The following is a 113,375-nucleotide window of genomic DNA, read 5'->3' on the forward strand; positions in this document are numbered from 1 at the left end:
TGATTCGTGACTGGCAGTCACTACTGCATTGCACAAGAAACGGATTTTCTATACCTCAAAGTACACCTATTCTCTCGCGCCTCGAACCGTTTGAACCAGCCGGTTTATTAATTCTTGGAGCGCAAGATGAAGAAACGATGGATCTTCGCCACCCTCACCGTCGCTGCCGTGGCCGGTAGCTGGGCGGTCGTCGGCAACCGCGGCGCCAGCCATGCCCAGAGCGCTCCCGCTGGCGGCCCGCCCGAAGTCACCGTTGCCCAGGTCCTGATGCGCGCGGTCAACGATTCCGATGAATTCACCGGTCGCCTGCAGGCCGTGGACACCATCGAACTGCGCCCTCGCGTAGGCGGCTACGTGGATTCGATCCACTTCAAGGAAGGCGCCGCGGTGAAGAAGGGCGACCTGCTCTTCCGCATCGACCCGCGTCCCTTCCAGGCTGAAGTGGATCGTCTCAACGCCAATCTCAACCAGGCCCGTGCCGAACAGGCGCTGGCTGAGGCCAATGCCGGCCGCGGCCAGAAGCTACTGGAGCAACACGCCATCTCCCGCGAGGAAGGCGATCGCTTGGACACCGCCGCGCAGAGCGCCAAAGCACAGGTAGCCTCGACCACCGCGGCCTTGCAGGCTGCCCGGCTCAACCTCGGCTTCACCGAGGTGCGGGCTGCCATCGATGGCCGCGTCAGCAATGCCCTGGTCACCCCGGGCAACCTGGTCACCAGCAACGACGTGCTCACCAGCGTGGTCAGCGTGGACCCGGTCTACGCCTACTTCGACGTGGACGAACACAGCTACTTGAAGCTGGACCAGTTGCGTCGCGAACACGGCAGTGCACCGAAGGTGGCGATGGCCTTGTCGAATGAATCGGGCTTCCCGCACGTGGGCCGCATCGACTTTGTCGACAACCAGCTGCGCGTCAGCTCCGGCACGATCCGCCTGCGTGCGGTATTCGATAACGCCGACGCTCGCTACACCCCGGGCCTGTATGTGCGCATCCAGCTACGCAGCGACAGCCGCCTCCCGCGCGCGCTGATCGATGACCGCGCCGTCGGCACCGACCTCGGCAACAAGTATGTCTACGTGCTGAGCAAGGACCGCAAGGTCGAGTACCGCAAGATCAGCACCGGCCCGCTGCTGGATGGCCTGCGCGTAGTTAACGATGGTCTGAAGGCGGATGACGTGGTGGTGGTGAATGGCCTGCAGCGCGTGCGCCCCGGTGCCGAAGTGAACCCCACCAAGGTCGCCATGGACACCCGCACCCTCGATGCGAGCAAGCAGTTGGCGCAGGCCGGTGGTGCGTCCAGCAAGGCCGCGGCACAGAACTGAGCAAATCCAATAACTCCCTCCCTTGCGTGAAGCAGGGGAGGGTTAGGGAGGGGTGAAGCCCGCAAGCCCGGCGATGTCGCCGCAAGGGCTTACCCCCTCCCAACCTCCCCCTGTCCCACGGGACTAGCTTCGCGTCGCTAGCAGGGGGAGGGGCAGAAGCAACACCACTCCTTCCCCACTCGCTGGGAAGGAGCCAGAGCTACCAGGACCGATTCGATGAAAATCGCCCAATTTTTCGTGGACAGGCCGATTCTGGCCGGCGTCCTCTCCGTACTGATCGTCATCGCTGGCGCGATCTCGCTGTTCCAGCTGCCGATCAGCGAATACCCGGAAGTGGTGCCGCCCACCGTGGTGGTGCGCGCCAGCTACCCGGGTGCCAACCCGAAAGTCATCGCTGAAACCGTCGCCACGCCGTTGGAAGAACAGATCAACGGCGTGGAAGGCATGCTCTACACCGCCTCGCAGGCGACCAGCGACGGCGCGATGACGCTCACCGTGACCTTCGCGCTGGGCACCGACCTGGACAACGCCCAGGTGCAGGTGCAGAACCGCGTGTCGCAGGCGCTGACCAAGCTGCCGCAGGAAGTGCAGCGGCTTGGCGTGACCACGCAAAAGAGCTCGCCCGACCTGACCATGGTGGTGCATGTGATCTCGCCGGATCAGCGCTACAACATGCTCTATCTGTCGAACTATGCGCGCCTGCATATCAAGGATCAGCTCGCCCGCCTCAATGGCGTGGGCGACGTGCAGATCTTCGGTGCCGGCGAATACAGCATGCGCGTGTGGCTGGACCCGCAGCGCCTGGCCACGCGCCAGCTCACCACCGGCGACGTGATCCACGCGATCCAGGAGCAGAACGTGGCGGTGGCCGCCGGTGCACTGAATGCGCCGCCCGGTCCGAGCAGCAATGCGTTCCAGCTCAACATCAATACGCAGGGCCGCCTGGTCAACGAGGAAGACTTCCTCAACATCATCGTGCGCACTGAAGCGAATGGCGCGGTAACGCACCTGCGCGACGTGGCACGCGTGGAGCTGGGCTCCAACAACTACGCGCTGCGCAGCTTGCTCAACAACCGCCCTGCCGTGGCGCTGCCGATCTTCGCCCGCCCGGGTTCCAACGCCATCCAGATTTCCGACGAGGTTCGCGCCACCATGGCCGAGCTGAAGAAGGATTTCCCGCAGGGCGTGGACTTCAGCATCGTGTACGACCCCACCGTCTTCGTGCGCGGCTCGATCGACGCGGTGGTCCACACGTTGTTCGAAGCGATCCTGCTGGTGGTGCTGGTGGTGATCCTGTTCCTGCAGACCTGGCGGGCCTCGATCATTCCGCTGGTGGCGGTGCCGGTGTCGTTGATCGGTACCTTCGCGGTGATGCATCTCGCGGGCTTCTCGCTCAACGCGTTGTCGCTGTTCGGCCTGGTGCTGGCCATCGGCATCGTGGTGGACGACGCCATCGTGGTGGTGGAGAACGTCGAACGACACATTGAGCACGGGCTGTCGCCGAAAGAGGCGACGCGCAAAGCCATGACCGAAGTCACCGGCCCGATCGTCGCCACGGCGCTGGTGCTGTGCGCGGTGTTCGTGCCTGCGGCCTTCATCAGCGGCCTGACGGGGCAGTTCTATCGCCAGTTCGCGTTGACCATCGCCATCTCCACGGTGATCTCGGCCTTCAACTCGCTCACCCTGAGCCCCGCCCTCGCCGCCGTGCTGCTGAAGGAGCACAACGCGCCGAAGGACAAGCTCAGCGTGTGGATCGACCGCTTGTTCGGCTGGGTGTTTCGTCCGTTCAACCGCATGTTCATCCGCAGCGCCAACGGCTACGTGGGCGGCGTCAAGCGCATCCTGCGCAGCGGCACCGTCGCGCTGATCATCTATGGCGGCCTGGTGCTGCTGGGTGTGTTCGGCTTCGTGCATGTGCCGACCGGTTTCGTGCCGGCACAGGACAAGCAGTACCTGGTGTCGTTCGCGCAGCTGCCGGATGCGGCCTCGCTGGATCGTTCGGAAGACGTGATCCGCCGCATGAGCGACATCGCGCTGAAGCAGCCGGGCGTGGAAAGCGCGGTGGCCTTCCCCGGCCTGTCGATCAACGGCTTCACCAACAGCACCAACTCCGGCATCGTGTTCGTCACGCTCAAGCCGTTCGAGGAGCGTCGCGATGCGTCGCTGTCGGCCGGTGCGATTGCCGGTGCGCTCAACCAGAAGTACGCGTCGATCCAGGACGCCTACATCGCGGTGTTCCCGCCGCCGCCGGTGATGGGCCTGGGCACGATCGGCGGTTTCCGCCTGCAGGTGGAGGATCGCTCCGACGTCGGCTTCGAGGAGTTGTTCAAGCAGACCCAGGGCCTGATCGCCGCAAGCCGTAAGGATCCTGCACTGGCCGGCCTGTTCTCCAGCTACCAGGTGAGCGTGCCGCAGATCGACGCCAACGTGGATCGCGAGAAGGCGAAGTCGGAAGGCGTGGATCTGGCCGATGTGTACCAGACCATGCAGGCCTATCTCGGCTCGCTATACGTCAACGACTTCAACCGCTTCGGCCGCACCTATCAGGTCAACGTGTCGGCGGAGCCGGGTTTCCGTCACGAGCCGGAAGACATTCTGCAGCTGAAGACGCGCAATGCACGCGGTGAAGCCGTGCCGCTGGGTTCGTTCGTCACGGTGAAGCAGAGCGTGGGTCCGGAACGCGTGATGCACTACAACGGTTACCCGACCGCCGAAATCAACGGCGGCCCGGCACCGGGCTTCAGTAGCGGTCAGGCGCAGGCAGCGATCGAAAAGCTGGCACACGACAACCTGCCCAATGGCATGACCTTCGAGTGGACCGAGCTGACCTATCAGCAGATCCTCGCCGGCAATACCGCTGGCCTGGTATTCCCACTCTGCGTGCTGCTGGTGTTCCTGGTGCTGGCATCGCTGTATGAGAGCCTGGCACTGCCACTGGCGGTGATCCTGATCGTGCCGATGGTGCTGCTGTCCGCGATCACCGGCGTGTGGGTGTCGGGTGGCGACAACAACATCTTCACCCAGATCGGCCTGATCGTGCTGGTGGGCCTGGCGTGCAAGAACGCGATCCTGATCGTGGAGTTTGCCCGCGAAGCGCAAATCAACGACGGCATGGACCGCGTGCAGGCCGTGCTGGAAGCCGCCCGCCTGCGACTGCGCCCGATCCTGATGACCTCGTTCGCTTTCATCATGGGCGTGGTGCCACTGGTGACCTCGCACGGCGCCGGTGCGGAAATGCGCCACGCAATGGGTGTGGCGGTGTTCGCCGGCATGCTGGGCGTCACCTTCTTCGGGTTGATCTTCACCCCGCTGTTCTACGTGCTGATCCGCGGCTGGAGCGAGCGGATCAGTGAACGCCGCCGCGCACGCAAGGCCGCCCACGGCCTGCCCGCCCCGGCGATGGAGGAGCATTGAGATGATTAAGCAGATGAGTGCCTTGGCAGCGGCCCTGTTGCTGGCAGGCTGCGTAAGCGTGGGGCCGGACTACCACCGGCCCGACGAAAAGCCGCTGACCTTGCAGGATGCCGATGCGAAGCAGGAGAGCGCGCAAGACTTCCAGGCAAACTGGTGGAAGCAGTTCAACGATCCGACGCTGGACGCCTTAGTCCAGCGCGCGGCGAAGAACGCGCCCGACCTGAAGATCGCCATCGCGCACCTGCAGGAATCGCGTGCCCTGCTCGGCGTCAGCCGCGCCGACCAGTGGCCCACGGTGAATGCGGCTGCAAGTTACACGCGCACCCGCGGCCAGGTGCCCGGTGTCACCACCAAACGCGTCACGTCGGAGACCTACCAGGCCGGGTTCGATGCCAGTTGGGAGCTGGACCTGTTCGGCGGCGTGCGCCGCTCGGTGGAAGCCGCCGGTGCCCAGGCCGATGCCAGCTCTGCTTCGTTGCAGGACGCGCAGGTAACGTTGTTCGCCGATGTCGCGCGCTACTACTTCGATCTACGCGGTACCCAACTGCGCATCGACGTGGCCAAACGCGATATCGACAACCAGCGCGAGTCGCTGCGCCTGATCCAGGCACGTTCGGATATCGGCACCGGTTCGGAGCAGGATGTGGCCAGTGCCAACGCACGCCTCAGTTTTGTCGAGGCGCAGCTGCCGGTGCTGGAAACCCAGGCGCACGCGGATGCCTCGCATCTTGCCGTGCTGCTTGGCGAACGCCCGGGCGAACTGGACATCGACCTGTCGTCGCAGAACTTCAAGGCGATCGATGTCGCGTTGCCCATCGGGTCGGCCGGCGATGTGCTGTCGCGTCGTCCCGACGTGCGGGTGGCCGAACGCGAACTCGCCGCTGCGAACGCACGCATCGGCGTGGCCAAGGCGGACTGGTTCCCGCACATCACGCTGGGTGGTTTCGTTGGCTTCCTCGCCGGCCAGAGCAACAACTTCGGCAGTCCGTCCACACGTGCGTGGTCGATCGCGCCGAGCATCAGCTGGCCTGGCCTGAACGTGCAGCGCGTGCGTTCCAACGTAAAGGCCAGCGAGGCGCGTGCCGATGCGGCATTGGCAAACTATCAGCGCACCGTGCTACAGGCGGTGGAAGACGTCAGCAATTCGCTGGTCGGCTTCAACCTGCAACGCGAACGCGTGCAGAAGCTGCTCGATCAGGTGACGCAGAGCCGTCGCGCCACCGAGCTGGCCCGTGTGCGCTACAACGAAGGCGCCGCGGATTTCCTGCAATTGCTCGATGCCGAACGCACCCAGCTGACCGCCGAGGATTCCCTGGCCGAAGCGGAGGCCGCCATCAACCTGCGCGCCGTCGCGGTGTACAAGGCGCTGGGCGGCGGCTGGCAGGCCTGCGGCGACGAACGCTGCAGTCAGATCGCACAGGTGCAGTAAGAGCCTGCCTATGGTCTCCCCGTGGCCCGCGTTGTCGTTGAGTGGCCGCCATGCGGCAGCTCAACGACAACCCTTCGGGCCGGGTCTGTTTGCCCACAGGCCGGCGTCATCACTCAGTCGTGTACGGACGTACACTCCTTCGTTCTTCCTTGTCCTGCGCGCAAACAGCTCCCGGCGCGGGCCACGGGGAGACCATAGACAGGCTCTAAGTGCGACGCTATGAATGCGCTCCCATTTCCACGTCGCTCCCCGCGTGAGCGCACGCTGGCTACCGAACCACCGCTGACCCAGCGCGTTGCGCTGGTCAGCGGTGCCAATCGCGGGCTCGGCCTTGAAGTCGCCCGACAGCTCGGCACCAGCGGTATGACCGTGCTACTCGGTGCGCGCAATCTCGCCGCCGGTGAAAGAGCGGCGAAGCAGTTGCGTCGCGCCGGCAGTGATGTGGTGGCCGTGCAACTGGATGTCACCCAGCAAGCCGATGTCGATGCGATAGCCTCGCGCATCGAGCGGGACTTCGGCCGGCTCGACATTCTGGTCAACAACGCCGGCGCATTCTTCGACACCGGCAACCGCGCCTCGTCAGTCGATCTATCCAGCGTGCAAAGCGCGCTGGACACCAACCTGCTCGGCGCCTGGCGCTTGAGCGAAGCCGCCGTGCCGCTGATGCGCCGCCACGCCTACGGCCGCATCGTCAACGTATCCAGCGGCTGCGGCGCCGTCGACAGCGGCGGCGAAGATTGCCCCGCCTATCGCGTCTCCAAAGCCGCTCTCAACAGCTATACACGCATGCTCGCCGGCGAACTGCGCGGCAGCGGCATTCTGGTCAACGCCGTTTGCCCCGGCTGGGTCGCCACCGACATGGGCGGCCCCGGCGGTCGCCCCGTCGCCGACGGCGCCGCCGGCATCGTCTGGGCCGCTTGCCTGCCCATGCAGGGTTCGATCACCGGCGGCTTCTTTCGCGATCGCGCACCCATTGCCTGGTAACCACTTACTACACGGAACTCTCATGTCAGCCAGCACACATCGCGTCGTTGTTTCGCCAGAAGACCGCGTAGAAATTGTCGATGCGCTCTACCGCTTCGGTGCCGGTCAGGATCTGGGCGACCGCGCACTGTTCGAATCGGCGTTCTCCGCGACAGCCACACTCGACTTCACCGGCCCCGCTCTCCGCCTCGGCGCCACCATCCCCGTGTTCGAAGGCAGGCAAGCCATCGCCGACATCATCTTCGGCAACCTCGATGGGATCGACACCACCCACACCATCACCAATCCACGCATCACGGCATACAACGGCCATAGCGCCACGTTGTTCGCGCTGGTCGAAGCGCAACACCTGCCCAGCACCGACCACACCCGCCACCTGCTGCTGAAGAACATCTACCTCGTAGAACTCAGCCGCCAGGATGATGGCCAATGGGTCGCCGACCACATGAAAATCGACAACGTATGGATGGATGGCGATCCAACCGTGCTGTTTCCGGCAACCTGAGTCAGGCCAGCGCGTGCGTGCGCGAGCGGGCAAAGCTCACGGCTTTTGCTCTTGATCTTGGGGTGCAGCCGCGACAACCGAGCGAGACGTCACTGGACCCCGGCCTTCGCCGGGGTGACGAAGTAGAGGGGGTGTCGCGCGCACCCGCCCCTCACCTCAGCCCTCTCCCCCAAGTGAAATAAGAGCAGGGGGAGAGGGAGCAAATCTTCAGCGCTGCACGAGCATTGCAAACCAGCGCCATCCGCGCACCCGCTCAGCCACCAACTTGACACTCGTCAGCATCGGCACCGCCAGCAGCGCGCCAGGAATCCCCCACAGCCAACCCCACACCAACAACCACAGCAGGATGGCCACCGGACTCAAGCGCATGCGTCGGCCCTGGATGAAAGGCGTGATCAGATTGCCCTCCACCGCGGTGATGCCCGCGAAGGTCAGCGCCGGCAGCAACGCCTGGCCAGCCTCGTTGAAATTCATCAGGCCGACCAAGGCGAGCACGGTGGTGGTGGTGATGGCGCCCACATAGGGAATGAAGTTGGCCAACATGGCCACCGCGCCCCAGAGCAGCGGATCGGGCACTTTGTAAGCCCACAGCATGCCGGCGGTAAGCAGGCCAAGCACCAGATTGATCAGCAACGTGGTGAGGATGTAACGCGACACCTCGGTCTGGATACTGCGCACGATGGATACGGCGTGGCGCTTGTAGCCGAAATTCGGCGCGATCTCGACCAGCCGCCGCAACATCGCGTCGCCGTAGATCAAGAAGAAGAACACCAGCAGCACCACGGTGAGCACGGCAGCGAGCACCTTGGGCGTGCTCGCCAGCACGTCCCATGCATCGATCGCGACGGTGGCCGGCCGCGCCGGTGTGCGCGCGGCTTGTCCGCCGACCAGGCTTTGCGTCGCGCGATTCGCCGCTTCGAAAGGCTGGGTGAAGGCGCGCAGTTTGGGCACGAAGTTTTTCACCGCGGTGGGCGCGTCGTGGAACCATCCCACCGCGGGCTGCGCCAGCAAGCCGATGCCGGTGCCGATGCCGGTGATCAAGGCCACCATCAACACACTGGCGCTCAACCAGCGCGGCACGCGGCGACGTGCTGCCGCGGCCACGATCGGATTCAATGCCACGCCAATGAAGGCGGCCAGCACCAGCGGTATCAGCAAACCCTTGATCAGGGTGATGGTGTACAGCAACGCGAGGATCAGCAGCACGTTGAGCACGACACGTATGCCGCGCAGGTGATGTTGGGCGAGGCGTGCGAACTGCATGTTATGCGTGGTGTGGCGGCGCGCAGGCCCAGGCGTGCCGTCGTGCGACGCCGTGGTGCGCAATGGGTTCATGAGGGGTCGAAACCGCCTTCGCTGAATTCCCTGATCAGGCGCGCCGCCTGCATCACCAGTTCGGCGGCGCTGCCACTGAGCAGTGCACCGAGGCCCGGCACGCGCAACGGATGCACATTCAGCTGACCCAGTACAAAGCCCAGGCCCGCGGCGGCGCTCACCGTGCCGAGAGGATGTTTTCTACCGCGCGCCAACAGCGCACCCGCCGGTTCCGCCATGGCGCGACGGGCCTCGATCACGTCGGCACGGGCCATGCGCACGGCATCAAGTTGCTTGAACAAACTCATGTCCCATCCTCTCGCGTTGCGCCAGCCCGTTCCGCTTCCGACACGCCCGCCTCGTTGCGCTCGGCCTTGCGCAAGGCCTGCCGTATCGTTTCAAGCCACTCGTAGCGCGATGCAGGCAGGCTCAACCAGTACATGCAGCGACGGAACAGCACGATCGTCGCGAACAGCAACGCCGCCTGTAGCACCACCAGCAGCACCAAGGCCCAGATCCAAGAATGGAACCACGCCGCCAGCAGGACGCCGGCCAACGCCATCAAGGTCAACCCCAAGCCGACGCCGGCCACCGTGGCAGCCAACCCCGCCAGCAACATCCAGGAAATGGCGCTGCGTGCGAGGCCGAGTTCGGCGCCGAGCAGGGTCAGCTGTGCGCCGAACAAACCTTTGAAGGCGCGCCCGGCCCGACCGATGTCGTCCAGCACTCCCGGCGCAGCGGGCTGTGCAGGCTCGTCTTCGGACGGCGCGGCAGCTTCCTCGCGTCCGGGATCATGCCTCGCCATCGGCTATTTCAACGTCGCAGGATGCGGCCGAGCAGCCAGCCCGCGCCTAGCGCGATCGCGACCGACTGCACCGGCTTTTCACGCACGTATTCGCGCGCCTTGCCCAACCACTCATCCGCGCGATCCAGGGCCTCGTCGTAAACCTCGCGGCCGCGCTCACTGTATTCGCCTGCCTTGGTGCTGGCACGCGTCGCGCCAGCGGCGGCCTTGTCGGTGGCCCGATGCAGGCTGTCTTCCACATGATCGGCGGCGCGATCGATGGCTTCCTTGGCACCGGCAACGGCACTGGAGGTGGCCTGTTTGATGCGCTCGGCGCCTTCCTCGATGCGGTCGCTCGTGCTGGCTTCATGCGCCTGGACTTGCTTGCTCATGGCGTTCTCCGGTGGACAGAGGGTTGACTCTAACGAATTTGCCGGCGCCGTGGCGCGCAGCGCGACGCATTCGTTCAGTTGGTACGCCGAAAATAAGCGATGGCGGCGAGGATCAGAAAGATCACGAACAGTATCTTGGCGATACCGGCGGCGTTGCCTGCGATCCCGGTGAAGCCGAATAGCGCCGCAATGACGGCGATGATCAGAAAGACCAAAGCGTAGTGAAGCATGGTCCCATTCCTCGATAACAGGGCGGGGGGGAGCGCCCTGTCACCATTCACCCACAGCGCGCGCCTTGCCCGCGTGAAGGCCGCGCGCTGCGGCCTGCACATCATCACGACATAGCGCGGCCTGGCGCGTGCTCACGCAGCCAGCGGATGAATTGCGTAGGTGCCCACGAGGCCGGCTTCCGCAAGCACATGGCCGTCCATCGCCCTGCGCAGTTCGACCAGCGTGAAGCCGTTGTCGAGTTTGAGTGATGCCACATCGAGCGCATACACACGGAAGTGATAGTGGTGCACCAGTGCATCGTTCCATGGCGGGCATGGGCCGTCGTAGCCCAGGTATTCGCCGCCCATGTCCGCATCGCCCTGGAACCAGCCGGTGTAGTCGTTCACACCCTGCACGCTGCCCGGCGGCCCGTAAGGCACGCGCTTGCCACGTGCAACGATGCTGTCGCTGCAGGCGCCGGCCGCCAGTTCGCCGCATTCGATCGGAATATTGGCCATCAGCCAGTGCACGAATTCCACCCGCGGCAAGTCAGCCGGTACGGTGCGGCCTGGTTGGTCTACGTCGTCGCCACGACTGGGTGCATCGGTATCGATGCAGGTGAGCGCGTAGGAGCGCGCGGCCAATGGAGCCTCTTTCCACGCCAGGTGAGGGCTCCAGTTGTCCGACAAGGCCACTGGGTTGCCGGACTTGCCGAAGGCGAAGCGCGCCGGCATCGGCTGGCCGTCCTGGAAACTGTCGCTGCGAAGTAGCACTGCGTTCTCCTCTGCTCGTTCTCATACGCCCCACCTGCTGCAAGCAGGTAGACGGACCTTACTTGGCGCCCTGGTAGGTCACGCGATATACGGCGCCCGCTTGATCGTCGCTCACCAGCAAGCTGCCGTCTGGCAACGGCTGCACATCGGCGGGACGGCCCCAGGCTTTCTCGTCCTGCTGGAAGCCATCGATCAGCGGCTCATACGAGACCACTTTGTCGCCGTTGAGGCGCACGGTCATCACGCGGTAGCCGGATTTCTTGGTGCGGTTCCACGAGCCATGCTCGGCGATGATCAGCGCACCTTTGTAGCCGGCCGGAAACTGATTGCCCTCATAGAAGCGCAGGCCCAGCGAAGCGACGTGCGCACCCAGCTTCAGCATCGGCGCCGTGTAGTCCTTGCAGTTCTTGCCCTTGCCGAATTCCGGGTCCAGCGTGTCGCCCTGGTGGCAGTACGGATAGCCGAAATGCTCGCCGATATGGCTGAGCTTGTTTAATTCGTCACTGGGCATCTCGTCGCCCATCAGATCGCGGCCGTTGTCGGTGAACCACAATTGGTTCGAACCCGGACGCCAGGTGAAGCCGACCGTGTTGCGAATGCCGTAGGCCACATCTTCCAGGCCGGTGCCATCCGCATTGAGGCGGGTGAGCTTGGCGTAATCCTTGCCCCTGTCGCAGATGTTGCACGGCGCGCCGATCGGCACATAGAGCTTGCCGTCCGGGCCGAAAGCGATGAATTTCCAGCCGTGGTGAGTCTCGGTGGGGAAACGATCGTAGACCACTTCCGGCTTGGGCGGCGCGTCGAGATGGTTTTCGATATCCCGCAGCACCACGATCTTGCTGACGGCGGACACGTACAGATCGCCATCCTTGAACGCGACACCCACCGGCAACTGCAGGCCGGTGGCGATGACACGCACTTTGTCCGCGTGGCCGCTGCCGGTGCTATCGGTCAGCGCGTACACCCTGCCGGCATCCATGGAACCGACGAACACCGTGCCCTTCGCGCCCAGCGCCATCTCGCGCGCATTCGGTACCTGGTCGGAGTACACCGCGATATGGAAACCCTTGGGCAGAGTCAGCTTGTCCAGCTGGGGGGCGGCGATGGCGGGAGCCGCGAGCAGGCCAAGCGCGACTGACAGGAGCAGACGCATGGAGGGACTCTCCGAAGGGATGAGGCGCATCAGCCTACTACCGAATGCCCATAAGGATGTTCTGATCTATTCCGCGCACCTGTCACCGCCCTGTATGCGCGCAGCGATATGTCGCGGCGGTGAAGGCAGACTGGCTGTCTGTGAAGACGCTGAGGCGAAGCGCTGCGTGCATACAGGGCGGCCCCACGTGTTAATTGAATGATGGGGTGACGTCCAGAAGGCCCGCAGGCTGCGCTGCGCGGCTTGAACAGACGGCCAGTCTGCCCTGCGCCGCGCAACACACCCTGCGGGCCTTCTGGACGTCATGCCGGGTACGTGGAATAGATCAGAGCATCCTTAAGTTGCCTCTGCCGCTCTGCTATCTTGCCCGCCCACGGAGAGGGCACACATGAGCGAACTGCAAGACCTGACCACATTGGTACGCGCGGCCACACCGCTGCTGGTCATCGAAACGGTCGACGAACAGCGCGTGATCGAGTGCTTTCGCCATGTGATTTCGCAATCGCTGCGCCCTCTGTGGCGCTGGACGCTCACGGATGGTCTCCACCGGCTCGACTTTGTGCAGCCCGAGGCCGAGATTGCCCCGGATGCCGGCGCCACGCTGGATGCCATCCGCACCGCCAGCGAACGCGGCATCTATCTGCTGTTCGATTTCCACCCGTTCCTGCGCTACGCCATGACCTTGCGCCAGCTGCGCGAGATCGTGCAGCGGCAAAGCTCCTCTGCCCACACCATCGTCTTGGTCGGCGCACGCATCGAGCTACCGGAGGAACTGGAGGCACTGGCGCTGCGCGTGCCGCTGTCGTTGCCCGACATCAAAGAACTCGCCGCCATCCTGCGCGCCGAAGCGCTGGCCTGGCAGCGTGAACAAGGTCGCCGTGTGGAAGTGGACGGCGAAGCGGCACGCACCATTGTGCGCAACTTGCTGGGCCTGGCCGCACCGGATGCTCGCCGCATCGTGCGTAAGCTGGTCTACAACGACGGTGCGTTGAACGCCAACGATTTGCCCGAGCTGATGCAGTCGAAGTTCGACCTGCTCAACCGCTCCGGCCTGCTGCATTACGAATACGCCACGGCCAGTTTCGCCGACATCGCCGGTGTCAGCCGCGTGCGCGAATGGGTACGGCGGCGCCGCGCGGTGTTCCTCGCCGCCACCCCCGATCCCATGCTCGATCCGCCCAAGGGCGTGTTGCTGCTCGGCGTGCAGGGCTGCGGCAAAAGTCTGGCTGCCAAGGCGATTGCCGGCGGCTTCGGGGTACCGCTGGTGCGGTTGGACTTCGGCGCGCTCTATAACAAGTATCAGGGCGAGACAGAAAAGAACTTGCGCGAAGCTTTGCAGAGCACGGAACTGCTTGCACCCTGCGTACTGTGGATCGATGAGATCGAAAAGGGCCTGGCCGGCGGTGGCGAAGACGGCGGCGTTTCGCGCCGCGTGCTCGGCTATCTGCTGACCTGGATGGCCGAGCGCAAGGCAAAAGTGTTCGCCGTCGCCACCGCGAATGCCGTGCAGGAGCTGCCGGCCGAGCTGCTGCGCAAGGGCCGCTTCGACGAGATCTTCTTTGTCGATTTGCCGCAGACCTCCGTGCGTTCGGACATCTTCGCCATGCACCTGCGCCGCCGCAAATTGCCGGTGGAGCAATTCGACCTGCCCGCCCTCGCCGCCGCCAGCGAGGGCTTTTCCGGTGCGGAAATCGAACAGGCCATCGTCAGCGCGCTGTACGACGCCAGCAGCGGCAACGCGCCGTTGGAACAGGCCACGCTACTCGCCGCTCTTACGCAAACCCGTCCACTGTCGGTGTTGATGCACGAGCAAGTCGAGACACTGCGCATCTGGGCACGCGGGCGTTGCATACCGGCGGATTGAGTGGTTGCTGTATCGAGTGGGACCGTCGCAAGGGCTTACCCCCTCCCAGCCTCCCCCTGCAAGCAAGGGGAGGAGCTAGAAGCTCGCGACGCCCTGCTCCCTCCCTTGCTTGCAGGGGAGGGCTGGGGAGGGGTAAGCCCTTGCGACAACCTCTCGGGCTACACGCTTCGCGCAGCCGAAGCATCAAACAAGCGCGTTGAAGCGAGCCGCGATGTAGTCGTCGGTGAAACTACTCATGTCGTAGCCGCGGATGAAACCGCAGTGCCCGCCATGCTCAGCGATGTCCAGCTCCACGTTCGGGGGCAGCTCAAGTTTCTCGAAGGCATCGACCGGGATCACCGGATCGTCGCGCGCGGTGAGGATGGTGGCGGGAATGTTCAGCGCCTTGAGCGCGTCTCCGGCCACCGAATAGCCGTCCAAATAAGCCTGCAGCGAACCGAAGTCGGTGTGGCGCAGCACCAGCGACTCGGTGAGTCCACGCAGGCTCTGCTTCAACTCGTCCAGCTCGAAGTACTGCCGGTGTGGAAACGCGGCTTGCTTCGCCTGCAACGAGCGCCGCCATTTGCGCAAAAAGTACGCTCGATAGAACCACGGCGCCGTCTCTTCCAGCGAGAACAGACCCTCACCCGGATCGATGATCGGGCACACCGCCAGCGCATAGCTCAGCGGGATACCCGCCTCTGGTGCGCGCAAGGCGGCGCGCAGCGCGAAGTTGCCGCCCAGCGAGAAGCCCGCCAGGGCCATTGGCCGTGCCGGCCAGCGCGCGGCGATATCGCTCAGCGCATGAACCACTTCGTCGATACGGCAGGAATGGAACAGCGCTTCGTTGAGCGGATGACTGTCGCCGTGATCGCGGAAGTTCAGGCGAAACACATCCCAGCCATCTGCCAGCAAACGGCTGCCGGTCTGCAGCACATAAGTGGAATCAACACTGCCTTCCCAGCCATGGAACAGCACAGCCAGTCCATGTGCTTGCGGACGTTGTTTCTGCGCGGTGTATGCGCCGGTCAGGCGCACACCGTCACCACCGTCGACCATGACGGGTTGGGCACCGTCCTGCACCGTCTGCGCCGCACGCGGCAGCAGCTGGCGGCGCACGCCGCTGGACGACAACATGGTCTGGAGGTGGCCGCTGTTGAGCGGCCATGACGGACGGAAATCGGCGCCGCGCGGCAAACTCATGCCAAAGGGTCTTCCAGGGCGGCGGCGATGCGTTCGCGCGACAGCTCGGCCATGCGGCGGCGCGCGTCCGGCGTCGCCGGCACCGGCGCGAGGAAATGCACTTCGGCGTCCAGCGGCGCTTCGCCGAGCAGGCGCAGGAAGTTCTGCATGAAGTTTTCGCCATCGCGGAAGCCGGCATCGATCACACGGCGCCCGTCGCGCGCGAAGCGCAGCGCCACCGGCTGTACCGCCACCTCGGCATCCAGCGCGGCCTGGAAGATGCGCGCATGGAACACGCGCAGCACCCCATTGTGGCCGGTGCCGCCTTCGGGAAATACGGCGACCGAACGGCCACCACGCAAACGATCGACCATCACCTGCATCACCGTAGCCAGCGAATGGTTGCTGCCGCGCCGATGAAAGATGGTGCCGCCATTGGCGGCCAGCCAGCCCACCAGCGGCCAGCTGGCGATCTCGGCCTTGGCGACGAAACAGGCCGCGCGCTGGCTGTGCAATAACTCGATGTCGACCCACGAGGTGTGGTTGGCGACGAACAGCACCGGGTCTTCCAGCGGCTGGCCGACGCGCACCGAGCGCAGACCGAAGATGCGCAGCAGCACGGTGGACCACCAGCGGATGGTGCGATGCGCGAACGGCTCCTCGCCGTTCTTCATCACGACGCCGCGATTCCAGCTCAGGATCAGCGAACACAAGAAAACGCCCAGCACGACGTGCAGCAGCAGCAGCGGCACGCGCCACAGATAGCGCAGAGGTCGCAGCAGGTCTCGGTCCGGGGCGGAAACGGTTTCGGTGCTCATCGGTCCGGTTAGTTTAGCGTTAGTCGGGCCACGAGTCGGCAGTACGCAACCGCATCGATGGTCCGCCGCGTTTCAAACTCCAGCGCACACGTCTTTTCGTTACAGCGAGGCGTCGATCAGGCGGCGGGCGGCGGCGCCAAGCGCGCGGGCGGGGCCGCCCTCGCCGAAGGTCTGCCCCGAGACGTAGCTGCCTTCAAGCAACAACAACAGGCCATCGGCCAGCTCGTCCGGATCGCGCGCGCCCATGCCCCGGCACATCTCGCGCAGGCGTTCGCGCAAGGCGCGCTTGCTGTCCACCGCGACCTGGTGTGCGGGGTGGTCGCGGTCGGGATATTCGATCACCGCATTGGTGAGGCCGCAGCCGCGGTAACCGTCGCTGCTGGCACGCACGGAGAGGATTTCGAGGTAGGCCAGCAACTGGCCCTTGGGATCACCGGGATGATCGGCGGCCGGCGCCTCGAAGCTCAGGAAGAAGCGCCGGTCGTAGTCGCGAAGATAGTCGGCCGCCAGCTCGTCCTTCGATTCGAAGGCGCGATACAGGCTGGGCTTGGTCACCCCCGCGCGGTTGACGATTTCTTCCACGCCGATGGCGCGGATGCCCTCGCGATAGAACAGCTCCGCCGCCGTATCGCGGATGCGATCCGCGGCGCGGCGCGGCGCCTCGGCGGATGGAGCGATGGGGGGCTCGGGACGCTTCGACATGCTCATGACCTGTTGACAATGTTACCGATCGGTACGTACCCTGCGCTTCCGTCCCGTACCGATCGGTAACATGACTATACAACGCCACCGGCCTTTCGGCCAAAACTATGCCTTCGTAGTTGTCGCCGTCGTCTTCCTGGCCCTGCTGGCTTCAGCCGGCATGCGCGCCACGCCTGGCGTACTGATGCTGCCGCTGGGGCGCGCCTTCGGTTGGAGCCGGGACAGCATTTCCTCCGCCGCCGCGGTCGGCATCCTGCTCTACGGCCTGATGGGTCCGTTTGCCGCGGCGCTGATGCAGCGTTTCGGCATCCGGCGTGTGCTGGTTGTCGCCCTATTGGTGATGACACTGGCGGCCGCCTCCAGCGCGGCCATGACCCAGCCCTGGCATCTGCTGCTGAGCTGGGGCGTGCTATCCGGCGCCGGCACAGGCTGCGTCGCTGTCGTGATGGGCGCCACCGTGGTCGGCCGCTGGTTCAGCAGCCATCGCGGACTGATGATGGGCCTGCTCACCGCCAGCACCGCCACCGGCACGCTGATCTTCCTGCCCGGCCTCGCCGCAATCGCCGAGTACGCCGGCTGGCGCTGGGTAGTGCTGACCATTGCCGCGCTCTGTGCCGCGCTGGTGCCGCTGGTGCTGTGGCTGTTGCCGGAACGGCCAAGCGACGTCGGCCTGACCCGCTACGGCGCGACCTCAGACGAGCCGGCCGAGGCCGGTGCGCCCTCGGGCAACCTGTTTGCATTGACGCTGGGTGCGCTTCATCGCGCCAGCAAGCACGGCGTGTTCTGGCTGTTGTTCGCCACCTTCTTCGTCTGTGGCTTCACCACCAACGGTTTGATCGGTACGCATTTCATTGCGCTGTGCGGCGACCATGGCATTCCCGAAGTGCGCGCGGCCGGCTTGCTGGCGATGATGGGCATCTTCGACCTGTTCGGTACGACCGCATCTGGCTGGCTCACTGACCGCATCGATCCGCGCAAGCTGCTGTTCGTCTATTACGGATTGCGGGGGCTGTCGCTGATGTATCTGCCCTATTCCGATTTCTCGCTATATAGCCTGTCGCTATTCGGCGTCTTCTACGGCCTGGACTGGATCGCCACGGTACCGCCGACGCTACGCCTCACGACGGAAGCCTTCGGCGAACGCGATGCGCCGGTGGTGTTTGGCTGGGTGGTGGCGGGGCATCAGGTGGGCGCGGCGGTGGCCGCCTTTATGGCTGGTGTGCTGCGCGTGCAATTGGGCAGTTACCTGACGCCATTTGTGATCGCGGGTGCAACCGGTGTGGTGGCCGCTTTTCTCGCCTTGCGCATTCAACGCCGCGGCAACGATGCGCCCATGGTTCTCTCCAACGAGGCCGCCTGAGTGACGCTCTGCTCCCTCCCTTGCGTGTAGCAGGGGAGGGCTGGGGTGGGGTGAAGCCCTGCAAGCCGTGCGGCGGTGCCGCAAGGGCTTACCCCCTCCCAACCTCCCCCTGCCAGCAGGGGGAGGGGCAAATCAGTGCTCCAGCTGCGTCAGCGGCAAGGCGGCAGAGCGTTTCACGGTGCGCAAAACGAAACTGGAATTCACATCCGCCACGCCTGATGCATTGAGCAGGCGGTCGAGCAGGAAGCGCGAGAAGTGCTGCAAGTCGGCCACATAAATGTGCATCAGGTAATCCATGTCGCCGGTGAGTGCGTAGCAGGCCACCACTTCGTCCCACGTATTCACATGCTCCACGAAGTGCTCGATGGTCTCGCTCTCATGCTTGGTCAGCTGCACGCGCACGAAGGCCTGCAAGCCCAGGCCCACGGCTTCCGGGTCCACCTGGGCGGTGTAGCCGGTGAGGATGCCTTCGGATTCCAGCCGCTGCAGACGGCGCAAGCAGGCGGATGGCGACAGGCTGACCCGCTCGGCCAGCTCGGCATTGGTGATGCGCCCCTCGCCCTGCAATACGGCAAGGATGCGCAGATCGGTACGGTCCAGGTTGGCCATGCACGATACCTCACCACATTAGGCTTATGACGCATGAATATTGCACAGATAGCGTTGTGTCGCACAACAAAACAACCTTCCTGCGCGCCATCGGCCGTATCCTGTTGATTGCCTCCCGTTGGCACGGGATGACCTTCACTGGAGCCCGCTATGGACCACAACACGCCACGCAAAGTCGAACACCAACAGACCGACCGCGGTTATGTACCGGTGTACGCCACCGGCGTGGTCGAGCAGCCCTGGTCCAGCTACAGCCGCACCGACCATGAGGTGTGGGACACCTTGTTCAAGCGCCAGCGCGAGCTGCTGCCTGGGCGCGCTTGCAAGGAATTCATGGCCGGCGTGGAACGTTTCGGCCTGGGCGACGGCGGTATTCCGAAGTTCGCCGATCTCAACAAGGTGCTGGGCAAGGAGACCGGCTGGGAGCTGGTCGCGGTGGAAGGCCTGCTGCCGGATGAGGTGTTCTTCGATCACCTCGCCAATCGCCGCTTTCCGGTGAGCTGGTGGATCCGCAAACCCGATCAACTCGACTACCTCAGCGAGCCGGATCTTTTCCACGACCTGTTCGGCCACGTGCCGCTGCTGCTCAACCCGATCTTCGCCGACTACATGCAGGCCTACGGCCGCGGTGGCATGAAGGCTTTCGGCATCGGGCCCGAAGCGCTGATGAACCTCACGCGCCTGTACTGGTACACGGTGGAGTTCGGCCTGATCAACACGGACGAGGGCATGCGCATCTATGGCGCCGGCATCGTCAGCTCCAAGGGCGAATCCATCTACTGCCTCGACTCGTCAGCGCCCAATCGCATCGGCTTTGGGTTGGAGCGCGTGATGAACACGCGTTACCGCATCGACACCTACCAGCAGACCTACTTCGTGATCGACAGCTTCGAGCAGCTGTTCGAGGCAACGCGGCCGGACTTCACGCCGATCTATGCACAGCTGAAGGAGAGCACTGCGTATGCGGCGGCCGACGTGCTGGATAACGATCGGGTGTTCAATCACGGTACGCGGGAAGGGTTCGCTGTGGGTGCGGATACCTGAGTCGGCGTTCTGTCGCGTGATGTGATGAGCCCGCCGTTTGGCGGGCTTTTTGTTTGTGCTGGGAAGGTTGTTCCAAGGGCTTACCCCCTCCCAGCCTCCCCCTGCAAGCAAGGGGAGGAGCTAGAAGCTCGCGACGACCTGCTCCCTCCCTTGCTTGCAGGGGAGGGTTGGGGAGGGGTAAGCCCTTGCGACCCCCTCTCCTTCACACAAGCTTGCGCCCACGCTATTCGTCCCTCACCACTCGCTTCAGCTCGGCCACTTCCAACACCTGTGCAATGCGCTTGCCGTCCCAGCGATATAGCAAGTGCTGCGCCTGCACGCAGGGCGCGACGCGATCGGGATAGAACACCGCTACGCACTCGCCGCCTTGATGACGCGCACTTTCGTAGACGATGCCATCCGACCCTTCCGTGCGTAGCTTGCGTGCCAGTGCGATGCTCGCACCATAACTGTTCGGATCATGCGCGGCGGCCCAGCCGCCACGCAGGTCGTGCAACCTGGCCTGGATGCTGGTGCGGTAGCAGCGCATCTCGGTATCGCAAGGCGGTTCCGACGTGGCGGCAAGAAAGCGCTGGCGGTGGTACACGGTCTCTTCCACCGCGGTGGCCAAGCTATGTGCCGCGTAGAACACGCCCCAGCTGCCATCCGAAAAACGGCTGCCTTCGGGGTTGAGGTGCGTGAATGCGGCCATGATCGGCGTCGTGCCTGGGCCGCTGACACGCCGCCCCTTCGGCACCAGCGGCAGCACGCCGAGTTCATCGCGGATGCGCGGATTGGTCAGCGCCTCGATGGCATACAACGCATCCAGATCGCCGGGATCGGCGATGCGGTCATACACGCCCACCGGCGGAAAGCGGCTGGGAACGATGCGGTACGCCTGACTCCAGCGGATACGTTTGAGCGGTGGAATGTCTGCCATGACGGGGCGATCTCAGGCTACCTGCCGGGTCGGTGAAGTATGCGTTCCAGGCGTATCGCCGACTGCGACTCGTGCCGCGTCGTCGTCACCAACCGCGCTGTGCGTCCAGGTACTGCCTTACTACGTAGAGATCCGCCACATTGCCCGACAACATGCGCTGCATCGCCGATTGCCCACTGAACAGCGATGCCTGATTCGCCTTGTGCACCCAGGCATCGGCCTGTTTCGGATCGTTGAACAGGATCTGCAGATCCTTATAGATGCCGAGCAGATAACTGATGCGCTCCAGCACGTCGCGCCCCAGGCTGCCCGCCTGCTGGCGCTTCCACTTGTAGAACGTGGATTCCGGCGGATCGCCCAGCAGCTTGCGCTGGTCGCTGATGCGCAGGTTCCAGTGATCGGCCAGCTTGAAGAAGGCGCGCAGCGCAGGGCCGCCTAGATCAGCGGCGGGGATGGTTTCAGGAAGGAGATGAGCTGCCATGTGGAAACTCTCCCTGTGAAGTTGAGGTGGATTCTACTCCATTTATAAACTTCATGCCACTCCACCCCAACCTGCGCCCCTGCCCTCCCAGCCGGTCAGGACTTCTTGTCGCCCTTCCCACAATCGCACCCGAAATCCGGCTCCGGCCCGCCCTCCGCGATGAAACGATCGATGCGCTGCTCCAGCACTGGCAGCGGCACGGAGCCGATCTGCAGCACGGTGTCGTGGAAGTGGCGGATGTCGAACTTGGTGCCCAGCGCCTGTTCGGCCTTGCGGCGCAATTCCAGAATCTTCAGGTAACCCAGCTCGTACGACAGCGCCTGGCCAGGCCAGCTGATGTAGCGGTCGACTTCGTTGGCGATTTCGCGCGCAGAAAGCGCCGTGTTGTCGGTAAGGAAGTCGATCGCCTGCTGGCGGGTCCAGCCGAGGTGATGGATGCCGGTGTCGACCACCAGGCGGCAGGCACGCCACATCTGGTAGGTGAGATAACCGAACTGATCGTAAGGCGTCTTGTAGATGCCCATCTCGTTGCCGAGGTATTCGGAGTACAGGCCCCAGCCCTCGCCATAGGCGGAGATATAGCCTTCGCGGCGGAAAGCCGGCTGCCCTTTCTGCTCCGCAGCCAGTGCAAGTTGCAGCGAATGGCCGGGCATGGATTCGTGCAGGGTCAGCGCCGCCACGTTGTAGAGCGGGCGCGATGGCAAGTCGTAGGTGTTCACGAGATAGCTGTTCGCACCGCCGCGACCGGAGGTGTAGTACGGCGCGATATCCGGTGCCACCGGCACGATAGCGAAGCGCTGACGCGGCAGACGTCCAAACAACTTGCCGAGCTGGCCATCCACCTGCTTGGCCACCCACGCGCTGCGCATCAGCAACTCATCGGGTGTCTTGGCATGGAACTGCGGGTCGGTGCGCAGAAAATGCAGGAATTCGGCGAAGCTTCCCTTGAAGCCACTCGCCTGCATGGTCTTGACCATCTCAGCGTGGATCTTCGCCACCTGCTCCAAGCCCACCTGATGAATCGCGCCGGGATCGAGATCGAGCGTGGTGTATTCGATGATCTGCTGGCGATACCACGCCTTGCCGTCAGGCATGGCTTCAGCGGCGAGCGTGTTGCGCGCCTTGGGCAGGTAGTCGTTGCGAAAGAAGGTGAGCAGGTTCGCGTAGGCGGGAATAACTTTCTCCGCAATCACCTTGCGCGCTTCCTGCTGCAGCTGCGCAGCCTGTTCGGCTGGCACGCTGACCGGCATTTTCTCGAACGGCTTGTAGAAGCTGCTCTGGGTCGGATCCTTCAGTTCCGCCACCGCGGCGATCGATACGTCGCGGCCGTCCAGCACCGCGCGCGGCACGGTGAAACCGCGTGCCAGGCCGTCGCGCATGTTATCGATCTGCTGGCCGAAGTACGCGGGCACCTCCCCGAGCCGATCGAGGTAGCGGCGATAGTCCTGCGGCGTGCGCAAGTCGTCGGCGCCCAGCACATAACCGATGTCGCTCCAGAACGCCGAGTCGCTGTTGAACGGCATCTGCCACTGCTTGAACTGCTGCACGGCAAGCAGGTTCTGGATCTGCGCGCGATATACGGCGTAGTTGATCTGATCCTCGGCGGTCAGCTGTTTGGGATCGACCATGCCGAGATCGGCCAACGTCTTCTGCCAGTAATCCAGCCGGCGCTGCTGGTTGGCAGCGTCCACGTTGTCCAGGCGCCCGTTATTGGGCTGTGCTTCGCCAGCGTTGTTGATGCCGGCCTGCCCGTTGCGCCAGGCCCACTCCTGCTCGTAGATCTGCTTGAAACGTGCGTCCGCGCCTTGCTGCGCCCATGCGGACGGCGCCAGCGTCAAAGCGGCCAGCGCCAGCCAGCTCATGCGTGTCGGGTTCTTCACTATGTGGTTCCCTTGTTTCAAGGCTTGTTTCAAGGCGTCGGCGGGGACACCGCCAGCACGGCATCCTCCACACTAAAGTAATCCAACGCCTGTGGCGGAAGCTGGGGCAATGCCATGCGCAGCAAGGCGTCACGCGCAGCATCTTTCAATCGTGCCACGCGCAGCTCGATGCCGCGGGCATCCAGCCAAGCGGCCAGGTCAGCCAGCGATTCCAGCGACGTGCCGTCGAGATCGGGCGACTCCTCCAGGCTGAGGATCACCTGCTTCAAACCCCTGTGGTCCAGCACGCGATGCCGCAATTGCACCAGCACGGCTTCGGCATTGGCGAAGAACAGCGGCTCTTCCGGCCGTACGATCAGCATGCCGGGTAGTTCACTGGCGCCCTGGTGTTGTGCGACATCGACAAAATCGTGTCCGCCGGCCAACTGCCCAAGCACACTGAGGCGCGCCGTGGCGAGCTGACGCAGCAACAGAACGAGGCTGAAGGCGATCGCCACCAGCAGGCCGTTGAGAATCCCCAGCGACAGCACCGCCAGCACGGCGGCCAACGCAACCAGCCGATCGCGATGCCAGCGCAGATAGGGCGTGAACACGGACCAACGCAGCGACTTGCTCACGGCGTGGATCACGATGGCCGCCAGCACGGGCTCCGGAATCCGCTCGATCCATGGCAGCAGTAACCACACCATCAGCAACACGCACAGCGCCGCGACCAAGCCGGACAAGCGCGAGCGCGCACCGGCGGCTTCGTTCGCGGACGTCGCCGAATAACCCGCCCCCACCGGCATGCCGTGCAACAAGCCCGACACCACATTGGCCAGGCCGAGCACGGCGAGATCGCGGTTCGGATTCACCGCATCGCCATGCTTGAGCGCAAAGTTGCGGATGGAACCGTACGACTCCGCATACAGGATCAACAACAACGCGGCGGCTAGCTCCACGCTGGGCAACCACTGATCGCGGGCAGGCCAGGTCGGCCAGGTCCATGTCGGCATCATGCGAATGTCGCCGGTCAACGCCACGCCATGCTGTGCCAGCCAGCCCGATGCCGCTACGCCCAGCACGATCACCAGCAGGCTGCCCGGCAGTCGGCGCAGGCGCTCGCTGACGAACAGCAGCAGCAACGCAGCGGCGCCGGCTAGCAAAGTGGCAGGTTGGACTTGGCCAAGATCGCGCAGCAGGTCGAACAACAGGGCAGGCACAAAGTCGCCATGCAAGGCCGTCACGCCGAACAAGTGCGGCAACTGTTTCAACGCGATCACGCAAGCCAGGCCAAAGGTGTAGCCGCGCAGCACCGGGCGGGCGATCAGATGCGAGAGTCCGCCGAGACGCGCGGCACTGGCGATCAGAAAGCAGCCGCCCGTAAGCAGCACCAAGGTGGTCGCGAGCACCGCACGCGACACCTGGTCGTTGCCCCCCAACGCCAACGTGCCGGCGGCGAGCACGGCGGCCGACGACGACGTGGCCGACACGATGGCGTAACGACTGCGCCCGAGCAGGCCGTAGCAGACCAGACCGGCGAACAGCGCGATCACGCCCGCCTGCGGCGGCATGCCGGCAATACCTGAATACGCGACGGCTTCGGGCAGCAGCAGCCCCGCGATGGACAAGCCGGCCAGGAGGTCGATACCTGCCGAGTTACCCGGCGCCAGTGCGACGTCCGGCTCCGCGCTCATTCGATCGTGCCAGCCCAGCCCGGCAGATAGGCCGCCGCGTGTTCATGCGCGAGCAACAGGGCCTGCTGCATCACTTTCGCGCTCACCTTGCCCGCCGGCAGTTTCAGCTGGCGACGATAGAAATCCGCCCACAGGAATTCCGCATACGGCGTGGCGTCTTTGGAATAGCCGCCCGCGACACGCACGCGCGCTGCCAGCGTGCGATACGGATCATCGGTGAGGTCGGCCAGACTAGCGGGAATCGCCGCGTAATCCGTGCGGGTGCCGAGGTGGTCGTAGGGGTGGGCCCAGCGATTGAACTCCATGGTGCGCCAGAACACGTCCGGCTCCAGCCAGGAGAAATCGCGCTGCACCATCACGGGAACATCCTTCACCCCTTCCTCCATCAACGCGAGGCCGAGGTGGTGGTGATCGACGATGTAGATCTTGCTCTTGGGCCCGATCACGCCGGGAAACCAATGCGCGTCGATCAGCTCCTTGCGCTTCTTTTTACCGAGGCTACGCCACAGGTCGCGCTTTTCGGCGACTTCGGCCTTGCCGACCGTCAACTGGGTAGGGCGCAGCTTGTCCGGCGCGATCGACAGCAACGGATGACGCACGCGAGGTGTGGACATCGGCAACTCCTTCGGCGATTGGTGCTGCCGAGGGTAGCTCAGTTAATAGAAGTGAGTGCAGAGGAGTGAGAAGTGAGAGGAGGCGAAGAGCTGCTCTCTCACTCCTCACCTCTCTCCACTCACTTCTGCTCCATCCCCCCGTAGTAGCCGCGCGTGGATTCCAGGTAGGCATCCAGATCGCGCCCGGCCACTTCGCCGAAGCGTTCGCCGGTGATGGCGCAGTCGGCGATGCGGTCAGGCCGGAAGTTGCGAAAGCCCTCGCGCAGCCGGCACCAGGTGCCCAGGGTCCACGCGCCGCCCCAGAACGCCAGGCATAGCGGCTCGACTTCACGGATGCTGGAGCGGCCGGCTTCGTCAGCGTAGTCGATGCGCAGTACCTGGCTCTCGCTGATCGCGGCGTTTAAACGATCGATCAGCACGGCGAACGCAGTCCTGTTCGGATCGCGCCAGAACGGTGCGTAGATGCGCGTACGCGCGGCGCGGTCGCGTAGCTCCGGCGGCAACACCGCCTCGATCTTCAACAAGGCGGCTTGCGCGCTGCCGGCCAGCTTCTCGCCCGCAAACGCGCGTACAAAGCGCGTGCCGACCACCAGCGATTCGAGCTCGTCGGCGGTGAACATCAGCGGCGGGATGTCCGAACCCTTGCGCAGCACATAGCCCACGCCGGCCTCGCCCTCGATCGGCACGCCGGACAGCTGCAGGTCGGCCACGTCGCGATAGACCGTACGCAGCGAAACGCCCAGGGTGTCGGCAAGACTCCGCGCCGGCAGCGCGGTACGGCGCCCGCGCAAGGCATGGATGATGAGGAACAGGCGATCGGCACGGCGCATCCGTGCATGATCGCCGAGCCGCATTGCAACGGCCAGCGTCGGACGTCACGGTGCGGCGCTTTCATCGCTTCAGGTTGCCTGCGAGGCCTGGGCCGCCGCCAGGGCGGTGTCCTTCTCGCGCGCCCGCACCATGGCCGGCCGCGCGTTGATCCGGTCGATATACGCGCGGATCACGGGCGTCTCAGGCACCAGCTTGAACATCGTGGTCCAGTGCAGCGCTGTAGCCCACAGCACGTCGACGGCGCTGAAGCGCTCGCCGAGCAGATAGGGACCGCGTTCGAGCTGGTCGGTCAGTGTCTTGAACATGGTGTCCCAGTCGCCATAGGGACAGGTGGATGGCGGCGCGGGTTCGCGCTTCATCGAGCGGTCGACCAGCGCGGGCTCGAAGCAGGAGCCGTAAAACACCATCCAGCGCAGATACGGCCCGCGTAGCGGATCACCGATGGGCGGCGCCAGCTGCTTCTGCGGGAACAGATCGGCCAGATACAGGTAGACCGCGGGCTGCTCGGTGATCAGCGCATCGCCATGGCGGATGGCCGGCACCTTGCCCATCGGGTTGATCGCCAGATACTCCGCCTGACGCTGTTGCTTGGCGCCGAGGCTGAGCAGGTGGAGGTCGTAGTCGGCCTCCAGCTCCTCCAGCAAGTTCAGGGTGCCGCCGGAGCGACTGTTCGGCGCATGGAAAAATGTGACGCGTGGTTCGCTCATGATCCCCTCCTCCTATGCATGGGTTTCTAAAGGTGTCGCGTTTCAGCGGGCACGGACATCCAGTTGTTGTTGCGACCATCGAAGTAGCGCAGTGGCGCATCAATCAGGGCCGCTACATCCGCGTCATCCAGACAGGCCAGGTTGACGGAGTAGTAGGCCCCGCCGATTTCCTCGATGTAGCCGTGGCCGAACGCGTGTACACCACAGTGTTTGCAGAACACGTGATGACTACTGTTGGTGTTGAACTGGTAGTCGGTCAGTTCGCTTTCGCCGGACAACAGCCGAAAGGATGCCGGCTTTACCGTGGCTCCCCAGTAACGGAGCTTGCCGCAGTAGGAGCAGTTACAACGGCCAGTGCCGGCGGACAAATCGATATCCGCTTCGTAGCGGACCTGGCCGCAATGGCAACTGCCCTGGTAAGTCTTGATCATTGAGTTCTCCATAGAGTTCTGCGGCGGCACGCCGCACCGGCGTAAAAGCCTTCCCTCACGCGGCCACGGCACGCTCGCCGGCAAACCACGGCGGCGGCGTGGCGTGCTTGAACAAGCGATACCAATGTTCGCGGTCGCTGGAGCTGTACAGGTCCAGCGTGCGGATCACCTCGCGAGCGAACTCCACGCTGCCCAGGCTGCTCGCCGTGATCACGCCGCCGTCGCTGACCGCGAGTACGTCCGGGTCGTACTGCTCCAATCCCGCGTAGGCCGGAACATGGCTGCCGATGAATCCACTGAGATTGCCGGTGTGCCGGCAACGCTCCAGCAGACCGGCGCGGGCCAGCACCAGCACGCCAGTGCTGATCGCCGCCACTGGCGCACCAGCGGCATGCACGCGCAGGGCGGCGTCCACGGCTTCATCGCCTTCGCCCCGCTCCCATAGATGGCCACCGGGTGCGATCAACAACGCCGCCCGGGCGAGGTCGATCTGATCCAGGGTCAGCTCCGGCAACACACGCAGCCCGCCCATGGAAACCACCGGCTGCATCGAGAACCCCACGGTCACCACTCGCCAGTCACCCGGCCGGCGGATCTCGCACAGCGCCAGCGCAGCCTCCCAGTCGGCGAACCCGTCGAACACCAGGAAATACACGGTGTCACGCATGATGCTTCCTCCCTCTTTCGATACGTGTGGTCACGGCCTGTCCGTCATAACGACGAACGACGAGGGCGCATAAAGACAGCGCCCTTGCCGGCCCAACCGGATGGGGTGGATCACTGCAGGGACCACAACCCCACCCGGTTACCCTCACTGTCCTTGAACTGGGCGAACACGCCGCGCCCTTCCGGCAGCACCGTGCGCGGCACGATCACCGCACCGCCGGCCGCCTCGATGCGACCCAGTGTTTCAGCCACATCCGCCACGCTCAGATACACCGTGCTGCCGTGGACCGATGGCTCGCAATGCTCGAACTTCATCAGCGCGCCGGTGACGTGATGGGTGCCGTCATACGGAAACACCGCCAATTCCATGCCGCCGAAAGGCTCCTGCTTCAGCGCCGTGCCCAGCGCAGCGTCGTAGAAGCGGATGGCGCGGTCCATCTCGCGAACGGGAATTTCAAACCAGTTGGTGACGATCGGGTTCAGCATGTCCAAATTCCTTGTCGTGCCCAGTGCACCGGCATAGGTTGCGGGAGGGCTGCTGCCAACGTGATGTCAGTAGGGCTGCGGGAAGGGGTGTTTTGCTGGGGGTTTCCCAGGCCCCAATTAGCGGCTGGCGCGGTTCAGCCACACCCCGGACAATGCGCGTTCCTTTTCGCCACGGACCCGCCATGAAGCCCGTCTCGCTGATCCAGTTCCTGATCGAGGAACGCCGCGCCGGCCGCATCAACGCCGAACTCTCCCTGCTGATCGAAGTGGTCGCGCGCGCCTGCAAACGCATCGCCGTCGCCACCAACAAGGGCGCGCTCGGCGGCGTGCTGGGCGAGGCCGGCACCGGCAACATCCAGGGCGAGGCGCAGAAGAAGCTGGACGTGATCTCCAACGAGATCCTGCTCGAAGCCAACGCCTGGGGCGGCCATCTCGCCGCCTGCGCGTCCGAAGAGATGGAAGATCCGCAGCCGATCCCGGACATGTACCCGAAGGGCAACCACCTGCTGATGTTCGATCCGCTGGACGGCAGCTCCAACATCGATGTGAACATCTCCGTCGGCACCATCTTCTCGGTGCTGCGCTGCCCCGACGGCATCGGCGAACCCAAGGCCGAGCACTTCTTGCAGCCGGGCACCACCCAGCTGGCCGCCGGCTATGTGGTGTACGGCCCCGCCACCGTGCTGGTGCTGACCTTCGGTCACGGCACGCATGAGTTCACGCTGGACCGCGAGGTGGGCAGCTTCATCCTCAGCCGCCGCGACATCCGGATTCCGGAAGAAACCGGCGAGTTCGCCATCAACATGTCCAACCAACGCCACTGGGAAGCGCCGATGCAGCGCTACATCGGCGAGCTGCTGGCCGGCAAGGAAGGCCCGCGCGGCAAGGACTTCAACATGCGCTGGGTCGCCTCGATGGTGGCCGACGTGCATCGCATCGTGACCCGCGGCGGCGTGTTCTATTACCCGCTGGACGCCAAGATCAAATCCCAGGGCGGCAAGCTGCGCATCATGTACGAAGCCAACCCGATGGCCTTCATCATCGAGCAGGCCGGCGGTGCCGCTACCACGGGTCGCGAGCGCATCCTCGAACTGCAGCCGACGGGTTTGCATCAGCGTGTGCCGGTGTTTCTCGGTTCGAAGAAGGAAGTCGAGGTGGCTACGCACTATCACCTTGAGGCGGATGGGGCGCAGGGCTGAGGGCTAAGGCCCGCAAGTCTCGCGAGCTATCGCAAGGGTTTACCCCTCCCCAACCCTCCCCTGCAAGCAAGGGAGGGAGCAGGGTGTCGCGAGCCTTTAGCTCCTCCCCTTGCTTGCAGGGGGAGGCTGGGAGGGGGTAAGCCCTTGCGCCAACCTCCCCGAGCTGAAGCACACACATCGCCACCAGCTGACTACCGCCCCAGCAACGGCCGCAAGCGAACCTCGCCCCGCCCCGATTCAGCCTTACACTCGCCCACTCATCCTTCCCTTGCGTCCCTACATGCGCCGCTCCCCTCGCCTGCTGCTTCTGCTTACAACCCTCGCGCTCAGCGCCTGTTTCGGGGGCAGCAAACCGACGCCACCACCGCCGGTTCCCGTGGTGGTCGTGCCCAAACCGCGCATCGGCCTGGCCCTGGGTGGTGGCGCGGCGAAGGGTTTCGCGCATATCGGCGTGATCAAGATGCTGGAAGCCAATGGCATCCATCCGGATGTGGTGTCCGGCACCAGTGCGGGCAGCGTGGTCGGCGCGTTGTACGCCAGTGGCATGGACCCGTTCCAGATGCAGGAGCAGGCCTTTGCGCTGGACGAAAGCAAGATCCGCGATGTCAGCCTGTTCTCCGGCTCGGGCGGCCTGGTGCAAGGACAGAAGCTGCAGGACTACGTGAACCAGTTGGTGGGCAACCGGTCGATGGAGAAGCTCAAGCTGCCCTTCGCCGCCGTGTCCACCCAACTGGAAGACGGCCATCGCACGGTCTTCGTGCGCGGCAACACGGGGCAGGCCGTGCGCGCTTCCAGCAGCATTCCCGGTGTGTTTCAGCCGGTGGAGATCAGCGGCAAGCACTACGTCGATGGCGGCGTGGTCAGTCCGGTACCGGTGGACGCCGCGCGCCAGCTGGGCGCGGACTTCGTGATCGCGGTGGATATCTCCAGCAAGGCCAGCGGCAGCAATCCCAGCGGGATGCTTGGCGTGGTCGGCCAGTCGATCAGCATCATGGGCCAGAAGCTGGGCGAGCAGGAACTGGCGCGCGCGGACGCAGTGATCCGCCCCAAGGTCAACCAGATCGGCGCCACCGATTTCGAGCAGAAGAACCAGGCCATCCTGGAAGGCGAGCGCGCCGCGTTGGCTGCCATGCCGGCGATCAAGGCCAAGCTCGCTGCGCTGGAAGCGGCGCGCAAGACGCCGCCAGCCGCCACTCACTAACAGGCTGTTGAGAAACAGCCTGTTAGGGCAGGCCAAGGATGGCCTGCCATGAATCAAGCACGTCATGTGCTTGATTCATGGAGCCGAGTCCGGACATGCGCCGGACTCGAGCGAGTTGAGAAAGGGCAGGACAGCCCTTTCTCAACACTCTGCTAGTTCAGACCATCCGCCTCTGGATGAGGGTTAGACGGGCTGTTAGCGTGGCAGGGTTATCGCGCTTCACCGGAAACCCTCATGCTGAAAACCACCCGACTGCTGCTTCCCTTGCTGGCGACGGCCTTTGCTCCCCTCGCCTTCGCCGACAAGGCAACGATCGATCCCCGCATCGAATCCTTGCTGACCGATCTGGCCAAGGCCCGTTCGATCGGTGCCGCGCAACTGTCACCGAACGGCCAGCAGCTGGCCTGGGTGGTCAACACGGCAGGCAAACCCGCCATCGAAGTGGCGAAGAGCGACGGTAGCGACGCCCATCGCCTCGGCACCGCCAAGCCGGGCAGCTGTAGCGAAGGCGATATCGCCTGGGCGCCGGATTCGCAGCACCTGGCTTTTCTCTCCGATTGCGGAAACGCCAACAAGAGAAGAGATCTCTTCGTCGCCGATACTCGTGGCAACGACATGCCGAAGAAGCTGTTGACGCTAAAGGGCCTGGCGCAGAACCTCACCTGGTCCCCCGACGGCCGCACGCTCGGCTTCCTTTACGTGGAGAACGCCACCCGCCGCGCCAGCGCGCTGGCAGCTGCCAAACCGGCGGCGGGTGAGATCGGCGTGGACGACGTGGAAGTGCAACGCGTAGCGGCGGTCGACGCCGCTGGCGGTGCCTTGCGCCTGCTCACGCCGGCCAGCAGCCACATCTACGAGTTCGCTTGGTCGCCCGATGCGCGACGCATCGCCTATGTCGCCGCTCCGCCGCCGGGCGACAACAACTGGTGGGTCGCCAAATTGCTGGTACAGGACGCACAAACCGGCGCCACCACGACGGTGGTTGTCGACCCAGCGACCAGCAAAGGCAGTCTGCATGGTCTGCAGCTCGCGCTACCGCGCTGGTCGCCCGATGGCAGCCGCATCGCCTTTATCGGCGGCTTGATGAGCGATCAGGGGGCCACCGGCGGCGACATCTACATCGTGGCCTCCAGCGGCCAGGGCGAGCCGGTGAATCTCACCACGGGCACGCGCGTCACGCCGGTGTGGTTGAGCTGGATGGGCGCGCAGCAATTGCTGGTCAGCCAGATCAACCGCGGCCGGAGCGAAGTCGCCGAGTACGCGATCAACGGCAGCTCGGCCAAGCCAAGCCGCACCCTGTTCACTGTGCCGGCGAGCATCGGCGCTGGTGAAGAGGCGATGTCGCTTTCCTTGTCCGACGATCACTCGCGCGTCGCCTTCGTACAGAGCTCGTTCGATGCAGCGCCGGAGGTGCATGCCGGCCCGCTGACCAACACGCCGCCGCCGGCCGTCACCAGCATCAACGCTGCGATCAAGCCGGTCTGGGGCAAGACCGAATCCGTGGAATGGCAGAACGAAGGGCTGCCCGTACAAGGCTGGCTGCTCTACCCGGCCAACTACGATCCAGCGAAGACCTATCCGATGGTGGTCAATATCCATGGCGGGCCGTCGAGCGCGGTGATCCCGCGCTGGCCCGGCGTCGGTTACGGCGGCGCGCCGTTCGCCGCCCTGGGCTATTTCGTGTTTATGCCCAACCCGCGCGGCAGCTACGGCCAGGGTGAGGCTTTCGTGCAGGCCAACCGCAAGGACTTCGGTTACGGCGATCTGCGCGACACGCTCGCCGGCATCGACGCCATCGAGAAGAAACTGCCAGTGGACGACCAGCGCCTCGGCCTCACCGGCTGGAGCTATGGCGGTTTCATGAGCATGTTCGCGCCCACCCAGACCCAGCGGTTCAAGGCCGTGGTGGCTGGCGCCGGCATCGCCAACTGGCAGAGCTACTACGGCCAGAACCTGATCGATCAATGGATGCTGCCGTTCTTCGGCGCCTCGGTATACGACGACCCCGCCGTGTATGCGAAAAGCTCCGCCATCCACTTCATCAAGCAAGCGAAGACGCCCACGCTGGTCGTCGTCGGCGATCGCGATGCCGAATGCCCGGCCGCACAATCGCAAGAGTTCTGGCATGCCTTGCGCGCGCAGAACGTGCCTACGTCACTGGTGGTGTATCCGAACGAAGGGCATCGCTTCGTTGACCCGGTGCACCAGCGCGATGTGTTGCAGCGGGCATTGAGCTGGTTCAGTACCCATCTAGGGGAAACCGCCAGTGGTAGTACCAAGTGAAAAACTATTCATGGGAATAGCATTTTTTATATTAAGTGCATGAAATTATTGATACTTGACTGACAATATCTATTCAAGTATCTATTCATATGTGCCCACATCTACCCCACATACAGCCGCCCTGTTCAACGTCCTTCGCGCGCGCCGAGTGGCAACGGCGCGAGAACTGGGCGAGGCATTAGGCGTCAGCCAACCCACCGTTTCGCGACTGCTCGCGCAAGCAGGCAGCGAGGTGGCAAAAATCGGCCGCGCGCGCAGTTCGCGCTATGCCATGACGCGCCAGGTGCAGGGGCTCGGGGACCGCTGGCCCTTATATCGGATCAATGGAGCCGGACAGCCGGAAGACGCCGGTCGCCTGGTGGCATTGCACGGTGGCGGCAGCCTGCTTGAAACAGTGCAGCTACCCGATTGGCTTCGCGGCGAGTTTGGCGATGGCCTGTTCCCCGGCCTGCCCTGGTTCCTCGATGACATGCGACCGCAGGGCTTTCTGGGCCGCATGTTCGCACGCAGCCACGCTTTCGAACTGGGCCTGGGCGACGACATCCTTCGCTGGAATGATGACGAAGTACTTGCCGCTCTGCTGCTGCGAGGCAATGACGGCCCGGGACAATTCATCCTCGGTGACCGGGCATTGGAACGTGCATTAAGCGCCGCCCACGCGCCTGTGCCTGCACAAGCCCCTGTGGATCGCTATGCCTCACTGGCCGATGCCGCCCTTACCGGCTCGGACGTAGGCTCATCCGCCGCTGGCGAACAACCCAAGTTCACCACCTGCGTCGAGACCGATGATGGTGGTCTGCGGCACGTCATTGTGAAGTTCTCTGAACCGGTCAGCGACAGCCCCGTGGCTCGCCGCTGGGCGGATCTGCTGGTTTGCGAGCACCTTGCCGGCGAACTGCTGACGGAACAGGGTTTAGCCAGCGCGCACAGCGAACTGATCTGGTCTCGCGATCGGCTCTGCCTCGAATCAACCCGTTTCGATCGCATCGGCCCCCATGGGCGCCGCGGCATCGTATCGCTGGCCGCGTGGAGCGATGCCCACGATGGCGTACGCGACAGCTGGCCGGCCGCTGCCGCGCGCATGCATCGTGATCACTGGCTTATGGGCGAAGCCGTGGCGCATATCGAACAGCTGTGGTGGTTCGGCCAACTGATTGGCAACACCGACATGCACTTTGGCAATCTCTCGTTCTTTCTCGATCAAGCGCTGCCACTATCGCCCTGCCCAAGCTACGACATGCTGCCGATGTTCTACCGTCCGGGCGCCAGCGGAAACCTGCCGATGCAGTCGCATCAACCGAAGCCACCGGCGCCGGCCAACTTGTCTTATTGGCAGCGCGCCGCGGCGTGGGCAACGGTGTTCTGGCAACGCGTTGCAGAACATCCGGATGTCAGCGCGGATTTCCACACACTGGCCGATGGCAACCGCATCCAGGTCGAGCAAATGCGCCAACGTTTCGGTTGAAGCATTCGGATTAGAACAACTGCCCCTGCGGTGAAGTCTCGCGCGGTGGCGTGAAGCGAGAAAGGTCGAGTTGCAATTCGCGTGCGCGGCCGAAGCCATGCTTGCGACAGGCCACCTCGAAACGTCGGCGCAGCAGATCGGCGAAGACGCCCTGCCCGCGCATGCGCGTGGCGAAGTTGCTGTCGTAATCGCGGCCGCCGTTCATCTGTTGCACCAGGCTCATCACGTGGTCGGCGCGCTGTGGTGCGTGCAGCGCCAGCCATTCGCGAAAGAGCTGCTTCAGTTCATGCGGCAGGCGCAGCACGGTGTAGCCGGCGCAGCGGGCGCCCGCCTCCGCGGCCTGATCGAGTACGGCTTCCAGGTCTCGATCGTTGAGAGCCGGGATGATCGGCGCCACCAGCACACCAACCGGCACGCCCGCTTCCGCCAAGGTGCGAATAGCCTCGATGCGCCGATGCGGCGCGCTGGCGCGCGGTTCAAGCTTTGCGGCGAGGTGGTTGTCCAGCGAGTTGACCGAAAGGAACACCTGCACCAGACCTTCGCGCGCCATGGGCGCGAGGATGTCGATATCGCGTTCCACCATCGCGTTCTTGGTGACGATGGTGCACGGGTGATGGCATTCGGCCAGCACCTCGAGCGCGGCGCGCGTGATGCGGAAGCGCTTCTCGATCGGCTGGTAGGGATCGGTATTGCTGCCGATGTTGATCGGCTGGGGTACGTAGTTGCGCTTGGACAACTCGTGACGCAGCACTTCAGCGAGGTTGCTCTTGGCACGCAGCTTGGTTTCGAAATCGAGACCGGGCGATAGATTGAGATAGCTGTGCGACGGCCGCGCGAAGCAATAAATGCAGCCATGCTCACAACCCCTGTAGGGATTGAGGGCCTGGCTGAAGGCAATGTCCGGCGAGTCGTTGCGGGTGATGACGCTGCGCGCGCGCTCCTCGGTGACTACCGTCTGCGGACGCGGTGTCTCTTCATCCAGCAACGCGTGTTGCCAGCCATCGTCTTCGGCGTGATGGCGAATAGTTTCGAAGCGCCCTTCCGGATTGGAGGCGGCACCACGTCCCTTGAATGCATGCGGTTGACCGATCATCCGCACAGTCTGCACCGGGGACGTCTCAACTATCGCGACACCATCTTGAGCCGCTAACAAAACGTAGCGAGCAGCCACGAGGTGGGCGTGGGCGGCGCGGAGGAACCGGAGTGTACTGGGCCGTACATGAGGATTCCGAGCACCGACCGCGCCCGCCTCGCGGTTGCGCAGTAGTTTTGTTAGTGGCTCGAAGGCGACGGTGGCGACAGCTGCTCATCCAGCGCTTCCGCCATGCGCGCCAAGGGGTAGTTCTGTTGCAACTGCCGCCGCAATTCATCGAAGACTGGCGCCGAAATGGTCCACCCCAAGGGGATCGGATAGTCCCCGGAACAGAGGCGGAAATGCCACAGCACATCGCCCTGCGCCGGATCGCCTTGGTTCGGTTGCAAGGTGCGCAGCAACTGCACACGGGCGTACTCGCCACGAGCGCCGTGCGTAGCCAACAGGGCTTTCAGCGGCGCGACGGCTTCACCGCTGAGTGCATGGCCTGCACCTGCTGCTGCCGCCCGGCACGCGGGCGAGTAGAACGGAAGAGGCGCGGAGGGATCATGCTCGTCAACAAAGTCCTCCAGTTCCGGATCGTTGCTGATGTGGATGACGATGAAGCGCAGCGTTTGGCTGCGCCGCGCGGCAACGCTTCGAAGCTGCTGCATCACTTCACGCAACGTGGCAGCCCCCGAGTTCTCGAAATAGCCGCCGTCGACCAATTGCAGGCGTCTAGGTACCGGAGCAGTGACGTCCGGTGCAGGCTCGGTTTCCAAAGTGCCGGCCGGGCTGCTGTAGGTAAAGCGGGCGCTGTTGAGCACCGCCTCGCTCAATGGCGCGCGCGGATCGAGCCAAGCCGAGCCGTCGAACGCCGCTGTCCAGGGCTGCGATGACGGCGATGCCATCGGGCGGAACGGATGCTGGATGAAGCGTCGCCCCTCCGCCACGGTGGTGCTGTTGAGGAACAGGGCAGGCGCGCCGGTATCCACGCTGCCATCGGCCTGACGATAGAGCGCACTGAAAGGTTGTGCGAAGGCGTCGGTGCCCTGCTCGCGTCCGGCGTACTCCCATGCGCGAGTCAGCGCGCGCGAACGATCGTCCAGCCACGCGCCGGGCAGCCAGCGCTGGGTGAAATCGACGAAGAACATGCTGGCCAATGCTGGTGCCAGGAAGTCGTGGTCGAGCAAGGTCTGGGCTCTCGCTTCCAACGTGGTCGTACGCGACGGGGAAGCTTGCCGCAGCAGGGCTACATACGCTGCCAGGCCAAGACTGCCGCCGGAGACTCCGCTGCCAGCGAACAGGTAGCGGCCGAGCAAGGGCTCCCCCATGGCGGGATGCCGCGCATCGACCATGGCCGTCAGTCGCCCCAGCACCATCGCGGTCCACGCCGCCCCGCGAATACCGCCGCCCTCCGCCGTGGCGAGCACCACCGGGCATACCGCCCTGCCTGCGCAACGCGAATCCAGCCAGGCGTTGGCGTAGTCGTCGAAAGCAGGTCGCGTGTCGACCGGCGCGGTTTCGGGATGCTGGTGCGTGCTCATCGCCGGGTACTGCCGCACGCGATGATTGTCGTTGAGATGCAACCAGTGCAATGCCGCACTGAGGAGCAGCAAGCCGCTCAACAAAGGAAAGCCACGCCGGTCCGCCAGCATGCACAGCAAGCCGCCGCTGAAGCACAGGAAGCTCGCCGCGATCAGCAGGATCGCCAGCGGGCCGATGCCATCCAGCAGTTCCGGACGCCATGCGATCCATACCGTGGCGACGATGTTCAGTGAGATGGTCAACGTATACAGCCGCAGCGGGGTGCGTCCCAGCTGACCGACCCGTTCCACACGCTGCTCATCCGAGTGCAACTCGCACATGGGTATCCGGCTGGCAGCGCGTGGCAACGCGTTCACCAAGCGGCGGCGAGTGATGAAGAACAAGATCAGCATCACGGACTCGATCACTAGTCCCGCCGCACGCCAGATGCGCTGCTGGCAGTCCAGAGTGATGCTGCAGGGGCCATGTGGCACGGTGTCCAGCGCCAGCACGTAACCCAACAGCACCAACAGAGGAATGGATGCGCCAAGCAAGCGCGGTAACCATTGGCGCAGACCCATCCCGCGACGATCCTGCAAGGCGGGCCAGCGTGGATAAGTCAGCCGATAGGCGTTGCGCGCGCCATACCAGATCGCTAGCCCGGCCAGTGCGCTGCTGGCGAGCAGGCCGAGATAGCGGCCGGTGCTCGGGTCGGTCCAGACCGCGATCAAGAACAACTCGGCAGCCTGATCCACACCGATCGCGATAAAAGCGCCGATGATCACCACCAGCAGGGACACCCGCACGGGCTTGAAGTGATCGAGCAGCAGTGCAAACACCGTGCCTACCCCATCGATGGATCGCCATAACCCGCCGGGTCGCTCGGACGGGTCGATGGAAAGAGGCATCTCCTGCATGAACCAGTCTCGAAGCCTGCCGGTAGTGACGGCCGATCTTACGCTGCCGTGCCGGCAGGTTTGTGGACGGCATGGCAAACCCGGGGCAGCCAGATAGCTAAGATCCGCCCGATAGCTGGGGTAGCGTTATGATTTACCCAGCCGTTCTTCCGTGCGTGTAGGGGGCATCCATGCGCTGGTTCTTCCTGATCGGTACCTTGCTCGCCTTCGTGCTGTGCTTTACCCGGCATAGCGGCGGCGCGATGGGCTTGTGGCTGTTGATCGGTGTCATCGGCTTATTCGCCACCGTGCTGGCGTTTGCGCAGCAGCGGATCAGTGCCAGCTCGCGCATCGAGACGTTGTCGGACTACGACATCCAGCGATTGCGTGAAGGCAAGCCACCCTTGAACGACCTGCACCGCTGAAACAAAAAGGCGCAGCCACGGCTGCGCCTTTCGCTCATGCGACCGTCGTTTCATCCATGCCGGATATCGACATCCTTGGTCTCGCGCAGAAACAGCAGACCGATGAAGAAGGTGCCGACGGCGACGATGATCGGGTACCACAGGCCGTAGTAGATATCGCCCTTCCAAGCCACGAGCATGAAGCCAATGGTGGGTACGAAGCCGCCGAACCAGCCGTTGCCGATGTGGTACGGCAAGCTCATTGAGGTATAGCGGATACGAGTGGGGAACATCTCCACCAGCCACGCGGCGATGGGGCCGTAGACCATGGTCACGTAGAGCACCAGGATCGTCAGCAGCACCAACAACATCGGGTAGTTCGATTGCGCGGGGTCGGCCTTGTCCGGATAGGCGGCCTGCTTCAACACTGCGCCTGCGGTGGTGCCGAAGGTCTTGCTCTTCGCGGCGAAGGCGGCGCCGTCCAGGTTACCGCCCTCGAACGAATCGAGCAGGTTATTGCCGATCTTCACCTGGGCCAGCGTACCGGTCGGCGCGGCTTCGTTCTTGTACGGAATGCCCTTCTTGGCCAGGAAGGTCTTGGCCACATCGCAGGAGCTGGTGAATTTGCCCTTGCCCACAGGATCGAATTGGAAGCTGCATGTGTTCGGGTCGGCGATCACCGTCACCGGTGCGGTAGCGGCGGCGCTCTCGATGGCCGGGTTACCGAAGTGGGTGATGCCTTTGAAGATCGGAAAATAGGTAAGCGCGGCAATCAAGCAGCCGGCGAGCACAATGGGCTTGCGACCGATGCGATCCGATAACCAGCCAAAGAACACGAAGAAAGGTGTGCCGATGAGTAGCGCACCCGCGATCAATAGATTCGCCGTGGTGCTGTCGATCTTCAGGCTCTGGGTCAGGAAGTACAGCGCATAGAACTGGCCCGTGTACCACACCACCGCCTGACCGGCGGTCGCACCGAGCAGCGCCAGAATCACCACCTTCAGGTTCTTCCACTGACCAAAGGCTTCGGTCAGCGGCGCCTTGGAATGCTTGCCCTCGGCCTTCATCTGCTGGAACACCGGCGATTCCTGCAGCTGCAGGCGGATGTACACCGACACCGCCACCAGCACCGCGGACACCAGGAACGGAATGCGCCACCCCCAGCTTTCGAAGCCCGCATCGCCCAGGCTCAGGCGCGTACCCATGACCACCAGCAACGACAGGAACAGACCGAAGGTGGCGGTGATCTGGATGAAGCTGGTGTACAGACCGCGCTTGCCCTGAGGCGCGTGTTCGGCCACATAGGTGGCTGCACCGCCGTACTCGCCACCCAGCGCCAGGCCTTGCAGCAAACGCAATGCGATCAACAACACCGGCGCAACGATGCCCACCGAGGAGTAGTCGGGCAGCACGCCGACCAGGAAGGTCGACATACCCATGATGACAATGGTGATGAGGAAGGTGTATTTGCGCCCGATCAAATCGCCCAGGCGGCCGAACACGATGGCGCCGAATGGACGCACCGCGAAACCGGCGGCGAAGGCCAGCAGCGCGAAGATGAATGCGCTGGTCTCGTTGAGGCCCGAGAAGAAGTGCTTGCCGATCAATACGGCGAGCGACCCGTACAAGTAGAAGTCGTACCACTCGAAAGCGGTGCCGACACTGGAGGCCAGCACGACTCTGCGGTGACTGATGCCAAGCGGACCTCGGGCGTCTGTTGCTGTTGTAGCCATGATGCTCCCCTACTGAAAAGTTGAACCGCCTCGTTTCAACCATCACGGCGAAGTCAGAGCATGCGGTGCACTCGATGATAGGGCGGCGACAGCAAACCTGTCGCCGCCCATAAGCTCAGAACTTGTACAGCGCGCTGAGACTGACCTGGTTGCCATTGATGCCCTTGCGCGCGCCCGTAGCACCAGTTTGATAATGCAAGTTGTCGTAAATCCACTCGATGCCCAGTTCGTAGGCGCCGGAGGCATATTGCAGGCTTAGCGCCGCCTGCTCATCCTTCAATAGCGCATTGGAGGCGGGGCTGGTAATGGTCCAACGGATCACGTCGGTCTTGTTCGGCTTGTTGAGCGAATAGAACGCGTTGACGCTCCACTTCGACATGAAGGTGTAGCCCGCCTGCACGAAACCACCCGCTTCGCTGATGTCGCCGAACTGCGACATGGCACCGAAGATCTGCCCCAGGCCGTTACCCGCGTAGACCAGGCCCTTGAACGTCCACGGCCCCGGCTTCCACTGGCCGCCCACCTCATAGCCGACGCTCTTGATCTTGTCCCTGATCGGCGTGGGGAAGGAGTTGTTCACGCCCTTGAGATCAAGCGAGGCATAGTGCGCCACGAAGTACGCCATCCAGTTCTTGTCCGCTACACGCAGGCGTGCTTCGACCTGTGGCTGGAAGTGCGCGTTGCCGGCGGTCAGGTAATTGATCGTATTGGTGCCGCCCGCCGGATTCGGGCCGCTCCAGTTGCCCTCGAAGGCGCCCACGTCCAATCGCCATTTGAGACCGTCGGAACCATGGTTGAGATCTTGCATCCACACCACGCCCGGATAGCGCCAGCCGATCAAGCCGGACCCAAAGCCCAACGGGAAGGCGATATGCGAGAGCGAAGTGGGCACATAGTCCAGCGGGAACATCAAATCCCACTGCTGGCCGATGCGAACGGTGCTGCCCGAGTTCGGATTGGTCAGCTCCATATACGCCTGGCGCAGGCGCGGAATCGGCTGCTGCTGGGAGTAAGCGCCGGTGCCGTTGAATCCCCCGAAGAAGTCCATTTCGATACGGCCGCCGCCGCCCCAGTTCTCGTTGAGCTTGGCACCGGTGAAGTCCAGCCAGAAACGCGTGTTGCGGACATCCACACCGCTGAGCGCACCGGAGTTGGCCTTGGCCGGCACGGCTGGAATTTCGGCATTCTGGCCGTTGCCATAGGTGAAGGTTTTGTCCTGACCGAACGCGCTGGCGCTGATGAAGCCATGCAACGCCACCGACACGCCCGGCGCAGTGGTAAATGCAGGCTTGGTTTCCGCGGCCGATTTCTTAGCCGCCTCCACCTGGACGGAGGTCGCCTCGGCAGTGGCTTGGGCGGTCTGAGCCGTCTGAGCAACTTGCGTGGTGGCCGCCTTCTGCTCCTGGATCATGCTCTTGAGCTCGGCCAGCTCCTGCTCCAGCTGGGTCACGCGTGATTCGAGCTGTTTTTCGCGGGTGCTCTGATTTTTCGTCGTACTGGTTTTTTGCGCGGCATGCGCGCCCATGGGCAACGCCAACGCGGCGGCGATACCCAAGACGAGCACCGTACGGTGACTACCGAAACGTGTGAGAACCATGGTCTTGCCTCCCCAGGCGATGGCCAAGAGCCTGTTTAAAGGCTCCGTGTAGCGCGCGTTGATTCGCTGGGGCGCCAAGTGCTGGGGCGTGGCGCAGTGTCTGGCTGATGGCCAGGTCCAACCGCACACCGCCGCCTGGCGCCCACAACGATTCAACCCTCCGGGCCGGATCGGTTTGCGCGCATGGCATCGTCATCCCTCGGTTGTGTACGGGGCGTACACGCCCTCGTTTTTCCTGCCATGCGCCCAAGCTGCCCCAGCGCGAGCCACGCGGAGTCTTTAGACAGGTTCTTAGCCGAGCATGGTGATGCTGCGTTGGGGCGCCTATTCCCCATGGGTCGAACCTCGACCAAAGTCGAAGCGCGTCCTTCGCGTCCGAATTGCCGGGCTTTCGCTACACTCGGGCGTTACACCGCCTGGCAAAGGGTTTGCCGCGGTATCCAACGTTTGCGGAGCCCACTATGTCCAAGCGCTACCCCGTCCAGCCCGAGTTCGCCGCCAAGGCACACGTCCGCAAGGACGATTACGACCGCCTCTATGCGGAATCCGTGCGCGACCCGGAAGCCTTCTGGGGCCGTATTGGCCAGCGGCTGGACTGGACCAAGGCGCCGAGCAAGATCAAGAACGTGTCCTACGATCCGAAGAACCTGCATATCCGCTGGTACGAAGATGGTGAGCTCAATGTCTCCGCCAATTGCCTCGACCGGCACCTGGCCGAGCGCGGGGACAAGACCGCCATCATCTTCGAGGGCGACGACCCGAACGAGTCACGCCGCATCACCTATCGCGAGCTGCATGCGGAAGTGTGCAAGTTCGCCAACACGCTGAAGAACCTTGGCATCACCAAAGGCGACCGCGTGGCCATCTATATGCCGATGATCCCCGAGGCCGCCGTGGCCATGCTGGCCTGTGCGCGTATCGGCGCAGTCCACTCGGTGGTGTTCGGTGGCTTCTCACCGGATTCACTGGCGGGCCGCATCGCCGACTCCACCGCCAAGCTGATCGTTACGGCCGATGAAGGTTTGCGCGGCGGCAAGAAGATCCCACTCAAGGGCAATGTCGACGCGGCGCTGGAGCGCCCCGGCACCAACAGTGTGGAAACCGTGATCGTGGTGCGTCGCACTGGCAGCGCCGTGCCCATGCAATCGCCGCGCGATCGCTATTACCACACGCTGATGGAAGGCCAGTCTGTCGACTGCCGGCCCACGCCAGTGGAAGCCGAGCATCCGCTGTTCATCCTCTACACCTCCGGCTCCACCGGGCAGCCGAAGGGCGTGCTGCACACTTCGGGCGGTTATCTGGTTTACGCCAGCTACACGCATGAATTGGTGTTCGATCTGCGCGAGGACGACGTGTACTGGTGCACCGCCGACGTCGGCTGGGTCACTGGCCACAGTTATGTGGTGTACGGACCGCTGGCCAACGGCGCGACCACGGTCATGTTCGACGGCGTGCCGAACTACCCCGACACCAGCCGCTTCTGGCAGGTGGTGGACAAACACAAGGTCTCGCTTTTTTACACCGCACCCACCGCGATCCGCGCGCTAATGCGCGAGGGTGAGGCGCCGGTGAAGAAGTGCTCGCGCGCCAGCTTGCGCCTGCTTGGTTCAGTCGGCGAGCCGATCAATCCGGAAGCATGGGAGTGGTATTACCGCGTGGTCGGTGATGAGCGCTGCCCGATTGTGGACACCTGGTGGCAGACCGAAACCGGCGGCATCCTGATTACGCCGCTGGCCGGCGCCATCGACGCCAAGCCTGGCTCCGCCACGTTACCGTTCTTCGGCATCAAGCCGGCCATCGTCGACGCCAGTGGTGCGGTGCTGGAAGGCGCAACCGAAGGCAACTTGGTCATCGCCGACTCGTGGCCCGGCCAGATGCGCACTGTCTATGGCGACCATCAGCGCTTCATCGAAACCTATTTCACCGCCTATCCGGGCAATTACTTCACCGGCGACGGCGTGCGCCGTGATGAGGATGGCTACTACTGGATCACCGGCCGCGTCGACGACGTGATCAACGTCAGCGGTCACCGCATCGGCACTGCCGAAGTGGAGAGCGCGCTGGTGGCGCATCCGAAGGTGGCTGAAGCCGCTGTGGTCGGTTGTCCGCACGAGATCAAGGGCCAGGGCATCTATGCCTACGTCACGTTGATCGCCGGCGAACAAGGCAGCGACGAGCTGCGCAAGGAGCTGATCGCGTGGGTGCGCAAAGAAATCGGCCCGATCGCCACGCCGGATTACCTGCAGTGGGCACCGAGTCTACCGAAAACCCGCTCAGGCAAGATCATGCGCCGCATCCTGCGCAAGATCGGCGAGAACCAGCCCGATCAACTCGGCGACATCTCCACGTTGGCCGACCCGAGCGTGGTGAAGAACCTCGTGGATGAGCGGCTGATCAAATAACAGCAGCTGTAGGAGCGCACCCTGTGCGCGATGGGCGATGCGATGGAAGGGCATCGCGCACAGGGTGCGCTCCTACCTCCAACCGAGCTCATCCATATCCGATGTCCTGATCGCCTTCCCGTCCCGACCTGTTTCAAAGTCCCCGGCGCGCCTAACCGTGCCTGCTTGTTCGATTCCCGGCCGGCCGGCACCATGCGCGTATGACGACAACGGAAAGCAAAGTTCCAGCGGAAGCAGCGGAGCACCTGCGCGAAGATGAGATTCATGTGTGGCGGCTGGAGTACGACCATCACCAAGGTCGTGAGCCCTTTCATGCGTTGTTGGCGGCCTATCTCGGCCATGCGGCCGACGATATACGTCTAGGGGCCGGCGAGTATGGCCGCCCCATGCTGACCGCACCGCACGATCCGGATTTGCACTTCAACTGGAGCCATAGCAGCGACCAGGCATTGTTTGCGATCGCCCGTGGTGTCGAGCCGGGCGTGGATCTGGAGCGCTTGCGCGAACGGCCGCGTGCGCTGGCTATCGCCGAACGTTACTTCAGCGCGGATGAAGCCGCCGTACTCGCAGCCCTCGACGCTTCCGCGCGTGATGCGGCATTCCTCCAGCTATGGACGGCCAAAGAAGCCGTCTTGAAGGCAACCGGCCGCGGCCTCGCCTTCGGTCTGCATCGGCTGAGCATCGCCAGCGAAGCGGAACGGCTTGCGCTACGTTTCCTCGATGGTGAACTGCCCACCCAATGGCAGCTGCATCGTCTGAACCTCGATGTCGATCACGTGGGCAGCCTGGCCTGGCGTGGCGGCCCGCGTACGATCCGCCTGCGGACACTTGCCCCGTTCCGCCGATAGGCGCAATGTTTCCGGCCCTCCTTCTCAGTGGGCCGCGGGTTGTCATCGCTGCCCACCGCGATTCCATCCACATTAGCCGACGTGCCTATGACCCTGCTGAGCGTCAACCTCAACAAGATTGCCGTGCTGCGCAATTCGCGTGGCGGTGACGAGCCAAGCATCATCCGAGCTGCGCAGACTTGTATCGAGTCCGGGTGTGGCGGCATCACCGTACATCCCCGACCCGATCAGCGTCACGTACGGCCGGACGATGTTCGCGCTCTGGCCGCCATGTTGCGCGGTCGCGTGGAGTACAACATCGAAGGCAATCCGTTCGCTCCGGCGAGGGGAAGTTATCCGGGGCTGATTGAACTCGCGCGCGAAGTGCGTCCCACCCAGGTCACGCTGGTCCCGGACAGCGACGGTCAGATCACGTCCGATCACGGCTTTGATTTGCAGCGCGATATTGAGCGACTGCGGCCGCTGGTCGATACGTTGCGCAGTATCGGCTGTCGCGTGAGTTTGTTTGTCGATGCAGGCGCCGAAGGTTTTGAACAGGCCGCCGCTATCGGCGTGCAACGCATTGAGATCTATACCGGTCCCTACGCGCATGCATTCGCCGAGGGTGATGCACACGAGAACCTCGCGCTATGCGCCGATACGGCGCGCCGTGCGCAACAGGCTGGCCTTGCGGTCAATGCCGGGCACGATTTAAGCCAGGCCAATCTTGGGACGTTCAAGGCAGCTATCCCTGGCCTTGCCGAGGTATCCATCGGTCACGCCTTGATCAGCGAGGCGTTGTACGAAGGGCTCGCCACTACGGTGCGCAACTATCTTCAGATTCTGCGCTGAGCGGATTTTGCTGATCTGGGTAAGGACTTGCCGGCGACGAGCGAAACAGGGTGGTTCGTCTTCCGAGCACTTAGTCAGCGATGGCCGTTTGGAAGGCCAAATCTGATCGTTCCGAAGCAGATTCAGATAGGTGCTCCATGAGCGCATCACGCCGCGATATCGCCAGCATTCCGAAAACAAAAACCCCCGCGCGAGGCGGGGGGTTTTGCGGGTAGCGTTGCATTGATCCGCCAGTGGATTACCTAGGGATCACTGACCTTCCGTAAAGCCGATCTTGGTCAGACCGTAGCTCTTTGCATCGGCCAGGACTCGGGCCACATGCTCGTAAGCCACGCCGTCATCAGCATTGATCTGCAGCTCGGGCTGGTTGGACTGGCTGGCGATCACCGCGATCTGCGCCTTGAGGCCCAGCTCGTCGACCGGTGTGTCGTTCCAGTACAGCGCGCCCGACTGGTCGATCTTCAGACGGATCGGATCCAGCGGGTTTTCCGGCTGAACCACGTTCGGGTTCGGCTGCGGAAGGTCGATCTTCACTTTGTGCGTCAGGATAGGAGCCGTGATCATGAAAATGATCAGCAACACCAGCATCACGTCGACCAGCGGCGTGACGTTGATATCCGCCATCGGCCCCTTGCCGCTTCCAGAACTGAATGCCATGACTGCTTACTCCTTGCCGGTCGTAATGAAACCGACATGGACCATGCCTTGATCCTTGGCGCTGCCAAGGATCTTGCGCACGATCTTGTACTCCGTCGCCTTGTCCGCACGGATCTGAAGTTCCGGCTGCGGTGATTTGGCCGCCGCAACCGCAAACTGTGCCTTCAGCTCGGCCTCGGTGACTTCGAGGTCATTGAGGTACATGCTGCCATCCGCCTTGACGGCCAGATCCATGGGCTCGACCTGCTCCGTATCCACAACCTTCGGATTCGCGGTCGGCAATTCAACGGTGATCCGGTGGGACATCAGTGGCGCGGTGATCATGAAAATGATCAACAGCACCAGCATCACGTCGACGAGCGGCGTGACGTTGATTTCCGACATCGGACCGCCGGAACTGTCTCCAGTGCTCATCGCCATGGGTCAATCCCTCACTTGCCTTCGACGCGAGCGCCGGTGGCGAAGAAGTCGTGCAGGTCGTGCGCGAACTCGTCGAACTTAGCGTAGGTCAGGCGATTCGAACGGTTGAAGAAGTTGTAGGCAAGCACGGCCGGGATCGCGGTGAACAGACCGAACGCGGTCATGATCAACGCCTCACCCACCGGACCAGCCACCGCTTCCATCGAAGCATTGCCCGTTGCCGAGATCTTGATCAGGGCGTGGTAGATGCCCCACACGGTACCGAGCAGACCGATGAACGGTGCCGAGGAACCGACTGTGGCGAGCAGGGTCAGGCCGCCTTCGAGACGCAGACTCTCGCGAGCCACGGCCTGGCGCAGGGCGCGGTCGATGAACTCGGAGCGGCTCAGCGACTCGGCCAGACGACCGGCGCCGGTGGAAGCCTGCTGGTGATGGGCGACCGCCGAAGCAGCGTCCAGTGCAATCTTCGAGAAGGGTTCGCCCTTCGGCTGGGCTTCCAGCTCACGGATGGCGTCCTGGGTGGAGCCATTGGTCCAGAAGCCGTTGATCACCTTATCGGCGCGGCCGCTGACCGAAGCGTTTCGGATCGCATTTGCAATGATGAAGTACCAAGAGGCGAAGGACATCACCACTAGCACCACGAACACGATCCAGCCAAGGAAATCGAAGTTGTGGATGAGATGGTCGAAGCCCATCGACTTCATGGCTTCGGCGTTGGAGGTGCCGCCCGCGCCCGGGGTCGGAGAAGGAGTCTGTTGGAACATAACGCTACCCTTGGAAAGTCAAGCGTGAACTGGGTCTGTAACCGAAATTACAGCTGATTGAGATTGAAGTTGACTGGAACGCGCACGTAACCCTCGGTTTTCTGCCCGTTCCTGATGTTCGGATTGAAGCGCCACTTGCGCGCCGTTTCAATCGCGGCCTGATCCAGCTCTCGGTAACCGCTGGACGTTTCCACCTTAATGTCCTTGGGCGCACCATCCACGCCGACCAAGATCATCAGGGTAACCGTGCCCTCGTGACGCTGGCGAATAGCCTGCGGCGGATACTTGGGCTGAATACGGCTGTTATAGCTGATGTCCTGACTGGCGGTGATATCCGCAGGCGGTGCCGGAGGTGCAGGCGGCGCAGGCGGTGGTGCCGGAATTGCGTTTGTCGACGCTTCCTCAACAGCCGGCGGCGGAGCCGGCGGTGGCTGGGACGGCGGCGGCTTGACCTGCTGAATGATCTTCGGCGGCGGCTGCTTTGGCGGTTCCGGCGGCGGAGGCGGCGGAGGCGGCGGAGGCGGTGGCGGCTCGATGAAATTCACCTGCACGATGCGTTCCTTCTGCTTCTGCTCCTGCTTTGGCGGAGCCATCGGCGCCACCAATATCAAGAACGCGAACGCATGCAGCGCGATGGCAACAGCCAGCGCCCAGGTACGCCTCCAATTGAACGGCCCTTGTTGGCCGGTTGCTTCGTTACTTGAGGCCATCTGTCACTATCTGGAGCTAGTCAATCGGTAAGACGTGGTCACGACACTTAGCGGCGAATCCATCCGCGGAGGGATGACATTTGCCACTGGACACGAGCACGGAAAGGTTTCAACGGTACAACAGCACATGGCGTTTGTATAGCACCTGAGGGGCAGATAAATGGACGTCTATCTGCACCTTTCAAAGTTCTTGCAAAACACCTGAGCTGGACTTACTTGCCGCCTCCTGCCTGCGCCTGCTTAAGCCACGCCTTTGCCTTGGCGGCCGTATCAGGATCCTGTGCAGCCTTCTGCATGGCTGCGATCGCGCCCGGCTTGTCCTTGAGCCCGCGGCAAGCTTCGGCCAGCAGCATGTAGGCGGTGCCTTTACGCTGCACGCCCTTATCAATGCCCTGCTGGATCAGCGTCTTCGCTTCGCCGAACTTGCTCTCGCTCAGCAGCAGCTGGCCAGCGCGGATGGCTGCTTCGCCATCCTTAGCCAGCGGCATGGCCTTCTGATAAGCCTGGATGGCCTTACTCGGGCTGTCCGCGACATAGGAGGCATCGCCGAGCAGCTTGTAATTGTCGTAGCTGGACGTCACCACGCCCTTGCTCATGCCATCTTCCAGCGCCGCCACAGCCTTGTTGGCGTTCGGCTTGGGATCGGAGCTCTCCTGACCGGTGATCAGGTACAGCTTGGCAAGATTGACGTAGTCCTTCTCCGCCTTGAACGCGCCGGCCGCTTTGGCCTTCTCCATCAGCTGGATCGCTTCCGGATACTTCTGCGACTGCATCAACACCGCCACGGCGTTGTTGAGCGCGGTGGAATCGTTCGGATTGGCAGCGAGCTGCTTCTGCGCGAGGTTCGCGGCCTCCTCGCCCTGGCCGGATTCGGCATAGCTGGCCATCAGGATCTGGTTCCAGCTGTCGTTCGGCTTGTCGGTCATCGACTGGGCCTTCTTGATCGCGGCAATCGCCTGCGGGTACTTCTCAAGACGGTAATAGGCATTGCCTTCGAGCGCATACGAGTCGGCGGTTTCCTTCTTGCCTTCGGTGCGCCACTTGGTAAGGGTGTCGATGGCAGGCTGGTACTGCTCGTTGGCCAGGTAGAACTGGGCCAGCATGTACTCGAGCTGGAAATAGGTGTCGTTCGGCATGGTGCCGTTGTCGAGTGCGCGCTTGAGCAGGTCGATGGCGCCCTTCACGTCGCCGTCGTTGTAGTGCAGGTTGGCCAGGCCTTGCAGAGCCAAAGCCTGGGCATACTTGCTCTTGCTGCTGTCGATGATCGGCTGAAGGACCTGGACTGCTTTGTCCTTCTCCTGCGCATTCACCGCGTCCAGACCTTCGTTCAAGGCCTTCTGATCTTTCTCGCTGGTGAGATCCAGCTTCGGCTCGGTGCGTGTCGCGTTCGGGTACAGCGCTTCCTTCTTCTCCTTGGAAGCATTGCTGTCTTTCGCGATCACCGGGCTACTCGCCAAAGTCAGCGCAAGCGCCGCACCGGCGAGCATCTTGATCAGGGGAACGTGCTTCATGGCAGTCCTCGTGTAAGGTTTCACGCACAAAGGTACGCGGGGGATCGCTGAGCGTAACCTGAGCTGGCATCCAGAAACAAGTTGCAGTGCCGCAATAAAGATTGTTAAAAATCAATAAGTTGGAACATTCACTGGCGAATCTTGGAGAAATGGCTCGTGCCGAACGTCACGTAGTCCTAGACGCACAGCTCAAACAGACGCTCTCTTGCCCTGGCTGACGACGACCACACGGATCGTTGTCAGCGTCCCTCATCGACTCTGAAGGGTGTGCCCTGATTGTATTTATGTACTAGTGCATTAGTACTACACAGTCAAAGAAAAGGCCGATGACGGATATCGCGAGAGCGATCCCCATCACCGGCCCTGGGCAGCATTCAGATATCGAGGTTGGCGACCTTCAATGCGTTCGCTTCGATAAAGTCGCGCCTCGGCTCCACCGCCTCGCCCATCAGCATGGAGAACATCTGATCGGCGGCGAAGGCGTCCTCGATACCCACCTGCAACATACGGCGGGTTTCCGGGTTCACTGTGGTTTCCCACAGCTGTTCCGGATTCATTTCACCGAGGCCCTTGAAGCGCTGGATGGTACGGCCCTTCTTGCCCTCATCCAGCAACCAGCCGCGCGCTTCGGCAAAGGTCAACACGCCACGAGAAGCATTGCCGCGACGAACCACAGCGTCTTTCTGCACTAGTCCAGCGACCTGCTGGCTGGCGTTGAGAATCGGGCGGAACTCTGAGCTGGTGAAGAACGGCTGCGGCAGAAGCCAGGTGTGGCTGAGACCGTGTTGGTCGCGGATCACCTCGATCGCCGCCGGCTGCTCGTCATGCGCGGGACGCAACGACAAACGATAGCGCGGCTTACCCAGGCCACTGGCGGCGAGGCGCTGGGTGGCGGCATCCAGCCAAGCCTGCATAGCGGAGGCATCGTTCCACAGCGCCGGCTCCATCGGGGTGTGCTCGAGCATCGAGGTCAGCACGGTGGCATCGAAACGATGGCCCAGTCGTTCGATCTGGTCGAGAGCGTGCTGATAGTCGCGCAGCAGCTTTTCCAGCGCTTCGCCGGCGACGGCGGGCGCATCCGGACTGTAGATGAGTTCAGCGTTGTCGACGGCGCTGGAGATCAGGTAAGCGTTGAGTGCCGTATCGTCTTTCATATACAGCTCTTGCTTGCCCTGCTTCACTTTGTAGAGCGGTGGCAGACCGATGTAGATGTGACCGCGTTCGATCAGTTCCGGCATCTGACGGTAGAAGAAGGTCAGCAGCAAGGTGCGGATATGCGAACCGTCCACGTCCGCGTCGGTCATGATGACGATGCGGTGGTAGCGGAGCTTGTCCGGGTTGTATTCCTCCTTGCCGATACCGGTGCCCAGCGCGGTGATAAGCGTGCCGACCTCAGCCGAGGACAGCATCTTGTCGAAGCGCGCCTTCTCGACGTTGAGGATCTTGCCCTTCAGCGGCAACACGGCCTGGGTCTTGCGGTTGCGGCCCTGCTTGGCCGAGCCACCTGCGGAGTCACCCTCGACCAGGAACAGTTCGCACAGCGCGGGATCCTTCTCCTGACAATCGGCGAGCTTGCCCGGTAGACCGGCGATATCCAATGCCCCCTTGCGACGAGTCATTTCGCGCGCTTTACGCGCTGCCTCACGGGCACGGGCCGCGTCGACCACCTTCGATGCGATCGCCTTGGCTTCGCTCGGGTGTTCCAGCAGGAACTCACCGAGTTTCTCGTTGACGGCCTGCTCCACCGCGGTCTTCACCTCGGAGGACACCAGCTTATCCTTGGTCTGCGAGGAGAACTTTGGATCCGGCACCTTCACCGAAAGCACGGCGATCAGGCCTTCGCGCATGTCGTCGCCGGACAGCGCGACTTTGGCGTTCTTGGCCAGGCCTTCTTTCTCGATATAGCCCTGGAGCGAGCGCGTCAGCGCTGCGCGGAACCCGGTGAGATGGGTGCCGCCATCGCGCTGCGGAATGTTGTTGGTGAAGCAGAACATCGTCTCCTGGTAGGAGTCGGTCCACTGCATCGCCAGCTCCACGCTGATGCCGTCCTGCATGGCGCTCAGGCTGATCACGTTGGGGTGCAACGCGGTCTTGAGCTGTGCCAAATGCTGCACGAACGAGCGAATGCCGCCTTCGTAGGCAAAGGTGTCATGGCGGGTCTCGCCACGCTCATCCTTCAGCTCGATAGTCACGCCGGAGTTGAGGAAGGCCAGTTCGCGCAAGCGCTTGGCCAGGATCTCGTAGTGAAATTCGATGTTATTGGTGAACGTTTCCGGGCTAGGAAGGAAACGCACCGTGGTACCACGCTTGTTGGACGGGCCGACCACCTTGACGGGGTACAGCGGCTCGCCCATGGCGTATTCCTGCTGGTGCTCCTTGCCCTCGCGGTGGATGGTCAGCCACAAATGCGAGCTGAGTGCGTTCACGACCGACACACCCACGCCGTGCAGACCGCCGGAAACCTTGTAGGAGTTCGCGTCGAATTTGCCGCCGGCGTGCAGGACCGTCATCACGACTTCCGCGGTCGAGCGCCCTTCTTCCGGGTGGATATCCACCGGAATACCACGGCCGTTATCGCTCACGCTGACCGAACCGTCGTCGTGGATGGTGACGACGACATGGTCGCAATAGCCGGCTAAGGCTTCATCGATGGAGTTATCGACAACTTCGAACACCATGTGATGCAGGCCGGTGCCGTCATCGGTATCACCGATGTACATACCTGGGCGCTTACGCACCGCTTCAAGACCCTTAAGTACCTTGATGTTGCTCGAATCGTAGGATGCGTTCATGCGTCGACCGTTTCCTGGCGCCAGCGACCCTGCCTGGCACGGCGCCTTAATGGCCGGACAGGGGACACAATCGGTGATTATAGCAGGGGCGCCAGATTGCCCTGTTCCACGTGGAACACATGCGCTGGAACGCCCTGTAGGGGCACAGGAAGCTCAGTTCCGGTGATCAGCACCTGCGCACTGGCTTCGTATAGCTGCGCCACTATGGCGCTCTGATGGGCCTGGTCGAGTTCAGAGGCCAAATCGTCCAAACAGACAATGGGCCATTCCCCTCGCCTTTCGGCGTACAGAGCAGCCTGGGCCAGCACGCAGGCCAGCGCGGTCAGTTTCTCCTGCCCGCGAGAGAGATGCTCCCGCAAAGGGGCGTTATCAAAGGCAATCGACCAATCGGCCCGGTGCACTCCAAGAGTCGTGTGGCCGCGAGCCAGATCCCGACCCCGCTGCTCTTCGAGTTCCGCAAGCAATGCTCGATCCTCGGCCCAACCCCGCCGATAGCGCAGTTGTACGGCGCCAAGCTCTGGCAACAGTCCTTGGACACTGTGCGCTAAGAAGGGACGGAGCAAATCCAAGTATCTCTGCCGCATGGCGTCGATTTGCTCGCCGCTTTGGGCTAATTCGGCTTCCCATGGCAGAAAAAGTTCTCCTGGCGCCAGGCTCTTGGACCGGAGCAAGCTATTTCGCTGCTTCAGCGCGCGCTGATATCGGCGCCAAGCCAGTAGGAAATCGTGTTCCACGTGAAACACACCCCAATCAAGATATCGGCGGCGCTCCTCCGCGCCACCCGCAATCAAGGCGTGAGAACCCGGCTCGAAGCACACAACGGCGCACTCACGCACCACCTGCCCTAGTGCAACGCTTTCCCCATCCAGACGCGCCTCCCAGCGAGCCCCCACGCGGCCCAGGCCTATCCGGCCGATTCGCTCGTCTTCGTGGCGTACTTCCGCAAATACGGAAAGCCCCGAAGCCCCCCGTTGCAGTAGGGCATCTTTAGCACCGGCGCGAAACGATCGGCCGTGGGAAAGAAGGAAGGCCGCTTCAAGAATGCTGGTCTTCCCTGCCCCGTTTGGCCCGGCAAACACATGGATTCCGGGGCCTAGATCAATCTGAACGTCAGAAAGGCAACGCAGGCCCTGAACTCGCAAGCGTTCCAATCTCATGTTTGGGAAGCCCTAACGCAAGAACGCCGGAGTGTTCGCTGACAACTCCGGCGTTGCGATGTTTTTCTGTGCCAGTTGGCCGGCATGCTGAACGGCGTCAGAGGCGCAAGGGCATGATCACATGACGCGCCTGCTCGCTATCGCCTTCCTGCACCAAGCAGCTGGACTGGGCATCGCGCAGGTTCAGCCTGGCTTTGTCGCCGCGCAATGCCGACAGCGCATCGAGCAAATAGCCGACGTTGAAACCCACGGCGAGATCGGAAACCACGGTATCGGCTTCCAATTCTTCCACGGCCTCTTCCTGCTCTGGGTTGTGGGCCACGATGCGTAGCTTGCCCGGCGACAGCTCCAGTTTCACGCCGCGATACTTCTCGTTGGAAAGAATGGCGGCGCGCTGCAAAGCACCCCGCAAAACCTCGCGATCCAGCGTGGCGCTCTTGTCGGCGCCGAGCGGAATAACGGCCTCATAGTCCGGGAAGCGACCGTCGATCAACTTGGAGGTGAACACCACATCGCCGCGACGCACGCGCAGGTGGTTTCGTCCGAACTCCAGCTCCACCTGCCCTTCACCGGTTTCGAACAAACCCACCAGCTCGTTGACGCCCTTGCGCGGAATGATGATCTGGCGCCGAGCGGACACCTTGCTGTCGAGCTGGGTCTCCTTCAACGCCAGACGATGCCCATCCGTCGCTACGCAACGCAGGGTGTGCTCCTGCAGATCCAGCAACATGCCGTTCAAGTAGTAGCGCACGTCTTGATTCGCCATGGCGAATGCCGTGCGTTCCATCAGATCGCGCAGCACTTCTTCCGGCAATGACACGCGCTCGACCAGTTCGATCTCGTCGATTGTCGGGAATTCCGTAGCGGGAAGCGTGGCAAGCGTAAAACGGCTCCGACCGGCGCTGAGCGCAACGCGATCGCCATTGAGCTTCAGGTCAATACGCGCGCCATCTGGCAGGGCGCGAACGATATCGAACAGCTTGCGTGCGGGAATGGTGGTTTCGCCTTCCGCCAACTTATCGGCTTCGGTGGTGGCCACCATTTCCACTTCCAGATCGGTGCCGGTAAGCGAAAGCTTTCCGTCGACGACCTTGACCAGCAGGTTGGCGAGGACCGGCAATGTCTGGCGACGTTCAACGACGCCTACGACTTGTTGCAACGGCTTGAGCAGAGCTTCTCGTTGGATGCTGAATTGCATGTAGGCGCTTCCCCTAAACCTGCTGTTCTGTTTTTAAAAGAAGTTATGTAGTGGTGGTAGGTGCCGTGGATAACTCGGAAATCCCGTTTTCTTTATTAAAATCAATAAATTGAATCAATAACACGGTGTGTCCGAACAGGCCCGCAGATTGTGGGTCACTTGTGGATAACTGAGGGGGCCTGAACCATCCACCTATTATCCACAGCTTCCACTACCTGTTTTCAAGCGCTTATCCACGATCGGTGAAACTTAACGTCAACCCGTGAGGATTCGGATGAGCTGTTCCCAGTCTTGCCGCATGCGTGTGTCGGTCTCGCAAAGCTTTTTGATGGTCCGGCAGGCATGCAGCACGGTGGTGTGGTCGCGGCCGCCAAACGCATCGCCAATCTCCGGCAAGCTGTGCTCGGTCAGCTCCTTCGACAAGGACATCGCGATCTGCCGCGGTCGGGCCAGTGAGCGCACCCGACGCTTGGAGAGCAGATCCTGCAAGCGCACTTGGTAGTAGTCGGCCACGATCTTCTGGATGTTCGGCACCGTGACAGCTTGCGCGTGTGTGGCCAGCAGGTCGCGCAGCGTTTCCTCGGCGAACTCGGTGGTAATCGGCTTGCCGTAGAAGTTGGCGCGGGCGGCCAGCGTGTTGAGCGCGCCCTCGAGGTCGCGCACGTTGGAGCGAATGCGCTTGGCGAGCAGCATCGCCACGTTTTCGCTCACTGCCACGCCCTTGTCCTGCGCCTTGGAGAGCAGAATCGCTGCACGGGTCTCGAAATCAGGCGGTTCGATTGCCACCGACAGACCCCAGCCCAGGCGCGACTTCAAGCGCGGCTCCAGCTTGTCCACTTCTTTCGGGTAGCGGTCGCAGGTAAGGATGATCTGCTGCTTGGACTCGAACAACGCGTTGAAAGTGTGAAAGAACTCTTCCTGCGTGGTGTCTTTGCCGGCAAAAAACTGGATGTCGTCGATCAACAGCGCATCCACCGAGCGGAAACGGCGCTTGAACTCGTCCATGCTCTTGGTGCGCAAGGCCTCGATCATCGAGCCTACGAACTGCTCGGAGCGTAGATACAGCACTTTGAAGTCGGGGTTGCGCTCGCGCATCAAATTGCCGGCGGCATGCATCAAGTGGGTTTTGCCGAGACCGGTGCCGCCATACAGCAACAGCGGGTTGTAGGCGCGGCCGGGGTTCATGGCCACCTGCATCGCCGCGGCCTTGCCGAGCTGGTTCGACTTGCCCTCGACGAAGGTTTCGAAGGTGTAGTGCGGATCCAGGTTGTGATTGAAAGTCACCGGCACGGGAGCGGGCGCCGGTTCGGCCCCGGCGGCGGCGGCAGGCCGGGGCATGGCGGACGCCGGACGTGGTGGCACACGCGCCGCGCTTGACCCAACTTCCAGGCGCACCGACAGTTCGTGCCCGGTCAGCTGATGCAGCATGGCCTCGATGCGTGGCAGATAGCGCTCGCGCACGGTATCGAGGGTGTAGGGATTCGGGGCGAACAGCTGCAGTCCCAGCGTATCGTCGCGCGCCTGCAGCGGCATCAGCCAGGTATGCAGGTCTTCCGCGCTCAATTCGCCTTCGAGACGCTCGAGACAGCGCCGCCACAGATCACTCATGGGTATTCTTCAGCCACAGCAGGGGCGCTTACGCGCGGGGTGGACCTGAAAGTCTAACAGCAGCTTACCGGTTCTCGACCAGAGCCTATCCACACGATTATCCACAGGCTGCGCAAACCTTGGTTTCAAGAGTATTTGACATCTCTGCCGAATGCCTCGCATAATTTCCAACCTTTTTACCCACATACCGAATAGGAGGAAGCCATGTCGAAGCGGACCTTCCAGCCCAGCAAGCTCAAGCGCGCCCGCACACACGGCTTTCGTGCCCGTATGGCTACGGCCGACGGTCGCAAGATTCTGAATGCCCGCCGTGCCAAGGGCCGCAAGCGCCTGATCCCGTAAGCGGGAGACTGAGATGCGTGCCGGACTGCCGCGCGAGGCGCGGATCCGTCGCGCTGGCGACTTTGCTGCGATGCGAAATGCCAGCGGCCGCTTCGGCGGCCGCTGTTTTTCTGTGCGCTATCGTAAAAACGGGCTCGACCATGCCCGGCTCGGCCTTGCCATCTCCAAGCGCGTGTCCAAGCGTGCTGTCGAACGCAATCGCATCAAGCGTCTACTTCGCGAATCCTTTCGCCGTGTCCGCCATCAACTCCCTCCCGTCGACCTTATGGTGATGGGCCGCGAACAAGCGGCCGGCCTGCCAGGCCCCGCGCTACTGGCCGAGATCGACGCACTGTGGAAGAAGTTGTTGTCGCAGAAGCCCGACCTTACGTTGAAGCCAGGCGACGCGGCCGGCACAATCGCACGTTGACCTTCTCTCTTCCCGCCCTTCCGCAGCAGCGTGTCGCGGCGACTACCGGATCTGCTTCGCGATGAATCAAACGCGCACGTTCCTCATCTTCGCCCTGCTGGCCGTGGCCTATCTGCTATGGATGGCCTGGGAGAAGGATTACGCTCCTCAGCCGGCTCCCGCTGCCGTCGCCGGTGCCACCAGCACGGCTGCACCCGCGGCTGATGGCAGCGTACCCGGCGCCACCGCGAGCAACGCGCCGGTCGTCCCCGCAACCGGCAGTGCCACCGAAGCACCGGCCCAGCTGATCACCATCAGCACCGATGTGTTGCGCCTGACGGTGGATACGCGTGGCGGCAGCGTGGTGCGTTCGGAACTGCTGGGCTATCCCTCGGAGCCGCGTACGAAGAACACGCCCGAGCCGGCACCCGTGCGTCTGCTCGATGATGCCCACGAGCATTTTTTCGTCGCGCAGAACGGTCTGACCACGGCGCAGGGCGTGGGTGGTCCGGTAGCACCGACGCACCTGTCGGTGTTCCAGAGCGCACAGTCCAGCTATGCACTGTCCGCCGGTCAGGACGAACTGAAGGTCGACCTGACCTGGCAGGACGCGTCCGGCCTCAAGGTCACCAAGTCCTACGTGCTCAAGCGCGGCAGCTACACTGTCACGCTGGATCAGAAGATCGATAACGGCGCCAGCGTAGCCTGGCAAGGTAACGCCTACGAGCAGCTGCAGCGCGTGGCCCCGCCGAACAACCGCACGTGGTACCAGAACTACACCGACCCGGCAGCGCACAGCTTCAACGGCGCGGCGTGGTACAGCCCGCAGGACAAATACGAGACGCTGCCGTTCGCCGACTTCCAGAAGAAGCCACTGAACCGCGCGATCACCGGCGGTTGGGCTGAGATGCTTCAGCACTACTTCTTTGTGGCATGGATTCCGCCGGCACAGGAGCCGAACGCCTACTCCACCAGCGTCGTCAATCCGGACACCGCGCAACCGCTCTACCTGCTCCGCGCCGTGGGCCCCGCGCTCAGCGTGGCACCGGGCCAGAGTGTCACCAGCAGCACGCGTCTGTATATCGGTCCGAAGCTGCAAGGCACGCTGGATCAGATCGCGCCAGGCCTGGAACTGTCGACCAACTACGGCTGGCTCACCGTCATCGCCCAGCCGCTGCATTGGCTGCTCTCCAAGCTGCATGCGATCAGCGGAAACTGGGGCGTGGCGATCATCCTGCTTGTGCTGCTGCTGAAGGCCGCGCTGTGGAAGCTCACGGCCGCGCAGTTCCGCTCCGGCGCCAAGATGCGCAAGCTGCAGCCGCGCGTCGCCTCGCTCAAGGAGCGTTACGGCGACGACAAGATGAAGATGCAGCAGGCCATGATGGAGCTGTACAAGAAGGAGAAGGTGAATCCGATGGCCGGCTGCCTGCCGATCCTCGTCACCTTCCCGGTGTTCCTCGGTCTGTATCGCGTGCTGATGGAAAGCGTGGAGCTGCGCCAAGCGCCGTTCTTCGGCTGGATCCACGACCTGTCCGCACCCGACCCGTTCTTCGTGCTGCCGGCCATCTATGTCGCGGTGATGATGGCAACGCAGTGGCTCACCCCCACCACCGGCATGGATCCCGCCCAGGCCAAGATGATGAAGGTGATGCCGATTCTGTTCGCGGTGATGTTCGCCTTCTTCCCGTCCGGCCTCGTGTTGTACTGGGTGATCAACGGTGCCACCAGCCTGGCCCAGCAGTGGTTCATCACCCGCCAGGTGGATCGAGCCGAGCACAAGGCCAAGACCGCCTGATCGAAAAGGCCGCGCAAGCGGCCTTTTCTTTTTGAGCCACGTTTTCTTCCACGTTGCCTTGCGCAACGATAGAACGAACGCTTCTTCAGCACGCCATCCCTATGACCCTCGCCGCTGACACCATAGCCGCCATCGCTAGCGCACCCGGTGCAGCCGGCGTCGGTGTGCTGCGCGTGTCCGGGCCGGCCGTACCGAAGATCGCGCGAACTTTGCTGGGTCGTACGCCGCAGCCACGTCACGCGCATTTCGCGGCTTTCCGCGATGCGCAGGGCCAACGGATCGATCACGGTCTCCTGCTCTACTTCCCCGCCCCAGCGTCCTACACCGGCGAACACGTGCTGGAATTGCAGGGGCATGGCAGCAGCGTGCTCCTCGACGGCCTGCTACGCCGCGTCTGTCAGCTCGGCGCGCGCTTGGCGCGGCCTGGCGAGTTCACTGAGCGCGCTTTCCTCAACGGCAAAATGGATCTGGCTCAGGCCGAAGCGGTCGCCGATCTGATCGCCGCTCGCTCACAGGCTGGCGCGCGTGCGGCACTGCAGTCCATGGAAGGCGTGTTCTCGCGCAAGATCGACGCGCTGCTGCAAGCGCTGATCATCCTGCGCGTCCATATCGAGGCGGCGATCGACTTCCCCGAAGAGGAAATCGACTTTCTCGCCGATCCTGCCATCACGAATCAACTCGAGGCATTGCGCGATCAGCTCGCCGAACTGTTGCGCGAAGCACAGCGTGGCGTCCGTCTCAACGACGGGTTGCGGGTGGCCATCATCGGACGCCCCAACGCCGGCAAATCGAGTCTTCTCAACGCGCTGGCCGGCAGCGACCGTGCCATCGTGACCGATATCGCCGGTACCACCCGCGATGTACTGCGCGAACAGCTGAGCCTCGATGGCATCGCATTGGAGTTGGCCGATACCGCCGGCCTGCGCGAAACCGACGATCCAGTGGAGCGCGAAGGCGTGCGACGCGCGCACAGTGAACTCGCCCGCGCCGACGTCGCTCTGCTAGTCACCGATCTCCAACACGCCGAACACGATCTGGCCCTGCTTATGGACCTGCCCGCCAGCGTCGAGCGTCTGGTGCTGATCAACAAAATCGATCTGGAACACGAGACGGCGCGTTACGAAACCCGCGCCGATTCCCTCTGGATCTGGGCCTCCGCGAAAACCGGCGATGGCCTGGATGCTCTACGCGAACATCTCAAGCAACTTGCCGGCGCCGGCAGTGGCGAAGGTGTTTTCAGTGCACGCCGCCGCCACGTGTTGGCGCTGGAACAAGTCGCCACCCATCTCGATCATGCGGATCACACCTTGCGCACCACCCGCGCTGGCGAACTGGCCGCTGAAGAGCTACGCCAAGCCCAACACGCGCTTGGGGAAATCACTGGCAATTACACCAGTGACGATCTGCTGGGCGCCATCTTCAGCTCGTTCTGCATCGGCAAGTAGCTGTCCGGCGATTCGATGGGACTCGTGAGGAATAACAGCTCGTTACAGAACAATCTGCTGACGTTCCTAACGCGGTGGCGCTAACATGCTGAGTTTGTTGACGCAGTGTTGAACGAACTCAGGCATGCTCACTTTCTTCTTCGGCGGCTTCGGGCTGTCCACCCTCTGGCTTATTCCTCTGATTTGGCCTGTGAGTCGGTCACTGCTGGCAGGCCGCAAACCGGCCGCTGGCGAAGGAACGATCCGGTTCTGGCTGGGTGGGCTGTTCGTGCTGCTCGCAAGCGCGACGCTAGAAGGGTTGATTGTCGGCCACTACACGGACGATCCGCAGGCCGGTGGCGCGATCAGCCGAGGGTTGGCGAACGGCCTTGGCGCGGTGCTGGGAACATTCATCACTAGCGCCCTGATGCTCGCCTTACTGGCGGCTGCCTTGCCTTGGTATCTGGGTGTGCCTTGGCGCTCGACCTTCAAGCAAATCTCATCCAAGGTCGACTTGCTCGCCGCCTTACTGAGTCGAGCTGTGGAGATGTGCAGCGCGCGCTTCGGCGCGCGACGTGGGCGAGGCGCGGTGCGTCGGGCCGATCGTCGCGGGGCACAGGTGAATCGTGGTGGCGCGAAGGCCACAGCGCGTCCGAGCACAGCGGCAGTCGCGCCAACTCCTGTGGTCGAACGCAAGGCTTCGCAGCTGCCGCCCGCCCCAGTTTCCCGCATGCGCATCGCACCCGAGAAGGTGATTCGCGAGCCCTGGCTGCTGCCAAAGAGCGCTCGGCTTTCCCCTACACCGACCCCGGCCCCTGTCGCTCGGGCCGCAACGATGGCGATGAGTCAGGTCGCTGTTGCCGCACGTCCTTCGCCCGTGGCGGCCGTCGAATCCCAGCCCTTCATCGCCGAAGAGCATCCAGAACTAGCGCATGCCGACATCGTCGAAGACGCGCCCATTGAACCGACACCGATTGACATCGATGAGCTAGCAGTCGAACCCACCGGACCCACGCCAGTAGAAGCCACCGATGTCGAGGATGACGGCGCGAACCTGCTGCCCACGCCGCAGGTCGTGCATGCGATGCAGACGGCACGGGGCCGGTACTTCGCTGCCAACGACGATCAGCCTGTGGCGCCGGTCATACCAGCTGCACCGCCTGTCGCTATGACAACGCGCACGCGCTCCAGCGCCACGTTACCCCCGCTGTCCCTGTTGACCAGCGCAGCGGCCGAATCGACCACCGTCGATGAAGCGCAGCTGGCCGACACCGGTGAGCTGATCGAACAGCGCCTGCGTGAGTTCAAAGTGCCAGTGACGGTGGTTGGTGCATCGGCCGGCCCCGTCATCACCCGCTTCGAGGTCGAGCCGGCCGTGGGCGTGCGCGGCAACCAGATCGTGGCGCTGATGAAGGATCTCGCCCGAGGCCTGGGGCGTACTTCTATCCGCGTCGTCGAAACCATTCCCGGCAAGACCTGCATGGGACTGGAGCTGCCGAACGAACAGCGGCAGATGATTGCGCTGTCGGAGATTCTGGATTCCGCCGAATACCGCGGTTCCGATTCGCTGCTCACGCTGGCGATGGGCAAGGGCATCACCGGCGAGCCCGTGGTGGCGGACCTGGCGCGCGCGCCACACATGCTGGTCGCCGGCACCACCGGCTCCGGCAAGTCGGTGGCCGTGAACGCGATGATCCTGTCCATGCTGTACAAGGCGACGCCCGACGACGTGCGCATGATCATGATCGACCCGAAGATGCTGGAACTCTCAGTCTACGAGGGCATCCCGCACCTGCTGGCACCGGTGGTCACCGACATGAAGCTGGCTGCCAACGCGCTGACTTGGTGTGTGGCGGAGATGGAAAACCGCTATCGCCTGATGTCGGAACTGCGCGTGCGCAACCTCGCCGGCTATAACCAGAAGATCCGCGAGGCGCAGTCCACGGGACGGCCGCTGCTCAACCCCTTCCCCGCCCATCCGGAAATACCCGAGACGCTCGATACCCTGCCGATGATCGTGGTGGTCATCGACGAGCTCGCCGACCTGATGATGGTGGCCGGCAAGAAGATCGAGGAACTGATCGCCCGACTGGCGCAGAAGGCCCGTGCTGCCGGCATCCATCTGATCCTTGCCACGCAACGCCCGTCGGTCGATGTGATTACCGGCTTGATCAAGGCGAACATCCCCACGCGCGTGGCGTTCCAGGTGTCGTCCAAGATCGACTCGCGCACCATCCTGGACCAGATGGGCGCGGAAAGCCTGCTAGGCCAGGGCGATATGCTGTTCCTACCGCCGGGCACCGGCTATCCGCAGCGCATCCATGGTGCTTTCGTCGCCGACGAGGAAGTGCATCGCGTGGTCGCCCATCTCAAGCAGTACGGCGAACCCGACTACAAGGACGAGATCCTTGCTGGCCCGCCAAGCGAAGGTTCGGGTGAGTTGTTCGCCGAAGACGGGGGCGATGCCGAGCTCGATCCACTCTACGACGAAGCCGCCGCCTTCGTGCTTCGCACACGCCGCGCTTCCATTTCCTTCGTGCAACGCCAATTCCGTATTGGCTATAACCGCGCGGCGCGACTGGTGGAAGCAATGGAAGCGGCGGGACTGGTGTCGTCGATGGGAATCAACGGCCAGCGCGATGTGATCGCGCCGGGGCCGGTGGACTAAAAGTGCGCGGCCGCTAAGCTATGGCCCAGCGACGGAGCACATCGTCCAGCAGCGAATGATCCGCTTCTGATTTCTGCGCTAGGCAGCGCCCGATATCCGCAAAGTGGTCAAGCTGCGACTTCATCCAAGGACGCACGAACTCCGGTAGCGCTTCGCGATCGCTTTCGCGTGCCACGACCTTGCGCGCTTCCAGGTCGGCGATCCAGTCGCGCTCTTCGTCGCTGACCCATGGCGCAGCCAGCAAGCGGGAGAACGCCGTGGGTGGCTGGGTGCGTGCATGCTCGATCCAGCGACAGGCAAGGATCGGCCGCAGGAAATAGAACAGCTTCTTCAGGCGCACGGTATCGTCGGCCAGATGCTCCGCATACGTCGCAGACGCCATGCTCAGGTAATGAAACAGTGCTCGAGCGGGCTGGAAAAGCGCCGGAATCAGCTCTCGGATTTGCGCGGCAAAGGTCTCATCGGCGCGATAGACGATTGGCGAGTCGAACCACTCGTTGAAGGCAAGGTTGCACTTGGCCATCAGTCGCAGAGACTTACGAAGGTCCCAGCCGCTTACGTCCAGATCGCCGGGCAGCATGCGCTCGATCACGTCCCGTTGCTCGAAGACCTGCAGATACCAGTCACGAGGATGGACGTAGACGAAGCGCACATCGTAGTCGCTGTCGGGCGAAGCGAAACCCCACGCGCGGCTACCGGACTCGGCGGCATAGAGCACGCGCACGCCATGTTCGCGTTCGATATCGGCGATGGCCGTCTGAATGGCTTCGTTCATGCGTGGCGCGCCTCCCAATGCGCAGTGAGATCGTAGAGCAGCCGGTTCGCTGCCCCTGTGTTGATAGTAGGTGGCAGGTTGCTCTGTGACTCTTGACGAGCGCAGCGCTCGGCAATGCCGTTTGCCATGGTCATCAACTCGTCGTAGCTGAAGCAGCCACGGCGGATATCGAGCAACAATTCACGCTGCGGGCCGTCAAAGCGCACGATCGGCCGACCGGATGTGAGAATGGATTCGCCGGATAGCAGAAGGCGCACGGTGTGCATCAAATTCTTTGCGTCGTAGTCCAGTTCGCCAGCTTCCTGCTGTCGCCAGCGCGACTCGTTGCGCTCACGTCGCCAGGTCCAATAGTTCTGGTGATCCGTCATCGCTTGTTTCCATGCCTGCTCGTTGTAGAACAGCAGGCCGGCGAAGCGGGCGGCTTCGTCTTCGAGGGGGATGGACTCGCACACCAGCATGCCATCACGAAATACGCCTCTCGCCTGTCGGCCGTAGCGATAGAGGCGATAGCCGTCTCGTGCATGCTCCAGGCTGGCAGCATGGAATTCGTCCAGATTCCACCCCAGGGAGGTCAGGGGGAGCGGACGGCATGGCGCCGTTTCAGCTTCAATCAACCGCTCTTGTGGAATGACATGGCAGTAGTCTTCCTTCGCCGGCGGACGTTCGGGACGAGGCTGATTGATCCACTTGTTCTGTCCGCGGGCCTTCTTGATCTGGCTTAGCGCATAGCCGACGTGAGTCTGCACGCATTGCCGGGAGACGAAGAGCTCGCGTTGCGCCACCAACATATCCATTTCAGGGCTGCTCCAACGCACGCAGTCCTCGGGCATGTAAAGCAGTTCGAGCATGTTCGGGTTGGCCGCCGCCAGCAGCTCCACGGCTCGGCGAAGGCTGTAGTAGACGATGTCGTTACGTGCATCGGACATTTGGGCAGCGGGCTGGGTGAGGCCCAGATAGGCCGCGAATGGCATGGCGTAGATGCCGCGAATATCCCGATCGCTCTCCGGTGTCGCCGTACCGTAGGCGTGGCTGCCTCCGGTGCATTCGAATAGCAGAGATGGATCGCTGTGGTCCAGAAGAGCGTCGAGAACAGGCATGCAGGAGTCTTCCCTGACCCGGGCGGATGCCGGATCGGTGTGGCTGGTTCAGTGTTTCGCCGAGCCTATCACCGCGTCCCAGCTCAGGCCGAATCGCGAAAGGTATTTGCGCAAACGGTCCGCGTCGTTGGTGCTTGCGCGCTTGCTGCGCGAAGCGGCGAAGAGCTGGCGGCCGGCTTCCGAAAGGCTGCGACAGCGGCGGCATAGGCGAAGTACTTCGCGCAGTTGCAGCTGATCGAAGAGGTCCAGCTCCTGCAATTGCTCGCCGAGCAGTTCGTGCAGCAAGTCGTCACTTTCGTCCTGGCGCCATACGCGCCGCAAGCGCAGCAGCTCCTCGTCGACGGTCTCCACCGTGATGCGCCCCGCCGGGGCAAGTGTCGCCATGCGCGTAAGTGAGGCGCCGAGATCGCGGAAGTTGCCCTGCCAACTCGCCTCGGACGACATGGCAAAACGCAGATAGCGTTCGCGCGCCTCGCGATTGAAGGTGACGCGCCGGTTGTTCTGCTGGGTGTGACGCTCCAGTTCGTAGTCCAGGTTCGGCTCGATGTCCTCCGGGCGCTCAGCGAGGCCGGGTAGATGGAAACTCCAGATGTTGAGGCGAGCGTAGAGATCATCGCGGAAGCGCCCTTCCGCAACACGGCGGCCCAAATCGCGGTTGGTGCCCGCGATCAGCTGAAAGTCGCTCTCTACTTCCTTGTCGCTACCCACCGGCAGGAAGCGACGATCCTCCAGCGCGCGCAGCAGCATCGCCTGTTCGTCTGCACCCAGCTCACCGATCTCATCCAGGAACAGCAACCCGTTGTGCGCGCTTCGCAGCAAGCCAGCGCGTTCACTGACGGCACCGGTATAGGCGCCCTTGACGTGGCCGAACAGCGTGCTCATCGCACCATCGCCACGCAAGGTGGCGCAGTTCACCTCAACGAAGCGCCCGCTAAGCTCATGTCGCGCTTTCTTCAGTTCGAACAAGCGTCGGGCTAGTTGGCTCTTGCCCGCGCCGGTCGGACCCATCAACAGGATGGGTGCTTTGGAACGGCTGCCCACCGTTTCGATCTGCTCGATCATCCGGTTGAAAGCGGCATTGCGCGTGGCGATACCGCTCTTCAAGTGAGTGCGATCATCCTCCTGCTCACGCTCGAAGCGTTGCGCCAGGCGGTCGTAGCGCGAAAGGTCCAGGTCGATGATGTTGAGCGAGCCGCCATTTGAACCCACGCGTTGCTTGCGCGGTGGAGAGACCTGCAACAGCCGCGCAGGCAGGCGTCGGCTCTCAGTGAGCAGGAACAGGCAGATCTGCGCGACATGGGTGCCGGTGGTGATGTGAACCAGATAGTCCTCGCGCTCGGTATCGAACGGGTAGCGCCGGGCAAAGTCATGCAGGGCCGCGTACATCGACTCGAAGTCCCAGGGATCGGCGACATAGGTGTCATGCAGGCGCACCTCGGTTTCGGGCGAAACCTGCGCGAGATCTCCCCGGACCACTTCGGCCAGCTTGCCGTAGCGACGCAGGTCCACCAGCAATTCCAGCCGGTGCATCAGGAAATCCTCCTGCATGCCCAGCGCCACCGTAGGACGCCATTTTTCCCAGCGTCCCTGACCTTCGCCGGAGTCGAGCTGGGTGCCGAGAAAGCCGATCACGACCTGGGTCTTCATGTCGATATTAAAAGATAAAGTACGATAGCTAAGGATATATAAGGTACGGATACGCTCCAAGTCGACCGATTCAAAAATATGAAATTACACGTTTTTAATCAATAACTTAAATTGACTTCGTCAGCGTTGGCACGCCTCCTGCTCTATATCCTGAGCAAGCGGAGAACAGCCATGTCGAATCTTCAACTCTTCAGCAACCACCGTGGTCGCCAGGTCCCCCGTACGGGTGCAGTCAACGAGGCTGGCGGCGCTTCCTACCGGCGCAGCCCCGAAGCCACCCTGGCGCTGTATGCGGCGACGGGCTGCTTGAACGGCACGTTCTACGCCGACGCCCAGACCCAGCTCGATCAGGTGGTGGCGATGTGCGATGTGGTGGCGCCGGCCTTCGTGGCGCGTACCGCGATCTATGCGCGCCGCCATGCACATATGAAGGACATGCCCGCGCTACTGCTGGCTTATCTGGCGACTCGCGATGGCGCCCTGTTGGAGAAGGTGTTTGAGCGAGTAATCGACAACGGCCGCATGTTGCGCAACTTCGTACAGATCCTGCGTAGCGGAGCCCTGGGTCGAAAGTCGCTGGGCACGCGGCCCAAGCGTTTGGTGCAGCAATGGCTGACGCGGGCGACGACTGAGCAGCTTCTGGCTGCGGCAATCGGAGAGCAGCCTTCGTTGGCGGACGTGATCCGCATGGTGCATCCACAGCCGCAGGACGCCGCGCGCGAGGCGCTGTACGCGTGGTTGATCGGCAAGCCGTATCAGGCCGAAGCGTTGCCGTCGAAGGTGCGCGAGTACGAGGCGTTCAAGGCCGATCCTGCGGGCGAGGTGCCGGACCTGTCGTTCCAGTACCTCACGGCGATGCCGCTGACGACGAAGCAATGGGCGGCGATTGCGGTGCGTAGTTCGTGGCAGGCCACGCGAATGAACCTCAACACCTTCTTGCGCAAGGGCGTGTTCGAGAATCCCGCCGTGGTGTGGCAGATGGCGGCGCGGTTACGCAGCAAGGAGGCCATCCGCAAGGCACGGGTGTTCCCGTACCAGTTGATGGTCGCCTACCGCGCCGCCTCCGGGGCAATGCCTGAGGCGATCGCTGATGCCTTGCAGGACGCGATGGAAATCGCGACTGCCGCAGTGCCGAAGCTGTCGGGCCAGGTCGCGCTGGCGATCGATGTCTCCGGTTCGATGCAGTCGCCCGTGACTGGCTATCGCCGCGGTGCCACCAGCGTCGTGACCTGCGTCGAAGTGGCAGCGTTGATCGCCGCCTGCATCAAGCGTAGCAACCCTGGCGCACGGGTGATTCCGTTCGCCGACAAGGTGCGAGAGCTCAAGCTCAACGCGCGTGACAGCGTGATGAGCCAGGCTCGGGAAATAGCACACATGGTCGGCGGCGGTACCTGTGTGAGCGCACCGCTGGCGCAACTGAACAGCGAGCGAGCGGCACCGGACCTGTTGGTGATCGTTTCAGACAATCAAAGCTGGATGGATACGCGTAAGGGCGGCAGTACCGAAACCATGCGTCAGTGGGCCGCGCTGAAGGCGCGCAACCCGGCGGCGCGGCTGGTCTGTATCGACCTGCGGCCCTACGCGACCAGTCAGGCGCAGGAGGCGCTGGATGTGTTGCACATCGGCGGCTTCAGCGACGCCGTGTTTGACCTGCTCGCTTCGGCGGTTCAGGGCAATCAGTCGAGCCGTTGGGTGGAGCGCATCGAGGCGATCGAGATATAGCCGTCATGGAAGGCGGCGCGCTACCCCGGCAGGAATGAGCCTGCCGGGGCCGAGTGAGGACGAAGGAGAACAGACCGCACAGTCTAAAGATTTGGTTTGGCAACGAATGCCGGTGAGAGCTACTTGGAAAGCCTTCGGGCGAAGGGTTCAAATCCCGACCTGTATCGCAGGATTGCTCTTGCCACTACTTGTCGTTGCATCTTGTTTCAACGGTTCGGCAGCGAATGCCGGCGGACCTACTAGCCTATGAAGCTCCGTGTCGCGGGTTCGACCCCCGCCGCCATCGCCACTGTGATGGCGTAGCTCAGTGGTAGAGCAGGATTGGTTCGTCACCTCTTGTCGCTGCCTCCATGGCATCAGGTTTGTGTTTATCGCGGCGAATGCCGATGGACTTACTAGCCTTCTAAGCTCCAGGTCGCGGGTTCGAGTCCCGCCGCCATCGACACTGTGATGGCGTAGCTCAGCGGATAGAGCGGGATCGTTCATCACCTCTTGTCGTCGCACCCCGAACAACCGGCCAGCGCCTTTTGCGCCGGCCCTCAAGGAAGTCACCATGAACACCCGCAACTACGACGTTATCAACGAAGCCGGCGCTGTGCCGATCAAGCTATGGACCCGCGGCGTGCCGCTGGAGGACGAAGCGCGCGAGCAGCTGCTGAACATCGCCCGCCTGCCATTTATCCACGGCTGGGTGGCTGTGATGCCAGACGTGCACCTCGGCAAGGGCGCGACGGTAGGTTCAGTGGTGCCCACGGTGGGCGCCATCGTGCCGGCGGCGGTAGGTGTGGATATCGGCTGCGGCATGATCGCCGCAAGGACCACGCTGACTGCGAGCGATCTGCCCGATGATTTGCATGGCATCCGCTCTGCCATTGAGTGCGCGGTACCTCATGGCCGCACGGTTGGTCACCGCGATAAGGGCGCTTGGGCCACGCCGCCGCAAGCAGCGCTGGACGGCTGGGGCACCCTCCACGAAGACTTCGCGCGCGTCGTCGAAAAGCATCCCAAGCTGGCCCGCACCAACAATCTCAATCACCTCGGCACACTGGGTACCGGCAACCACTTTGTGGAAGTCTGCCTGGACGAGGAGCAGCGCGTGTGGTTCATGCTGCACTCCGGCTCGCGTGGCGTCGGCAACGCGATTGGCACGCACTTCATCGAGCTGGCCAAGCAGGACATGCGCCGCTGGATGATCAACCTGCCCGATCAGGATCTCGCCTATCTGCCGGAAGGCAGCGAACATTTCGGCGACTACGTGTTCGCGGTGGATTGGGCGCAGCGCTTCGCGCGCACCAATCGCGCGATCATGATGCGACACGTGGTGGAAGCGGTGCGCAAGGTGATCCCCAAGCCGTTCGAAGCCGAGGCCGAGGCGGTGAACTGCCATCACAACTACGTCAATCGCGAGCATCATTTCGGCAAGGACGTGCTGGTGACGCGCAAGGGCGCGGTGAGCGCTAAGCGGGGCGAGTTGGGCATCATTCCCGGCAGCATGGGCGCAAAGAGCTTTATCGTGCGTGGGCTCGGCAACGCGGATAGTTTCCATAGCTGCAGCCACGGCGCAGGTCGCGTCATGAGCCGCACCGCCGCGCGCAAGCTGATCACTCTGGAACAGCACCGTGAAGCCACCGCGCATGTGGAGTGCCGCAAGGACGCCGAGGTGATCGACGAATCGCCTGCGGCTTACAAGTCCATCGATGCAGTGATGGCCGCGCAGCAGGACTTGGTGGAAATCGTCCACACCCTGCGCCAGGTCGTATGCGTCAAGGGTTGATAGAAGCAGGTAGAGGAATAGGGAACGCGTTATGTTGGAGATCGATGGTCAGGATGGCGGCGGACAATTGTTGCGCACGGCGCTCGCGTTGAGCCTGTGCACAGGTGAGTCTTTTCGCATGGAGCGCATCCGCGCGCGGCGCGCGCGTCCGGGGCTGATGCGCCAGCACCTCACCGCCGTGCAGGCGGCCAGCCAGGTGGGCGCCGCTCAGGTGAGCGGCGCCGAGCCCGGTGCCACTACGTTGGAATTCATACCGGGTCCGATCCGTGGTGGCGATTATCATTGGCCGATTGGCACAGCCGGTTCCACCACCTTGGTGCTGCAAACCGTGTTGCCTGCGCTATGGCTGGCTGGTCAGCCAGCGCGGTTGCGCCTGGAGGGCGGCACGCACAATCCGCTGGCGCCAAGTGCGGACTTTCTCGCTGAGAGCTTCCTGCCGCTGCTTCGCCGGATGGGCCTAGGTGTGTCGTTGCAGCTGGAGCGACATGGCTTCTACCCCGTCGGCGGCGGCGCGCTGTTATTGGAAGTGGCGGCGAGCGAGAAGCCCGCGCCGCTACATCTGCCCGAGCGCGGCGCGCTGTGTGGTCTGTCTGCTACGGCGCTGATGTCGTCCGTGCCGGGCCGAGTCGGGGAACGCGAGTTGGATGCGGTGCGCCGTCGCTTGCCGATTGCGGATGAGCACAGGCATATCCGCCAGGCCACTGGATCACCCGGACCTGGCAATGCGTTGATGGTGCGTGTGGAAAGCGCCGAGGTGTGCGAACTGTTTACCGCGTTCGGTGAGCGCGGTGTCAGCGCCGAACGCGTCGGCGAGCTGGTTTGCGACGAAGTACGGAGCTACCTGGATAGCGGAGTGGCGGTTGGCCCCTACCTGGCGGACCAGCTGCTGCTGCCGTTGGCGTTGGCCGGCGCTGGCAGCTTCAGCACGCAGACCCCAACGTCGCACGCACGCACCAACGCGGCGCTGATCGAGAAGTTCCTGCCTGTGCAGATCGACTTCGAAGAACAACAGCACGATCGTTGGCAGGTCACGGTCAGTAGTTGATCTCTTTCAGCCCTGGTCGGCAAGCCACGCCTCGAGCTCGTTATGTCGGGGCATGCCGCCCTGCGCACCAAGCCGGGAGACTGACAGTGCCGCTGCGGCGCAGGCTATTCGCACGGCGGCCGGCAGGCCTTTGCGCAGGAAAACGGCGAGTGCGGCATTGAAGGTATCGCCGGCGCCGGTAGTGTCGATCACGTCAACTTTGAAGCCGGGCTGGTGCACCAGCTCGGCGCCGTCGGCGTACCACGCGCCTTCGGCACCACGAGTGAGGACGACCGGACAGGGGGCGCGAAGCATCAACGCCCTGAAATCCTCGTGCTCGTCGGCGCCCAGCAGCGTGGCGAGTTCGTGTTGGTTCGGCGTGACGTAGCGCGCCAGCTTGAGCCATTCCACCGGCAGCTGTCGTGCTGGCGCAGGGTTGAGGATGACCGGCACGCCCAGGCGATGCCCAAGGCGAAGCGTGGCCTCCACGGTTTCCAGCGGAATTTCCATCTGCACCAGCATGGCGTCGGCTTGCGCGATGGTGCTTTGTGCTTGCTCGACGTGCGTTGGCGTCACGCGCGCGTTGGCGCCGGGCACGACAACGATCTGGTTTTCGCCGCCGGCCACCGTGATCGAAGCCGTACCGCTGCCGCAGTCGGCGATGCGACGGACGTGTTCGGTCGCCACGCCTTCGTGTGCGAGGCCGTCATGCAGCTGCTGGCCGAAGGTGTCGTCACCCACGGCGCCGACCATGCAGACCCGCGCGCCAAGTCGTGCTGCGGCCACCGCTTGGTTGGCACCCTTGCCGCCGTGCACGGTGAGGAATCGATCGCCGAGCAGTGTTTCACCGGGAGCGGGAAAACGCAGTGCCAGCGTCACCAGATCCATGTTGATGCTGCCCACTACGACGATGCGTGTCATGCCGCTGCTCCCAAAGCCCATGTTCCCAGAAGGCGGAGAGCATAGCCGCTACAAGCGTCCAGCCTTGAAAGCTGCACCCGCGAACCCGAGTTGATGACGATCCCTGCAATACCCCCAAGCGAATTGAGGAGAGTCCGCATGATCGATCTTTACTACTGGCCCACACCCAACGGCCACAAGATCACCATGTTCCTGGAGGAAGCGGGCCTGCCCTACACCCTCAAGCCGGTGAACATCGGCAAGGGCGAGCAGTTTGAGCCGTCGTTTCTGAAGATTTCACCGAACAATCGCATGCCGGCCATCGTCGATACTGCACCGGCCGACGGCGGCGCGCCGCTGAGTGTGTTCGAGTCGGGCGCGATCCTGCAGTATCTGGCGGACAAGACCGGCCGTTTCATGCCAGCGGATGTGCGTGGCCGCTTCAAGGTGTTGGAATGGGTGTACTGGCAGGTGGGCGGCCTGGGGCCAATGCTGGGGCAGAATCACCACTTCAACCGCTATGCGCCGGAGAAGATCCCGTACGCCATCGACCGCTACGTTAATGAAACGCGCCGGCTCTACGGGATATTGAACAAACAGCTGGATGGCCGTGCTTTTATCGCCGGCAAGGACTACACCATTGCCGATATGGCCGCCTATCCATGGATCGTGCCGTACGAGGCGCAGGGCATGTCGCTGGACGACTTCCCACACCTGAAAACCTGGTTCGAGGCGGTCCATGAGCGGCCGGCCACCAAGAAGGCCTACGAGATCGGCGAGTCGATCAAGGGCCGTTTCGACCTGACCCAGGACGAAGAAGCCCGGAAAGTGCTGTTCGGCCTGGGTGCGAAGGTCTGATGTCCCTCACGTCGCATTCACCTGAATGCGACGCCCTTCCTTGACAGACAGTGCTGGCATCGCGCGGCGTGACGCGTTCTAATCCGCGTTTGTTCTTGCGCCTTATCCGTAGTCCAAGGAAGTTCCCATGCGCGCCCTCCTCTTCGCCACGTTGATGACGGTGGCTCTGCCGACCATGGCCCAAAAACTCACGATCGAACGCATCTTCGACGGCGGTAGCCTTGCCGGGCCCGCGCCGCGCGGCCTGCAGATCTCGCCGGACGGCAGCCGTATCACTTTCCTGCGCGCGCGCAGTGACGACCAGTTCCAACTGGATCTGTGGGAATACCGCCCCAAGGACAACAGCACGCACCTGCTGGTGGATTCGCGCAAGCTGGAGCCGCAGGGCGAGCAGCTTTCCGACGCGGAGAAGGCACGCCGCGAGCGCGCTCGCACGGCCGGGCTGCGCGGCATCCTCACTTACCAGTGGTCGCCGGACGGCAAGCAGCTGCTATTTCCCATCGGCGGCAAGCTCTACCTGTACAACTTGGCCGACACCAAGCCGGCGCCGCGCGCGCTGGATACGGGCGGCGATGCCATCGACCCGAAAATCTCGCCCAAGGGCCGTTTCGTGTCCTATGTGCGCGACCAGAATCTGTGGGTCATCGATCTCGCCAGCGGTGAGGCGAAGCAACTCACGCATGACGGCGGCGGCACGGTGCACAACGGCGAAGCGGAATTCGTCGCGCAGGAGGAAATGGATCGCAGCGCGGGCTACTGGTGGGCGCCGGACGATAGCGCCCTCGCGTTCGAGCGCTACGACGAAGCCAAGGTGCCGGTGACCAAGCGCACCGAGGTTTATGCCGACCGTACCGAGGTGATCGATCAGCGTTATCCCGGTGCCGGCGATCCGAACGTTGCCGTGAAGCTGGGCCTGGTTGCGCCGATGGGTGGCCAGCCGCGCTGGATCGACCTGGGCAAGGATCAAGACATCTACCTGGTACGTGTGAAGTGGTTGCCCGACGGCAAGCATCTCAGCTACCAGCGCATGCCGCGCAGTCAGCAGAAGCTGGAGTTGAAACAGGTCGATGCAAAGACGCTGGCCCAACACACCCTGCTTACCGAGACCAGCGATACCTGGATCAACCTCAACGACGACCTGACCTTCCTCAAGGACGGCAAGAGCTTCCTGTGGGGCAGCGAGCGCAGCGGGTTTCACCATCTGTATCTGTACGGCATCGACGGCAAGCTCAAGCACCCGGTAAGCCAGGGCGACTGGCAGATCGATGGCGTGCTGGCGGTGGATGAGCACAGCGGCACGGTCTATGTCAGCTCCAATCGCGACTTCGTGCCGGATCGGCAGATCTATGCGCTCAAGCTCGATGGCAGCAACGCCAGCGCACCCGTGCGCATCAGCCAGGGCGCCGGCACGCATACGGTCGAGTTCGCGCCGAATGCCAGCTTCTATCTGGATACCTATTCCAGCGCCGACACGCCGCCGCAGGTCAGCGTCCATAAACCGGATGGCAGCCTGGTTAGTTGGATCGAGCAGAACAAGTTCGATGAGAAGCATCCCTTCTGGCCGTACCGCACCAACCTGATCAAGCCGGAGTTCGGCATGCTGAAGTCCGCCGACGGGCAGACTTTGTACTACCGCGTGTACAAGCCGGCGGGCTTCGATCCCGCGAAGAAGTACCCGGTGTTCGACACCTACTACGGTGGCCCGCATGCACAGGTGGTGGTCAACGCCTGGGGCGACTACTTCAACCAATACATGGCCAACCAGGGCTATGTGGTGTTTACCCTGGACAACCGTGGCATGGCGCGACGCGGTCGCAAATTCGAGGACGCCATCTACCAGCAACTCGGCGCCGCCGAAGTGGAAGACCAGCTCGCCGGCATCCGTTGGTTGAAGGCGCAACCATGGGTGGATGGCAAGCGCATTGGCGTGTTCGGCTGGAGCTACGGCGGCTACATGACCACCATGATGCTGGCCAAGGCATCTGGCGAGCTGGCCGCTGGCGTGGCGGTGGCGCCGGTGACCGATTGGCGGCTGTATGACACCTTCTACACCGAGCGCTATCTAGGCCGCCCGCAGGACAACGAAGCCGGCTACACGCGTAGCAGTCCGTTCGCCTGGCTGGATGGCCTTACCAGCAAGCTCTATCTGGTACACGGCATGGCCGACGACAACGTGCTGTTCCTCAACTCCACCAAGCTGATGGCGGAGCTGCAGAAGCGCGGCACGCAATTCCAGTTGATGGCTTATCCGGGCGCCAAGCACGGTCTGAACCTGCCCGGCCAGCGCACTCACGTGTTTCATCTGATCGCCGGCTTCTTCGATAAGGAAGTGAAGGGCGCCGCGCTGCCAGCAAGAAGCCCCGCGCCAGAGGCGTCGACAACGGCGCCCTGAAACAGCGGCACCCTGAAACGACACGCCCGCCGGTGAAGGCCGGCGGGCGTGGGAATCATCGAGCTTGTGATGGGGATCCGTCGTCGATCATCGGATCGTGCGTGATCACTGTGCGTGACCAACACCCGAATCACCCTGCTCCAGCGGCGGCGGCGTGCCTGCCACCGCCAGCAGCGATTGTGCGTAACCGTCTTCGATGCTGATGGTGGAGACTTCGTCCCACGAGAAAAACGACGCTTCGCGCAGCCATTCCGCGTCGGGGCTGATCTCCTGCATGCTGAAGCCGTCTTCTTCGACGCTGATCAGCTTGCCGATGTAGCAGACCTCGGACTCGTCTTCGCTGTCCACGTGCACGCCGATGACCGGCGACTGTTTGGCCGCGGCCTGCACCACCTCGCGGATGTCGTCCAGCGGAAAGCCGCGCGGCGGGCGCGGCAGGATGTGCTTGAGTACCAGCGCCTTTTCCATGAAGACAGCGTGCTTGTCCGGCGCCTCCAGCTCAGAAATGTCGCGGTGCCGCATGACGTACATGCCGTCGTAGGTAATGCCGTCGCCGACAACCCACAACAGAAAAAACTCGCGGCCGACACCGCCGACATACCCGCAAAAGCTGCCGTGCTCGAGTTCGCCGCGCCATAACCGGATCAGCTGCTGCTGTTGCTGCGCTTCGCGCAGCTGAGCCCGCTGACCGGTGGTTTTGAGTTCAATGATCTTTCCCATACGCCCCTAATTTTAACAGCCGGGCTCTTTCCCCATGTTTACAGGATGTAACGGCTCAAATCCTCGTCCTTGACCAGGCTTCCGAGGTTTTTATCGACATATTCGGCGTCAATTACGTATTTTTCACCGGATTTGTCAGCAGCTTCGAAGGAAATTTTCTCAAGTAGGCGCTCCATCACCGTGTGCAGGCGGCGGGCGCCGATGTTCTCGGTGCGCTCGTTCACCTGGAACGCCACCTCGGCCAGGCGATCGATGCCCGAGTCGGTGAACTCGATGCTGACACCCTCCGTACCGAGCAGGGCCACGTATTGCTTGGTCAGTGCGTTCTGCGGTTCGCGCAAGATGCGCTCGAAATCGCCCACCGACAGCGCCGACAGTTCCACGCGAATCGGCAAACGACCCTGCAGCTCCGGGATCAGGTCCGATGGCTTGGCCAGCGAGAACGCGCCAGAGGCGATAAACAGCACGTGGTCGGTCTTGATCGGGCCGTATTTGGTGGACACGGTGGAACCTTCCACCAGCGGAAGCAGGTCGCGCTGCACGCCTTCGCGGCTGACACCGGCGCCGCCCCACTCGGAGCGCTGGGCGATCTTGTCGATCTCGTCGATGAACACGATGCCATTCTGCTCGGCGGCGAACACCGCCTGGGCGCGCACTTCATCGTCGTTGAGCAGCTTGCCGGCCTCTTCGTCGATCAGCAGCGGGCGGGCGATCTTGATCGCCAGCTTGCGCTTCTGCGATTTCGCGCCGCCCAGGTTCTGGAACATCTGGCGTAGCTGCTGGCCCATTTCCTCCATGCCGGGCGGAGACATGATCTCCACACCCACGTTCATGGCGAAATCCAGCTCGATTTCGCGATCGTCCAAAGCGCCTTCGCGCAACTGCTTGCGCAGTTTCTGGCGGGTGTCGCTATCGATGGCCGGCGCCGGATCGTGGGTCCAGTCGGTGGGCGATTGGCGGCGAGGCAGCAGCGCATCGAGGATGCGATCTTCGGCGCGATCCTCGGCTTGCGAACGCACGCGCTTGACGGCCTGGTCGCGGGTGAGCTTGTAGGCCACGTCGGCCAGGTCGCGCACGATGGATTCCACGTCCTTGCCGACGTAGCCCACCTCGGTGAACTTGGTCGCTTCCACCTTCACGAACGGCGCGTTCGCCAGTGTGGCAAGGCGGCGTGCGATCTCGGTCTTGCCCACGCCGGTGGGGCCGATCATCAGGATGTTCTTCGGCGTCACCTCATCGCGCAGGCCCTGCTCCAGCTGCATACGGCGCCAGCGGTTGCGCAGTGCGATCGCCACGGCGCGTTTGGCGTCGTGCTGACCGATGATGTAGTGATCGAGTTCGTTGACGATTTCGCGGGGGGTCAATTCAGACATGAGGGCACCGGAGCATGGGGGCGTTGTCCGGCGCGTGCCGGAATGACGTTAGTGAAGGGCTGATGCCGAGAAGCCATCAAAGCTCTTCGATCGTCGTGTTGTGATTGGTGTAGATGCAGATGTCGCCAGCGATCTTCAACGCCTTCTCGACGATCTCGCGCGCATCCATCTGGGTGTTTTCCATCAGCGCGAGCGCAGCGGACTGCGCATACGGGCCGCCGGAGCCGATGGCGATCAGGCCGAACTCGGGTTCCAGCACGTCGCCATTGCCGGAGATCAGCAGGGATGCATCCTTGTCGGCTACCGCCAGCATGGCTTCGAGGCGACCGAGGCGGCGATCGGTGCGCCATTCCTTGGCCATTTCCACCGCAGCGCGGGTGAGGTTGCCGCTGTGCTTGATCAGCTTTTCCTCGAACAGCTCGAACAGGGTGAAGGCATCGGCCGTGGCGCCCGCAAAACCGGCCAGCACATCGCCCTTGCCAAGGCGGCGGATCTTGCGCGCGTTGGCCTTCATCACCGTGTTGCCGAGCGTGACCTGACCGTCGCCGCCGATCACAACGCGACCGTTGCGGCGGACGGAAATGATGGTCGTGGCGTGAAAGGATTCCATGGGAGGCTCCGCATTGACTTGAACGGCAGAGGTGGGGCCAGTGGCACCGCCGTTCAATATGCTGGGGCTTGGGGCGCGCGGGAGTGTTACGGCGGCGTGGACGTCCCCGAGATAGAAGCGGGAGTTCAGCCTTTGCGCTTCGCGCGCGGGTGCGCGGCGTCGTACACCTTCGCCAGATGCTGGAAATCCAGGTGGGTGTAGATCTGCGTGGTGGCGATGTCGGCGTGGCCGAGCAGTTCCTGCACCGCGCGCAGGTCGCCGGACGATTCCAGCATGTGGCTGGCGAAGGTGTGGCGCAGCAGATGTGGATGCACGCGTTTGGCGAATCCCTGGCTCAGTGCCAGCGTCTTCAAGCGGGCCTGCACCGTGCGCGGGCTGATCGGCGCGCCGCCGCGACCGCGAAACACCGGCGTTTCGGGCCCCCTGCCTTCCGCCTCGCCAAGCGCCCGCAGCGCGTTCACGGCATGCCGTCCCACCGGCACGATGCGCGTCTTGCTGCCCTTGCCCAGCACGCGCACTTCGCCGGCATCGAGATTCAGGTCCAGCCAGCGCAGGCCCACCAGTTCCGAAAGGCGCAGGCCGGAGGAATAGAACAGCTCCAGCATGGCGCGATCGCGCAGGGTCAGCGCACCGCCGCTGTCAGCTTCGATCAGAGCGGTGGCCTCGTCCACGTCGAGCACCTGCGGCAGCTTGCGATGGACCTTTGGTCCACGCACGCCGGCCACCGGATCGTGTTCCAGCAAACCTTCGCGTTGCAGTTGCCGGAACAGGCTGCGGCAAGAGGAAAGCAGGCGCTGCAGGCTTTTCGGCGACAGCCCGGCGCGATGTTCGGCGGCGACGAACGCGCGCATGCGATGGCTGTCGAGTGCGACAAAGCCGGTCAGCTGCTGCGCTTCCATCCAGCGCAACAGCTTGTCCAGATCGCGGCGATACGCATCGATCGTATGCGAAGAGGCTTTGCGCTCGCCGGCGAGGCGGGCGAGCCAGGTCGCGACCTGGCCGCGCGGATCCATGCTCAGGCGCCGTCCTGTGAGCGCAGCAGCGCGGCGGTAACGGTGGCGGCGATCATCTTAAGGAACAAGGTGCCCATGCCCGGCTGGAAATGATCCGGATCGCGGCTGCCGATGGCGAGGATGCCCAACTCGCCCAGCGGCACCAGCGCGGACGACTGGATCTCCGGCGCGTGGTCGCCGAACAATCGATACAAGCGCTCCGCCGAAAGGCGTCCGGCGATCGGTTCATGGTGCGAAAGGAAATCGCCGAACTCCGGCAACTCGGCGCGTCCACCCGGCACCTGCAGCAGCCAGTCGGCGTGGGGAAGGCTGGCTGCGCCGAACAGCAGCAGGCGCACCCGATCGGTCTTGAAATCCTCGGACAGCTTCGCGATCACGCTGCGTGCGGCGATGGCGGGCGTATTCGCGCGCAGCACGGTGACATTGAGGTCGTGCACACGCTGCATCAGCTGCTCGTTCTCTGCCGCGATGGCAACGAGTTCGGCCAGCCGGCGTTCCAGCTCGGCGTTCTTCTCGCGCAGGTTTTGCAGCTGGTAAACCGCCAGCGAAGCGACCGGCCCCTGCTCGCGCGGCAGGGTGAGTTGCGCGGCCAGATCCGGAAAATCGTTGAGGAAGCCCGGGTGGCGGCGCAAATAGGCCGCTACGTCCTGGGCTTGCAAGGTGTCGTCGAGTGCAGTGTCGGTCATGCGCGAGGTACCTCAGAAGCCGGTGGGTCAGGCGATGTGCGTGGCCCCGAGTGTGCGATGACCGCCGTTACGCTTCAATGCGTACCCGAGATCCCCAGCCATTCACCTTCAAAGACGAAGGCGGCCGGGCCGGTCATCCACAAGGTGTGCCCGGGGCCAGCCCATTCGATCTGCAGGCGGCCGCCCGGAAGCTCAATCTGCACGCTCTCGTCCACTTCGCCACGCTGGCGCATCACCGCCATGGCCGCGCACGCGCCGGTGCCGCAGGCCAGGGTCCAGCCAACACCGCGTTCGTGTACGCGCAGGCTCAGATGGCGTCGATCGAGCCACTGCACGAAGCCGGTATTCGCATCTTTCGGAAAGCGCTCGTGCGTCGACAGCAGCGGGCCGTGACGGAACAAAGCGGGCGAACCGAGCTCTGGCACCACCACCACAGCATGCGGATTGCCCATCGACACCACGCCGACTTCCAGCATTTCGCCGCCTACGTCGATGTCGTAGCGGTCGGCCTGCGTGTCGGCGCGGAAGGGAATGTTCGCGGGCAGGAAATCCGGCTCGCCCATGTCCACGGTGACCCGATCGGCGGAGAGCAGGCGTACCGTGACCGGCCCGGAGGGGCTTTCCAGCCGTACCGTTTCGCCGATGGCCAGCGCACCATCGCGATGCAGCCATGCCGCGACGCAGCGCACCCCATTGCCGCACTGGCCCGCAGGCGAGCCATCGGCATTCCAGAGGCCGTAGTAAAACGCACAGCTTGGATCGCGCGCCGGTTCGATGCTGATCAGCTGATCAAAGCCCACGCCGTTGTGGCGGTCGGCGATCGCGCGGATCTCCGCCTCGCGCAGGCCGAAGCCATCGCGTCGCGCATCGATTATCACGAAGTCGTTGCCGATGCCCTGCATCTTGGTGAAGCGCAATGTCATGAAACCGCCGGGCGCCTTCAGTGTTGTACGGGTGCAGCCGCCGTGGCGGCAGACGCCGGAGCTACCGTTGCCGCGGCCGGAGTCGGAGTCGGCTTCGGCGCCGGCATGTACAGCGGGCCTTTGTTGCCGCAGCCAGCCAGCGAGGCCATCACGAAGCAAAGCGGGAGCAGCAGGATCGATCGACGCATGGATGTGGGTTCCTACGGAGACCGCCGCAGTATAGCGATGCTCACCCTGTGCGCCGCGATAGGCCGTACGGACAGCGGTTCAGCTCGGGGCATCGCGCACTAGCCGTTATCATGCGCGGGCCGCCGCCGTCTCGCGGTGTGGAGTAAAGAAGTATGGATTGGACCACGCTGTTGCGTCTGCCCAGCACTATCCTGCTGGTTCTTGCAGTGATCGCGCTGTTGTTCACCTTGGTGCAGCTGATCGCCCTGCGCACGCGTTTGCACGCCGGCCAGCGGCTTGCCGCCGCGCTGCGTGCGCTGTCGCTGGCGGTAGGGTTCGTCCTCACGTTGGTGCTGGTGGGCGCCAGCTGGGGTCTGCGCGGCTATCGCCTGCTCTCGGAAGAAACGCCAGTGGTGACCATCGACGCGCGGATCCTGTCGCCGCAGCGCTGGGCGCTGACCTTGCGCTGGCCCGATGGCAGCACGCGCCAGGTGCAGCTGTCCGGCGATGCCTGGCGAGTGGAGGCAGTTGTTCTGAAATGGAAGTTGCCGGCGCTGCTGGCCGGGCTCCCGCCCCTATACCGTCTCGATCGCCTGAGCGGCCGTTACGACGATCCCGCGCAGGAGGCCCAGGCGCCGCGCACGGTCATCGGCTTCGACGAAGCCGGCCCCTACGATGTGCTCGACCTCAAGCGCCAGCATCCGCAATGGGTGCCCGGCGTCGATACCGTGTTTGGCAGCGGCGCTTTTCTGCCGCTGGTCGACGAGGGCCACTACAACGTCAGCCTGATGCGCACCGGCGCCTTGGTGGCGCGGCCGGACGAGGTCACCGAACAGCGCCTCGGCCAGCCGTTCGGCGGCTGAGAGCCTGTCCTCTATGAGGGCAGGCCCTCGTCAGCGCAGCACCTTCTCGTAGCGCCAGGCGTCGGCGCCGTCCTCGTAGAAGCCCTCGTGCTTACCGATGCCGTGATAGCCAAGCCGTTCGTACAGGCGGATGGCGCTGTGATTGTCGGTACGAACCTCCAGCCGCAGCGCGTGGCATCGACGCCGTCGCGCGGTGTGCTCGGCCGCTTCCAACAGCGCCGAACCCACGCCCTTGCCACGCGCTTCGGCATGGGTGGCGATGGAATACAGGCGCGCTACCTTGCTGCCCTTGCGGAAGAACACGACGGCCGTGCCGAGAAAGCGGCGATGGTTCGCGCTCGCCACCAGCACCTGCGCGGTTTCGCTGTCCAGGTGACGGCGGAATTGAGCGCGGCTGAGCCGGTCGCTGGTGAAGCTCTGCTCCTCCAGCGCGACCAGGTCATCGAGATCGGATAGTTCAGCGCGGCGCACGCGCACGGCGGCGGTCGCGGGCATTGGGGTCATCGGCGGATTCCGGTGCGGCGCGGGACGCGGCAGCAGTCAGAGGGGAAACGGAGGGTGGCGGAAGCGCGGCACTCTAGTCCTGTACGCCCTGCTGGGCAATCGCCCTGCAGTCACGGTAGACATATTGGCATTTAGTCATGCTTCAGATCATTCCCTTGTACAAAGCCCCCCATGTGCCAAACTGCGCGCCTTGCGCCGTGCCGCCCCGTTCCTCCACGTGACGACACCACCGTGGCTCTAACGAACTTGAGGTGTCATGTCCCGTCTCGTCATCGTTGTCGAGAAGGCCTCCGATTGGGGCTCCTACTATCCATCCGTCGACGTGGTCACCGCGATGGACTACCTGCGCGAACCCATCGGCGGCGACGACGAACGCACGCAAGTGATCAACCTGTGCCGCAGCTACAAGTACCTGGGCACCGGCTATTACGTGTCTTTGCTGGGTGAGGCGCGCGGGCACAAGGTGATGCCGTCGGTGCGCACGGTGAACGACCTGCGCCGGCGCTCGCTGTACGGCCTGGACATCGACGACCTCAACCAGAAGCTCACGCATTTCCTGCCGGCCGGCGGTCGCGACACCACGGATTTCGGCATCCTCGTTTACTTCGGTGAGACGGCCTACCCGGCGCTGCAGGATCTGGCGCGCCAGGTGTTCGAACTGTTCCCGTGCCCGCTGCTGCGTATCGAGTTCGAGCGCGACCGCGTGTGGCAGGTCAGCTCGATCAAACCGGTGGGTCTGCACACACTGGACGACGCTCAGGAAGACGCCTTTGCCGAGACGCTGGACAGTTTCTCCAAGAAGCTGTGGCGCAAGCCGCGTGCGCGCAAGCGTTACCGCTACGACATCGCCATGCTGGTCGACCCCAACGAGGCGATGCCGCCGTCGAACAAGAAGGCGCTGAAGTCCTTCATCAACGCCGGCAAGGAATTGGGCATCGAGGTCGACCCGATCGGCAAGAACGATTACCAGCGCCTGGCCGAGTACGACGGCCTGTTCATCCGCGAGACCACCGCCAGCGACAACCACACCTATCGCTTCGCCCATCGCGCGGAGAAGGAAGGCATGGTGGTCATCGACGATCCCAGTTCCATCCTCCGCTGCACCAACAAGATCTACCTCAACGATCTGATGATGTCGCGCAAGCTGGCCGTGCCCAACACCGAGATCATCTACCGCGACAACGCGAAGGGACTGAAGGACGTCGCCGCCAAGCTCGGCTTCCCCATCGTGCTGAAAATTCCGGACGGTTCGTTCTCCCGTGGCGTGGTCAAAGTGGAGGATGAGAAGGCACTGGAAAAGGCCGCGGGCGAGTTGTTCCAGCACAGTGCCCTGCTGCTAGCGCAGGAATTCGTCTACACCGAATTCGACTGGCGCATCGGCGTGCTGAACCACGAAGCGCTTTACGCCTGCAAGTACTACATGTCGCGCGGCCACTGGCAGATCTACAACCATGGCGCGAAAGGCACGGCTAAATCCGGCGGCTTCGAGACCATCCCCGTGCGCGATGCACCGTCCGAAGTAGTGAAGCTGGCGCTCAAGGCCACTCAGCCGATCGGCGATGGCCTTTACGGCGTGGACCTCAAGCAGGTTGGCGACAAGCCGGTGGTCATTGAGGTGAACGACAACCCGTCGATCGACGCAGGCGTCGAGGATGCTTACCTCGGCGAAGATCTGTACCTGCGCATCATGCAGGAGTTCATGCGCCGATTGGAGCGCAAGCGGCTGGGTATAGCCGACTGAGCCCTGGGCTCTCTACGTAAAGCGGGTGACTCCGGCAGCTCCTCCATGAGCTGCCGAAACCCGTAACGCGATCCATCGCGTCGCTCCGGCGGGTGCCCAGCCATCCCAGGCTGCCGTCGGAACCCCAGAGTGCGCTCCCTGCGCACCAGGCTCCACTGCCAAGCGGAATTCAGTGCCAGATGGCTTGTGGCGGACGACGTCGGCGAGGATGGGTGAGTGCCAGCAATTGGCGTGGCAGACCCGGCTCCAATGCCAACAACAGTACGAACGGTGCGCCCACCAGCCAGAACGCTGGCGTCCAGCCGAGCAGTTCGGTGCGCACAGGTACCAGTGTGGTGAGCAACAGCACGCTGCCGGACAACAGCCATAAGAGAGCGCTGACAACCAGACGTTGGTGGCGGGGGTGATCGAAAACTTGCGGGCGCATGACGGTCGTCCGTTCAGGTCGTGTGGAAGCAGCTTGCCTCCGGCCCATCTCAAAACCTGCGACGCCTAAATCTGCGACCTGCCGGACCAGCGGGATTAGAATATGAGGTTGTTGCGGGTAGGCTGCTGTGCCCCTGCGGGAATCGCCATTCAAATCAAGGAGCGCATATGAGTGCAGGCCAGTTCGCCGTCTTCGGGCATCCGATCGCCCACTCGCTCTCGCCGCAGATCCATCAGGCGTTTGCGAAACAGTTCGGTATCGCGCTGGAGTACCGCACCATCGATGCCGCACCGGCGGAGTTCGAAGCCAGCGTGCGCCGCTTTTTCGCGGAAGGCGGCCGGGGCGCCAATGTAACCCTGCCGCACAAGGCTGCTGCGTTCGCGCTGGCCGATCAGCGCAGCGAGGCAGCTACCCGCGCCGGCAGCGCCAATGTGTTCACACGGTTGCCCGATGGTCGTCTCGCCGCTCACAACACGGACGGCGACGGCATGGTGCGCGACCTCACCGAGCGCCATCAGGTCGACCTGCGTGGTCACGATGCCCTGCTGCTCGGTGCTGGCGGCGCGGCGCATGGCGTTGCCTGGGCGTTGCTTGATGCCGGCGTGAACACCCTCACTATTGTCAACCGCTCGCCCGAGGCCGCGGATGCGCTCGCCGACGCCATCGGCGATCCAGCGCGTGCGCATACGCGCTATTGGGAAGACCTGGCCGACATCGACAGCTACGACCTGATCATCAACGCCACATCCGCTGGCGTGCTGGGCACATCGCTGGACCTGCCCTTCAGCCTGATCGGCAATCGCGCTACCTGCTATGACCTCTCTTATGGCAAGGCGGCCACCGGCTTTGTCGCTTGGGCACGTGCGGGCGAAGCACGCTATGCCTTCGACGGACTGGGCATGCTGGTGGAAACCGCCGCCGACGCGTTCGAGCTGTGGCACGGCAAGAGGCCGGATACCGATCCTGTCTATCTCGCTCTGCGCCAGCAGTACGGCTGATCGGTGGGCCTTTCCTGTCGAGCCGGCTGCGGTGCCTGCTGCATCGCGCCATCCATCAGCACACCGATTCCGGGTATGCCGCAAGGCAAGCCCGCAGGCGTTCGTTGTGTGCAGCTGACCGACGATGATCGCTGCGCCATCTTCGGCCACCCGGAACGGCCGGCAGTGTGTTCGCGCCTGCGGCCGGAGCAGGCGATGTGCGGCGCGAATCAGCAGCAGGCCTTGGCTTATCTCGAAGCGCTAGAGGTTGCGACCGCTTCCTTGTAGGAGCACACCCTGTGCGCTCCTACAAGGAAGCGTTGCGACAATGGTCGCGTCCATTTAGACGTCTAATCAAGAAGTCTAAATCGTCTAAAAAGACTTGGGCCTGCACCGCGTGCTAGCGTGATTGGACAGGGGTACATCACGGGGAGTCAGCGCCATGTCGTCGAAGGGGTTCGTACGTCTTGGCCCGGTTTTGAACGGGCTGTTTATCGCACTTGGTTTTTGTATGTCCGTTGGGTCGGCGCAAGCCGACGGCAGCGATCCTGTCATAGGATCAACGAATGTTGTTGTCGCCGATCCGACCGTGCCGCGGCCTGCGGGCACGCCGTGCGTGGTCCAGCTGTTCAACGATGTCACCTTCACTGATTTCAATACGCGTCCTTACGACTACACACCGCCCACCTCCTGCCAGGGACGCTGGGCGAAGGTCGTGCTCGAAGCGGATTTCTCGGTCACCGCCGGCCGGCAGTACGATCGCACCGCCACGCTTTGGCTGGGTGGCGTGAATCTGTACTTCGGCACCACGCAGGAACCCTCGAGAGTGGTGTCGCCGAGCTGGCATGTGGAACGCGACCTCACCGATTACGACACGCTGCTGCGCCAGGCCGGCAAGGGTCAGGCGATCATCGGCAACATCGTGAACGATACCTACACAGGCGTGATCCATGGCAGTGCGCGCCTGCTGTTCTATCCAGCCTCACTGTTGGCGCCGCCCGCACCCGTGCCTGACGCGGTGTACCCGCTGGGCGCTGACGCGGTAGGCAACACAGCCGTTCTCAATGGACCCACCGACAAACTCGCCAAGACCTTGAGCCTGCCGCGCAACGTGGTGCGCGCCTACTTGGACGTGTTTGCGCAGAGCCAGGGCGGCGACGAGTTCTGGTACACCTGCGTGCCCGATGCGTATGCCGCGCAGGCCCAGGAGTGCGGTGGCGGCAATTTCCGCGAAGCGGAAGTCAGCATCGACGGCCAGCCGGCCGGTGTGGCGCCGGTGTATCCGTGGATCTACACCGGCGGCATCGACCCCTATCTGTGGCGACCGACTCCCGGCGTACAGACGCTCAACTTTATGCCTTATCGCGTGGACCTGACGCCGTTCGCCGGTCAGCTGAGTGACGGCAGTCCGCATGAAGTGGCGTTGAGCGTGGCGGGCGCACATGGCTACTTCTCGGCCACCGCCGCTCTATTGGTGTATCGCGATCGTCATGCGCATCAGGTCACCGGTCACATCACTCGCAACACCCTGGCTGATCAGCCGCCGACGCCGACCATCGGCAGCACGCTGGTGGCCGACAGCAGCGGTAATGTAAGCGGCGACATCACCACGCAGCTCACACGCCAGTTTGTGATCGAAGGTTATGCCACCACGTCGAGCGGGCGCGTGGTCAGTTCGGTGGCGCAGACGGTGGGCTTCAACGATCTTCAGCGCTTCACCATCAATGCGAGTACTTATCGCCAGCAAACCGAACAACTGACCCAGCTGGACAGCGTCAGTCAGAGCCGCGTCGGGCCGTTGATGACGGTGGAGTACCGCCAGCACGCCGCCTATCCGCTGCAAGTGGACTACAACCAGCAAACGGCAGCCGACGGTAGCGTCAGCGTGGCGACCATGGCGCATCAGGGCTATACGAATCACGGCGAACGGCGCTGGCTGGGCTTCGCTATTTATGCGGCCGACGTCGGCAACACGGTGGATAGCAGCGATACGCTGAACTTCGACGCCAGCGGTGCGGTCACCGGCCACACCGGTCAGCAAAGCGCCCAGAGCTTTACCTTCCGCGACAGCTTCGGCAGCTGCTATCGCACCGACCTGAGCACCACCGCTGGCGCGCTAGCGACCTATGCGACGGGCCAGGGCTGCCCGGACCAGCAGAATCGGGTGTGGTGGATCGCCCATCCGGATGGCTCGCCGGATAGCCGTAACCTGCAGGTGGGTTGGTAAGCCTATCGACGTGCAGCCGGCTGCAAGACGGCTGCACGCTTCCGGTAGGTGCATGAAAGAACGAGGTAGCGGGCAACATCCCCGCAATATGAGCTGACTAAGCTGGCGCGCTCGCGGATTCCCCGATGCCACCTTATGTCGCCCATGCCCGCCGCTCCACATCGTCACCGCACACAAGGTGCGACGCGTTATGTTCTGTTGATCTTGCTTGCCTTGTTTGCCTGCGCCGGCGGGGTGATCGTCTGGTTGCTGCGCGGTTCGAATAGCGTCGAACACGGTCCGCAGGAAGTCGCCGCCGCCGAGGCTGGCCAGATCAACCGTACCGCCGCGCCCGCCAGCACGACGGAGCTGCTTCAGCACGCACGCGTGGCCATGACACAACAGCGCCTGCTCGCGCCGGCCGGCGACAATGCCTTCGAGTGGTACCTGCAAGTATTGAAGCAACAGCCGGATAACCAGGCGGCGCAGGATGCTTTGCGCGAGATCTTCCCCTTCGCTGCCACGGCCGCCGAGCAGACCATCGGCCAGGGCAACGCCGCCGAAGCGAAACGACAGATCGACCTGCTCTCCCGCGCCGATCCCAGCAACTACACGCTTACTATCCTGCGCGCGAAATTGCAGGCCCAGATACAGGTGGCGGAAGACCAGCAGCGCCGCGAGCAGCAACTGGCCCAGGCTGCCGCGCAAAAGCAGCAAATGCATGCAGCACTACCGACATCCGCCACCGCAGTGCCAGCAGCTGCGGTGCCTGCCGTCGCTGCGCCGCTATCGTCGTCGATCAGCCATCCGGCATCGCCGCCAACGAATCGATCCACACCACTGCCAGAGGCGGAATCGACTACGGTTGTTGCGGCACCGCACATGGCGACCCGGCCCATCGCACCGACCCCGTCCGTTACCGAGTCTTCCGCCAGCACGACGGCGCCGGTGCTCACGCGCCGGATTGAACCGTACTATCCGAATGATGCGCGGCGCACACGCCGGCAAGGCTGGGTGGATGTGCGCTTCATCGTCGGAGTGGATGGCTCGGTGAGCCGTGCCAGTGTGATCGATGCTGACCCCAAGAACGTTTTCGACCGTGCTGCGCTGAGTGCGGTCGAACGCTGGCAATTCACACCCGGCTTGCGCAATGGCGCGCCGGTATCGGCGGAGTTGCGGCAGCGCATTGAGTTTCGTCTTTGAGTCGCTGATGTCTCGCTCCCCTGCTCGCAGGGGGCAGAAGCGGAGTGCAGGACGTGGCGCATAATCGCCGCACTTGCCAAGGAGATCCGTCGTGCGAAAGGCCACGCTCGCCCTGTTCGTCCTCGCCATCGCCGTCGCCACCGGTGCTTGTCACGACATGACCCAGCCCACGTCCAAACCGGTGGCTGGCTTTGTGACCGATATAAAGCGCTTCGACGATTTCATCGCCACCCATCCCACGCCGGATCAGTTCCACGCGACCTATCCCGACGTGCAGCTGGTGATGCCGGGCACCATGACCACCATGGAGTTCCGCAGCAACAACAGCCGCTATTACCCGGAGCTGGACAAGGACGGCCATATTGTCGGCGGTCGCTTCGGCTGAGAGCGGAAACAGGCTCTTTGGATAAAATGCCAACGGCGTCACATCGCTGACATCTGACGTGGCTACCGTGGCGCGCTGCTGGGACATGCACCATCGCACGTCCCGAATGCGGCCCCACTCCATCGGCCAGGTGTCATGTCTCGTCTGCTTTCCGCCGCGTCCTCGCGACGCGGACTGCTTGTTGTCTCGTTCGGGCTGTTCGTTGTGGCGGCGGGTGCCGCGTACGCGTTCATGCGTCCACCCTCCAGCGCGGGCCTTGCTTCCGCCCCGGGCAACGCTCCGGCGGTGGCCGCCACCAGCGGTGGCGCTGACGACAACAGCGGTGTGGGCATCATGTTGGGCTTAGCCAAATCGGCGATCGATGAGAAGCGGCTGATCGCCCCGGCCGGCGCCAATGCCTACGAGTTCTATCTCAGCGCGCTGCAGCTGGATCCGAGCAACGCCAAGGCGCAGGAAGGCTTGCATGATCTGTTCGAGCCTGCCGCCGACGACGTGGAGCGCGCCATCAACAATAACGAACTGGACGAAGCCCAACGCGAGCTAGGGCTGCTGCGCGATTTCGATGGCACCAACTACAAGCTCGCCTTGCTCGGCGGCAAGCTGGATGCGCAGCGTCAGATGCAGATTCGCAGCGATGAAGCACGCGCGGCGATGATCCAGTCAGCGGTATCGTCAACCACGCAGCCGCAGTGAGGCGTGTGGCCTGGTCAGCGCAACAGCGGACCGGCCTTCTTCAGCAATAGCTCGATCAGCTCCGCCTGCATGAAGTCGTAGTCATCGGGAATCCCCAACACCACGACGCGCTTGCCCTTGAGTTGGCCGCCGAAGCGCGATTGCAGCCGGCGCCGATGCGCGGACTCCATCACCAGGATCAAGTCCGCCCACGCCAGTTGATCGGCGGAGAGCAGTGTATCTGCATCGGGCGAGAGGCCGGCCGAGTCCACTTCGAGCTGCGGCCAGGTGCGGAACACCTGTTCCGCCGTCGGGCTGCGCAGACGGTTGCGGCTGCACAGAAAGAGCACGCGGCGCACGCTCATCCGGCGATGAGGTACTCGTCCTTCAGCCGCACGTAGTGGTCGGCGGAATAATGCAGCTGTTCGATCTGCTGATCATTGAGCAGCCGTACGAACTTGGCCGGATTGCCCAGCCACAGCTCGCGCTCGCCTACCACCTTGCCTGGCGGGATGACGCTGCCGGCGCCGACGAAGCCGTACTTCTTCACCGTGGCGCCATCGAGCACGGTGGCGTGCATGCCGATCAGACAGTAATCCTCGATGGTGCAGGCGTGGATCACCGCAGCGTGGCCGATGGTGACGCCCTCGCCCACTAGCGTGGGGAAACCGCCCGGCGAATACGGACCGTCGTGAGTAACATGCACGATGGTGCCGTCCTGCACATTGCTGCGCGCGCCGATGCGGATGTGGTGCACATCGCCGCGTAGTACGGCGCCGGGCCAGATCGACACATCGTCGGCCAACTCGACGGCGCCGATCACGGTGGCGGCCGGGTCCACGTAGACGCGCTGGCCGAGGGTGGGGGCGATGCCCCGATAAGTGCGGAGATGATTCATGCGCGCATGGTAACGGTTGAGGTCTCGGTAGGAGCCCACCCTGTGGGCGAAAGCTGCCGCCGCGCAGAGCGGTCGCCCACAGGGTGGGCTCCTACCGTTGCTGGTTTTCCAGCACCTTCAACGTATGCAGATACCCCGCCTCGATGGCGCGCTGCCAATCCTTCCAGTCCAGCATGCCGATGTGTTCGAGCGGCGGAGTGATGAGCAGGTTCGCGCGTTCGCGCCGATGTGCGCTCGGCTCTTCGCTATTCACCATGGCCGCGCGCACCAGGGTGGAGAGCAGGCCAGGGCGCTGGATGGTCTGCCGCTGCATCAGCAGGCGCCACCACGGCGGCGTGGCGTATTCCTCGGCGGTGGTGAGCAGGGAGATGTCGGCGCGGATATCCACCGCAGTGATGTGAGCGATGCCGTCGCTGGCCATTACATCGGTGGGCAGGTTGTCCATCACGGCGCCGTCGATATAGACGCGACCGCGATGCAGCACCGGCGGCAGCACGCCGGGGATGGCGCTGGAAGCGCGCAGCCATAGCCACAGCGGCCCGCGCCGCTGCACCACCATGCCGTCGCCGGACAGGCAGGTGGTGATGCAGAAGAACGGCAGCGTGAGGTCCTCGATGTCCAGCGCACCGAAGGCACGGCGCAGCATCAGGGCGGCTCGACGGCCGCGCGTGAGCGCCACCAGTGGCAAGGTCCAGTCGGACAGTGGGCGGCCTTCGACGAAGGCGCGACGGTAGGTCTCGGTCATCTCGCCGATCTCCCAACCGCAGGCCACGCCCGCGCCGATGATGGCGCCGATGCTGGTGCCGCCTACGCTGTCGAACACATGGCCGGCTTCCTTCAAGGCGCGCAACGCGCCGAGATGCGCCAGGCCGCGCGCGCCGCCGCCAGCGAGCACCAAGCCGCGTGCATGGCCGCTCACCAGCCGTGCCAGCCGTGCGATATCCGCCTGGTTGCCGATGTGGTGATGATGCAGCTCGCCGCAGAACTGAGCGCGCCAGCGATGCGCGGCACCCAGGCTGGGCTGGCGCCCGGCGTGCAGCAGGATCAGGTGGCGCGGCCTGTGTCCGGCGCGTGAGGGATGCAGCGGCGTGACTTCCGGCCACGACCGCGCTGGTTGCGCGGCCTGTGCGGGTAGCAGCAACACATCGGCCTGGCGCAGGCAGCGCTCGCGCCAGAAGGGGTCGCCACGCGTATCCAGGTAGATCACGAAACGCACCTGCGCCTCGCGCTCGGCGAACCAGTCGCTGCCGCGGCCGGCGCCATGTTCCGCGTCGATCACCGCGCAGCTGCCGTAGGGTTCCAGCGCCATCGCCAGCTGCATGGCCAGAGCGCGGGCTGGCACTTCCGCATCCACCGGCAGCATGGCGAAGGTGCGTGCGCTGCCGGGCGTGTCTTCGTTGCGCAGGCGCCGCTGCAAGCGGGCAATGGCCACCCGCGCCACACCGAGCATGGCTTGCGGATGGTCGCTGACCAGCTTTTCGAAAGCACCGCGATCCAGCCGCAGCAATTCCGAATCGCGCAGGGCGCGCACGGTCAAATGACGGTTCTCGCCGCTGACCAGGCTGATCTCGCCTACGCTGTCGCCAGCGGCAATCAAATGCACCAGATCAGTGGGGCCGTCGAACAGACCCAGGCTGCCGCTGACCAGCAGATACATGGCATCGGCTGGCTCGCCCTGCTTGAACAAGGGTCGTCCACCGGGCAGGCCGAACCACACCAGCTGATGGTCGAGTGCAGCCAGTGCTTCGGCATCCAGATGCCCGAACACATCGCTTTGACGGAGTAATCCGGTGAAATCCGGGATCGGCATGCCCGCGATGGTACGGCGTTGGACATGACAATTCCGAAAGGGCCTGACGAGTCCAGATCGTCGGCCCGGATCGGCTTGATTTCGCCCCGGCCGGTCGCCACGCTGGCGGTCCCAAGGAGATTTCCATGTCCCAAGACAACATGCCCCAGAAGAGCCGCGCCCAAAAGAACGTGGCCCAAAAGAGCGGGGCCCAAGACAACCCGCTACTGGCCGGCGACGCCCTGCCCGCGTTCCCGCAGATCCGCCCCGAGCACGTCGCCCCGGCCATCGACACCCTGCTGGCCGATTATCGCGAAGGTATCGATGCGCTCACCGCTGCCGGCGGACCGCGTGATTTCGCCGGTGTCATGTTGACCCAGGAACGTTTGGAGCAGCAGCTGGCGCGTGCCTGGTCGCCGGTGAGCCATTTGCACTCGGTGGCCGACAGCGAGGCCTTGCGCGAGGTGTATGGGCCGGCCGAGGAAAAGCTCACCGACCACGCCATCGAGCTGGGTCAGAACCGCGAGCTGTACCAAGTGGTGCAGGCGCTGGCCGATGCGCCGGATTTCGCCGCGCTGTCGCGGCCGGAGCGCGCGTTGATCGAACACGCGCTACGCGACTTCAAGCTCTCCGGCGTGGCGCTGGAGGAGCCGGCGCGCTCCCGTTATCGCGCCATCGGCGTGGAGCTGAGCAAGTTGTCCACTGAGTTTTCCAACGCCGTACTGGATGCCACCGACGCTTGGCATGAGCACATCACCGATGAGCGCGATCTGGCCGGCGTTCCCGAATCCGGCCGTGCCGTGCTACGCCAGTACGCCAAGGAACAGGACCTGGATGGCTATCTGGTGACGCTCAAGCAGCCCAGCGTGCAGACCGTGCTCACCTATGCCGACAACCGCGGCCTGCGCGAGCGGGTGTACTGGGCCTACCAGACCCGCGCCTCCGACCAGGGTCCGCATGCCGGCAAGTACGACAACGGCCCGCGCATCGAGAAGATCATGGCGCTGCGCCATGAGGCTGCGCTGCTGCTCGGCTTCGCCAATGCCGCCGAGGAGTCGCTGGCGACCAAGATGGCGGCGTCGCCCACCGAAGTGATGGAGTTTCTGCACGACCTGGCCCAGCGCGCGCGGCCGGTGGCGCGCAAGGAGCTGGCCACGTTGCGCGAGTTCGCCAGCAAAGAGCTGAAGCTGGACAACCTCGAATCCTGGGACGTCGGCTACGCTTCCGAAAAACTGCGCCAGAAAAACTACGACCTCGACGAAGAACAGCTCAAGCCGTACTTCCCGCTGCCGGCGGTGATCGATGGTCTGTTCGGCCTGGTGCAGAAACTCTACGGCGTCACCCTGAGCCTGCGCGAAGGCGTTGATGTGTGGCATCCGGAGGTGCGTTATTACGACATGCGCGATGCCGACGGCCGTGTATTCGCCGGTGCCTATGTCGATCTCTACGCACGCTCGGGCAAGCGCGGTGGCGCCTGGATGGATGTGTGCCGCGCGCGTTTCGACGATGGTGCGAGCGAGCAGCTGCCAGTGGCCTTCCTCACCTGCAACTTCGCGCCGCCCACCGAGGGCCGCCCGGCCCTGCTTACGCACGACGACGTGCTGACCCTGTTCCATGAATTCGGCCATGGCCTGCACCATCTGCTCACCGAGATCGCCCTGCCCTCGATCGGCGGCATCGAAGGCGTGGAATGGGATGCGGTGGAACTGCCTAGCCAGTTCATGGAGAACTTCGGCTGGAACCGCGAGGCGCTCGATCTGTTCGCGCGCCACTGGCAGACCGGCGAGCGCCTGCCTGAGGAACTGTTCCAGCGCATGCTGGCCGCACGGTACTTCCAGGCCGGCCTGTTCCTGGTGCGCCAGCTGGAGTTCGCCTTGTTCGATTTCAGCTTGCACCTGGGGTACGACCCGGAACAGGGCGCACGCACGTTGGCCGTACTCGAAGAGGTTCGCAAGGAAGTGGCCGTGCTGCACCCGCCGATCTGGCAGCGCTTCCCGAACGGCTTCAGCCACATCTTCGCCGGTGGCTATGCGGCCGGTTACTACAGCTACCTGTGGGCCGAACTGTTGAGCGCGGATGCGTTTGGAGAGTTCGAAGAACGCGCCAAGGCCAGTGGCAGCGTGATTGATCGCAGCACCGGCGAACGGTTCCGGCAGGAAATTCTCGCCGTGGGCGCCAGTCGCCCGGCGCTGGAGAGCTTCATGGCTTTCCGCGGCAGGAAGCCGGAGCCGGAAGCCCTGCTGCGTAGCTATGGATTGGCGTGACGCGATCTAGGGATGCTCTGATCTATTCCGCGCACCCGTCACCGCCCTGTATGCGCGCAGCGGTTTGTCGCGGCGGTGAAGGCAGACTGGCTGTCTGTCGAGCCGCTGGGGCGAAGCGCTGCGCGCATACAGGGCGGCCCCACGTGTTGAATATGCATGTGGGGTGACGTCCAGAAGGCCCGCAGGCTGCGCCGCGCAACACACCTGCGGGCCTTCTGGACGTCATGCCGGGTACGTGGAATAGATCAGAGCATCCCTATGGTCCAGACACAAAAAAGCCCGCCGAAGCGGGCTTTTTTGCGAATCAGGTTCGACTGACCTCAGGCAACCTGGACTTCGTCGGCCTGCAGGCCCTTCGGGCCCTTGGTGACCACGAAGGTGACCTTCTGGCCTTCCTGCAGCGACTTGAAGCCGTTGCCCTGGATGGCGCGGAAGTGCACGAACAGGTCATCACCGCTTTCCGGGGTGATGAAGCCGAAGCCCTTGGCGTCGTTGAACCACTTGACGGTTCCACTCTGACGATTTGACATAAAACATACCTTTGAAACGTGAATGATCAGCGGTTTGAAATGAGGTGTTCAGGGCCGCTGTGGAAGCAGTGCATCCGAGTTACCTCAAACCCTGCGCCGCCTATCATATCCCTTTTCGGGCTTGGGGTTTGATATTTCCAATCTAGCCCCTACCCGGCCAGTGGAGCGGGCTCGGGCTGCAGCCGGGCTTCCCTTACAATGCGCCCATGAAAATAGCCTCCTGGAACGTCAATTCCCTCAAGGTGCGCCTACCGCAGCTGACCGAGTGGGCGGCCGAGGCGCGGCCGGACATCATCGCCCTGCAGGAAACCAAGCTGGAGGACACCAAGTTCCCGGTGGACGAGCTGGCGGCGGCGGGCTACCGGTCGGTGTATTCCGGCCAGAAGACCTACAACGGCGTGGCGATCCTAGCCCGTGACGAGCCCACCGACATTGTCACGGATATCCCCGGGCTGGACGATCCGCAGCGCCGAATCCTCGCCGCCACCGTCGGCGGCGTGCGTGTGGTGGACCTGTACGTGGTCAACGGCAAAGCCGTGGGCGACGAGAAATACGCCTACAAGCTGCACTGGCTGGCCAGGGTGCGCGAATTCCTCGCCCACGAGATCGAACGCCACCCGAACCTGGTGGTGTTGGGCGATTTCAACATCGCGCCGGACGACCGCGACGTCTACGACCCAGTGACCTGGGGCGAAGACATTCTGTGCTCGCCGCCGGAGCGCGCGGCGCTCAAGGCGATCACCGATCTTGGCCTGCACGACAGCTTTCGCCTGTTTGAACAAGCCGGCGAACACTACAGTTGGTGGGACTACCGCCAGGCAGCCTTCCGGCGCAACATGGGCCTTCGCATTGACCTGATCCTCGTCAGCGATGCCCTGAAACCCGTGGCGACGGCAGCTGCCATCGACCGCACACCGCGACGCTGGGAACGGCCTTCGGACCACACCCCGGTGACGCTGGATCTGGATATCCAATGAATACACCGAAGACCGACTGGCCCACTTCGCTCAACGACAACGAGCTCGACGAACTGGACCGTTATCTGCGCGCCCACGCTCGTGAGGGCGACCTGCTGCTGGACGGCGTGCACGGCATGCTCTCCGGGCTGGCGGTCGGCCCGCTGCAGGTGCTGCCGGAGGAATGGCTGCCCGAAGTGCTGCACGAGCCGTTCGCCAACGAGGAAGAAGGCAACCGCGTGCTGGCACTGCTGGCCAAGCTCAACGATTCCATCGAGGCGGAACTCGATGTCGACGCCTACGAGCCCATCCTGGGCGAAATCGACACCGAGGCTGGCCCCGCGCTGTCCGCGGCTGGCTGGTGCGAAGGCTTCAGCCGCGCCATCGATCTGCGCGCCAACCTGTGGGAAAAGCGCCTGGCCGACGATTCGGCACTGATGGAGCTGCTTGGCCCGGTGATGGCCCTGGCGGTGGACGAAGGCATCCTCAGCGCCGAGGCGGATTTCGACAAGCTTAGCGACGAGGAATACGACGAGTGCCTGGCCCAGGTGCCGAGCGTGCTCGCCGCGGTGGGTCAGTACTGGCACGAACACCCGGTGACCGAAGCCGAGGTGGAAGCGATGGTGCAGCCCAGCGAAGAGAACGGCACCGAGAGCACCCCGCCGCCTCGTCATCGCAGCGGCCACTGGGTGCATTAGGGCGAGTAAGGGGGTAGGAAGTAAGGGGTAAGAATGCCAGCCCAGGTACTGCGATAGCGCTAATGGCTCGCGCACTTACTCCTTACTACTTACCCCTCCTCTTGCTCTTGGAAACACTCCGTTCGTATCGCGCCGCTTGGATGCGGCAAGCTGCATAACCATCATGGTGCGTAGACTTTCTACGGGAGCCGGCCATGACCGAGCGCAGCATTCTTCGCCGCATTCGCGGCACCGATACCTCCGATGGCGCGGGCGTCAAGCTCAAGCGCATCATCGGCCAGCCCGGCCTGGATATGGTCGACCCCTTCTTACTGCTGGACGAATTCCGTTCCGATCAGGCGGGCGATTACCTCGCCGGCTTCCCGGAGCATCCGCATCGCGGCTTCGAAACCGTCACCTACATGCTGGCCGGTCACATGCAGCACGGCGACAACCACGGCAACCGCGGCGACCTCGGTCCCGGCAGCGTGCAGTGGATGACGGCCGGTCGCGGCATCCTGCATTCGGAAATGCCGCAGCAGGAAAACGGCCTGATGTGGGGTTTCCAGCTGTGGGTGAACCTGCCCGCCAAAGACAAAATGACCGAGCCGCGCTACCAGGACATCGGGCCGGAGCGCATTCCGGTGGCGCATCCTTCCGATGGCGTTGAAGTGAAGGTGATCGCCGGTGAATTGTTCGGCGCTACCGGTCCCGTGGCCGGCGTGGTCACCGCACCCGTCTATCTGGACATCGCCGTGCAGCCGGGTGCGCAGGTGGAGATTCCGCTGCCGGAAGGCCATAGCGCATTTGCCTACGTGTTCGATGGCAGTGACGCCCAAGTAGCCGGCGATGTGCTGCGCCGTAGCGAGCTGGCGGTGTTGTCGAAGGGCGACAGTGTGCGTGTCGCGGGTCGCGATGCGGCAGCGCGGGTGTTGCTGGTGGCGGGTAAGCCGCTAGGCGAAAGCGTGGCGCGCTATGGGCCGTTTGTGATGAATACGCCGGAGCAGATTCACGAGGCGATTGCGGATTTCCGCGCGGGCAAGTTCTGAGCGTTTGGCCCCCTCTCCGCTTTGGGGAGAGGGGCGGATGCTCGGATTACCACCTCAACTTCGTCATTCTGGTGAAGACCTGACAGGCGCGAAGCGTCCAGAACGTCCGAGGGCCGGCCCCGAAGGGGGGCGAAGCGAATCATCCAGTTGGGTACTGCTCGGTCATCGCGACGGCGCGCCCTGGCCCAGCAGATCGATAATGCACTTGGAGTTTGACCCCGCAGACCTCAAAGAGAAATGCTCCCCGGTTCCTCGCTCTACGGGCTTCGCCCCCCGAATGCGTGGGGGCTGACCGGGCTTTTCGACAAGACATCATGGGCGACCCATGCTTCGAAACACGGGCCACCATTTGGCCGTCCGGGTATAGGCGGCCGACCTCTACTCGCCACTAGACGTCTCTAAGCGCTCACGACTTGCCAAGCTCGGCTTTGAGCTTCTCCAGCTCTGCATCGACGGCGTTGTTGCTGCGCAGATTTTGCAGTTCGCGGTCGACACTGCTGCGGTTATCTAGCGGGTCCTGAAGTATGCCCGATTGCATAAGGTCGCTCATCGCATCGGCCTTGGCTTGCATGCCGGCGACCTTGTCTTCCGCCCGGCGCATCGTGTCGCCGACGTGGCTGAGGTGGTCGCCGACGCCGGTAATGGATTCGGTGACTTTCACCTGCGCCTGCGCCGCGGCGTAGCTGCTCTTCATTACTTCCTTCTGGATGCGGAACTGCTCGATCCGGGTTTCCAGCGTGCGCTGGTAGCCTATAAGTTTGTCGGCCTGTACGGCGATGCTGTCGCGCGCCTTGCCCAGGGTTCCGACCTTTTCGAGTGCGGCCTGGCGCTGGCTCAACGCGGTGCGGGCAAGGTCTTCGTGGGAAGACTGCAGTGCCAGTCGCGCATTGTCCTGGGCCTGGTCCGCCTCGTGCTGCGCCTGTTCGATCTGGCGCTCGAGCAGTTTCTGCTCCGTGACAACTTCCGCTAAATGCTGTTTGGTTTCCTGCAGGCCGGTAATCATCTTTTCGTACGAGAGGTCCAGCGTTTCGTTGGGGTCCTCCATCTTGTCCAGCAATTTCTGTGTCTTGGCCTGCAGAAGATCGGCCACGCGTCCAAGAATGCTCATGCGGGTTCTCCAGAATCAGTTGTTGACTGAAAGCACCAATTGCGGATCGGGGATGCTGGATGCATCGCGCTCTGTCGTGATCGGTGTCACCGCCGTGCCGACGGCGAAGAATTCGATGATGTGCGGTTGCCAGTTGTGTGAGCCTTCGTGCAGGTCGACACCGACCACGCCTTCGGCCTGCGCCGTGATGGCTTCGTTCTGCATGCGCTCCATCGCAATCTCACGGGCGTCGTACAGGGCTTGCGAGAAATTGGTCAATTCAGTGTTGTTGCCGGCGTTGCCCAGCGACTTGAGGATGCCTTGGTGGGCGACGTGGTAGACGCACGAGCCCATGACCATTTCCAGCGGCCGGTAGCCGGCCTGCAGCAGCGTCCAGAAATCCTGACCGGAGAGGTCGGATGTGAAGGGCTGCCCCTTTGGCCCCTTGAAGCCCTGATGGCCTTGCGCGTGCACCACGCCAGTGCCGATTGCGATGAACTCCAGAATATTGCTATCCCATTCCATCCGCTTGACGGTGAGTTCGACGCCGACGATGCCGTCAGCGCTCATGCCCTTTGCCTCTTCCCGCATACGCGACATGGCCAGCTCGCGGGCGTGGTACATGGCCTGCGAAAGCACGGTCATTTCCTGGTTCTGCCCCCATTTGGCGTATTGGATGCCCAGATGGTAGATACACGAACCTACGCACAAACCCACCGGCTCAAAGCCAGCCTTACGTACCAACAGGAACTCGTTGACCGAAAAGTCGGAGGTGAAGATGCCGCCGGCCTGCCCCTGTCGACGCAGTCCCTTGAGACGCTCCAGGGCGAGCTGGGGAATAGTGCTGCCATCGCTCATATAGAACCCTCTTCCTGATTGGTGTCATAAATGTTGTGGCTGGCGGGCCGGGCTTCGAGCAGCGGCGAGACGCCATCGCACATGTCGACGACTGTGCGTATGCCATGCGATACGGAGCGATAACGTTCGCTGTCGATGACCGTGCCGATCACGATGTGTCGGCCCAGATAGCGGATGCTGTTGTTGTCTTCGACCTTGATCAGCTCGCCGAAGTGAGTGTGCGCCAGCGCGCCATTGCCCTGGCGCTTGGTGTCCAGGTGCAACTCGCGCAATGCGGCACGGCGCACGCGCTCCCAGAAACCTCCCAATGCCACCAGCGGCTGATTCACCCAGCCGCCCTTCGCGTCGAGTATCTGCATGTTCGAATTGAGCCACTCATAATGCGCGCCAATAGCGATGCCGACCGGCACGATGCCGGCTTCGAGCAGTCGGGCGAACTCGAGTGCGGAGACCGTGGATACCACGGGTTCCGGGTTTGGCGGCAGGCCATCGATTCGCACGGCGGTACCGATCACGGTGAAGTCCATGCTGTCGCCGACTTGGAGTTCGATCTTGCGCATGCGCACATCCACGATCGCATTGGCGCCGGCGGCAACCGCCTCCATCTGCATGCGCTGCAAGGCCTGGTGCCACCCGGTCATGTGGCCGTTGGTCCAGGAGTAACCGAAGTGGTACCAGCAGGTGCCCGAGACCATTGCGATCGGGCGAATGCGGTGACTACGAGTAAGTGCGAGTTCGATGGGGCTCATCGTGGCGATCCACGGCAGTTTGCCCTTCGCTGCATCATTCAGTCGCTGTGTGACGAAGTGAGGCAACCGTCTGAGGTGCAGCGCTTCATCCCAGGCTTTTTCGCGCGCTTCGGCAGAACCGCCCGAATCGTTCTGGAGCCCTACCGGAGAAACTGGTGTGGCTTGCGTCGTTCCCTTGAACCGGTCAAACCAGGACATCCAAACCTCCGGTATGGCATTGCGTCTTTAGAGCGCGGGCTTACACGCACGCGCGGCATCGCCGCTAGGCGGTGCGCAGATAGTCAGGACATCAGAAAGTCGTGCAGCACGTTTTGTGCCGAGCCGGCCTGCTCAGCCAGCGCCTGGATATCGCTGTTGAGTCCTCCAAGCCACTCCGGTACCTCCATGTGCTCAGTACTCAGAGTGACGCCACGCACGACCTTGCTGCGATGCGCGGAAAGGCGGCTCTTTTGCAGTGCCAGCACGTAGATGTGGTTCTGCGCCTCGACCGTGACCTTAACCGCGTGGCTGATGCGGGAAAACAAGCCGTCCTTCTGGCGCTCGACGGTGACTCGGCCTGGAATGGCGCCCTCCAGGCGTACCGCGAAAGCTTCCATAAAAGCCTTGAGGTCGCCCTGGGCTTTCCGAAACCAGGCAGCGCTCAAATCAAAGTCGTTCGGAATACCGCTCAAAACCCAACTCCCCCTACCTTCAAGACACTTCCATGGCCCAACCGGTAGCGGCCCTCCATGGTTCCCTGTACCCGTAGTACGAAAAAACTGGATTAGCCTAGCATGCTGATCTCGACCGGCATTGAGAATTTCTGACCTATGCCGCCCACCGCTATGGTCACCGGAGTTTTGCCGTGCGGCGCAAAGCTGCGGCCGGGCACATCGGTGTTCACTGCCTGGTTGTGGCTTTGACGCGTGATGCACAGAAGCGACCCTGTGGGTCCAGATTTCTCCACGGCGCTGTAATTGGGTTACTAGCCTAGACCTGGGTTTAGTCACTGCAAATCAATGAGTTAAATAAAATTTGACGCCATTGGCAGGCCCTATGCATTGCTTCCCGCGCCCCCGGCGCTGCTACTGACGCTGACGTAGTTAAAGAAAGTGACGTCGAAGACGATCTTATGCGTATGGATAGTGATCGCCGACAAAACCGGCAGGTGATGGGCCTCCCGGGGGTTGTAAAATTTCATAAGTTGACGGTTAAATCACGGTTAATCCAAACGGCAGTCGGCGGATGTAAGCTCCATTTCCGCTCGATGTTAAGAAACAATCAATAACTCGCTGTTTTTATTGCCATGACTACCCTGGTTCTTACCACTGCTCTGCTCTTGCTTGCTTTGTTCGCAAGTGCCATCAAGCGTGTGCCCGTAGGTCAGGTCATCAGCGTGTATCGCCATGGCAAGCCGCGTCGCCTTCTGCAGCCCGGTACTCATCTCGTACTGCCTGGGTTGGATCGCGTCGGGCACCGCATCGACCTTGCTGGTCAGGTGCTGCGTTTTCAGGAGCTGCTGGGCAATGCGCATGACGTGCGCGGCACCGTGTACTGGCAAGTGCTGGAGCCGGAGCGTGCCGACGCCGTCATCGAGCAGGCCGACCAATTGATCCGCGGCGGCGCGCTGGCTGCGTTGCGCGAGGAGCCCGAGGTCATCAGCGCCGATCGCCGCGATCTCGGTACACGCCTCAAACAGGCCATGAACCAGGCCTTGCGCGAGCGCGGCATGATGGTGACGCGGGTGGAACTGGACTTCGCCTGAGCTTGAACCATTCGCGAGGCCGCCCTAGAGCGACCGCGACCCAGGGGAACTTGAGAGCCTTGAAACCCGCTTCGGCGGGTTTTTCTTCGTGCCTTGCTGGTATCGAAGCGCTTGCGCCCGGATACTGCCGCCCTTTCGCTTCGCCTACAGGATTCGCTATGACTGCCCGGGACGCTTTGCAAACCCAGCTGGAACGGGGCATCGCCGCGCTCGGCCTGAATCTGCCCGAAGGCGCCGTGGCGCGCTTGCTCGACTACCAGGCGCTGCTCGAGCGGTGGAACGCGGCCTACAACCTCACTGCCATCCGCGACCCAGCGGAAATGATCACCCGCCATCTGCTCGATTCGCTGGCGATCCTGCCTTACGTGCGGGGCGAAACCCTGGCCGACCTGGGCACGGGCCCCGGCCTGCCCGGCATCCCGCTGGCGATCGCCGCACCCGGACGGCAGATTTTGCTGGTCGATTCCAATGGCAAAAAGGTGCGTTTCCTGCGTGAGGCGATTCGCGCACTGAAACTCGAAGGCGTGCGCGCCGTGCAGTCGCGGGTGGAGGATGTGGAAGGCCAGTTCGACTGCATCACAGCTCGCGCCTTCGCCAGCCTGGAAGATATGTTGGGCTGGGGCGGACATTTGCTGGCTCCCGAAGGCATCTGGCTGGCCATGAAGGGCAAGCAACCCGAGGACGAATTGCCGGGCGTGCCTGCCGGTTTCGCGGTGCGCGGGATGCACGTGCTAGCCGTTCCGGGACTCGATGCGGAGCGCCATCTTGTTGTGCTTGGCAGGGTTTAGAACCTGTCGGCTCCTGGAACCGATGGTAATCTAGCCCCCTTTTCCCACGTTCACGGCATCGACGACACCATGGCCCGCATCATCGCTGTCGCCAACCAGAAGGGCGGCGTCGGCAAGACCACCACCGCTGTCAACCTCGCTGCGGCGCTCGCTGCGGCGAAGCGCAAGGTGTTGCTGGTCGACCTCGACCCGCAGGGCAACGCGACCATGGCGTCCGGCGTGGACAAGCGCGAAGCCAAGCCCAACGGCTGCGAAGTGCTGCTGGACGAGGCGCCGATCGAGAAAGCCATCGTCACCACCGAGGCGCATTTCGATCTGCTGCCGGGCAATGGCGACCTCACCGCCGCCGAACTCAAGCTGATGGACGCCATCGCGCGCGAAATGCGGCTCAAGGAGCAGCTGGCGAAGGTCAGGGACAAGTACCACACCATCCTGATCGACTGCCCGCCCACCTTGCACCTGCTCACGCTCAATGCGCTGACGGCGGCGGATGGCCTGCTGATTCCGGTGCAGTGCGAATACTTCGCGCTCGAAGGCCTTTCCAGTCTGCTGGACACCGTGAAGGCAGTGCGCCAACGGCTGAATCCGCAGCTGGAGATCGAAGGTCTGCTGCGCACCATGTACGACGTGCGCAACAACCTTGGCAACGAAGTCTCGGCACAGCTCACCCAGCATTTCGGCGACAAGGTGCTGCGCTCCATCATTCCGCGCAACGTGCGGTTGGCCGAAGCGCCCAGCCACGGTCAGCCGATTCATCTGTACGACCGCAGCTCACGCGGCGCTATTGCTTACATCGGCCTCGCCGGCGAAATCATTCGTCGCGAACGCGGTATGGCCGCGGCCAGCGCAAACGAAGTGGTGACAGTGCCACTGCACGACGATAGCGAGGCGGTGCTCGACGCCGCCGTCGACATTCACCAGGAGTAAGCATGGCCGCTGCGAAGAAACGAGGGCTCGGACGCGGGCTCGATGCCCTGTTAGGCGGCGACGGCGATGGCATGCCTTCGGTGATCGAACAGGAAGGCGAATTGCGCACCCTGCCGATTCAGTACATCCAGCCTGGCAAGTACCAGCCGCGTCGTCACTGGAACGACGAGGCCCTCGACGAACTGGCCGCATCGATCAAAGCCCAGGGCCTGATCCAGCCGGTAGTCGTGCGCGCCATCGGCAAGAACAGCTATGAGCTGATCGCCGGCGAACGCCGCTGGCGCGCTGCCCAGCGCGCCCAGCTCAGCGAACTGCCGGCTTTGGTGAAGGACGTGCCGGAAGTCGCCGTGCCGGCGATGGCGTTGATCGAGAACATCCAGCGTCAGGACCTCACCCCGCTGGAAGAAGCCGACGCGCTCAAGCGCCTGATCGACGATTTCGACCTGACCCATCAGCAAGCTGCCGATGCGGTCGGCCGCTCGCGCGCCGCCGTGTCCAACATGCTGCGCCTTACCGAGTTGCCCAACTCCATCAAGAAGCTGCTGGACGAAAGCAAGCTGGAAATGGGCCATGCCCGCTGCCTGCTCACCCTGCCCGAGCGCGATGCCGAAAGCCTGGCGCTGGAAGCGGCGCGCCATGGCTGGAGCGTGCGCGAGCTGGAAGAAGCCGCGCGCCGCGCGCAGACCGCGCCCAAGGGCAAGGCCAAGAGCACGCCCGCGCGGGATCCCAACGTGGCCGACCTGGAGCGACAGCTGGCTGAGCGCTTCGCCACCCGCGTCGAACTGGCGCAGGGTCGCGGTGGCCGCGGCAAGCTGGTGATCCATTACCACAGCAACGACGAGCTGGAAGGCATCCTCGGCAAGATTCGTTGATGTAAGGGCTGCGTTTACGCGGCCCGCTTGCCTGACGCGATTCAGCCCGAGAGCCTGCTTATGGCACTAGAATGCGTCGCCTCGCGCCGCAAGGCGCATCCGATTCCGAGAAAGGCTGCCCCCATGCCGCAACTGTCTGTCGTCGTGCCGGTGTTCAACGAACGCGACAACATTCCCCCGCTACTCGCCGAGATCGCCGCCGCGCTGCGTGGCAAAGTCGAGTTCGAGATCGTCTATGTGGACGACGATTCCAGCGACGACAGTGTGGCGGTACTGGCAGCCGAGAAGGCCACCTACCCGGAGCTGCGCATCGTGCGCCACCTGACCCGCAGCGGTCAGAGCACGGCGGTGTGGAACGGCGTGCGCGCCGCGAAATCGCCATGGATCGCCACGCTCGACGGTGACGGTCAGAATGATCCGGCCGACATCCCGAAGCTGCTTGCCGCACGCGCCGCCGCTGCGGAAGAAGTGCGTCTGTTCGCCGGCTGGCGTACCACGCGCCGCGACAGTTTCAACAAACGCATCTCCTCCAAGATCGCCAATGCGGTGCGTTCGCGCATGCTCAGGGACGCCACGCCGGATACCGGCTGCGGCCTCAAACTGTTCGAGCGCGACGTATTCCTGCGCCTGCCCTACTTCGACCACATGCATCGCTACCTGCCGGCCTTGGTCAAGCGTGCCGGTTTCCAGAGCCAGAGCGTGCCGGTGGGGCATCGTCCGCGCACCGCGGGTACCTCCAAGTACGGCATGCTCGACCGCCTGTGGGTGGGCATTGCCGACCTGCGTGGCGTGGCCTGGCTGATGCGCCGGGGCAAGGTGACGCGCGTCGAGGAACTCTGACGGCGCTTCTGCCGCTCGCGTTGTCGCGTCCTATGCGTGCCGGGCGTATGCTCCTAGGTCGCTGCCAGCGAGTGGGTGCTTCCCATGAGCATTGCCGTCAAACGCGTCTACGAACCCGCCGCCGAGGTGGATGGCCACCGTGTGCTGGTGGATCGGTTGTGGCCACGCGGCTTGAAGAAGGATGCCGCCGCCTTGGATGCATGGGCCAAGGAAGTGGCCCCGTCACCAGCGCTGCGACGCTGGTTCGGACACGACCCGACGCGCTGGGATGCTTTCCGCCACCGCTACGCCAGCGAGCTGGACGCCAAGGTTGAGTATTGGCGCCCGCTGGCCGAACAGGCCGCGCGCCATCACATCACTTTGCTGTTCGGCGCGCACGATGAGGAGCACAACAACGCTGTCGCGTTGAAGGCCTATCTGGAGGCCTGGCTCAAGGGGCATGGCCCTCAATAATGGGGTGGCTTCCATGCGGTCAGCACTTCGCATGCGCGTGCGCGACCCAGCTCGATCAGTTCGCGTGCACGGTAGAACTCGTAAGCCGTGGAAATATTGCGCGGCAGCTGGATCAGCAGATCCGGCGCGTACGCCGCCAGGCGCAGGCGCGCCAGGTTCGCTTGCATCAGATCCATCGACTGGGTCAGCAGATCCAGCATGCCCGGGTCACGCGGCTTGGGTTCCACTTCCTTGGTTTCGCCATGAGGTATCAGCCGGCCGATGAATTCGCCGATGCGCCGACGATAGCCGTTGTAGGCATCCGCGCTTTGGTCGCCTGGCACGTCGGGCGTCATCGCTTCGATGGCGCCGTCCACGCTCACTGCGAACAAGTAATCGGCCGGCTCGCGGATCAACGGCGTGACCGGCACCGGATTGAGCAGGCCGCCGTCGACCAGTCTGCGCCCGTCGAGATTCTGCGGGCGGAACACCGTGGGTATGGCGATGGAGGCGCGGATCGCATCGAACAGCGAGCCGCGAGTGAGCCACACCTCGCGCTCGCGATCGAGATCGGTCGCCACCGCCGTGTAGGCCAGCGGAAGATCTTCGATCTGTGCATCGCCGACCAACTCGCGCATCGTCTCGATGATGCGCTCGCCCTTGATCAGGCCGCCGCCGGAGAAGGTCCAGTCGACCAGCTTCAATACATCCATCTTGGCCAGCGCAGACACCCAATCGCGATAGGCGTCCAGTTTGCCCGTGGCATAGATGCCACCGATCAGTGCCCCCATCGAGGTGCCGGCGATGGCAACGATGCGATAGCCCTGCCGCTCGATCTCCTCGATCGCGCCGATGTGCGCCAGCCCCTTTGCGCCACCACCACCTAGCGCGAGCGCTACCGTGGGCTTGCGTGGAACAGGGGAAGGTGAAGCGCTGGACTCGGCGATGTCGGTATCACTCATGGGAGAACCGCGCGAAAGCTGGATCGAACTAGCCTCCGCGCAGCCGCGCAGCTTTGCAAGGTTCGAGATACTCCAGGGCTGACCGCATAAAACGACGCCGGCCTATCCATCCGCAGGCGAACCTCAGCGAGGCGCCTGCTGGTAACCGCCCAGCGCCAGCTGCAGCTGAATCTTCATCTCTTCACGCAGCGACAGCGGGGCGATCACTTCCGCGTCCGGGCCGTACTTGAGCACGTCCATCAGCAACTCCTTGGAGTTGGAGTACGGCACTTGCAGCTCATAGCGGCCGTCCGACAGCCACTCGCCCTTTTGTTGTGAATGCCAGTGTTCGTCGGCGACCCAGCGTGCGGCGTGCTGGGAGAAGCGGACGGTGGCCCAGGCTTTCGGCTTGCCGGCGAAGATGCCGTAGCTGGAAGCGAGCATATCGTTGAGTTCGATTTCGGCGACATCGCGCGCAGGGGCGTCGAGCGCCTGCGGCTCGGCGATGCGATCCACGGCGAAGCTGCGTAGCGCCTCGCGGTCGTGATCCCACACGTCCAAGTACCAGTTGTCCCGATAGTGCGTGAGGCGTTGCGGCGACACCGTGCGCTTGCTGTCGGCATTGGTAGTGCGCGCGCGGTAGCGGAAGCGCAGCTGTTTCCTCTCCAGCACGGCTCCGGCCACGATGCGGAACACCTGCTGGTCGAGCTTGCGTTCGCCCCAGGCGATCACGCGAATGCGTTCGATCGGCAGCGCCTTGCCGCTGCCCTGGTCGGACAGCAGGTGCTCGATGCGTGCCTTGAACGGCGCCAGCGCGCCCGCCAGCACGCCGGGGCCGCTGCGGCCGATCAACTCGTTCAAGGCCAACAGGGCAGCCAGCTCGTCCGAGGTGAGCCATAGGCCGGGCAATTCGAAACGCTCGCCCTCGCCTGCCTCATAGCGGAACGCGGCATGCTCTCCGCCAGCGCTCTCGATGGGGGCGCCCAGGGCGTCGCGCAGAAACGCCACGTCGCGATAAAGCGTGGCGCGCGAACACTCCAGTTCGTCCATCAGCCGCGGCAGCGGCACCGGATAGTGCGCCGACTTCAGCAGCCGGTGCAGCGTGAGAATGCGCTCGTAACGATCCATGACATGAGAGCCTGTTCAAAGTCCCGCTTGGCCCGTGTGGGATGGGTTATGCGCGGTTTGGAAGGTGGAGCGTGGCGCATCGCCTGTGGTGGCCGCAAGTCCGCAGAGTTTGGCATGTGCGATGCCCATCACGGCGTGAAATCCCCTAGACTCCAAAGGCTCTCTTATTGGAAACGGGCGCAAGAGCGAGCCGAGATGCCGGGCGACACTCCACGATCCCGAAACGATAGCCGCGTGCAGCCGCCCCCTGGTCTGGCGGTGATGACTTTGCAGGTGCTCGCGATCAGCGGCTACGGCCTATGGTTATTACTGGGTTTGGCGCTCGGCCTGGCCATGTATCCCTCGGGTCGTGGCGATGCGCTGGTGCCGTTGACCTTGGGCACGGTGTTGGTCAGCGCCGGACCGTTACTGGCCTGTCTACGCCTGCCCGTGGTGCCGGACTGGCTTGGCTGGCGCTTCGGTCGCGGTAGCCGTCCGACCCGTGAAGGCATGATCGCCCTGTTGGCCTATCTGCCGATGCTGGCACTTGCTGGTCTGGTGCGTGGCGACAACGCGTTTTGGGCCACTCGCTTATCCGGTGCCGCGCTGGCCTTCTGCAGCCTGGCCTGCCTGATTTACACCGCCCGCGGCTACGGCCGCCGGCCTGTGTCAGCGCAGGTTTCGCTATGGCGCCAGCTGCCGCTGAGCCGGGTGGTTTCGGCCTGCTATACCGGTGGTTTGTGGCTGTGGCTGTGCCTGGTGGGGCAGGCGAGCGCGGAGCCCCTGGCGATCACTTCCACGCCTTGGATCCTGGCCCTGCAGCTGTTGGCCCTGTTGTTGGGATGGAGCGAGGGTATGCGCTGGCAGTCTCTTCAGGCGGGGAAAGGGGCGCCGGTGCCGAAGGCGCCGGGTCATTCGCGCGGGTTGTGGATAGGGCGTTTCATCGCCGCGATCTTGATCTACGTCATTCCCTGCGTGGTTCTGCTGTTGGCCCAGGTGCTGGAGCAGCGCGTGCTGTTGGTGGCGCTGGCGGCGGTCAGTTGCGTGGTGGGCAAGAGCGTGGAGCAACGTTTGTATGATGCGGCGCTCGCGATTCGCGGCGATCCGGCCTAAATGGCGCCACCAAGCCATTTCTCTCCCTTTACGGCGGATTTGTTCACTGCAAGTTCAAGCCTTTCCGTTAAGGTGCCTTACGTTTGTTTAACAAAATGTGGATTGTTCCAATGAGAAAAGTCCTGATCGCCGGTCTGCTACTTGCCGGCTTTGCCAGTGTCGCCGCCCAGGCTCAAGACGCGACGACGACCACCACGACCACCGACCCAGCCAGCAATGCGGCCGATAACGGTGGCTGGAGCGGTTCGGGCGAATTCGGTTTTGCCTCCGCCCATGGCAATTCGCGCACCGAGAACGTCAACGCCAAGCTCGGCCTGAACCAGGAAAACGAGCTCTGGAAGAACAACTTCTTCCTCAACGGCATGCGTTCGAAAGGCGAAGTGAAGGTGGTCGATTCCACCGGCGCCCAGATCAACAAGTTCAGCACCACGGCCAACCGTTATGACACCGGCGCCTCGGTGGGTTACAAGCTCGACCCGCGCAGCTACATCGTGGGCGCGGCCCGCTACGAGCACGACGACTTCGGCGCCAACCTGTGGCAGGGCATCGTCTCGATCGGCTACGGCTACATCGCGCTGAAGACCGAGCGCACGGAGCTGTCGTTCGAAGCCGGTCCTGGTTACAAGCGCTATCGCCCGGCCGACCACGTCGTGCTGGTGAATGGCGTAAAGGAAACGCTGCATCAGGACAGCCAGAGCGAAGTGGTGGGACGTGGCTTGGTGAACTACAAGTACCGCATCACCGACAACACCGCGGCGGAAGACACGCTGCTGGTCGAAGCGGGCTCCAAGAACAAGTACTACCAGAACGACATCGGTCTCTCGGTCAGCATGACCAAGAAGATGGCGCTGAAAGTCGGCTACCAGATTCGCTACAACAGCGATGTGCAGCCGGGTACCAAGAGCACCGATACGTTGATGACCACTAATCTGGTCTACAACTTCTAAGCGTCATCAAGCGCTGTATCTCACGGCCCCGTCGCTCCGCGCGGGGCCGTTCTCTTTGGTAGGAGCCCACCCTGTGGGCGAATGCCCTGCGGAGCAGGGCACAGCTTGTACGAGGCGGGATACAAAAGCGCGGCCCTTCCTGGCCGTTTCACTCGGGCCATCCATGGCCCTCGCCCTGTGCGCGATAAACCGGCAGTCTTGCCGGTTTGTCGCGCACAGGGTGCGCTCCTACAGAGCGTGTCTAGTGCCGGAGGAATTCGGCCGCGCCCTGTGCAAGCAGGGCTTCCGCCACCTGCTGGCCCAGCGCTTCGGCTTGATCGCTGCCGCTGCTTGCTTCGGCATGCAGCAGGCGGCCGCTGCTGACGTCGCCCACCATACCGCTCAAGTGCAGGCCGTGCTCGGTCACCACGCACCAGGCGCCCACGGGCACCGTGCAACTACCGCCCAGCGCGCGATTCATCGCTCGCTCGGCGTTGACCGTGAGACGGGTGTCGGCGTCGTCCAATGCCGCCAGCAGTTCGAGCACGGCAGGCTGGTCGCTGCGGGCCTCGATGGCGATCGCGGCTTGTCCCGGAGCGGGCAGCCAGTCCGGGGCGGAAAGCCGGCCGCGAATGCGTGCGGACAGGCCGAGGCGCTCCAATCCGGCGCAGGCCAGCAGGATGGCCTCGTAGTGGCCGGCATCCAGCTTGCTGAGGCGCGTGCCGACATTGCCGCGCAGATCGAGCAGGGTCAGGTCGGGTCGCACGGCGCGCAGCAGCGCCTGACGACGCAGTGAGGACGTGCCCACGCGCGCGCCCAGCGGCAGCGCCTTCAGGTCCGCATAGTCATTGCTGATGAACGCGTCCGCCGCGTCCGCGCGCGGGAGAATCGCCGGCAACGTAAACCCCGGTTCCAGTACGACCGGCACGTCCTTGAGCGAATGCACGGCCAGCTCCGCGTGGCCTTCCTGCATGGCCATTTCCAGCTCCTTGAGGAACAGACCCTTGCCGCCGATGTTGGCCAACGGCTTGTCCTGGATTTCGTCGCCGCGCGTCGTCATCGGCACCAGTTCCACGGTCAGGCCTGGGTGCGCGGCGCGCAGTTCCGCCGCGACGTGCTCGGCCTGCCACAGTGCGAGGGCGCTCTTGCGGGTAGCGATGCGCAGGATGTTGGGGGTCATGGAAACTCCGCGACAATCAATTCACTCAGTATTGTCGCGTAAATCACGCATGCCGGCGCAGACGTGCTGTCGCAGTCAGGCCCGCACAAATCGCACTAACCCATGCGCAGCAGTTTGCGCAGTGTCGGCAGGTTGCGGCGACTCACTTCCGGCATCAGCTCGGTGCCGCCCAGGCGGGCGAGTACACGGCCATCGCTCAGCGTCTTCAAGCCAAGCAGGCGTTGCGACGGTACCAGGCAGTTGCGATGCAGGCGGATCAGCTGGTCCGAATACGCCTCCTCCAGCTGGCGCAACGATTCTTCCAGCAGCAACTGCCCGCCGCGATGCTGCACGACCACGTATTTCTCTTCGGCCAGTAGGCAGACCACCTCGTCCAGGGCGATGCGCACCTGTTCGCCGCGCAGGCGGCCGTGCAGGTAGCTGGTGGGTCCGCGCGGGATCACCGTGAGCCGTTGCCGGGCGCGTAGCAGGGCATCACGCAGGCGGTCGAGACGTACCGGCTTGAGCAAATAATCCACCGCGCCGAGTTCGAAAGCCTGCACGGCGTGGTTTTCGTAGGCGGTGCAGAACACCACTTGGGGCCGCGTCTTGCCGGCAAGACGCTGCGCCAGCGCAGTGCCGCTCAGGCCGGGCATATTGATGTCCAGCAGCAGCACGTCCGGCGGCGCTTCGCTGATGGCTTCGAGTGCCGCCTCGCCATCGCCCACGCTGCCGGCCAATTCGACGCCTTCGCACTCGCCGAGCAGGGCGGCCAGACGGGCCCGGGCCAGCGGTTCGTCGTCAACGATCAATACGCGCATCGGTGTTTTCCGGTAAGAGCAGGCGCACCACGAAACGCCCATGCTGCGGGCCGGCCTGCACCTGGGCACGCGGTCCATAGCGATACGCGACGCGCTGGCGCACATTGTCCAGGCCGTGCCCGTTGCCGCCGAGAGACGGTGTATCGGGCAGCGGATTGTCGATCTCGATCTCGATGGTCTTGTTCATGCGCTTGCCGCGCAGAATGACCTCACCACCCTCGCGCAAGGGCTGGATGCCGTGGCGCACGGCGTTCTCCACCAGCGGTTGCAGCAGCAGCCGTGGTAGCGGAAAGGCGTGCGGCAACGCGTCCAGTTCGCGCCGGACGCGCAGGCGCTCGCCAAGGCGCAATTGTTCGATCGCCAGGTAGCGTTCGATCAGATTCAGCTCATCGCCCAGCGTGCCGTCGTGCGAGCTGTGCTGGCCGAGCGCGGCGCGGAACAATTCGGACAGATCCTCCACCGTGCGTTCGGCCGCTTCCGGATCGACCCGCACCAAGGCCGCGACGGTGTTCATGCTGTTGAACAGAAAGTGTGGGCGGATGCGCGCCTGCAAGGCCTCCACCTGCGCGTGCGCGATGGCCGCAAGACGGGCTTGCCACTGCGCCAGCACGTAGAAATAACGCAGCATCGCCGCGCCCAACAGCGCGGCGATGATCGCGTTGTCACGCACGAACACGAAGGCGCTGGCGTGGATCAGCGCCATCATCAGTACATCGTTCATCCATACCGCGATCCCGCTGGCGCCAGCCACGATCAGCAGCATCAA

105 protein-coding genes, 1 tRNA gene, 1 other RNA gene and 3 pseudogenes (1 of these 110 only partly in view) are annotated in these 113,375 nt (G+C 63.4%); 48 read left to right on the forward strand and 62 right to left on the reverse strand.

The window, feature by feature from the left end; genetic code table 11:
- Positions 1-126 precede the first annotated feature (126 nt).
- The 5 genes from OUZ45_RS03910 (at position 127) to OUZ45_RS03930 (ending at position 7,655) form a co-directional block, all read left to right on the forward strand.
- A complete protein-coding gene (locus tag OUZ45_RS03910; RefSeq protein WP_266168617.1) occupies positions 127-1,323 on the forward strand; it encodes an efflux RND transporter periplasmic adaptor subunit in 1,197 nt (398 codons plus the stop codon).
- 216 nt (positions 1,324-1,539) lie between these two features.
- Entirely contained in the window at positions 1,540-4,737 is a 3,198-nt protein-coding gene (locus OUZ45_RS03915; protein WP_266168618.1) for an efflux RND transporter permease subunit, read from the forward strand.
- Positions 4,733-6,166, forward strand: coding sequence for an efflux transporter outer membrane subunit (locus OUZ45_RS03920; protein WP_266168788.1), 1,434 nt, complete (start codon positions 4,733-4,735; stop codon positions 6,164-6,166). The genes OUZ45_RS03915 and OUZ45_RS03920 overlap by 5 nt, the downstream gene beginning before the upstream one ends.
- Positions 6,167-6,385: 219 nt before the next feature.
- Positions 6,386-7,150 (forward strand): SDR family oxidoreductase, encoded by a 765-nt coding sequence (locus OUZ45_RS03925; RefSeq protein WP_266168619.1) that lies wholly within the window; start codon positions 6,386-6,388, stop codon positions 7,148-7,150.
- Positions 7,151-7,172: 22 nt separating this feature from the next.
- A complete protein-coding gene (locus OUZ45_RS03930) occupies positions 7,173-7,655 on the forward strand; it encodes a nuclear transport factor 2 family protein (RefSeq protein ID WP_266168620.1) in 483 nt (160 codons plus the stop codon).
- Between the two features lie 207 nt (positions 7,656-7,862).
- Here the strand turns inward: OUZ45_RS03930 and OUZ45_RS03935 are convergent, their stop codons facing one another.
- From OUZ45_RS03935 to OUZ45_RS03965, 7 genes are all read right to left on the reverse strand, one after another.
- Positions 7,863-8,918, reverse strand: a complete 1,056-nt coding sequence (locus OUZ45_RS03935; protein ID WP_266168789.1) for an AI-2E family transporter — start codon at positions 8,916-8,918, stop codon at positions 7,863-7,865.
- Positions 8,919-8,986: 68 nt separating this feature from the next.
- Positions 8,987-9,277 carry a hypothetical protein gene (locus OUZ45_RS03940; RefSeq protein ID WP_266168621.1) on the reverse strand — a complete coding sequence of 97 codons (291 nt, stop codon included), beginning with the start codon at positions 9,275-9,277 and terminating at the stop codon, positions 8,987-8,989.
- Complete coding sequence (locus OUZ45_RS03945) at positions 9,274-9,774, reverse strand: ABC transporter ATP-binding protein (protein WP_266168622.1); 501 nt, start codon at positions 9,772-9,774, stop codon at positions 9,274-9,276. The genes OUZ45_RS03940 and OUZ45_RS03945 overlap by 4 nt, the downstream gene beginning before the upstream one ends.
- A gap of 8 nt (positions 9,775-9,782) precedes the next feature.
- Entirely contained in the window at positions 9,783-10,145 is a 363-nt protein-coding gene (locus OUZ45_RS03950; RefSeq protein WP_266168623.1) for an ElaB/YgaM/YqjD family protein, read from the reverse strand.
- A 74-nt stretch (positions 10,146-10,219) separates the two neighbouring features.
- Entirely contained in the window at positions 10,220-10,375 is a 156-nt protein-coding gene (locus tag OUZ45_RS03955) for a DUF1328 domain-containing protein (protein ID WP_266168624.1), read from the reverse strand.
- 132 nt (positions 10,376-10,507) lie between these two features.
- Complete coding sequence (locus OUZ45_RS03960; RefSeq protein ID WP_266168625.1) at positions 10,508-11,128, reverse strand: YbhB/YbcL family Raf kinase inhibitor-like protein; 621 nt, start codon at positions 11,126-11,128, stop codon at positions 10,508-10,510.
- A 58-nt stretch (positions 11,129-11,186) separates the two neighbouring features.
- Complete coding sequence (locus OUZ45_RS03965; protein WP_266168626.1) at positions 11,187-12,281, reverse strand: PQQ-dependent sugar dehydrogenase; 1,095 nt, start codon at positions 12,279-12,281, stop codon at positions 11,187-11,189.
- Between the two features lie 388 nt (positions 12,282-12,669).
- On the opposite strand from OUZ45_RS03965, the gene OUZ45_RS03970 reads away from it, so the two are divergent.
- On the forward strand, positions 12,670-14,145 hold the full coding sequence (locus tag OUZ45_RS03970; RefSeq protein WP_266168627.1) for an AAA family ATPase: 1,476 nt from the start codon (positions 12,670-12,672) through the stop codon (positions 14,143-14,145).
- Between the two features lie 183 nt (positions 14,146-14,328).
- Here the strand turns inward: OUZ45_RS03970 and OUZ45_RS03975 are convergent, their stop codons facing one another.
- The 3 genes from OUZ45_RS03975 to OUZ45_RS03985 all read right to left on the reverse strand — a co-directional run bounded on the left by OUZ45_RS03975 (position 14,329) and on the right by OUZ45_RS03985 (position 16,826).
- Positions 14,329-15,327 carry a YheT family hydrolase gene (locus tag OUZ45_RS03975; protein ID WP_266168628.1) on the reverse strand — a complete coding sequence of 333 codons (999 nt, stop codon included), beginning with the start codon at positions 15,325-15,327 and terminating at the stop codon, positions 14,329-14,331.
- Positions 15,324-16,124: a lysophospholipid acyltransferase family protein gene (locus OUZ45_RS03980; RefSeq protein WP_266168629.1), complete on the reverse strand. Its 801-nt coding sequence runs from the start codon at positions 16,122-16,124 to the stop codon at positions 15,324-15,326. The genes OUZ45_RS03975 and OUZ45_RS03980 overlap by 4 nt, the downstream gene beginning before the upstream one ends.
- A gap of 99 nt (positions 16,125-16,223) precedes the next feature.
- Complete coding sequence (locus tag OUZ45_RS03985) at positions 16,224-16,826, reverse strand: TetR/AcrR family transcriptional regulator (RefSeq protein WP_266168630.1); 603 nt, start codon at positions 16,824-16,826, stop codon at positions 16,224-16,226.
- A 70-nt stretch (positions 16,827-16,896) separates the two neighbouring features.
- Here OUZ45_RS03985 and OUZ45_RS03990 point away from each other — a divergent pair, with 70 nt between their 5' ends.
- Positions 16,897-18,186, forward strand: a complete 1,290-nt coding sequence (locus OUZ45_RS03990) for an MFS transporter (protein ID WP_266168631.1) — start codon at positions 16,897-16,899, stop codon at positions 18,184-18,186.
- Between the two features lie 132 nt (positions 18,187-18,318).
- Here OUZ45_RS03990 and OUZ45_RS03995 read toward each other — a convergent pair whose 3' ends face one another.
- Complete coding sequence (locus tag OUZ45_RS03995; protein WP_266168632.1) at positions 18,319-18,795, reverse strand: Lrp/AsnC family transcriptional regulator; 477 nt, start codon at positions 18,793-18,795, stop codon at positions 18,319-18,321.
- 150 nt (positions 18,796-18,945) lie between these two features.
- Here OUZ45_RS03995 and phhA point away from each other — a divergent pair, with 150 nt between their 5' ends.
- Entirely contained in the window at positions 18,946-19,839 is an 894-nt protein-coding gene (phhA, locus tag OUZ45_RS04000; RefSeq protein WP_266168633.1) for a phenylalanine 4-monooxygenase, read from the forward strand.
- A gap of 223 nt (positions 19,840-20,062) precedes the next feature.
- On the opposite strand, the gene OUZ45_RS04005 is transcribed toward phhA, so the two are convergent.
- From OUZ45_RS04005 to OUZ45_RS04050, 10 genes are all read right to left on the reverse strand, one after another.
- On the reverse strand, positions 20,063-20,758 hold the full coding sequence (locus tag OUZ45_RS04005) for an RES family NAD+ phosphorylase (RefSeq protein WP_266168634.1): 696 nt from the start codon (positions 20,756-20,758) through the stop codon (positions 20,063-20,065).
- An 85-nt stretch (positions 20,759-20,843) separates the two neighbouring features.
- On the reverse strand, positions 20,844-21,239 hold the full coding sequence (locus tag OUZ45_RS04010; RefSeq protein ID WP_266168635.1) for an MbcA/ParS/Xre antitoxin family protein: 396 nt from the start codon (positions 21,237-21,239) through the stop codon (positions 20,844-20,846).
- A gap of 95 nt (positions 21,240-21,334) precedes the next feature.
- Positions 21,335-23,101 (reverse strand): DUF885 domain-containing protein, encoded by a 1,767-nt coding sequence (locus tag OUZ45_RS04015; RefSeq protein ID WP_266168790.1) that lies wholly within the window; start codon positions 23,099-23,101, stop codon positions 21,335-21,337.
- A gap of 47 nt (positions 23,102-23,148) precedes the next feature.
- Positions 23,149-24,795 (reverse strand): SulP family inorganic anion transporter, encoded by a 1,647-nt coding sequence (locus OUZ45_RS04020; RefSeq protein ID WP_266168636.1) that lies wholly within the window; start codon positions 24,793-24,795, stop codon positions 23,149-23,151.
- A complete protein-coding gene (locus tag OUZ45_RS04025) occupies positions 24,792-25,409 on the reverse strand; it encodes a ParB-like protein (protein ID WP_266168637.1) in 618 nt (205 codons plus the stop codon). Before OUZ45_RS04025 ends, OUZ45_RS04020 begins: the two co-directional genes overlap by 4 nt.
- A gap of 119 nt (positions 25,410-25,528) precedes the next feature.
- Entirely contained in the window at positions 25,529-26,239 is a 711-nt protein-coding gene (locus tag OUZ45_RS04030) for a helix-turn-helix transcriptional regulator (protein ID WP_266168638.1), read from the reverse strand.
- A gap of 69 nt (positions 26,240-26,308) precedes the next feature.
- Entirely contained in the window at positions 26,309-26,947 is a 639-nt protein-coding gene (locus OUZ45_RS04035) for a glutathione S-transferase family protein (RefSeq protein WP_266168639.1), read from the reverse strand.
- Between the two features lie 26 nt (positions 26,948-26,973).
- The gene (locus OUZ45_RS04040) at positions 26,974-27,378 is read right to left on the reverse strand and encodes a GFA family protein (RefSeq protein ID WP_266168640.1); all 405 of its coding nucleotides are present in this window, start codon (positions 27,376-27,378) and stop codon (positions 26,974-26,976) included.
- Positions 27,379-27,433: 55 nt separating this feature from the next.
- Positions 27,434-28,045, reverse strand: a complete 612-nt coding sequence (locus OUZ45_RS04045) for a DJ-1/PfpI family protein (protein ID WP_266168641.1) — start codon at positions 28,043-28,045, stop codon at positions 27,434-27,436.
- Positions 28,046-28,155: 110 nt separating this feature from the next.
- A complete protein-coding gene (locus OUZ45_RS04050; RefSeq protein ID WP_266168642.1) occupies positions 28,156-28,530 on the reverse strand; it encodes a VOC family protein in 375 nt (124 codons plus the stop codon).
- A 182-nt stretch (positions 28,531-28,712) separates the two neighbouring features.
- Between OUZ45_RS04050 and OUZ45_RS04055 the strand changes: the two genes are divergently transcribed.
- The 4 genes from OUZ45_RS04055 (at position 28,713) to yjjJ (ending at position 34,678) form a co-directional block, all read left to right on the forward strand.
- The gene (locus OUZ45_RS04055) at positions 28,713-29,729 is read left to right on the forward strand and encodes a class 1 fructose-bisphosphatase (protein WP_266168643.1); all 1,017 of its coding nucleotides are present in this window, start codon (positions 28,713-28,715) and stop codon (positions 29,727-29,729) included.
- Between the two features lie 280 nt (positions 29,730-30,009).
- Complete coding sequence (locus OUZ45_RS04060; RefSeq protein ID WP_266168644.1) at positions 30,010-30,930, forward strand: patatin-like phospholipase family protein; 921 nt, start codon at positions 30,010-30,012, stop codon at positions 30,928-30,930.
- A gap of 234 nt (positions 30,931-31,164) precedes the next feature.
- Positions 31,165-33,213, forward strand: a complete 2,049-nt coding sequence (locus OUZ45_RS04065) for an alpha/beta hydrolase family protein (protein WP_266168645.1) — start codon at positions 31,165-31,167, stop codon at positions 33,211-33,213.
- Positions 33,214-33,304: 91 nt separating this feature from the next.
- The gene (gene yjjJ, locus OUZ45_RS04070) at positions 33,305-34,678 is read left to right on the forward strand and encodes a type II toxin-antitoxin system HipA family toxin YjjJ (RefSeq protein WP_266168791.1); all 1,374 of its coding nucleotides are present in this window, start codon (positions 33,305-33,307) and stop codon (positions 34,676-34,678) included.
- 10 nt (positions 34,679-34,688) lie between these two features.
- Here the strand turns inward: yjjJ and OUZ45_RS04075 are convergent, their stop codons facing one another.
- The 3 genes from OUZ45_RS04075 to OUZ45_RS04085 form a co-directional block, all read right to left on the reverse strand.
- Positions 34,689-35,771, reverse strand: a complete 1,083-nt coding sequence (locus OUZ45_RS04075; protein WP_266168646.1) for a PA0069 family radical SAM protein — start codon at positions 35,769-35,771, stop codon at positions 34,689-34,691.
- A gap of 51 nt (positions 35,772-35,822) precedes the next feature.
- A non-coding RNA gene (locus tag OUZ45_RS04080) (sX9 sRNA) lies at positions 35,823-35,899 on the reverse strand.
- Positions 35,900-35,950: 51 nt separating this feature from the next.
- Complete coding sequence (locus OUZ45_RS04085) at positions 35,951-38,194, reverse strand: hypothetical protein (RefSeq protein WP_266168647.1); 2,244 nt, start codon at positions 38,192-38,194, stop codon at positions 35,951-35,953.
- Positions 38,195-38,364: 170 nt separating this feature from the next.
- On the opposite strand from OUZ45_RS04085, the gene OUZ45_RS04090 reads away from it, so the two are divergent.
- Positions 38,365-38,598, forward strand: a complete 234-nt coding sequence (locus tag OUZ45_RS04090) for a hypothetical protein (RefSeq protein WP_266168648.1) — start codon at positions 38,365-38,367, stop codon at positions 38,596-38,598.
- 50 nt (positions 38,599-38,648) lie between these two features.
- Here OUZ45_RS04090 and OUZ45_RS04095 read toward each other — a convergent pair whose 3' ends face one another.
- Both OUZ45_RS04095 and OUZ45_RS04100 read right to left on the reverse strand, forming a co-directional pair.
- A complete protein-coding gene (locus OUZ45_RS04095; RefSeq protein ID WP_266168649.1) occupies positions 38,649-40,310 on the reverse strand; it encodes an MFS transporter in 1,662 nt (553 codons plus the stop codon).
- A 115-nt stretch (positions 40,311-40,425) separates the two neighbouring features.
- A complete protein-coding gene (locus tag OUZ45_RS04100; protein WP_266168650.1) occupies positions 40,426-41,907 on the reverse strand; it encodes a hypothetical protein in 1,482 nt (493 codons plus the stop codon).
- A gap of 461 nt (positions 41,908-42,368) precedes the next feature.
- On the opposite strand from OUZ45_RS04100, the gene acs reads away from it, so the two are divergent.
- The 3 genes from acs (at position 42,369) to OUZ45_RS04115 (ending at position 45,988) form a co-directional block, all read left to right on the forward strand.
- On the forward strand, positions 42,369-44,309 hold the full coding sequence (acs, locus tag OUZ45_RS04105) for an acetate--CoA ligase (RefSeq protein WP_266168651.1): 1,941 nt from the start codon (positions 42,369-42,371) through the stop codon (positions 44,307-44,309).
- 200 nt (positions 44,310-44,509) lie between these two features.
- The gene (locus OUZ45_RS04110; RefSeq protein WP_266168652.1) at positions 44,510-45,157 is read left to right on the forward strand and encodes a 4'-phosphopantetheinyl transferase family protein; all 648 of its coding nucleotides are present in this window, start codon (positions 44,510-44,512) and stop codon (positions 45,155-45,157) included.
- An 87-nt stretch (positions 45,158-45,244) separates the two neighbouring features.
- Entirely contained in the window at positions 45,245-45,988 is a 744-nt protein-coding gene (locus OUZ45_RS04115) for a pyridoxine 5'-phosphate synthase (RefSeq protein ID WP_266168653.1), read from the forward strand.
- Positions 45,989-46,237: 249 nt separating this feature from the next.
- Here OUZ45_RS04115 and OUZ45_RS04120 read toward each other — a convergent pair whose 3' ends face one another.
- The 9 genes from OUZ45_RS04120 to dnaA all read right to left on the reverse strand — a co-directional run bounded on the left by OUZ45_RS04120 (position 46,238) and on the right by dnaA (position 56,805).
- Positions 46,238-46,645 carry an ExbD/TolR family protein gene (locus OUZ45_RS04120; RefSeq protein ID WP_266168654.1) on the reverse strand — a complete coding sequence of 136 codons (408 nt, stop codon included), beginning with the start codon at positions 46,643-46,645 and terminating at the stop codon, positions 46,238-46,240.
- A gap of 6 nt (positions 46,646-46,651) precedes the next feature.
- Entirely contained in the window at positions 46,652-47,065 is a 414-nt protein-coding gene (locus tag OUZ45_RS04125) for an ExbD/TolR family protein (RefSeq protein WP_266168655.1), read from the reverse strand.
- An 11-nt stretch (positions 47,066-47,076) separates the two neighbouring features.
- The gene (locus OUZ45_RS04130) at positions 47,077-47,829 is read right to left on the reverse strand and encodes a MotA/TolQ/ExbB proton channel family protein (protein ID WP_266168656.1); all 753 of its coding nucleotides are present in this window, start codon (positions 47,827-47,829) and stop codon (positions 47,077-47,079) included.
- 47 nt (positions 47,830-47,876) lie between these two features.
- Positions 47,877-48,539, reverse strand: a complete 663-nt coding sequence (locus OUZ45_RS04135; RefSeq protein WP_266168657.1) for an energy transducer TonB — start codon at positions 48,537-48,539, stop codon at positions 47,877-47,879.
- 212 nt (positions 48,540-48,751) lie between these two features.
- The gene (locus OUZ45_RS04140) at positions 48,752-50,050 is read right to left on the reverse strand and encodes a tetratricopeptide repeat protein (protein ID WP_266168658.1); all 1,299 of its coding nucleotides are present in this window, start codon (positions 50,048-50,050) and stop codon (positions 48,752-48,754) included.
- 374 nt (positions 50,051-50,424) lie between these two features.
- A complete protein-coding gene (gyrB, locus tag OUZ45_RS04145) occupies positions 50,425-52,842 on the reverse strand; it encodes a DNA topoisomerase (ATP-hydrolyzing) subunit B (RefSeq protein ID WP_266168659.1) in 2,418 nt (805 codons plus the stop codon).
- Between the two features lie 77 nt (positions 52,843-52,919).
- Entirely contained in the window at positions 52,920-53,999 is a 1,080-nt protein-coding gene (gene recF / locus OUZ45_RS04150) for a DNA replication/repair protein RecF (RefSeq protein ID WP_266168660.1), read from the reverse strand.
- 97 nt (positions 54,000-54,096) lie between these two features.
- The gene (gene dnaN / locus OUZ45_RS04155; protein WP_266168661.1) at positions 54,097-55,197 is read right to left on the reverse strand and encodes a DNA polymerase III subunit beta; all 1,101 of its coding nucleotides are present in this window, start codon (positions 55,195-55,197) and stop codon (positions 54,097-54,099) included.
- A 255-nt stretch (positions 55,198-55,452) separates the two neighbouring features.
- The gene (gene dnaA, locus OUZ45_RS04160; RefSeq protein WP_266168662.1) at positions 55,453-56,805 is read right to left on the reverse strand and encodes a chromosomal replication initiator protein DnaA; all 1,353 of its coding nucleotides are present in this window, start codon (positions 56,803-56,805) and stop codon (positions 55,453-55,455) included.
- Between the two features lie 204 nt (positions 56,806-57,009).
- Here dnaA and rpmH point away from each other — a divergent pair, with 204 nt between their 5' ends.
- From rpmH to OUZ45_RS04190, 6 genes and pseudogenes are all read left to right on the forward strand, one after another.
- Entirely contained in the window at positions 57,010-57,147 is a 138-nt protein-coding gene (gene rpmH / locus OUZ45_RS04165) for a 50S ribosomal protein L34 (protein WP_019464789.1), read from the forward strand.
- A gap of 13 nt (positions 57,148-57,160) precedes the next feature.
- Positions 57,161-57,556: a ribonuclease P protein component gene (gene rnpA, locus OUZ45_RS04170; protein WP_266168663.1), complete on the forward strand. Its 396-nt coding sequence runs from the start codon at positions 57,161-57,163 to the stop codon at positions 57,554-57,556.
- 61 nt (positions 57,557-57,617) lie between these two features.
- A complete protein-coding gene (yidC, locus tag OUZ45_RS04175; RefSeq protein ID WP_266168664.1) occupies positions 57,618-59,330 on the forward strand; it encodes a membrane protein insertase YidC in 1,713 nt (570 codons plus the stop codon).
- A 101-nt stretch (positions 59,331-59,431) separates the two neighbouring features.
- Positions 59,432-60,775, forward strand: coding sequence for a tRNA uridine-5-carboxymethylaminomethyl(34) synthesis GTPase MnmE (gene mnmE / locus OUZ45_RS04180; RefSeq protein ID WP_266168665.1), 1,344 nt, complete (start codon positions 59,432-59,434; stop codon positions 60,773-60,775).
- A gap of 124 nt (positions 60,776-60,899) precedes the next feature.
- A pseudogene (locus OUZ45_RS04185) lies at positions 60,900-61,241 on the forward strand (DNA translocase FtsK 4TM domain-containing protein); the annotation flags it as partial.
- Positions 61,242-61,877: 636 nt separating this feature from the next.
- Positions 61,878-63,422: pseudogene (locus OUZ45_RS04190) on the forward strand (DNA translocase FtsK); the annotation flags it as partial.
- A 13-nt stretch (positions 63,423-63,435) separates the two neighbouring features.
- Here OUZ45_RS04190 and OUZ45_RS04195 read toward each other — a convergent pair.
- The 3 genes from OUZ45_RS04195 to rtcR are packed head-to-tail and all read right to left on the reverse strand — an operon-like array spanning position 63,436 to position 66,941.
- The gene (locus tag OUZ45_RS04195; protein ID WP_266168666.1) at positions 63,436-64,197 is read right to left on the reverse strand and encodes a nucleotidyltransferase domain-containing protein; all 762 of its coding nucleotides are present in this window, start codon (positions 64,195-64,197) and stop codon (positions 63,436-63,438) included.
- Positions 64,194-65,294, reverse strand: coding sequence for a nucleotidyltransferase domain-containing protein (locus OUZ45_RS04200; protein ID WP_266168667.1), 1,101 nt, complete (start codon positions 65,292-65,294; stop codon positions 64,194-64,196). The genes OUZ45_RS04195 and OUZ45_RS04200 overlap by 4 nt, the downstream gene beginning before the upstream one ends.
- A 48-nt stretch (positions 65,295-65,342) precedes the next feature.
- Positions 65,343-66,941, reverse strand: a complete 1,599-nt coding sequence (gene rtcR / locus OUZ45_RS04205; RefSeq protein WP_266168668.1) for an RNA repair transcriptional activator RtcR — start codon at positions 66,939-66,941, stop codon at positions 65,343-65,345.
- A 171-nt stretch (positions 66,942-67,112) separates the two neighbouring features.
- Here rtcR and OUZ45_RS04210 point away from each other — a divergent pair, with 171 nt between their 5' ends.
- The 4 genes from OUZ45_RS04210 to rtcA all read left to right on the forward strand — a co-directional run bounded on the left by OUZ45_RS04210 (position 67,113) and on the right by rtcA (position 71,482).
- Positions 67,113-68,663, forward strand: a complete 1,551-nt coding sequence (locus OUZ45_RS04210) for an RNA-binding protein (RefSeq protein WP_266168669.1) — start codon at positions 67,113-67,115, stop codon at positions 68,661-68,663.
- Between the two features lie 293 nt (positions 68,664-68,956).
- Positions 68,957-69,105, forward strand: a tRNA-OTHER gene (locus OUZ45_RS04215).
- A gap of 111 nt (positions 69,106-69,216) precedes the next feature.
- Positions 69,217-70,437 (forward strand): RtcB family protein, encoded by a 1,221-nt coding sequence (locus OUZ45_RS04220; RefSeq protein ID WP_266168670.1) that lies wholly within the window; start codon positions 69,217-69,219, stop codon positions 70,435-70,437.
- 31 nt (positions 70,438-70,468) lie between these two features.
- Entirely contained in the window at positions 70,469-71,482 is a 1,014-nt protein-coding gene (rtcA, locus tag OUZ45_RS04225) for an RNA 3'-terminal phosphate cyclase (protein WP_266168671.1), read from the forward strand.
- Positions 71,483-71,488: 6 nt separating this feature from the next.
- Here rtcA and rbsK read toward each other — a convergent pair whose 3' ends face one another.
- A complete protein-coding gene (rbsK, locus tag OUZ45_RS04230; protein WP_266168672.1) occupies positions 71,489-72,382 on the reverse strand; it encodes a ribokinase in 894 nt (297 codons plus the stop codon).
- A gap of 138 nt (positions 72,383-72,520) precedes the next feature.
- Between rbsK and OUZ45_RS04235 the strand changes: the two genes are divergently transcribed.
- Together OUZ45_RS04235 and OUZ45_RS04240 are read left to right on the forward strand one after the other, a co-directional pair.
- A complete protein-coding gene (locus OUZ45_RS04235; RefSeq protein WP_266168673.1) occupies positions 72,521-73,219 on the forward strand; it encodes a glutathione binding-like protein in 699 nt (232 codons plus the stop codon).
- Positions 73,220-73,346: 127 nt separating this feature from the next.
- The gene (locus OUZ45_RS04240; RefSeq protein WP_266168674.1) at positions 73,347-75,611 is read left to right on the forward strand and encodes a S9 family peptidase; all 2,265 of its coding nucleotides are present in this window, start codon (positions 73,347-73,349) and stop codon (positions 75,609-75,611) included.
- A 105-nt stretch (positions 75,612-75,716) separates the two neighbouring features.
- On the opposite strand, the gene OUZ45_RS04245 is transcribed toward OUZ45_RS04240, so the two are convergent.
- From OUZ45_RS04245 to lptM, 7 genes are all read right to left on the reverse strand, one after another.
- Positions 75,717-76,331 (reverse strand): hypothetical protein, encoded by a 615-nt coding sequence (locus OUZ45_RS04245; protein WP_266168675.1) that lies wholly within the window; start codon positions 76,329-76,331, stop codon positions 75,717-75,719.
- 38 nt (positions 76,332-76,369) lie between these two features.
- Positions 76,370-77,704 (reverse strand): ATP-dependent protease ATPase subunit HslU, encoded by a 1,335-nt coding sequence (gene hslU / locus OUZ45_RS04250; RefSeq protein ID WP_266168676.1) that lies wholly within the window; start codon positions 77,702-77,704, stop codon positions 76,370-76,372.
- Between the two features lie 76 nt (positions 77,705-77,780).
- Complete coding sequence (gene hslV / locus OUZ45_RS04255; RefSeq protein WP_266168677.1) at positions 77,781-78,314, reverse strand: ATP-dependent protease subunit HslV; 534 nt, start codon at positions 78,312-78,314, stop codon at positions 77,781-77,783.
- 125 nt (positions 78,315-78,439) lie between these two features.
- A complete protein-coding gene (gene xerC, locus OUZ45_RS04260; RefSeq protein WP_266168678.1) occupies positions 78,440-79,327 on the reverse strand; it encodes a tyrosine recombinase XerC in 888 nt (295 codons plus the stop codon).
- 2 nt (positions 79,328-79,329) lie between these two features.
- Positions 79,330-80,013, reverse strand: a complete 684-nt coding sequence (locus OUZ45_RS04265; protein ID WP_266168679.1) for a DUF484 family protein — start codon at positions 80,011-80,013, stop codon at positions 79,330-79,332.
- A 74-nt stretch (positions 80,014-80,087) separates the two neighbouring features.
- Positions 80,088-80,936, reverse strand: a complete 849-nt coding sequence (gene dapF / locus OUZ45_RS04270; RefSeq protein WP_266168680.1) for a diaminopimelate epimerase — start codon at positions 80,934-80,936, stop codon at positions 80,088-80,090.
- 17 nt (positions 80,937-80,953) lie between these two features.
- Entirely contained in the window at positions 80,954-81,124 is a 171-nt protein-coding gene (lptM, locus tag OUZ45_RS04275; protein ID WP_266168681.1) for an LPS translocon maturation chaperone LptM, read from the reverse strand.
- A 153-nt stretch (positions 81,125-81,277) separates the two neighbouring features.
- On the opposite strand from lptM, the gene OUZ45_RS04280 reads away from it, so the two are divergent.
- Positions 81,278-81,967: a hypothetical protein gene (locus OUZ45_RS04280; RefSeq protein WP_266168682.1), complete on the forward strand. Its 690-nt coding sequence runs from the start codon at positions 81,278-81,280 to the stop codon at positions 81,965-81,967.
- 30 nt (positions 81,968-81,997) lie between these two features.
- Here the strand turns inward: OUZ45_RS04280 and OUZ45_RS04285 are convergent, their stop codons facing one another.
- Entirely contained in the window at positions 81,998-82,471 is a 474-nt protein-coding gene (locus tag OUZ45_RS04285; RefSeq protein ID WP_266168683.1) for a GNAT family N-acetyltransferase, read from the reverse strand.
- 256 nt (positions 82,472-82,727) lie between these two features.
- Between OUZ45_RS04285 and OUZ45_RS04290 the strand changes: the two genes are divergently transcribed.
- Entirely contained in the window at positions 82,728-84,212 is a 1,485-nt protein-coding gene (locus OUZ45_RS04290; protein WP_266168684.1) for a RimK family protein, read from the forward strand.
- Between the two features lie 169 nt (positions 84,213-84,381).
- Here the strand turns inward: OUZ45_RS04290 and OUZ45_RS04295 are convergent, their stop codons facing one another.
- Positions 84,382-84,639 carry a hypothetical protein gene (locus OUZ45_RS04295; RefSeq protein WP_266168685.1) on the reverse strand — a complete coding sequence of 86 codons (258 nt, stop codon included), beginning with the start codon at positions 84,637-84,639 and terminating at the stop codon, positions 84,382-84,384.
- 167 nt (positions 84,640-84,806) lie between these two features.
- On the opposite strand from OUZ45_RS04295, the gene aroE reads away from it, so the two are divergent.
- From aroE to OUZ45_RS04325, 6 genes are all read left to right on the forward strand, one after another.
- Positions 84,807-85,637: a shikimate dehydrogenase gene (gene aroE, locus OUZ45_RS04300; protein ID WP_266168686.1), complete on the forward strand. Its 831-nt coding sequence runs from the start codon at positions 84,807-84,809 to the stop codon at positions 85,635-85,637.
- Between the two features lie 3 nt (positions 85,638-85,640).
- Positions 85,641-85,904 carry a YkgJ family cysteine cluster protein gene (locus OUZ45_RS04305; RefSeq protein ID WP_266168687.1) on the forward strand — a complete coding sequence of 88 codons (264 nt, stop codon included), beginning with the start codon at positions 85,641-85,643 and terminating at the stop codon, positions 85,902-85,904.
- Between the two features lie 223 nt (positions 85,905-86,127).
- Complete coding sequence (locus OUZ45_RS04310; protein ID WP_266168688.1) at positions 86,128-87,843, forward strand: peptide-N4-asparagine amidase; 1,716 nt, start codon at positions 86,128-86,130, stop codon at positions 87,841-87,843.
- Positions 87,844-87,978: 135 nt separating this feature from the next.
- The gene (locus OUZ45_RS04315) at positions 87,979-89,025 is read left to right on the forward strand and encodes an energy transducer TonB (RefSeq protein WP_266168689.1); all 1,047 of its coding nucleotides are present in this window, start codon (positions 87,979-87,981) and stop codon (positions 89,023-89,025) included.
- 91 nt (positions 89,026-89,116) lie between these two features.
- On the forward strand, positions 89,117-89,410 hold the full coding sequence (locus tag OUZ45_RS04320) for a hypothetical protein (RefSeq protein WP_266168690.1): 294 nt from the start codon (positions 89,117-89,119) through the stop codon (positions 89,408-89,410).
- A gap of 135 nt (positions 89,411-89,545) precedes the next feature.
- Complete coding sequence (locus OUZ45_RS04325; protein ID WP_266168691.1) at positions 89,546-90,103, forward strand: hypothetical protein; 558 nt, start codon at positions 89,546-89,548, stop codon at positions 90,101-90,103.
- Positions 90,104-90,117: 14 nt separating this feature from the next.
- Here OUZ45_RS04325 and OUZ45_RS04330 read toward each other — a convergent pair whose 3' ends face one another.
- From OUZ45_RS04330 to OUZ45_RS04340, 3 genes are all read right to left on the reverse strand, one after another.
- Positions 90,118-90,447, reverse strand: coding sequence for a low molecular weight protein tyrosine phosphatase family protein (locus tag OUZ45_RS04330; RefSeq protein ID WP_266168692.1), 330 nt, complete (start codon positions 90,445-90,447; stop codon positions 90,118-90,120).
- A complete protein-coding gene (locus OUZ45_RS04335) occupies positions 90,444-90,980 on the reverse strand; it encodes a gamma carbonic anhydrase family protein (RefSeq protein ID WP_266168693.1) in 537 nt (178 codons plus the stop codon). Before OUZ45_RS04335 ends, OUZ45_RS04330 begins: the two co-directional genes overlap by 4 nt.
- A 91-nt stretch (positions 90,981-91,071) precedes the next feature.
- Positions 91,072-92,790, reverse strand: coding sequence for a patatin-like phospholipase family protein (locus OUZ45_RS04340; RefSeq protein WP_266168694.1), 1,719 nt, complete (start codon positions 92,788-92,790; stop codon positions 91,072-91,074).
- Between the two features lie 140 nt (positions 92,791-92,930).
- Between OUZ45_RS04340 and OUZ45_RS04345 the strand changes: the two genes are divergently transcribed.
- The gene (locus tag OUZ45_RS04345; RefSeq protein WP_266168792.1) at positions 92,931-95,033 is read left to right on the forward strand and encodes a M3 family metallopeptidase; all 2,103 of its coding nucleotides are present in this window, start codon (positions 92,931-92,933) and stop codon (positions 95,031-95,033) included.
- A gap of 320 nt (positions 95,034-95,353) precedes the next feature.
- On the opposite strand, the gene OUZ45_RS04350 is transcribed toward OUZ45_RS04345, so the two are convergent.
- Positions 95,354-95,563, reverse strand: coding sequence for a cold-shock protein (locus tag OUZ45_RS04350; protein ID WP_266168695.1), 210 nt, complete (start codon positions 95,561-95,563; stop codon positions 95,354-95,356).
- Between the two features lie 206 nt (positions 95,564-95,769).
- On the opposite strand from OUZ45_RS04350, the gene xth reads away from it, so the two are divergent.
- The 3 genes from xth (at position 95,770) to OUZ45_RS04365 (ending at position 98,245) form a co-directional block, all read left to right on the forward strand.
- The gene (gene xth, locus OUZ45_RS04355) at positions 95,770-96,540 is read left to right on the forward strand and encodes an exodeoxyribonuclease III (RefSeq protein ID WP_266168696.1); all 771 of its coding nucleotides are present in this window, start codon (positions 95,770-95,772) and stop codon (positions 96,538-96,540) included.
- Positions 96,537-97,217 carry a YecA/YgfB family protein gene (locus OUZ45_RS04360; protein ID WP_266168697.1) on the forward strand — a complete coding sequence of 227 codons (681 nt, stop codon included), beginning with the start codon at positions 96,537-96,539 and terminating at the stop codon, positions 97,215-97,217. The genes xth and OUZ45_RS04360 overlap by 4 nt, the downstream gene beginning before the upstream one ends.
- Positions 97,218-97,411: 194 nt before the next feature.
- The gene (locus OUZ45_RS04365; protein ID WP_266168698.1) at positions 97,412-98,245 is read left to right on the forward strand and encodes a pirin family protein; all 834 of its coding nucleotides are present in this window, start codon (positions 97,412-97,414) and stop codon (positions 98,243-98,245) included.
- A gap of 406 nt (positions 98,246-98,651) precedes the next feature.
- Here OUZ45_RS04365 and OUZ45_RS04370 read toward each other — a convergent pair whose 3' ends face one another.
- The 5 genes and pseudogenes from OUZ45_RS04370 to OUZ45_RS20815 all read right to left on the reverse strand — a co-directional run.
- The gene (locus OUZ45_RS04370) at positions 98,652-99,353 is read right to left on the reverse strand and encodes a PspA/IM30 family protein (protein ID WP_266168699.1); all 702 of its coding nucleotides are present in this window, start codon (positions 99,351-99,353) and stop codon (positions 98,652-98,654) included.
- A gap of 15 nt (positions 99,354-99,368) precedes the next feature.
- Positions 99,369-100,190: a heavy metal-binding domain-containing protein gene (locus tag OUZ45_RS04375; protein ID WP_266168700.1), complete on the reverse strand. Its 822-nt coding sequence runs from the start codon at positions 100,188-100,190 to the stop codon at positions 99,369-99,371.
- A complete protein-coding gene (locus OUZ45_RS04380; RefSeq protein WP_266168701.1) occupies positions 100,187-101,137 on the reverse strand; it encodes a heavy metal-binding domain-containing protein in 951 nt (316 codons plus the stop codon). The genes OUZ45_RS04375 and OUZ45_RS04380 overlap by 4 nt, the downstream gene beginning before the upstream one ends.
- 83 nt (positions 101,138-101,220) lie before the next feature.
- Complete coding sequence (locus OUZ45_RS04385) at positions 101,221-101,610, reverse strand: hypothetical protein (RefSeq protein WP_266168702.1); 390 nt, start codon at positions 101,608-101,610, stop codon at positions 101,221-101,223.
- A 95-nt stretch (positions 101,611-101,705) separates the two neighbouring features.
- Positions 101,706-101,822: pseudogene (locus OUZ45_RS20815) on the reverse strand (IS630 family transposase); the annotation flags it as partial.
- A gap of 402 nt (positions 101,823-102,224) precedes the next feature.
- On the opposite strand from OUZ45_RS20815, the gene OUZ45_RS04390 reads away from it, so the two are divergent.
- From OUZ45_RS04390 to OUZ45_RS04415, 6 genes are all read left to right on the forward strand, one after another.
- Positions 102,225-102,683: an SPFH domain-containing protein gene (locus OUZ45_RS04390; RefSeq protein WP_266168703.1), complete on the forward strand. Its 459-nt coding sequence runs from the start codon at positions 102,225-102,227 to the stop codon at positions 102,681-102,683.
- A 158-nt stretch (positions 102,684-102,841) separates the two neighbouring features.
- Entirely contained in the window at positions 102,842-103,471 is a 630-nt protein-coding gene (rsmG, locus tag OUZ45_RS04395) for a 16S rRNA (guanine(527)-N(7))-methyltransferase RsmG (protein WP_266168704.1), read from the forward strand.
- Positions 103,472-103,540: 69 nt separating this feature from the next.
- Entirely contained in the window at positions 103,541-104,398 is an 858-nt protein-coding gene (locus tag OUZ45_RS04400; RefSeq protein ID WP_266168705.1) for a ParA family protein, read from the forward strand.
- A 2-nt stretch (positions 104,399-104,400) separates the two neighbouring features.
- Positions 104,401-105,270: a ParB/RepB/Spo0J family partition protein gene (locus OUZ45_RS04405; protein WP_266168706.1), complete on the forward strand. Its 870-nt coding sequence runs from the start codon at positions 104,401-104,403 to the stop codon at positions 105,268-105,270.
- A 123-nt stretch (positions 105,271-105,393) separates the two neighbouring features.
- A complete protein-coding gene (locus tag OUZ45_RS04410; RefSeq protein ID WP_266168707.1) occupies positions 105,394-106,110 on the forward strand; it encodes a glycosyltransferase in 717 nt (238 codons plus the stop codon).
- An 84-nt stretch (positions 106,111-106,194) separates the two neighbouring features.
- On the forward strand, positions 106,195-106,563 hold the full coding sequence (locus OUZ45_RS04415; protein WP_266168708.1) for a DUF488 domain-containing protein: 369 nt from the start codon (positions 106,195-106,197) through the stop codon (positions 106,561-106,563).
- Here the strand turns inward: OUZ45_RS04415 and OUZ45_RS04420 are convergent.
- Positions 106,557-107,504, reverse strand: coding sequence for a patatin-like phospholipase family protein (locus OUZ45_RS04420; protein ID WP_266168709.1), 948 nt, complete (start codon positions 107,502-107,504; stop codon positions 106,557-106,559). The two genes, OUZ45_RS04415 and OUZ45_RS04420, sit on opposite strands and share 7 nt — an antisense overlap.
- A gap of 123 nt (positions 107,505-107,627) precedes the next feature.
- Positions 107,628-108,611 (reverse strand): helix-turn-helix transcriptional regulator, encoded by a 984-nt coding sequence (locus tag OUZ45_RS04425; RefSeq protein WP_266168710.1) that lies wholly within the window; start codon positions 108,609-108,611, stop codon positions 107,628-107,630.
- Between the two features lie 234 nt (positions 108,612-108,845).
- Here OUZ45_RS04425 and OUZ45_RS04430 point away from each other — a divergent pair, with 234 nt between their 5' ends.
- Positions 108,846-109,703, forward strand: a complete 858-nt coding sequence (locus tag OUZ45_RS04430; protein ID WP_266168711.1) for a hypothetical protein — start codon at positions 108,846-108,848, stop codon at positions 109,701-109,703.
- 110 nt (positions 109,704-109,813) lie between these two features.
- Complete coding sequence (locus OUZ45_RS04435) at positions 109,814-110,650, forward strand: DUF481 domain-containing protein (RefSeq protein WP_266168712.1); 837 nt, start codon at positions 109,814-109,816, stop codon at positions 110,648-110,650.
- A gap of 241 nt (positions 110,651-110,891) precedes the next feature.
- On the opposite strand, the gene hemC is transcribed toward OUZ45_RS04435, so the two are convergent.
- The 3 genes from hemC to OUZ45_RS04450 form a co-directional block, all read right to left on the reverse strand.
- Positions 110,892-111,809 (reverse strand): hydroxymethylbilane synthase, encoded by a 918-nt coding sequence (hemC, locus tag OUZ45_RS04440; RefSeq protein WP_266168713.1) that lies wholly within the window; start codon positions 111,807-111,809, stop codon positions 110,892-110,894.
- A 95-nt stretch (positions 111,810-111,904) separates the two neighbouring features.
- Positions 111,905-112,609 (reverse strand): LytR/AlgR family response regulator transcription factor, encoded by a 705-nt coding sequence (locus tag OUZ45_RS04445; protein ID WP_266168714.1) that lies wholly within the window; start codon positions 112,607-112,609, stop codon positions 111,905-111,907.
- Positions 112,590-113,375, reverse strand: partial view of a sensor histidine kinase gene (locus OUZ45_RS04450; RefSeq protein WP_266168715.1) — the 3' portion only. It continues 267 nt past the right edge of the window; only the last 786 of its 1,053 coding nucleotides appear in the window; the start codon falls outside the window, past its right edge; its stop codon occupies positions 112,590-112,592. The genes OUZ45_RS04445 and OUZ45_RS04450 overlap by 20 nt, the downstream gene beginning before the upstream one ends.

The organism is Dyella subtropica, from assembly GCF_026283965.1.
GTDB classification, from domain to species: Bacteria; Pseudomonadota; Gammaproteobacteria; order Xanthomonadales; family Rhodanobacteraceae; genus Dyella_D; species Dyella_D subtropica.

Coding starts and splice junctions, on each gene's coding strand:
- OUZ45_RS03910 (WP_266168617.1), top strand. CDS start 127: ATGAAGAAACGATGGATCTTCGCCACCCTCACCGTCGCTGCCGTGGCC.
- OUZ45_RS03915 (WP_266168618.1), top strand. CDS start 1,540: ATGAAAATCGCCCAATTTTTCGTGGACAGGCCGATTCTGGCCGGCGTC.
- OUZ45_RS03925 (WP_266168619.1), top strand. CDS start 6,386: ATGAATGCGCTCCCATTTCCACGTCGCTCCCCGCGTGAGCGCACGCTG.
- OUZ45_RS03930 (WP_266168620.1), top strand. CDS start 7,173: ATGTCAGCCAGCACACATCGCGTCGTTGTTTCGCCAGAAGACCGCGTA.
- OUZ45_RS03935 (WP_266168789.1), bottom strand. CDS start 8,918: ATGCAGTTCGCACGCCTCGCCCAACATCACCTGCGCGGCATACGTGTC.
- OUZ45_RS03940 (WP_266168621.1), bottom strand. CDS start 9,277: ATGAGTTTGTTCAAGCAACTTGATGCCGTGCGCATGGCCCGTGCCGAC.
- OUZ45_RS03945 (WP_266168622.1), bottom strand. CDS start 9,774: ATGGCGAGGCATGATCCCGGACGCGAGGAAGCTGCCGCGCCGTCCGAA.
- OUZ45_RS03950 (WP_266168623.1), bottom strand. CDS start 10,145: ATGAGCAAGCAAGTCCAGGCGCATGAAGCCAGCACGAGCGACCGCATC.
- OUZ45_RS03955 (WP_266168624.1), bottom strand. CDS start 10,375: ATGCTTCACTACGCTTTGGTCTTTCTGATCATCGCCGTCATTGCGGCG.
- OUZ45_RS03965 (WP_266168626.1), bottom strand. CDS start 12,281: ATGCGTCTGCTCCTGTCAGTCGCGCTTGGCCTGCTCGCGGCTCCCGCC.
- OUZ45_RS03970 (WP_266168627.1), top strand. CDS start 12,670: ATGAGCGAACTGCAAGACCTGACCACATTGGTACGCGCGGCCACACCG.
- OUZ45_RS03975 (WP_266168628.1), bottom strand. CDS start 15,327: ATGAGTTTGCCGCGCGGCGCCGATTTCCGTCCGTCATGGCCGCTCAAC.
- OUZ45_RS03980 (WP_266168629.1), bottom strand. CDS start 16,124: ATGAGCACCGAAACCGTTTCCGCCCCGGACCGAGACCTGCTGCGACCT.
- OUZ45_RS03985 (WP_266168630.1), bottom strand. CDS start 16,826: ATGTCGAAGCGTCCCGAGCCCCCCATCGCTCCATCCGCCGAGGCGCCG.
- OUZ45_RS03990 (WP_266168631.1), top strand. CDS start 16,897: ATGACTATACAACGCCACCGGCCTTTCGGCCAAAACTATGCCTTCGTA.
- OUZ45_RS03995 (WP_266168632.1), bottom strand. CDS start 18,795: ATGGCCAACCTGGACCGTACCGATCTGCGCATCCTTGCCGTATTGCAG.
- phhA (WP_266168633.1), top strand. CDS start 18,946: ATGGACCACAACACGCCACGCAAAGTCGAACACCAACAGACCGACCGC.
- OUZ45_RS04005 (WP_266168634.1), bottom strand. CDS start 20,758: ATGGCAGACATTCCACCGCTCAAACGTATCCGCTGGAGTCAGGCGTAC.
- OUZ45_RS04010 (WP_266168635.1), bottom strand. CDS start 21,239: ATGGCAGCTCATCTCCTTCCTGAAACCATCCCCGCCGCTGATCTAGGC.
- OUZ45_RS04015 (WP_266168790.1), bottom strand. CDS start 23,101: ATGAGCTGGCTGGCGCTGGCCGCTTTGACGCTGGCGCCGTCCGCATGG.
- OUZ45_RS04020 (WP_266168636.1), bottom strand. CDS start 24,795: ATGAGCGCGGAGCCGGACGTCGCACTGGCGCCGGGTAACTCGGCAGGT.
- OUZ45_RS04025 (WP_266168637.1), bottom strand. CDS start 25,409: ATGTCCACACCTCGCGTGCGTCATCCGTTGCTGTCGATCGCGCCGGAC.
- OUZ45_RS04030 (WP_266168638.1), bottom strand. CDS start 26,239: ATGCGCCGTGCCGATCGCCTGTTCCTCATCATCCATGCCTTGCGCGGG.
- OUZ45_RS04035 (WP_266168639.1), bottom strand. CDS start 26,947: ATGAGCGAACCACGCGTCACATTTTTCCATGCGCCGAACAGTCGCTCC.
- OUZ45_RS04040 (WP_266168640.1), bottom strand. CDS start 27,378: ATGATCAAGACTTACCAGGGCAGTTGCCATTGCGGCCAGGTCCGCTAC.
- OUZ45_RS04045 (WP_266168641.1), bottom strand. CDS start 28,045: ATGCGTGACACCGTGTATTTCCTGGTGTTCGACGGGTTCGCCGACTGG.
- OUZ45_RS04050 (WP_266168642.1), bottom strand. CDS start 28,530: ATGCTGAACCCGATCGTCACCAACTGGTTTGAAATTCCCGTTCGCGAG.
- OUZ45_RS04055 (WP_266168643.1), top strand. CDS start 28,713: ATGAAGCCCGTCTCGCTGATCCAGTTCCTGATCGAGGAACGCCGCGCC.
- OUZ45_RS04060 (WP_266168644.1), top strand. CDS start 30,010: ATGCGCCGCTCCCCTCGCCTGCTGCTTCTGCTTACAACCCTCGCGCTC.
- OUZ45_RS04065 (WP_266168645.1), top strand. CDS start 31,165: ATGCTGAAAACCACCCGACTGCTGCTTCCCTTGCTGGCGACGGCCTTT.
- OUZ45_RS04075 (WP_266168646.1), bottom strand. CDS start 35,771: ATGATCGGTCAACCGCATGCATTCAAGGGACGTGGTGCCGCCTCCAAT.
- OUZ45_RS04085 (WP_266168647.1), bottom strand. CDS start 38,194: ATGCAGGAGATGCCTCTTTCCATCGACCCGTCCGAGCGACCCGGCGGG.
- OUZ45_RS04090 (WP_266168648.1), top strand. CDS start 38,365: ATGCGCTGGTTCTTCCTGATCGGTACCTTGCTCGCCTTCGTGCTGTGC.
- OUZ45_RS04095 (WP_266168649.1), bottom strand. CDS start 40,310: ATGGCTACAACAGCAACAGACGCCCGAGGTCCGCTTGGCATCAGTCAC.
- OUZ45_RS04100 (WP_266168650.1), bottom strand. CDS start 41,907: ATGGTTCTCACACGTTTCGGTAGTCACCGTACGGTGCTCGTCTTGGGT.
- acs (WP_266168651.1), top strand. CDS start 42,369: ATGTCCAAGCGCTACCCCGTCCAGCCCGAGTTCGCCGCCAAGGCACAC.
- OUZ45_RS04110 (WP_266168652.1), top strand. CDS start 44,510: ATGACGACAACGGAAAGCAAAGTTCCAGCGGAAGCAGCGGAGCACCTG.
- OUZ45_RS04115 (WP_266168653.1), top strand. CDS start 45,245: ATGACCCTGCTGAGCGTCAACCTCAACAAGATTGCCGTGCTGCGCAAT.
- OUZ45_RS04120 (WP_266168654.1), bottom strand. CDS start 46,645: ATGGCATTCAGTTCTGGAAGCGGCAAGGGGCCGATGGCGGATATCAAC.
- OUZ45_RS04125 (WP_266168655.1), bottom strand. CDS start 47,065: ATGGCGATGAGCACTGGAGACAGTTCCGGCGGTCCGATGTCGGAAATC.
- OUZ45_RS04130 (WP_266168656.1), bottom strand. CDS start 47,829: ATGTTCCAACAGACTCCTTCTCCGACCCCGGGCGCGGGCGGCACCTCC.
- OUZ45_RS04135 (WP_266168657.1), bottom strand. CDS start 48,539: ATGGCCTCAAGTAACGAAGCAACCGGCCAACAAGGGCCGTTCAATTGG.
- OUZ45_RS04140 (WP_266168658.1), bottom strand. CDS start 50,050: ATGAAGCACGTTCCCCTGATCAAGATGCTCGCCGGTGCGGCGCTTGCG.
- gyrB (WP_266168659.1), bottom strand. CDS start 52,842: ATGAACGCATCCTACGATTCGAGCAACATCAAGGTACTTAAGGGTCTT.
- recF (WP_266168660.1), bottom strand. CDS start 53,999: ATGAGATTGGAACGCTTGCGAGTTCAGGGCCTGCGTTGCCTTTCTGAC.
- dnaN (WP_266168661.1), bottom strand. CDS start 55,197: ATGCAATTCAGCATCCAACGAGAAGCTCTGCTCAAGCCGTTGCAACAA.
- dnaA (WP_266168662.1), bottom strand. CDS start 56,805: ATGAGTGATCTGTGGCGGCGCTGTCTCGAGCGTCTCGAAGGCGAATTG.
- rpmH (WP_019464789.1), top strand. CDS start 57,010: ATGTCGAAGCGGACCTTCCAGCCCAGCAAGCTCAAGCGCGCCCGCACA.
- rnpA (WP_266168663.1), top strand. CDS start 57,161: ATGCGTGCCGGACTGCCGCGCGAGGCGCGGATCCGTCGCGCTGGCGAC.
- yidC (WP_266168664.1), top strand. CDS start 57,618: ATGAATCAAACGCGCACGTTCCTCATCTTCGCCCTGCTGGCCGTGGCC.
- mnmE (WP_266168665.1), top strand. CDS start 59,432: ATGACCCTCGCCGCTGACACCATAGCCGCCATCGCTAGCGCACCCGGT.
- OUZ45_RS04195 (WP_266168666.1), bottom strand. CDS start 64,197: ATGAACGAAGCCATTCAGACGGCCATCGCCGATATCGAACGCGAACAT.
- OUZ45_RS04200 (WP_266168667.1), bottom strand. CDS start 65,294: ATGCCTGTTCTCGACGCTCTTCTGGACCACAGCGATCCATCTCTGCTA.
- rtcR (WP_266168668.1), bottom strand. CDS start 66,941: ATGAAGACCCAGGTCGTGATCGGCTTTCTCGGCACCCAGCTCGACTCC.
- OUZ45_RS04210 (WP_266168669.1), top strand. CDS start 67,113: ATGTCGAATCTTCAACTCTTCAGCAACCACCGTGGTCGCCAGGTCCCC.
- OUZ45_RS04220 (WP_266168670.1), top strand. CDS start 69,217: ATGAACACCCGCAACTACGACGTTATCAACGAAGCCGGCGCTGTGCCG.
- rtcA (WP_266168671.1), top strand. CDS start 70,469: ATGTTGGAGATCGATGGTCAGGATGGCGGCGGACAATTGTTGCGCACG.
- rbsK (WP_266168672.1), bottom strand. CDS start 72,382: ATGACACGCATCGTCGTAGTGGGCAGCATCAACATGGATCTGGTGACG.
- OUZ45_RS04235 (WP_266168673.1), top strand. CDS start 72,521: ATGATCGATCTTTACTACTGGCCCACACCCAACGGCCACAAGATCACC.
- OUZ45_RS04240 (WP_266168674.1), top strand. CDS start 73,347: ATGCGCGCCCTCCTCTTCGCCACGTTGATGACGGTGGCTCTGCCGACC.
- OUZ45_RS04245 (WP_266168675.1), bottom strand. CDS start 76,331: ATGGGAAAGATCATTGAACTCAAAACCACCGGTCAGCGGGCTCAGCTG.
- hslU (WP_266168676.1), bottom strand. CDS start 77,704: ATGTCTGAATTGACCCCCCGCGAAATCGTCAACGAACTCGATCACTAC.
- hslV (WP_266168677.1), bottom strand. CDS start 78,314: ATGGAATCCTTTCACGCCACGACCATCATTTCCGTCCGCCGCAACGGT.
- xerC (WP_266168678.1), bottom strand. CDS start 79,327: ATGGATCCGCGCGGCCAGGTCGCGACCTGGCTCGCCCGCCTCGCCGGC.
- OUZ45_RS04265 (WP_266168679.1), bottom strand. CDS start 80,013: ATGACCGACACTGCACTCGACGACACCTTGCAAGCCCAGGACGTAGCG.
- dapF (WP_266168680.1), bottom strand. CDS start 80,936: ATGACATTGCGCTTCACCAAGATGCAGGGCATCGGCAACGACTTCGTG.
- lptM (WP_266168681.1), bottom strand. CDS start 81,124: ATGCGTCGATCGATCCTGCTGCTCCCGCTTTGCTTCGTGATGGCCTCG.
- OUZ45_RS04280 (WP_266168682.1), top strand. CDS start 81,278: ATGGATTGGACCACGCTGTTGCGTCTGCCCAGCACTATCCTGCTGGTT.
- OUZ45_RS04285 (WP_266168683.1), bottom strand. CDS start 82,471: ATGACCCCAATGCCCGCGACCGCCGCCGTGCGCGTGCGCCGCGCTGAA.
- OUZ45_RS04290 (WP_266168684.1), top strand. CDS start 82,728: ATGTCCCGTCTCGTCATCGTTGTCGAGAAGGCCTCCGATTGGGGCTCC.
- OUZ45_RS04295 (WP_266168685.1), bottom strand. CDS start 84,639: ATGCGCCCGCAAGTTTTCGATCACCCCCGCCACCAACGTCTGGTTGTC.
- aroE (WP_266168686.1), top strand. CDS start 84,807: ATGAGTGCAGGCCAGTTCGCCGTCTTCGGGCATCCGATCGCCCACTCG.
- OUZ45_RS04310 (WP_266168688.1), top strand. CDS start 86,128: ATGTCCGTTGGGTCGGCGCAAGCCGACGGCAGCGATCCTGTCATAGGA.
- OUZ45_RS04315 (WP_266168689.1), top strand. CDS start 87,979: ATGTCGCCCATGCCCGCCGCTCCACATCGTCACCGCACACAAGGTGCG.
- OUZ45_RS04325 (WP_266168691.1), top strand. CDS start 89,546: ATGTCTCGTCTGCTTTCCGCCGCGTCCTCGCGACGCGGACTGCTTGTT.
- OUZ45_RS04330 (WP_266168692.1), bottom strand. CDS start 90,447: ATGAGCGTGCGCCGCGTGCTCTTTCTGTGCAGCCGCAACCGTCTGCGC.
- OUZ45_RS04335 (WP_266168693.1), bottom strand. CDS start 90,980: ATGAATCATCTCCGCACTTATCGGGGCATCGCCCCCACCCTCGGCCAG.
- OUZ45_RS04340 (WP_266168694.1), bottom strand. CDS start 92,790: ATGCCGATCCCGGATTTCACCGGATTACTCCGTCAAAGCGATGTGTTC.
- OUZ45_RS04345 (WP_266168792.1), top strand. CDS start 92,931: ATGCCCCAGAAGAGCCGCGCCCAAAAGAACGTGGCCCAAAAGAGCGGG.
- OUZ45_RS04350 (WP_266168695.1), bottom strand. CDS start 95,563: ATGTCAAATCGTCAGAGTGGAACCGTCAAGTGGTTCAACGACGCCAAG.
- xth (WP_266168696.1), top strand. CDS start 95,770: ATGAAAATAGCCTCCTGGAACGTCAATTCCCTCAAGGTGCGCCTACCG.
- OUZ45_RS04360 (WP_266168697.1), top strand. CDS start 96,537: ATGAATACACCGAAGACCGACTGGCCCACTTCGCTCAACGACAACGAG.
- OUZ45_RS04365 (WP_266168698.1), top strand. CDS start 97,412: ATGACCGAGCGCAGCATTCTTCGCCGCATTCGCGGCACCGATACCTCC.
- OUZ45_RS04370 (WP_266168699.1), bottom strand. CDS start 99,353: ATGAGCATTCTTGGACGCGTGGCCGATCTTCTGCAGGCCAAGACACAG.
- OUZ45_RS04375 (WP_266168700.1), bottom strand. CDS start 100,190: ATGAGCGATGGCAGCACTATTCCCCAGCTCGCCCTGGAGCGTCTCAAG.
- OUZ45_RS04380 (WP_266168701.1), bottom strand. CDS start 101,137: ATGTCCTGGTTTGACCGGTTCAAGGGAACGACGCAAGCCACACCAGTT.
- OUZ45_RS04390 (WP_266168703.1), top strand. CDS start 102,225: ATGACTACCCTGGTTCTTACCACTGCTCTGCTCTTGCTTGCTTTGTTC.
- rsmG (WP_266168704.1), top strand. CDS start 102,842: ATGACTGCCCGGGACGCTTTGCAAACCCAGCTGGAACGGGGCATCGCC.
- OUZ45_RS04400 (WP_266168705.1), top strand. CDS start 103,541: ATGGCCCGCATCATCGCTGTCGCCAACCAGAAGGGCGGCGTCGGCAAG.
- OUZ45_RS04405 (WP_266168706.1), top strand. CDS start 104,401: ATGGCCGCTGCGAAGAAACGAGGGCTCGGACGCGGGCTCGATGCCCTG.
- OUZ45_RS04410 (WP_266168707.1), top strand. CDS start 105,394: ATGCCGCAACTGTCTGTCGTCGTGCCGGTGTTCAACGAACGCGACAAC.
- OUZ45_RS04415 (WP_266168708.1), top strand. CDS start 106,195: ATGAGCATTGCCGTCAAACGCGTCTACGAACCCGCCGCCGAGGTGGAT.
- OUZ45_RS04420 (WP_266168709.1), bottom strand. CDS start 107,504: ATGAGTGATACCGACATCGCCGAGTCCAGCGCTTCACCTTCCCCTGTT.
- OUZ45_RS04425 (WP_266168710.1), bottom strand. CDS start 108,611: ATGGATCGTTACGAGCGCATTCTCACGCTGCACCGGCTGCTGAAGTCG.
- OUZ45_RS04435 (WP_266168712.1), top strand. CDS start 109,814: ATGAGAAAAGTCCTGATCGCCGGTCTGCTACTTGCCGGCTTTGCCAGT.
- hemC (WP_266168713.1), bottom strand. CDS start 111,809: ATGACCCCCAACATCCTGCGCATCGCTACCCGCAAGAGCGCCCTCGCA.
- OUZ45_RS04445 (WP_266168714.1), bottom strand. CDS start 112,609: ATGCGCGTATTGATCGTTGACGACGAACCGCTGGCCCGGGCCCGTCTG.